Genomic DNA, 114252 nt, shown 5'->3' on the forward strand with positions numbered 1-114252 from the left:
CCCGCGCGCGGCCCGGCGGCTCCGTCGGTCGGGGGGTCGTTTGCCCCCCCCCCCCCCCCGCGGGGGGGGGGGGGGGGGGTGGGGGTGGTGGGGGGGGGGGGGGGGGGGGGGGGCCCCCCCCCCCCACCCCGGCTTCATCGGGCGTTACTTACTGGGCGGCCTTCTTGCCGTCGGTGACGGCGGCGGTCCAGGCGTCGGCAGACGACTTCGTGCCCTGCTCCACCGTGCGGAGCGCGTTCTCGACCGCGGTGCGCACCGGGGCGTTCTTCGCGCCCAGGTAGACCGGCTTGAGGTCCAGCGCGCCCTTGGCGAAGATGTCGCCGGTCGGGGCGTTGCTGAAGTACTCGTTGACGGCGGCCTTGACGGCCGCGTCACCCAGCGCCTGCGGCGACGAGGGCAGGTTGCCCTTCGACTTGAAAGCGGCGGTCTGGCCGGCCGGGTTGGTCAGGAACTTGACCAGCTCAGCAGCCTCCTTCGCGTGCTTGGACTGCTTCGGCACGGCCAGGAACGAGCCGCCCCAGTTGCCGCCGCCGCCGGGCGCGGCAGCGATGTCCCACTTGCCCTTGCCGTCGGCGCCGTTCTGCTCGGTGATGTAACCGGTCATCCACGCCGGGCAGGCGATGGTGGCGAACTGGGCCTGCTTGAAGCCGTTGTTCCACTCCTGGGTCCAGGCCTGCAGCTTGGCCGACAGGCCCGCGTCCAGGATCTTGACCGCGAGGTCGTAGGAGTCCTTGACAGCCGGGTTGGTGTCGATCGTCATCGCACCCGACTTGTCGAAGTAGGTATAGCCCGCGCCCTGACCGGCCTTCTGCATCAGGATCGTGTTGTACGTGTTGGTCACCGCGTCGATGAAGCCCGCGTCCTTGACCTTGCTCTTGAAGGTCTGACCGGTCTTGATGTAGTCGTCCCAGGTCGGCCACAGGGCCGAGACGGCCGCGCGGTCGGTCGGCAGACCGGCCTTCTTGAACAGGTCGGTGCGGTAGCACATGGCCATCGAGCCGACGTCGGTGCCGAGGCCCAGGATCTTGCCGTCGGCGGTGGTGCCCTGCTGGAACTTCCACGGGATGAAGTTGCCCGCGAGGTCCTTGGCGCCGTACTCACCCAGGTCGGTGAACAGGTTGGCCTTGTCCAGGTAGGAGATGATCACGCCCTCTTCGAGAGCGACGATGTCACCCGCGCCGGCGCCCGCGGCGAGCCGCTGGGTCAGCTGCTGGTTGTGCGCGTCCAGCTGCGAGCCGGTGCCCCGCTCAACGATCTTGATGTTGGGGTGCTCCGCCATGTACTGCTTGTAAAGCTCTTCGTAACCGAAGTTGCCGAAGACATCCACATTCAGGGTGATCTGCTCGGTGGTGCCGTTGCCCGGCTCCTCCGACGAGCAGGCCGCTGCGCCGAGCGTTACGGCGGCAGCGAGTGCGATCGCCGCGAAGGAACGGCGCCGCATGTTCGTGCTCATCCTGACCCCTCTCAGGTCGTCGATGTGCGGTGGGGGTGAAACGTAGGGATCGAACTCCCTGTGGCGTGGACCACATGGTCGGGAGCGCTCCCATGAGATTGCCGTGAGGTTACGTGGGTGTCAAGGGCGCTGATGGGAGCGTTCCCATTCTGTTACCTACGTCACTGCATGATCGAGAGAGCCTGGCCAGGTACGACGACCGGGTTGTTGGCCGTTCGACCGTTACTAATTCGTTCGTATGGTCAGGTTCGGCCGACTGATCGTCGGATACTCTCCGAGCATGGCCGGGCTGAAGACGACGAGCGCTTCCGCGATCGAGCGCGGGCAGATCAAGTTGCCCGAGCGCGAGATCGCCCCGGTCCGCCAGATCACCCGACGCGTCGTGTACGGGCTGCTCATCCTGGCCGCCGTCGTGTGCGTGGTGATGGCCGACAGCACCGGGTACAAGGACGGTGCCGACGGCCAGATGAGCTGGCTCGACGCGCTCTACTACGCGACCGTGACGCTGTCGACCACCGGCTACGGCGACATCGTGCCGGTCAGCCCGACCGCGCGACTGGTCAACGTCCTGGTCATCACGCCGCTGCGGATCGCCTTCCTGGCCATCCTGGTCGGCACCGCGTTCCAGGTGCTCACCAAGAACTACCGTGACCAAGTGCGGCGCGACCGCTGGAGGAAGACCTTGCGAGGGCACACCGTCGTCATCGGATACGGCACCAAGGGCGCCAACGCCATCCGGCAGCTGCAGGCCTCCGGGACGGCCGCGGAGCAGGTGGTGGTCGTCGACAACCGGCAGGAGTACGTCGACGAGGCCAACCGCGACGGGTACGCCGCCGTGCTCGGCGACGCCACCAGGGCGGTGGTGCTGCGCCAGGCCTCGGTGCACACCGCGGCCCGCGTCATCGTGGCCACCAACCGCGACGACACCGCCGTGCTGGCCACCCTCACCGTCCGCCAGCTCAACCCGAAGTGCCTGGTCGCCGTCGCCATCCGGGAGGCCGAGAACGAGCCGCTGCTGCTGCGCTCCGGGGCCGACGCCGTGATCACCTCGTCTGCGGCGGCCGGCCGGCTGCTCGGCGTCGCCGCGAAGTCGCCGCTGGTCAGCGAGGTCTTCTCGGACCTGCTGGTGCACGGCGACGGCCTCGAACTCGTCGAACGCCCCGTGCGGCCGGAGGAGATCGGCCGGACCACGCGCGACTGCCCCGAGCCGGTCGTCGCGGTGCTGCGCGGCGGCAAGGCGCTGGCCTGGCAGGAGGTCACCGCGCTGGAGTCCGGTGACTGCCTGGTCGTGGTCGCCTGCAAACCCCGCAACCGCCGCGGCGAGGTCACCTCGGTCATCGGCACGCCCTGACCGGAGCCCGTCCGGCCGATAAAGTGGTCACATGATCTGCCAGGCGTGCCGGGAGCGCCGGCACCGCGAGTGCCGGGGCCGCACCTGGTGCGACTGCCAGCACCGGCCGCCGCAGCCGACTCCCCCGGCCACCGGGGCGGCTGGCGAGTGATCGCCGCACACCTGGCCGCGCTCGACGACGACGAGCTGGCCCGGCTCTACCCTCGTGCCGACGCCCCCTGCCTGCGGGTCAACTTCGTGTCCAGCCTGGACGGCGCGGTCGCCGTCGACGGACTGTCCGCCGGGCTGTCCGGCGCGGACGACAAGCGGGTCTTCCGGCTGCTGCGCATGCTCTGCGACGGGCTGCTCGTCGGCGCGGGCACGCTGCGCGACGAGCGCTACCGCCCGCTCACCCTGGACCCCGCTCGCCGCGCGTGGCGCGGCGAGCACGGGCTGCCCGCGTACCCCCGGCTGGTCGTGGTCTCGGCGACCCTGCGCCTGGACCCGGCCGCCCCCGCCCTGGCCGACGCGCCCGTGCGCCCCCTGATCCTCACCGGCCCCGCCAGCGACCCCGCCGCCCGCCGGGCGCTGGCCCCGGTCGCCGACGTGGCCGACGTCCCCGACCTCGCCACCGGTCTGCGCCTGCTCCACGCCCAGGGCCTGACCCAGCTCCTCTGCGAGGGCGGCCCCCATCTCCTCGGCTCCCTCGGTGAGCAGGACCTGATCGACGAACTGTGCCTCTCCCTGTCGCCGCTGCTGGCCGGAGCGGGCTCCGGCCGCATCACCGCAGGCCCGCCCCACCCCCCGCGCTCCATGACCCCCGCCCACATCCTCACCACCGACGAAGGCTTCCTCCTCACCCGCTATGCAAGGAAGGGCACCTTCACATCGCCGGGCAAGGAGACCGCCTGACGGGCGTCATGATCGCCGTCTCGGGACGAAAAGCGAGGTCTGACCTTACTTTCCGTCCCGAACCGGCGATCATGGCCAGCCTGCGCCGCGCGCCGAGACGGCGCGGGCAGGTGTCGTGGTGGCGACACGGGGAGGGGTGCTGGTCACTGTCGGGGAGCGAGAACGGTGGCTTTGTCGTTGGTGACCGCTAGGGTTCGTCGGGTGAGCGAGGAGCAGCCGGGAACGCCGGTCGGGCGGGTGCTAGGCACCGAGGACGCGAGTCCGCTGACCTTCTGGGTCGCGGTCGCCGAGGGGTCATACCTGCAGCTGGACGACGTGGTGGTGACCCAGCGGCCGCTGCCCGACATCGGCATGGTCACCATCGCCGGGGTGGTGACCAGCGTGCGGGCCCGCCACGAGGGCGCGAGCTTCGACTCCGACGTGTTCGCCATCGCCGAGGGCATGCTGCCCGCGCAGGTCCAGGAGGCGGCCGAGGTCACGGTCACCCGGGTCGAGCCCGAGGTGTACGTGCCGCCGCTGCCCGGCGCGGTCGCCTTCCGGGCCCAGGGCGAGTCCCGCGACAGCGCGCTGTCGTTCGACCGCATGCACCGCCGCCTGCCCATCGGCACCGGCCGCGACGGAGCCCCGGTCTACCTCAACGCCGACTTCCTCGACGGCAGCCGGGGCGCACACGTCTCCATCTCGGGCATCTCGGGCGTGGCGACGAAGACCAGCTTCGCGACCTTCCTGCTCTACTCGGTGTTCCGCTCGGGCGTCTTCGGCGGCGACGCGGTCAACACCAAGGCGCTCATCTTCAACGTCAAGGGCGAGGACCTGCTGTTCCTCGACCACCAGAACACCCGACTGGACGAGCGCACCCGCGCGCAGTACCACAAGCTCGGCCTGGAGGCCGCGCCCTTCCCGCAGGTCAGCGTGTTCGCCCCGGCGCGGGCGGGGGACCCGACGGGCAGCCCCGACGTGGCCAGCCGGCTCACCGGCGTGGACCCGTTCTACTGGACGCTGGCGCAGTTCTGCGCCGACCGGCTGCTGCCGTACGTGTTCGCCGACGCCGACGACGAGCGGCAGCAGTACACGATGGTGGTGCACTCGGTCACCGCCCACCTGGCCAAGCACGCGGTGCCCAGCGACGGCGGCATCACCCTCGACGGCTTCCGGATCAACAGCTACGAGCAGTTCGTCGACCACCTGGTCGAGCAGCTCAACGACGAGGACACCCGGGGCCAGTGGGCGGGCAGCTCCATCGGCGTTGCCACGGTCAACGCGTTCGCCCGACGGCTGATCAACAGCAAGCGCGACCTGGGCCGGCTGATCCGCGGCGACCTGCCCGAGCGCCGCGCGCACAGCATCTCCACCGCGGAGAGCTCGCAGGTCACCGTCGTCGACCTGCACAACTTGCCGGACCGGGCGCAGCGTTTCGTGGTCGGCGTGACGCTGAAGACCGAGTTCGAGCGCAAGGAGAAGGCGGGCACGGCCAAGCCGCTGCTGTTCGTGGTGCTCGACGAGCTGAACAAGTACGCGCCCCGCGACGGCTCCAGCCCGATCAAGGACGTGCTGCTCGACATCGCCGAGCGCGGCCGCTCGCTGGGCGTGGTGCTGATCGGCGCGCAGCAGACCGCCTCGGAGGTGGAGCGGCGCATCGTGGCGAACTCGGCGATCCGCGTCGTCGGCCGGCTCGACCCGGCCGAGGCCGGCCGCCCGGAGTACGGCTTCCTGCCGCCCGCGCAGCGCCAGCGGGTGCTGCTGGCCAAGCCGGGCACCATGTTCGTCGGCCAGCCGGAGATCCCGGTGCCGCTGGCGGTGGAGTTCCCGTTCCCGGCCTGGGCGACCCGGCCCGGCGAGGCCGGTCCCGCGCCGCGGGCGACGCTGGCCAGCATGGTCAGCGCCACCGACCCGTTCGCGGTGGTCGGCTCGGGCGCGCGCAACGGTTTGGCCGACGACGAGATCCCCTTCTGAGGCGAGGACTGACGATGCGGATTCTGCACACCTCCGACTGGCACGTCGGCAAGGTGCTCAAGGGCCGCTCCCGCACCGGGGAGCAGATCGCGGCGCTGCACGCGGTGGTCCAGATCGCGAAGGCCGAGCAGCCCGACCTCGTCATCGTCGCGGGCGACCTGTTCGACGTGGCCGCGCCGTCGCCGGAGGCCACGAAGATCGTGACCAGGGCGCTGAGCGCGCTGCGCGCCACCGGGGCCGAGGTCGTCGCGATCGCCGGCAACCACGACAACGGCGCGGCGCTGGACGCGCTGCGCTCCTGGGCCGACGCGGCGGGCATCAGCCTGCGCGGCCGGATCAGCGAGAACCCGGCCGACCACATCGTCTCCGGCACGACCAAGGGCGGCGAGGCATGGCGCTGCGTCGCGCTGCCGTTCCTGTCCCAGCGGTACGCGGTGCGCGCGCTGGAGATGTTCGACCTGACCGAGGCGCAGGCACAGGCGACGTACGCCGATCACCTGGCGCGGCTGATGTCGCGGCTGGCCGAGCAGGCGTTCGGCGAACCGAACACCGTCAACCTGCTCACGGCGCACCTGACCGTCGTCGGCGGGACCATGGGCGGCGGCGAGCGCGACGCGCACTGCATCCTCGGCTACGCCGTCCCCTCCTCGGTGTTCCCGAGCAACGCGCACTACGTGGCGCTGGGCCACCTCCACCGGGCGCAGCTGCTGCCGGGCGCTTGCCCGGTCCGCTACAGCGGCTCCCCCATCGCGGTGGACTTCGGCGAGCAGGAGAACCGTCCCAGCGTGACCATGGTCGAGGTGACCGCGCAGACGTCGGCGCAGGCCCGCACCGTGGAGCTACCCAGTGTCACGCCGCTGCGCACCCTGCGCGGCACGCTGGAGGAGCTGGCCGCGCAGGCCGAGACGCAGGCCGAGGACGACGCCTGGCTGCGGGTCTACGTCGCCGAGCCGCCCCGGGCCGGGCTGCGCGAGCAGGTGCAGGAGCTGTACCCGCGGGCGTTGGAGATCCGGGTCGACCCGTCGATGCTGCCCGACGCGGCGACCCGCTCCGCCCGGCCGCAGCGCTCGGGACGCAGCGCCCCGGAGCTGTTCTCGGACTACCTGACCCATCGCGGCCACGAGGACACCGCGACCAAGAACCTGTTCGACCGCCTCTACACGGAGGTCGCCGGATGAGCGAGCCACGGGCCGACGCCACCGGACGCGGCAGGGCCGCCGGCGCGCCGGGTTCGCGGTGCGGTGTCATCACGAGGGAGGTCATGGCATGAGGCCGCTGCGGCTGGATCTGCGCGGATTCACCGTTTTCCGCGAGCCGACCACCGTCGACCTGACCGACTGCGACTTCTTCGCGCTGGTCGGCCCGACCGGCTCGGGAAAGTCCACGCTGCTCGACGCGATCTGCTTCGCCCTCTACGGCACCGCCCCGCGCTGGGGCGGCGGCCGCAGCGTCGCGCACGCGCTGGCGCCGTCGGCCACCGAGGCCGCGGTGCGGCTCATCTTCGAGGCCGGCGGCACGCGGTACGCGGCGACGCGGGTGGTGCGCCGCGACGGCAAGGGGAGGACCGCGACCCGGGCCGCGGGGCTGCAGGCGCTCACCCCGGGCTTCGACGCGTCCAGCCTGGACGGTGAAGACCTGCTCGACGAGCTGGGTGAGGCCCTCGCGGGCACGCCGGGCGAGCTGGACCACGCGGTCGCGGACGTGGTCGGGCTGCCGTACGACCAGTTCATCAAGTGTGTGGTGCTGCCGCAGGGCGAATTCGCCGCGTTCCTGCACGCCCGGCCCGCGGAGCGGCAGGAGATCCTGGTCCGCCTGCTCGGCCTGGACGTCTACGACAAGATCCGGGAGAAGGCCGGTGTGCTGGTCACCGAGGCCAACGGCAAGCTGGCCGCGACCGAGCCGGTGCTGAAGGAGCTGACCGCCGCCGCTTCCGACGAGGCGATCGAGGCCGCCGAGGTTCGCGTGGAGCAGGCTCGCGTGCTGGCCGCCGACGTCGACGCCGCGCTGCCGGAGCTGGTCGAGGCGCAGCGCCGGGTCGAGCAGGTCAGTGCCGAGGCGACCGCCGCCGAGCAGCGGCTGCGCCTGCTCACCGCGGTCGCCGCGCCCGCCGGGGTGACCACGCTGGCGCAGACCGCCCGTGACGCCGCGGCCGCCGCGCAGGACGCCGCGATCGCGGTCGGCGCCGCCGAGGAGTCCGAGGAGAAGGTGCGCGCCCAGCTGGAGGCCGCCGCCGATCCGACGGTGCTGCGCGGCCTGCTGGAGGCGCATGCCGAGAACTCGCGCCTGGCCACCCAGCTGTCCGAACTCGACGCCGCCGCGTCGCAGGCGCAGCAGTTGCACGATTCCGCGCTCGGCGCGCAGCAGACCGCGGTGGCCCGCCAGGCGCAGGCCGAGCGGGCGCTCGCCGAGGCGCAGCAGGCGCTGCAGGCCGCGCAGACCTCCGACCGGGCCGCCTGGCTGCGCCGGGACCTGAAGGCGGGGCACGCCTGCCCGGTCTGCACCCAGCACGTGGCGACCGTGCCCGCCATGCCCGACCAGCCCGCGATGACCGCCGCGAAGAAGGTCGTCGAGCAGGCCGAGCAGGCCGTGACCACCGCCCGTGCCGGCCGGGAGCAGCTCGATCGCAAGGTCAACGAGGCGAGCGTGCGGCACGCGAAGGCGTCCGCGCAGCGCGAGCAGCTGGCGGTGCGGGCCGCCGAGGTCGCCCGGGTGCTGCACGGAGCGGCCCCGGTGCCGAAGCTGCGCGAGCAGTTGACCGCCGCCGAGGCGCTGCGCCGCGAGCTGGCCATGGCGACCTCGGCGCTGCGGGCCGCGCGGGAGGCGCAGCGGCAGTCCGCCGGCTTCGCCCAGCAGGCCCAGGACCGGCTGTCGGCGGGCTGGCGCTCGTTCGACGCGGCTCGGGACACGGTGACCGCGCTGGTCCCGCCCGCCGCCGACCGCGACGATCTCGCCGCCGCCTGGCGCGTCCTGGACGGCTGGGCCCGGGAGCAGGCCGCCGCCGCGTTGACCGCGCGCGACGGCGAGCGGGGCCGGCTGGCCCAGGCCCGCGAGCACGCGGCCGCGCTGGTGCACCGCCTGGACGAGCTGTTCGCCGCGGCGCAGCTACCCCGGCCGGGCGCCGGGGAGCACCAGCGGGCCGCCGCGGTGACCGTGGAGCGCATGGCCGCCGCCCGGGACACGCTGCTGGAACGGCGCGCCCAGGCCGAGGCGCTACGGGCGCAGCGGGCCGTGGTCGAGACCGACCGGCAGGTGGCCACGGCGCTGGCCAACCACCTGCGGGCCAACAACTTCGAGGCCTGGCTGCTGCAGGAGGCGCTGGACGCGCTCGTGGACGGGGCGTCGGCGATCCTGCGCGAGCTGTCCGGCGGGCAGTACGACCTGATCCACGAGGACCGCGAGTTCTTCGTGGTCGACCACCACGACGCCGGGCTGCGCCGCACGGTGCGCACGCTGTCGGGCGGCGAGACGTTCCAGGCCTCGCTGGCGCTCGCGCTGGCGCTGGCGGACCAGCTCGGCGGCCTGTCGCCGACGGCCAGCCTGGAGTCCATCATGCTCGACGAGGGTTTCGGCACATTGGACGCGTCCACCCTGGACACGGTGGCCGCGACACTGGAGAACCTGGCGGCCACCGGGGATCGCATGGTCGGCGTGGTGACGCACGTGCAGGCGCTGGCCGAACGCATCCCGGTCCGGTTCGAGATCAGCAAGGACGCCCGTACGGCCCGCGTGGAGCGGGTCGGATAGACGAGAGCTGGTAGACAGATCTCATGAAGTTCCATGTGGACGCCTGGGATCCCGGCTTCGGCGCCAGTCTCGACGGCGCGGAGCGCGGGCCCGCCGAGGCCAGCAGCGCCAAGCTCGACCCCGAGATCGAGCTGCCGGCGGCGGACTGGCGACCCCTGGAGACCCCGCCGGGCGTACGCGCACCCGACGTGGTCCTGCTCGTCGACGGCGTGCGCCGCACCGACGCCCGGCTGTGGATCGAGGACCACGACGGGGTGACCCGCCCCGGCCTGGCCAGCTCTTATGCGGCAGGGGTGGTGCGCTGCGAGCGCTCGACCGGAGCCAGCGTGACCGGCGTGAAGGTGGAACGCACCCTGTTCACCGCAGCCGAGCAGCCCTCCGACGTCGACGCGGGGCAGGCAGCCCGCTACCGCGCCGAGACCGTCCTGAACGCGGACGAGAAGGACCTGTCGAACCGCCTGCAGGGGGCCCTCACCGAGCTGGAGATCGAGGTGTCCCGGCAGCTGCGCTCCGACGGCGACCTGCTGATCGTGGACGGGCCGCTGCGCAGCCGCGACGCGCTGCCGCGCACCCTGGGCTACATCAAGACCCAGCAGAAGCAGTACCTGCCCGACCGCCTGATCAGCGTGGTGGCCGCGCTCCAGCCCGCGCAGCGCACCCCGGTCTTCCGGATCACCGGCGTGTACGAGCGGCTCACCTGGTATCTGCGCCTGCCGCACGGCGGCAGCTCCCCGTGGGCGGGCATCGTGCGGGTGGAGTGTTCGGCCGAGGTGCCCGAGCACCAGGCCGTCGCGCTGGCCGAGCTGTCCACGGCGACGATCCCCCGTTTCGCCTCGCTGCCGTACAAGGACCCGCGCGCCCCGCAGAACCTGGTGCCCATCGCGGGCCTGGAGAAGAAGCTGCGCCACCTGCTCGGCGACGGCAAGCTCCTGCACCGCTCGCTCGCCCTGGCCGCCCAGCGCACCACCGCCTGAACCACGGCAACGGTACGGAAACAGCCATTGATCGCCGTGTACGTGAGGCGTAAATTCATCTCTTAGTAAAGTTTCCTTATTGGAACACTTCCACAGAGAGGTGGAACGCATGCGCGCCGCAACCCGCGCTGCCCTCGCCACGACGGTCCTGGTCCTCGTCCCGACCCTCGCCGTGGTCACCCTGATCACGCCCGCCGCCAGCCACGGGACCATGGTCACGCCCGCCAGCCGGGTCTACACGTGTTACTTGGAAGGCCCCGAGTCGCCCGACACCGACGCCTGCAAGGCCGTCGTCGCGCTCGGCGGCACCCAGCCGCTGTACGACTGGAACGAGGTGAACATCGCCAACGCCGCCGGGCAGCACCGCAGCATCATCCCCGACGGCAAGCTGTGCAGCGCCAACCGCAGTAAGTACGCCGGGCTCGACCTCGGTCGCGGCGACTGGCCGACCACCACGCTGCCCGCGTCCGGGGCGTACAACTTCCGGGTCCGCGCCACCGCCCCGCACCTGGGCACCTGGCAGCTTTACGTCACCCGGCCCGGCTACCAGCCAACCACCCCGCTGCGCTGGGGCGACCTGGAGGCCAGCCCGTTTTTGACCGTCACCAACCCGGCGGTGACCGACGGCTACTACAACCTGTCCGGCACGATCCCGGCCGGGCACCCCGGCCGCCACCTGATCTACATGATCTGGCAGCGCTCGGACAGCCCGGAGGCGTTCTACTCGTGCGCCGACGTGGTGATCGGCGGCACCGTCCCGTCGCCGTCCGCCTCGCCGAGCACGTCCCCCAGCGCCTCGCCCAGCGCGTCTCCCAGCACGTCGCCGTCGCCGAGCAGGTCGCCCAGCGCGTCCCCGTCGGCCTCGCCGAGCGCCAGCCCGACCGGTTCCTACCCGGCCTGGGCGCCCAACGTCGCCTACACCACCGGCGCCAAGGTGACCTACCAGGGTGTCGTTTACACCTGCCGGCAGGCACACACCTCGCTGACCGGCTGGGAGCCCGCCACCACCCCCGCACTGTGGCTGGCCGCCTGAGCGTGGCAGATTCGATGCCGTGACCGAGCGACACGAGCTGCCTGAGCGATACGACATCGCCGGCACGCTCGCCCAGCTCAGCCTCGGGCGGCACGATCCGTGCTCACGCTGGGTCGACGGCGTCTACTGGCTGGCTGCCCGGACCCCCGCGGGTCCGGGCAGCCTGGCGCTGCGCGCCGCCGGCCGGTTCCTGCACGTCGAGGCGTACGGCGAGGGCGCCGGCTGGCTGGCCGAGCGGGCCGACGCCATCGCCGGGCTGCGTGACGACGTCACCGGGTTCGCCGCGTTGTCGAAGGCGCACCCGCTCGTCGCCCGGCTCGCCCGCGAGCACGCCGGCCTGCGCCTGCCCGCGACGCGCCTGGCGTTCCCCCGGCTGCTGCGGGCGGTGTGCGAGCAGAAGGTCACCGGCACCGAGGCGTACCGCGCCTACTCGGCGATCGTGCGCAAGCTCGGCACGAAGGCCCCCGGCCCGGTGGAGAACCTGTGGCTGCCGCCCGACCCGGAGGTCGTCGCCGCCACGCCGTACTACGAGTTCCATCCGCTGGGCCTGGAGCAGCGCCGGGCCGACACGCTGCGGCGGGTCGCCGCCCAAGCCGGCCGGCTGGAACGCCGCCCCGACAGCGCCGCCCTCACCGCGCACCTGCTGACCATCCGGGGCATCGGCCCGTGGACGGCGGCCGAGACGGCGGCCGTCGTCTTCGGCGACCCCGACGCGGTCAGCGTCGGCGACTTCCACCTGCCGAACTTCGTCTGCTACGCGCTGGCCGGGGAGCCCCGGGGCACCGACGCCCGGATGCTGGAACTGCTCGCCCCGTTCGCGGGGCAGCGCGGCCGGGTCTGCCACCTCATCGAGGCCTCCGGCATCGGCGCGCCCAAGTACGGCCCCCGCATGCCGATCCGCAGCTTCAAGTCGTTCTGACCCGCACGGCTCCGGCACTTCAAAAGGGCGCGAGGGCCGCCGCGTCACAGGTCGAGGGCCAGTTCCGAGGTCGGCTCCGAGCAGCAGATCAGCAGGTTGCCGTCGCCGGGCTCCTCGACGGGCTCGGGCGAGTACGCCACCTGCCCCGACAGCAGTCCGCTCACGCAGGTGTGGCACACCCCCGTCCGGCACGACCAGCGCACCGGCACGTCGCAGGCCTCGGCGAATTCGAGCAGGCTGGCATAGGCGGGGCTCCACGGCACGGTCAGCCCGCTGCGCACGAAGGACACCGCCGGCCCCGTTCCCGGCGTGCCCTCCGGCGCGTGCGGCGGCTGGGCCTGCGCGGCGGCGATGCCCGGGGTCAGGCCCGCCTGCGCGCCGAACAGCTCGCTGTGCACTCGGCCCGCGTCCAGCCCCAGCGCGCCGAGTTCGGCGGTGACGTCCTGCATGAACTCCGTCGGCCCACACAGGTAGGCCGACGTGTCCGGCGGCAGGCCGAGCCCGCGCAGCACGTCTGCGGTGATCCGCCCGACGCTGGTGAAGTCGCGGTCCGGCCGGTCCTGCGCGGCGGGCCGGCTGTAGCAGATGTGCACGTGCGCGTGCGGCAGCCCGGCGAGCAGTTCCCGGCTCTCCGCGGCGAAGACGTGCTCGCTGCCGTCGCGCGCCCCGTGCACCCACCACACCGCGCGGTCCGGCTGCGACGCGACCAGGGCGTGCAGCATCGCCAGCACCGGCGTGGCCCCGATGCCCGCCGACAGCAGCAGCACCGGCCCGTCGCCGGAGTCCAGCGTGAACGTGCCGCGGGGCGCCGCGACCTCGACGACCAGCCCGGGGCGGGCGTTGGCGCGCAGGTACGTCCCCGCCGCGCCGTGCGGCTCCTGCTTCACGCTGATCCGGTACACCGCGTCGCCGGGGGTGCCCGACAACGAGTAGCTGCGCACCAGCGGCCCGCCGGGGCCGGGCAGCCGCAGCGTCAGGAACTGGCCCGGCAGCGCGGCGGGCAGCGGTGACCCGTCGGCGGCAGCCAGGTGCAGCGAGAACACGTCCCGCGTCTCCTCGTCCAGCGCGGTGACGGTCAGCGGCCGGAACCCGGCCCACGCGGGCGGCGCGGCGGCCGTCTCCAGCCCGGCGTTGCCCTCCTGCCCGTCGGCCTGGTCGAGCAGACCCCGCATGGAGGCCTGCCAGCCCGGACTGAGCGCCGGGATGCGCAGCGCCCGCGCCGCGTCGGCGCGGGAGTGGCCCGGCAGGTACAGCAGGGCGTCGAGCTCCGCCACGGTCATCGCCTCGGGCCCGGTCGACAGCTTCACGATCTCGTCGCCCGCCTGCACCAGCCCTTCGGTGATCACCCGCAGGTAGAAGCCGGGCCGGTGGTGGGCGACCATCAGCGCCGCCATCTGCGGCTCGTTCAGCCGCATCCCGACGCGGTAGCAGGTCACCCGCGGCTGGGTCACCTCCACGACGGCTCCGCCGACGCGGTAGCGGTCGCCGACGCACACCTCGTCGTCGGGCAGCCCGTCCACGGTGAAGTTCTCGCCGAACTGGCCGGGCAGGAGGTCGTCACGGCCCAGCACCTTCGCCCAGTAGCGGTAGGAGTCCCGCTGGTAGACCAGCACCGCGCGCTGCTCGCCGCCGTGCCCGCCGAGATCGCCCTGGCCGTCGCCGTCCAGGTTGAGCCGCCGCAGCATCACCGGGCCGTCCACAGGCTGTTTCCACACCCCGGTGTGCACCGTGCGCCCGCGCCAGTCGACGTCCTTGGGCAGGCCTACGCTCACCGTCAGCAGGGTGGCCACCCATCGAACCTACAAGCCGGGAGTACGCCCGGTGCCCGCTTCGCCGATCCCGGCCGGATCGCGTGTCCCCCTGGTCCGGCCTGGTCGCGCCCGAAACGGCCCCGCCGACCGTACCGGCCGGGCGTCTACGATGCCGGACATGGCACTTCTGTACCGCGCGGACATCACGCCGACCAAGCTCGAACTGATCGACTCCTGGCTGCCCACCCGTCCCTGGTACCAGGGACCGGCGCAGCCGGGCGTGCGACGGGTGGCCGCATGCCGCTTCGACGACCCCGACGGCGAGGTCGGCGTCGAGACGATCCTGGTCCAGGCCGGCGACGGCCTGGTGCTGCACGTCCCGCTCACCTACCGGGGCGCGCCGCTGCCCGGCGGCGAGCCGTGGCTCGTCGGCACCACCGAGCACTCCGTGCTCGGCAAGCGCTGGGTGTACGACGCCACCGGCGACCCGGTGTACCTCCAGGCCCTGGCCACCGCCATCCTCACCGGCGGCGGCGAGGCCGAGGAGTTCGTCGACGCCGACGGCCGGCAGGAGAAGCGCGCCCCGGCGATGACGCTGCGCGGCAGCGGCGCCCCGGGCACGGCCGTCCCGACGGTCGGCCCGATCGAGCAGAACACCGACGGCGACCCCACCCGCATCACCACCGCCACCGTCGACCTGACCGTGCACCGCGTGCTCGGCTCCGCCGCCGGCGGCGGGCTCACGCTCACCGGCTCATGGGACGGCGGCTCCCCGACGATCCTGGCCGAGGCGACACTGCGCTGATCCGGTCTCCCGCACGCGGGCGATGGCGCGCCTTGCCCGCGTGCGGTATCCACAAAGGATGTCTGCACCGGAGAACACCCGGACCCGCCGCCCCTGGGGCGCCGCCCAGTGGACCTTCCTCGGCGTCGTGCTGGCCGCCCTCATCGGCGTGACCCCCGCGCTGCTGGACCGGCTGCTGCCCGACGACTCCCCCACGGTCACCGGCTCGTCCCCGCCACCGGCCGCCTCGCCCTCGACCTCCCCGTCGCCGGTCGCCTTCCAGCTGACCAGCGCCACACAGGTGCCGCAGTGCGCGGACCTCACCGGATACGGCACCAAGCCGCCCGGCCGGGAGGTCGGGCTGTTCATCCAGGTCCCCGGCGACAGCAAGTACTACTGGGAGAAGATCATCACCTTCGACGGCGACGCGTGGCGGGCCGACCGGGTGGTGATCGGCGCGCCCGCCGACGCCGGCAAGGACTTCAACCTCGTCTTCGTGCCGATGTCCGTGCAGGCCGTCGTCGAGTTCAAGAAACACGACGGCACGCCGTACGCCGTCGACAACCCGCCCGTCACCCCCCTCACCACCCTCCGCGTCACCCGCACCACCAACCTCGGCTCCTGCTGACCCCCAACCGCGTTGATCATGAACTTACGGCAGTGTTCGACGGCGTGTCGCTGCCATAGGTTCATGATCAACGCCGGCCGGGGCGGCTACTCGCAGACGACGCCGTCGCCGTCGCCGTCGCGGTACCAGGAGTACTCCGGATCGATGCCGCGTCGGTACGGGCCGAAGCCAGCCGCTTTCGCCGCCTTGCAGGTGCTGTAGCGCGGGTCGTTGCCCGAGGCAGGCTTCGGCTGCGTCTCGGGCTGGCCACCGGTCGAGCCCTCGGTCTGCTCGCAGGCCACGCCGTCCCGGTCGCGGTCCAGCGCCGTCCGGTAGCCGGGCTGGCCTTTACGCAGCGGAGCCTTGCCTGCCTTGCGTACGGCGTCACAGTTCGCGTAGTACACCGGTTTGGGCGACGGCGCGGTCTTGCTGGGGACGGGCGTCGAAGTCAGGGCCGCTGCCGGTGTGGAAGAACCGAGCACGGCCGAAGCCACAGCCGCAGCCGGCCGCGCGTCCTGCGCAGCCGAAGGTGGATCGTCGTCCCCGCTGATCATCGAGTTGACGGCGCCGCACATCGCACAGAAGCCGAAGATCACAACACAAAGTGCGACGGCGAGTGGCGTGAGCTTGGGGGAGATCTTCATCGTGACAGTCTGAGTACATACCGTGCTCACCGATACCCGGCGACCAGGCCGACCGTAGTGGACGGTCGCCATCTCGCGGCAACCGGTAGTAATAGCCCGGCCACTGGGCGGCTTGCCTGATTCGATGCGCTCGCCGCCGGAGGGCCCAGAGCCCAACGACCCTTCGCCACCTGCGCGCCTCCGACAGGTGGGCGCGTCACGAGCGTTCAAGCATGGTCGAACGCAAAGAGGGCGAGCCGATCCGACGATCGGCGTACCCCGACCGAGAACTCGGCTGCAGCGGTCACCACCGTGCCCAGACTCGCCGTCGGCTCCCGGCTGGCAGCTCCCGCAGCAGGTACGTACGGTGCTGGGCATGAGCCGCGCAGAACCCAGACGCCTGTTCGTCCTCTGGGACGTAGACGGCACCCTTATCGACAACGGCGGGGTGAGCAAGGAGGCATACGCGCGCGGCTTCGAGATCCTGACCGGCGCGCCTCCCATACAGCCGGTCGTCACCGACGGCAGAACCGATCTCGCGATCATGCGTGCCCTGTTCGAAGGGCATGGTCTCGCCTTCGTCCCAGCGATGAGCGACCGTCTTCCCGCCGCCATGGCCGCCGCCCTCGATGCGCTCGTGCCTCGCCTGCGCGAGCGCGGGCACGCCATGCCGGGGGCGAGCGCAGCCATCACGGCGCTGGGAGAGGAACCAGACGTGCTTCAGTCGGTGCTCACCGGCAACATCGCCCGCAATGCCCAGACCAAGCTCTCCGCCTTCGCCCTGCAGGCCGGTCTGGACTTCGAGGTCGGTGGTTATGGCGAGGACAGCGAGGTCCGAACTGAGCTGGTCGCTGCGGCACGGCGCAAAGCGGCCGCGAAGTACGGCACCGTCTTCACTCGGGATAACACGGTCCTGGTCGGTGACACTCCCCGCGACGTAGAGGCCGCTCAGTTGGGTGGGGCCAGGGTCGTCGGTGTCTGCACCGGCAGGTTCGGGGAGGCCGAATTGCGTGCAGTCGGCGCGCGGACCGTCTTGCCGAACCTCAGTGATACTGCGGCGGTGGTACGAGCCGTGCTGTCTGCGGCATGACCCCGAACTGTGCGGCAGCGGCGTCATCTGGGACAGGGGTAGGCGTGCCCCCAGACCCGTTCCAACGACTCGGCGTACATGTCGAAAAGGCCACCTTCACCGGCTCTGCGCAGATGAAGAATCGGTGCCAGGTACCCGTACACGCCGTACGCGTGCAAGTTGACCAGCATCTCGTCGTCGTAGACGAACACGGAGTTGTACAGCGTCGTACGGTGCAGCCGGAAATCGAGTGAGTCGACCTCCAGCAAGGGGCGGTAGTAGGCGATTGCCATCCGGACCCGGCCCGCCAGCGCCTCGTCCAGCTGCTCTTCAGCACCCCGCCGAGCCACCTCGGGCGAGTCCGGGTCACCCAGCGCCATCCGGACACGCACGCCGGAAGCAGCCTTCTCCGCCAGCAGCCGCACCGACTCGGGGTTGTCCTCCGGCAGGAAGAGACTCGCGTACGCCATCACCACGACCTCGCGCTGTGCGCTCTTGAGCAGGTCGAACCACAGTGAGCGAGGCACGAGGTGCCGGTGGGGGTAGAAGCAGATCAGCTCGTTCTCGGCTGTCGTGGCTCCGCTGTCCAGCACGGGCCAGAGGTAGGCCGGAGGGCTGCCGAGCAGACGAGCGGCGCTGAAGGCGGTCGTCCGATGGGGAACCGTGTCGCGCGTCACCCAGCGCTCGACGGTCTTCGGATCTACGCCGATTTCCGCGGCCAGCCGCCGGGTCGTGATTCCGGCCGATCGCATGACGGTACGGAGGCGTTCGTTCGCCATGGTGGGTCACTCCCAGGGGCGTTCAGGGACATCTACATAGTCCACTAAATTCCCCGACAATGGAATGCCGACGCCGTCGCGACGCCCCTGCGCGCCGGCGTTACATCAGCTCATGGGCAAAGCGATCCCGGAGCGGGATTTCGAGCGGTACGCCGAGGCGCAGGCCGCGTACGGCGCGCACCTACTGGCCTTGCACCGGCGGGACTACACCGGCTGCTGTTGGGAATGCGGCCGCTCTCATCCGTGTGATCGGCGCGTTCACGGCGCTCAGTTGATCGCCCACTTCGCCGACTGGCCGAGCGTCGCGTCTTCGCGCGCCCCATGACGCCGCGCCCGTGGTCCGGTACGGCGGGCACGCCCTCACCATGGCTCGCACCTGGCTGGACGTGCCCGCCGTACCCCTATCGATCATGAAGTTATGGCACTGACACGCCGTCGAACACTGCCATAAGTTCATGATCGACGCGTTGGGTTGCCTCGACCAGTCAGCTGGGGCCCGCGCCGGCGATGACCGCTGCCGGGACGGTGGACGGGTTGGCGACGGTGTAGGCGTAGTAGGCGCCCGGGTCGGCCACGGTGCCGGAGACCTCGCAGGGGCCGGAGCCGGTGAAGATGTTGTTGCGCTGGACGAGGCGGCCGGGGCCGCTGTCGGCGTACCCGCTCGCGGAGAAGCACGGGAACGGCACGTCCTGGAAGTAGTTGCCCTCCAGGAGCACCCCGCCGTCCTGGGTGGACGCGACGCCGTACAGCTCGTTGCCCAGGAAGTAGTTGTTGTAGACGTGCACCGGGTCGCCCCAGCGCACCCGGGGGTGGCGCTGGCGGCTGTGGTCGAAGAAGTTGTGGTGGATGGTCACCTTGAGGTGGCCGACGTCCTCGCTCGCGCTGCCGTCGGAGTGGCCGATCAGCATCGACTTGTCGGTGTGGTCGAAGTGGTTCCAGGACACGGTGACGTACTCCGCGCCGCGCACGATGTCGATGGAGCCGTCGACCGGCGCGACGAAGCGGTTGTGGTCGATCCAGACGTGGTGCGAGTTCTGGCCCACGTTGACCGCGTCGTCCTCGGCGCTGGTGAAGGTCAGATTCCTGACGATCACGTTGTACGACCGGTAGAAGTCGAACCCGCCCCCGTTGATCGTCGCGTTGGAGCCGAGCCCGACGATCGTCTTGTTCGGACGCACTCCCCGCTTGCTGTCGATCGTGATCGTGCCCTGCACCTGGATGACCATCGGCCCGATGGTGTCGATGGCGGCCAGCAGCTCCGCGGTCGTGTCGACCACGACTGTCGGCCCGCCCACGCCGCCGTAGGTGCCGTTCTGGCCGAGCGCGTGCACGCTCGCGAAGCCGTCGGCCTGGTTCGGCGGCACCGGCCCCGGGCTGGTGCTGGGCGACGGGCTCGGCGGCCGCGACGGCGACGCGCTCGGACTCGGGCTGCTGCTCGGACTCGGCGACGCGCTCGCCGACGGCGACGCGCTCGGGCTCGCCGAGGGCGACGGCCCGGGACTGGCGCTGGCGCTGGCGCTCGGCTGCGGGCCGGTGCCGCTGTCCACGGTCACGTCGTCGAAGTACGCGCTCGCGTACGACGCCGTCAGCCCGACCCGGCCGCCCGCGAAGGTGCCGTCCGTCGCGCTGACCAGCGTCGTGCCATTGACCGCGCCCGACAGCGACGAGCCGCTGACCCGCAGTGCGAGCGTGTACCAGCTGCCCGTGGCGACCGGCACCGGCGCGCTGGCCAGCGTCGTCACGCCGCCGCCGGAGACGCGGCGCAGTTGCGCCGTGCCGCCGCCGGTCAGCACCAGGGCGTAGAAGCTGGTCATGTTCTGGGCGCGGGCGACGACCCCGGCCGCCCGGGTGCTGTTGCCGAACGCCGTCGGCTGCACCCTGGCCTGCACCGTGTAGTCGGTCCACGACGTCGAACCCGCCTGGGCCTTCGCGTCCGCGCCGGTGCTCGACTGGCGGTAGGCCTGCCCCGACACCGACCAGCTGCCGCCCGAGGTCGACCAGCCGCTCGCGTTGCCGTCGGCGAAGTCGTCGCCGAACAGGACGGCCGCGTCGGCCCGGCTGACCGCGACGGCGCTGACCGCCACTGTCGCGGCGAGCACGGCCGTGGCGACCCAGGCCCGGCGCGCCGCCCTCAGCCCCCGAGGAGCTGCGCTCTCACTCATGGCGTACCCCCTCAGATCTTTCCGACGCCCGCACCCGCCGGGACGATCGCCGGCACGGTCGCCGGATCGTCCACGGTGTACGGGTAGAAGGTCGCCGGGTCGGTGACGGTGCCGCGCACCTCGATGGGGTGGTTGCACTCGACGAGGATGTTGTTGCGCTCGACCATGCGGCCCAGCGGCCCGCTGAACTCGACCCGGCCCGGGTTGTTGACGCTGTAGAAGTAGTTGCCTTCCACGAACAGGCCGGACTCGTTGGTCGACGCGATGCCGTAGCTGTTGTCGAAGTAGTAGTTGTTGTAGACGTGCACCAGCGGCGAGAAGCGCACGCGCGGGTTGCGCTGGTCGGAGCGGTCGAAGAAGTTGTGGTGGTAGGTGACCCGCAGCCGGCCGGTGTCCTGCGCGCCGTTGGCGTCGTCGTGGCCGACCAGGGTCGTCTTGTCGTGGTCGTGGAACCTGTTCCAGGACACCGTGAGCAGGTCGGAGCCGCGCTTGATGTCGAGCGCGCCGTCGCCGCCGTCGGACAGGTCGTTGTGGTCGATCCAGATGTGGTGCGAGAACATCTGGACGTTGATCAGGTCGTCGGACGCGCCGCTGATCGACAGGTTCCGGATGATGACGTTGTGCACGGCGTTCGCGGGCGGGGAGGTCACCGCGTCGCTGATCGGCAGGCCGATGTTCAGCCCGCCGCCGACCAGGCGCGCGGTCGAGCCGAGGCCGACGATCGTCTTGTCCGAGGTCACGTTGTGCATGCCGTCGGTGGTGCCGGTCGGCAGCGTGATCGTGCCGGACACCTGGATCGTGTACGGCCCGGTGCGTGCGATGTAGTCGAGGAACTCCTCGGTCGTGTCCACGGTGACGGTCGGGCCGCCGGCCCCGCCCGTGGTGGTGGCCTGGCCGTATCCGGCGACGGTGGCGAACCCGTCCGGCTGCCCCGGCCCCGGCGGGTTCGGCGGCGGCCCGCTCGGGCTGGGACTGGCGCTCGGACTCGGGCTCGCACTGGGGCTGCTACTGGGCCGCGGGCTCGCGCTCGGGCTGCCGGAAGCGCTCGGGCTCGGCGACGGCCCGCCCGCGTCGGCGACGAGCACGTCGTCGAAGTTCGCGGCCGCGTTGTAGGTGGCCACGCCGATCTGTCCGGTGGCGAACTGCGCGTCCGTCGCGGACACCGACGCCCCGCCGTTCACGCTGCCCTGCAGGCTGGTCCCGCTGACCGTGAGGCTCAGCGTGTACCAGGACCCGGTGGTGACGGTGACCGCGGCGCTCGCCAGGGTCGTCGACGAGCCGCCGACCAGCTTCTTCAGCTCGACGGTGTGGTTGGTGCGCAGCGCCAGGTAGTAGTAGCTGGTGTTGGACTGGGCACGGGCCAGCAGCGCGGCGAACCGGTTCGCGCCGTTGACCGCGGTCAGCTTCACGCGCGCCGTGACCGTGTAGTTCGCCCAGGCCGTCGAACCGGCTCGGGCGCGGGCGTCGGAACTCGTGCCCGCCTGCCGCAGCACGGGCGTGCCGTCGGCGACGACGGACCAGGTCCCGCCGGACGTGGTCCAGCCGGCGGAGTCGCCGTCGTTGAAGTCGTCGTTGAACAGGGTGGCCGCGTTGGCGGTGCCCGCGTACAGCAACGCCGCCGCCACCGTGGCAGCCACCGCGGCGGTGGCGAGCCGGGAACGTACCTTCATGCGCCTTCCTTCCGCGAGATCGGGACGTCAAGAGATCGAAACATCGATGCAACTCGACGTTCGTCCCGCGAGCATAGGAAAGCGCTTTCCCTCCCCGCAACCCTTCTGATGTGCAGGTTTGTTGCAGCCCTCACCCACCTCCGTCGCGTTGATCATGAACTTAGGGACGTGTTCGACGGCGTGTCCCTACCCTGCCGCCGTGATCACCGACCGGGGGGTGCGCGGTTGACCTCAAGCGCGGTGGAGGTGGTGAGATTTCGGCATGATGACCTTCGAAGGGCTGCGGGTGGCGGTCACGGGCGCGGGGCGGGACACCGGGCGGCTGCTCGCCCGCGAGTTCGCGGCGCGGGGCGCACACGTGTACGTGTCCGCACGGGACGAAATCGCCGCCGAGGCGACCGTCGACCTGATCAACGGCGAGGGGCCCGGCAGCGCCGAGGCATACGGATGCGACCTCGCCGACCCCGATGCGGTACGCGGGTTCGCCGCCTCCCTCGCCGCCCGGACCGGGCACCTCGACGTGCTCGTCAACAACGCTGCGGCGTACGCGAAAGGCCCTGACCTGGAAGACGCCCCTGACGACGCCATCGAGTCGGTGATCGGCGGCGCGGCGACCGGCACCACCCTGCTCGTCAAGCACCTACTGCCGCTGCTGCGTGCCTCGTCCCGACCCGACATCGTCAACCTGGTCTCCGGCTGCGGCGAGCCCGGCCACCGCCGCTCGACCGCCCATCCCGCCTTCTACGCCGCGAAACACGCGCAGGCCGGGCTGGCCGACATTCTGTCGTACCGGCTGCGCCCCGAGGGCATCCGGGTGATCTCGCTGTATCCGCCGGACTTCGTGCAGGACGGGCCGCGCACCGCGGACGCGCTGCTCACCGCGCGCTCGGTCGCGGACTGTGTGCTGTTCGCGGTGGGCCAGCCCCGGGACTGCTTCATCCGCGAGTTCCGGTTCGAGCAGGAGCAGGCGAGCCTCAACCCGGCCACGCCGGACGGGCGGACTGACTGAACGCCCGCGCGTTGCGTGATCATGAAGTTGTGGACACGACACGCCGCCGAGCCCTGCCATAGATTCATGATCAACCAGGAGGTTCGGCGCGGGGTGGGCGGTTTGCTGGTTGACTGGGGGTATGGATTTGCCGGTTAACCCCCCTGTGGAGCCGATGCTGGCCAAGCCGGTGTCGAAGATTCCCGATGAGCCGGGTATGACGTTCGAGCCCAAATGGGACGGGTATCGCTGCATTGTCTTCCGTGACGGTGACGAGGTCGAGCTGGCCAGCCGGGGCGGTAAGACGCTGACGCGATACTTTCCCGAGGTCGTGAATCTGGCGCTGAAGCAATTCCCGGCCCGCTCGGTGATCGACTGCGAGCTGGTCTGCATCCGCCGCGACGCCGACCGCATCCCCCGCCTCGACTTCGACATGCTCAACCAGCGCATCCACCCGGCGGCCTCCCGGGTGAACAAGCTGTCCGTGGAGACCCCCGCCGACGTCATCGCGTTCGACCTGCTGGCGCTGGACGACCGGTCGCTGATGGACCAGCCGTACGCCCAGCGCCGCGCCCTGCTCGCACAGGCCCTTGCCCACGTCGAGCCGCCCGTGCACCTGACCCCGGTCACCACCGACGCGGACACCGCCCGCACGTGGTTCACCGAGTTCGAAGGCGCGGGGCTGGACGGGCTCATCGCCAAGCCCGCCGACATGCCCTACTCCCCCGGCAAGCGGCTCATGTTCAAGATCAAGCATTCGCGTACCGCGGACGTGGTGGTGGCCGGCTTCCGGTACCACACCTCCGGGCCGGTGGTCGGATCACTGCTGCTCGGCCTGTACGACGAGCACGGCGTCCTGCACCACGTCGGCGCGAGTTCGGCGTTCACCGCGGCACGCCGGGCCGAGCTGCTGGACGAACTGGCTCCCTACCGCAACCCCGGCGAGCACACGTGGGGGACGGCGACGGAGGGTCAGCGCGTGCCGGGTGCGCCCAGCCGATGGAGTGGGGGGAAGGATCTTGGCTTCGAACCGCTACGCCCCGAACTCGTGGTCGAGGTCGGCTACGACGCGATGGAGGGCGACCGCTTCCGGCACACCGCCCAGTTCAAGCGCTGGCGGCCGGACCGCGACCCCCGGTCCTGCACCTATGACCAACTCGACCGTCCTATCAGCCTCAACGTCGACGAGGTACTGCGTACCCCGTAGGCTCGGGCGGATCCGTTCCGGGGGGAGTGAACACGCTCGTGCGACTCAGGCTCAATAAGAGGGTGGCGGGCACCGCCGTCGCGCTGCTGACATCGGCACTGACGACCAGCGGCTGCATACTGCCGCTGCCCGACTTCGGCAGCCGCCCGGAGGCCGCCGCCGTCAGCCCCGAACCGGGCTGGCGGCTGTGTCCGGAGATCGCCGCGGACCTGCTGGGCAAGGCCCCGTCCGGGTACACCTTCGAATGCAAGACGGTGAAGGTGCCGCAGGACTGGAACAAGCCCGACGACGGCCAGACCTTCGACATCGAGGTCATGCGGGCGCGGGCCACCGACCAGCGCGACCGCATCGGCGCGCTGATGGTCAACCCCGGCGGCCCCGGCGCGTCCGGCGTCGACCTCGCGGCGTACCTGACCCTGGGCCTGCCCGCGGAGATCACCCGGCGCTTCGACATCGTCGGTTTCGACCCGCGCGGCGTCGGCCGGTCCACCCCGGTCGACTGCTACACCGACGCCGACCTGGACGCCACCTTCGCCAGCGAGCCCGATCCGGTGACGCAGGAGGAGTTCGACGAGGCGCTCGCGCTGACCAAGAAGATGGCCGACGGCTGCAAGGCCAAGTACGGCGACCGGCTCGGGCTGTTCGCCACCGTGCAGGCGGCCCGGGACATGGAGGCGATCCGCCTGTCGCTGGGCGAGGGCAAGATGAACTACCTCGGCTACTCCTACGGCACCCTGCTCGGCGCGGTGTACGCGCAGCTGTTCCCGAAGAACATCAGGGCCATGGTGCTCGACGGCGCGGTCGACCCGCTGCAGACGTCGATCCAGTCCTCGGAGAGCCAGGCGATGGGCTTCGAGCGCGCGTTCGACAACTTCGCCGCCTGGTGCGCGAAGAACAAGAACCAGTGCCCGATCGACGGCGACGCCCGCGCGGTCGTGGAGAAACTCATGCAGGAGGCCGACACCAACCCGGTCGGCAATCCCGACGGCCGCAAGGCCACCGCCGGCTGGATCTTCTGGGGCGTGGTGTCGTCGCTGTACACCCAGGCCCGCTGGCCCGACCTGGGCCAGGCCCTGGCCGACCTGCAGGACGGCAAATCCGAGGCGATCTTCGCGCTGGCCGACTCGTACGCCGACCGCGACGCCAACGGCGAGTACACCAACCTGTTCGACGCGAACGCCGCGGTCAACTGCGCCGACGACGCCAAACCGGCGAGCGTGGAGGAGATCCGGCGGCTGCAGTCGGAGTGGCGGCAGAAGTACCCACTGTTCGGCGCGCCGCTGGCGGTGGGCATGATGACCTGCTCGGTCTGGCCCGCCAAGCGCGAGCCGTACCCGACCGGCAAGGCCGAAGGGGCGCCGCCGATCCTGGTGGTGGGCACCAAGGGCGACCCGGCGACGCCGTACGAGCAGACCCAGAAGCTCGCCGACATGCTCGGGGTGGGCGTCGTGCTCACCTGGGACGGCGAGGGCCACACCGCCTACCCGGAGACGCGCTGCATCAACAAGCACGTCAACGACTTCCTGATCAACCTGGTGGTGCCGCCGCCGGGCACGGTGTGCCCGCCGCAGTGAATCCGTAGAGCACGACAGGGGCCCCGCCACGAGTCATCGATGGCGGGGCCTCGGCGTGTGCACGGCTGTTCTCCGCGATGACGACGAAGGGCTGTCCACGGACGCAGCCGGTCAGCCCCGCAGGTCGGCAAGGTCCTGGTCGGTGAGGTCGAGGCGGTCCGCCGCGAGGTTCTCCGCCAGGTGATCGAGGGAACCGGTGCCCGGGATCGCCAGCACCGACGGTGAGGCCGTCAGCAGCGCGGCGATCGCGACCTGTGCCGATGTCGCGCCCAGGCGGGAAGCGACGACGTCCAGCCGGTCCGCGTCGAGGGGGCGGGCGCCGCCACCGAGCGGGAAGTAGGGCACGTACGCGATACCCGCCTGCTCGCACTCTGCCAGCAGGCCGTCGTCACCGCTGTGCCGGTTCTGCACCGCCGCGACGGGCGCGATCGCCCGAGCCTCGGCGAGCTGTGCGCCGTCGACGTTGCTCACCCCCAGGTGCCGGATCAGGCCCTGCGCGCGAAGCTCGGCCAGCACCGCGAACCGCTCGGCGATCGACTCCCCGCCCGGCCCAGCCATCCCGCCGACCCGCAGGTAGACCAGGTCGAGCCGGTCCAGCCCGAGCGTACGCAGATCCGCCTCGACGAGGCCGCGCAGCTGATCGGGAGTCGCCTGCTCGCTCGGCGCGCCGGTCGGCCCCGGCAGCGGCCCGACCTTCGTCGCGATCACCAGGTCGTCCCGGTAAGGGCTCAGCGCGGTGCGGATCAGGTCGTTCGCCCGCACCTCGCCTCGGCCGTAGAACCCGGCCGTGTCGATGTGGTTCACACCCAGCTCGACGGCTCGCCGGAGCACCGCGATGCCGGTCTCGGCGGGACGTGGCGGACCGTCGAAGGTGCCCATCGCCAGGCGCATCGCACCGAAGCCGAGCCGCCTGACGGGCAGGTCACCGCCGAGGGAGAAGTTCTTGATCGTCATGACGGCCATGGTGGCCGACGCCCCGGCCCTCGGCAGGGTCCTGGCCACTTGCTGCCACACTGGCAGGATGCGCAGCGAACAGGTGGTCTCGGTCCAGGGGGACGCGGAGCTGATCGCGCGAGCCGGCCACCTGTTCGAGTCCGCCCGGACCGAGTTCGTGTGCGCGGCCCGGGACCTGCGGACCTGGTCGCAGCCGGAGGCCATGTGCGCGATCCGCGACCGCGTGCACGCCGCGGCGTCGACCGGTTTCACCTGCCGCAAGCTGCTCAGCCCGGTGGCGCTCGCCGACGAGCAGGCGCGGGCGCACCTGCGTGAGGTGCAGCGCCACGGCACCCACGTCCGGATCAGCGGCTCGCCGCTGCCGCACGAGACCATCGTCATCGACCAGCGGGTGATGATCCTGGCCGGCCGGGCGACCCCCGCGGGCCGCGAGTACACGGTGACGACCGCGCGGACCCTGGTCGACGGCGTCCACTCGCTGTTCCGGGCCGTCTGGGACAGCGCCGTCGAGCTGGACGCCTACCTGCGCGACGACATCCCGCACCTCGACGCCGACGGCCGCATGATCCTCCAGGCGCTCGCTTCGGGCGCGACCGACGAGTCGGCGGCCCGGCGGCTCGGCGTCTCGCTGCGCACGTACCGCCGCCGGGTGGCCGACCTGATGATCAAGCTGGAGGCCGACTCGCGGTTCCAGGCCGGAAAACGCGCGGCCGAACTCGGCCTGCCCGCCTGAGGCCGCACCGCGCTCATGATCGTCGGACTTGCCCGGCACCTGTGCGTATCTTGAACACGCTTTCGCCCATGTGCCTGGCAAGTCGAGCGATCATGGCCGGGCCGGGCCGGGCCGGGCCGCGGCGGCTCGCGGCCGGTCAGCCGTCGGCCTGGTCGACGGGGTCCTTGGCCCGGCTGGGCTGCACCCGCATCGGCTCGCCCGGCATCTTCGGATAATCCGGCGGGTACGGCATCTCGCCGAGCTTGCGGTCGCGCTCGTCGCGGTCCCACCACTCCAGCAGCGTGCCGAGATCGTGCCGCACGTCGTCCATGCCCGCGTAGAGGTCGCCGACCTCGGCCAGCCGGGCCGGCACGGTGCGCAGGTCGAAGTCGTTCGGCTCGACCTGGGTCAGCTCGTCCCAGGTGACCGGGGTGCTGACGGTCGCCCGGGGGTTGGCGCGCAGCGAGTACGGCGCGGCGATGGTGCGGTCGCGGGCCATCTGGTTGTAGTCGATGAAGACCTGCTCGCCACGCTCCTCCTTCCACCACGCCGTGGTGATCAGCTTCGGGTCGCGCCGCTCCAGCTCGCGGGCGAACGCGATCGCCGCCCGGCGCGCCTCGACGAACGACCAGTCCGGCTTGATCCGCACGTAGATGTGGATACCCCGCCCACCGGAGGTCTTCGGGTGGCCGACCAGGCCCGCGTCGTCGAGCACCGTACGGGCCAGCCCGGCGACCTTCACCGCGTCGGCGAAGTCGGTGCCGGGCTGCGGGTCGAGGTCGATGCGCAGCTCGTCGGGGTTCTCGGTGGCGGGCGCGCGGACCGGCCAGGGGTGGTACACGATGGTGCCCATCTGCGCGGCCCAGAGCAGGGCGGCGGGCTCCTTCGGGCACAACTCGTCGGCCTTGCGCCCACTCGGGAACTTGATCTCCGCGGTGGTGATCCAGTCCGGGACACCCCGGGTCGGCACCCGCTTCTGGAAGAACATCTCCCCGTCGAGCCCGTCCGGGAAGCGCTGCAGCATGGTGGGCCGGTCGCGCATGTACCGCAGCATGGGCTCGGACACGGCGAGGTAGTACTCGAAGACGTCCTGCTTCGTGAAGCCGCGGTCCGGGAAATAGATCTTGTCCGGGCTGCTGAGTCTTACGGAACGGTTACCGACCTCGTACTCGAGCGCTGGGGCCTTGGGCATGGCCCGACGCTACCGCGTACGGTCGAGGCATGGAGCAGAACGTGAGCCGGTTGAGCGAGGACGAGTGGCGCGTGCGCCTCAACCCCGAGGAGTTCCGGGTGCTTCGCCAGGCGGGCACCGAGGCCCCGTGGAGCGGCAAGTACGTGGAGACCAAGACCCCGGGGACCTACCGCTGCCGGGCGTGTGGCGTCGCACTGTTCGACAGTGTGACCAAGTTCGACAGCCACTGCGGATGGCCGTCGTTCGACGAGGCCATTCCGGGGACCATCCGCTACATCGAGGACCGGTCGCTGGGCATGGTGCGGGTCGAGGTGCGCTGCGCCAATTGCGACTCGCACCTGGGGCACCGGTTCGACGGTGAGGGCTTCACCGCCAAGGACGCCCGCTACTGCATCAACAGCATCTGCCTCGACCTCGAAGAGACCCCGAAGTAACACCACGCCCCACCCGTATCGGAAACGACGCCCCGGGACAGCGACCCGGGGCGTCGTCGTGCTCCCGGTTCCGGCTGATCGGCGACAGGGGCAACCGGTTCCCCGGTCCACCCGGTAGAGGTTCCTGACGACGGCGACGGGAGCGGGGATGGCCGAGACGGCGGAGTTCGACGAGTTCGTGACGGCGCGATCGCGGCACCTGCTGCGCGTCGCGCACCTGCTCACCGGAGACCACGGGCTGGCCGAGGACCTGCTGCAGACCGCGCTGGCCCGCTCGTGGTCGGCGTGGCGGAGGCTGGACGGCAACCCGGAGCCGTACGTGCGGCAGGTGCTGCTGAACACGTACAACTCCTGGTGGCGGCGGCGCTGGAACGGCGAGCGCCCCACCGACCTGCTGCCCGAGCGCGCCGTGGCCACCCCGCAGGCGGCCGTCGACGAGCGCGACCAGGTGTGGCGGGCGCTGTCGCGGCTGTCCCGCCAGCAGCGCACGGTGCTGGTGCTGCGCTACTTCGAGGATCTCAGCGAGGCCGACATCGCGCAGCTCCTGCACATCTCCCCCGGCGCGGTGAAGAGCCATGCGGCCAAGGGCCTGGCCCGGCTGCGCCTGGACCCCAGCCTGCGGGAACTGCCGCACCCCGAGGCCGAGGACGCCCCGGCCGGCAACGAGCGGCTGGCCGCCGTGCACGGCCGGATCGCGCAGCGCCGCCGCAACCGGATCGCGGTGGTCGCTGCGGCGTGTGTCGTGGTCCTGGCCGCCATCGCCGGGTACGCCGTCGCGCCGCACCTGCGCCGCCACTCCCTGCCCGACCCGGCGACCTCGCAGCAGCCCGGGCCGCGTTTCCTCGACGGCCGCCGGGTGCTCGCCGCGACGGCGGGCGGGTTGACCCGGGACGGGGGTGTGACCGTGACCTGGGCTCCGGAGTCCGGCCAGGACCTGGACATCTTCGTCGAGTGCTTCCACGACCTGCCGAGCTCCTCGGTGCAGGTCTCGGTGATCGTGAACGGCGAGCAGTACCGCACCGCCACGTGTGACGACGCCCGGCGGGTGGATCTGCGGGTGGACTGGTTCGACCTGAGGGCCGAGGCCGGCTGGGCGGCGGTCGTCGAGGCACGGGTCAGCGGCGTCTGCCTCAATCGGCAGACCAGGCGCGGACAGATGGTCGAAATGGACTGCCGGACTGCGCCGATGCCGCAGTCGGGCACGCTCGTGGTCGGCATCGGTCAGCCCGTGCCCTTCGACGGCTACCCGCTACCCGCCCCGCCGGCCGAACTGCCCGCCCTGGAGCCGCTCTACGAGCAGCGGACCAACACCGTGCTGCTGCGGCCCGGCGCCGAGAGCGTCGAGCTGGTCTGGCTCGGGCCGCTCGCGGTCGACGCGCGCGCCCAGACACCGGGACGGCTGCACATCCACGTCGACGGCAGGGTGGTGGGCACGCTGGACTTCTGGGACTACGAACAGGACGACGCGGGCCTGTACCACCCGGCATACGGTGAACCGGACCCCGGCATAGCCCGCGGCGCCAAGGTCACCATCACCGTCGTGCCGGACCGTCTGGCCGGGGACTGGTTCGCCGAGGTGCAGTCGGTCGGGCCGCCCCTGTGACCGTCGGGTGTGTCAGGAAGTTCCATCGCGTCTGGTCCCGGAACCCGTTGCGTGCCACCATCATCGGGACTTTCGGGAGGACGCGATGGCGGACGGCACGGCGCAGAGCATCTGGTGGCAGCGGCTCACCTCACCCGGTGGCGCGCAGCTGCCGATGAGCGTGCAGGAGCGGCTGCTGTGGTACGCAAAGCAGGTGACCCGCCAGCGGATCACGAACTACACCCTGGAGGGCGTGACCGTCGTGGTCGCCGCGAGCATCCCCGCCGCGGCCGCGCTCGGCGCGTCGACCGCGGTCACCGCGGTGCTCGGCGCGGCGGTCGCCGTGCTGGCGGGGCTGCGGCAGCTGATCCGGCCTGGCGAGAGCTGGGTGCGGGCCAGCGCCACGCTGGTCGCGATGCAGCGCGAGGCCGTGGTGTGGAGCGCGGGCGCGGTCCCCTACGACGGCGAGCGCGCGGACACCCTGCTCGTCGAGAACGTGGAGAGCCTGGTCGCCGCTGAGACGTCGCAGTGGGCCGAGCAGCGCACGGTGCGCCGCTCGGAGCCGGAGCAGCAGCCGGTCAGCTGACGTACCAGTCGAACAGCTCCCAGCCGGGCGGGGTGGCCATCACGAGCAGCATCAGGGCGGCCGCCACCCCGGCGACGGCGAGCAGCCGGCGGCTGAACACGTCGGCCTGGACCTGCGGTGACCGCCACGCGCGCCACGCGAACAGCAGGATGACCGCGGCGGGCACGAACCCGAACATGGTCACCAGGACCGCCGGCCAGGACCAGCCGGGCGGGGACTGCTCGGGGAAGTAGGCCGCGTCGGTGACGAGGTAGGCGACGGCCCCGTAGAGGTAGGCCAGCACCAGGGCCAGCAGTGCGGCGCTGAGCATCCCGGCGGTGCCGCGGCTGATCGACGTTGCTCTCATCGGCGCACCGTAACGCGAGCCCTGCCACCCGGCAAGGTGCCGAACCGTCACCAGGCGAGGTGTCCGAAGGCGTACGCCCGCCAGGGCCGCCACCGCTCGGCGGGCTCGCCGTGCCGCCCGTAGCCGGGCCAGGCGTCGGGGTCGCCGAGCGCGCGCATGGCGATGTGCTCCACGGTGGACTCGTCCAGTCCGGGCAGGTCCCGCAGCCGCTGCCGGGCCTGCGCCCAGTCCGCGCCGACCCCGAGGTCCAGCCTGCCCGAAGCCACCGCGCCGACGAGCGCGGCGAACGCCTGCGCGACCGGGGCCGCCACGTCGAGCACCGCCGGGTCGGCCCCGGCCAGGACGGACAGGTCGGGGAACACCCGGGTGAGCGCGCCGTCGGGGTCGGTGACCGGGTCGCCGTACGCCATCGCCAGCCGCGCGGCCGCGGCCGGGCCCAGCACCGCGCGCACCGCCAGCTCGACCCCGTCCACGGCGCGCGGCACCCGCCGCCCCGGCACGGCCGCGACCAGCGGGGCGAGCAGCGGGTCGGCGGCGAGCGCGGCGTCCACGGCGACCGGGTCGGCGTCGAGGTCGAGCAGCCACCGGCACCGATGGACGGCGCTGCCGAGGTCGCGCACATCGGCCAGGGCCAGCCGGCATTCGACGTGTCCGGCGGCCGGGCGCAGCTCGACGATGCCGATGCCGTGCGGCAGCCGCAGGGTGCGCCGCAGGGTGCGGTCGCGCCACTGCTCGACGCCGGGCAGCACGTCCGCGGCGAGCTGTGCGAACAGCTGGTCAGCGGCCAGCGGCGCCCGGTAGGGAAGGCGGACCGTGACGGTGCCCGGCACGACCTGTGCCCGCGCCCCGTTGCTGACCCGTTCCCGCAGCTCGCCGGGGGTCAGGCCGAACACCTCACGAACCGTGTCGTTGAAGGTGCGGATGCTGCCGAAACCGGCCGCGAACGCGATGTCGCCCATCGGCAGGGCGCTGGTCTCGATCAGGGTGCGGGCCGCCTGGGCGCGCTGCGCGCGGGCCACCGCGAGCGGCCCCGCGCCGAGTTCGGCCTGCACGTGCCGCTGCACCTGCCGGGTGCTGTAGCCGAGCCGGCCGGCCAGGCCGGGCACGCCCTCCCGGTCGACGACCCCGTCGGCGATGAGCCGGACGGCGCGGCCGACCAGGTCGGCGCGGGCGTTCCACTGCGGCGAGCCGGGGCTAGCGTCCGGGCGGCAGCGTTTGCAGGCCCGGAATCCGGCCTGCTGGGCGGCGGCCGCGCTGGGCAGGAAGGTCATGTGCCGCACCTGCGGCGGCGGCACCGGGCAACTCGGGCGGCAGTAGATGCGGGTACTGGTCACCGCGGTGAAGAACCAGCCGTCGAAGCGGGCGTCGCGGGAGTGCACCGCCCGGACGCAGCTCTCGAAGTCCTCGTGCATGCCCCCACCGTAACCAGGGCACGGACCAGGTGACTCGCGAGAAAACGACATCGCGATCGCGGTGCGCGCTGATGTCGTTTTCCCGCCAGCCGCCGTCGGGGGGCCGTGGTGGACTGTGCCCATGACGATCACCAAGTACGACGCCTTCCGCGCCCTGCACCAGCCCGGCGCCCCGCTCCTGCTCGCCAACGCGTGGGATGTGGCCACGGCCCGGCTCGCCGAGCAGGCGGGCTCGGCCGCGGTCGCGACGACCAGCGCCGGGGTTGCCTGGAGCCTGGGCGCGGCCGACGGCGGCGTGCTGGACCGCGACCGCGCGGTCGCGCTGGTGGCCCGGGTCGTCGGCGCGGTGTCCGTGCCGGTGACCGCCGACATCGAGGGCGGGTTCGCCGATGACGCGGCCGGGGTCGCCGAGACGATCCGGCTCGTGGTCGCGGCCGGTGCGGCCGGGGTCAACCTGGAGGACAGCGACCGGGTCGGCCCCGCCCCGCTGCTGCCGGTGGACGAGGCCGCCCGGCGGATCGCCGCCGCTCGCGACGCCGCCGGCGCGGGACTGTTCATCAACGCGCGGGTCGACACCTTCCTGCGCGGCGGCGACGTCGCGGACGCGCTCACCCGGGCGCGGGCGTACGTCGCCGCGGGCGCGGACGGCGTCTTCGTGCCCGGCACGGCCGACTCCGCCGTGATCGCCGAGCTGGTCGCCGGGGTGGACGCGCCGCTGAACATCCTGGCCGGGCCGGGCTCCCCCACCGTCGCCGAGCTGGCCGCACTCGGCGTCGCCCGGGTGAGCCTGGGCTCGTCGGTGGCCGAGGCGGCGTACGCGGTGATGTGCCGGGCGACCGAGGAGCTGCTGGCGAAGGGCACCTACGACACGCTCGCCGGGGCAGTCAGCTATGGCGAGCTGAACCGCCTGCTGGCCTGAGTCACCGGGTCAGCAGCAGGGTGGCGGTCCCGGCGGCCAGCGCCGCGGCCCCGGTGACCGCCCCCGTCAGCGCGAACCTGCCCCAGCGGATGCGCACCCCGGCGGCCTGGCAGCGCTGCGCCCACAGCAGCGTCGCCAGCGACGCCCACGCCGTGACCAGTGGCGCGACGTTCGCCCCGAGCAGCAGGCCGAGCAGCTGGTCGCGGTGCCCGGCGGCGACCACGGCCTCGCCCGCCACGTACGCGGGCAGGTTGTTGACCGCGTTGGCGAGCAGCCCGCTGGTGACCGCGGCCCGCACCACGCCCAGCGCGCCGGGATCCGCCCCGATCATGGCCGCCATCAGGTCGGCCAGGCCGAGCCGGCCGACCGCCTCGACGGTCAGGAACAGGCCGGTGACCAGCACGAGCAGCCGCCACGGCAGCAGGTTCCAGCCGAGCGCGGCCCGGTCCCAGCGGGCGTACGCGACGACCAGGCCGAGTGCGCATACCGCCGACACCAGCTCCAGCCGCTCGCCCCACAGCACGCCCGCGAGGAAGGCCGTGCAAGCGGCCGCCGCGGCCAGCAGCAGCCGCCGGTCGCGCGCCCGCACCGGCGCGGGCGGGGTGTAGCGGGCCGGGTTGCCGCGCCAGTAGAAGATCCACAGGCAGGCGCCGACCGCGCCGAGCACGGCGAGCTGCGGCAGGACCATCACCCCGGCGAACCCGCCCACCGAAAGCCCGATCCGGTCCGCGGCCAGCAGGTTCGTCAGGTTCGACACCGGCAGCAGCAGGCTCGCCCCGTTGGCCAGCCAGATCGTCGTCATCGCCGGCGGCAGCGGCGGCACCCCGGCCCGCGCCGCGGTCGCCAGCATCACCGGGGTGAGCAGCACCGCTGTCGTGTCGAGGTTGAGCAGGGCGGTGGTCGCCGCGGCGAAGGCGAAGCAGAGCGCGAACAGCGCAACGTTGCGACCGCGGGCCCAGCCGGTCAGCCGGGTGGCGATCACGTCGAACAGCTCGGCCCGTGCGGCGAGTTCCGCCAGCACGATCACGGTGCCCAGGAAGATCAGGATGGGCAGGATGCGGCCGCCGGTCGCCAGCGCGCCGGCGGGCGGCACCAGCCCGGTCGCCACCGCGAGCAGCCCCGTGCCGAGCAGCGCGAACGCGAGCAGGTCGAGACCCCTGGTCCGGGCACGCGTCGGCCCGGTCCCGGCGGCCTCCGCCGGGACGATCGCCTGTGCCATGTCAGTCGCTGATCGGCGTGGAGACCGGCTGTGCCGCAGTGTCGGCGGGTGCCGGCGCCGGGACCTCGGCGGTCGGCGTGGCCAGGGCCTGTGCCAGGGCTTCGGGGGTGCGCCCCACGATCGCGGTGCCGTCGTCGAGCAGCAGGATCGGGCGTTGGATGAGCTGCGGATACGCGACCATCGCGGCGATCCAGCGCGGCCGGTCGGCCTCGCCCCGGCTCCAGCCGGCCAGGCTCAGCTCGGCGGCGGCCGGCTCGCCCAGCCGGCAGACGTCCCACGGCTGCGCGCCCAACCGGTCGAGCACGTCGGCGAGCTCGGCGACGGTCGGCGGGGCGTCCAGGTACGGCCGCAGCGTCACCGGCACCTGGTTGAGCTCGAACGCCTCCCGGGCGGCGGCGCACTTCGAGCACGAGGGGTTGTTCCACATCTCCACGCCGCTATCCTCACCCATCCCGGGATCTGCTCGACCAGCGGTTCAACCTGACCCGCCGGTCAGACGGTACCTGTTGCTGACCGGGACGATCAGGAGGCGACGGGGATGGCCGAGACGGCGACGTTCGACGAGTTCGTGGTGACGCGGTCGCGGCACCTGCTGCGGGTGGCGTACCTGCTCACCGGCGATCACGCGCTGGCCGAGGACCTGCTGCAGACCGCGCTGGCCAAGTCCTGGGCGGCGTGGCGGCGCATCCACGGCGACCCCGAGCCGTACGTGCGGCGGGTGCTCGCCAACACGTACAACTCCTGGTGGCGACGCCGCTGGCACGGCGAGCGCCCCACCGAGACGCTGCCCGAGCACCCCACTCCCTCGCCGCACACCGCCGTCGACGACCGCGACCAGCTGCGCCGCGCCCTGGCCAGGCTCCCCCGGCAGCAGAAGGTCGTGCTGGTGCTGCGCTACTTCGAGGACCTCAGCGAGGCCGAGATCGCCCGGACCCTGGGCATATCCGCGGGCTCGGTGAAGACCCACGCGTCCAAGGGGCTGGCCAAGCTGCGGCTGGACCCGAGCCTGCGGGAGCTGCCGCAGCCCGTCGAGGACGCGCCGACCGGCAACGAGCGGCTGTCCGCGGTGCGCGCCCGCATCACGCGGGGCCGCCGCCGCGGCATCGCCGGTGTGGCGACGGCCTGCCTGATCGCGCTGGCGCTGATCGCCGCGTACGCGCTGCTGCCGCACCTGCGCACGCGGGCGCTGCCGGAACCCGCGTTCCCGATCGAGATGCCGCGGTACGCGCAGAGCCGGGCGGCGTTCAACGACGTCGACTACTACCGCCTGACCGCGTCGGCCCAGCACGACTACACGCCGCGCCTCGACCCCGCGCTCACCTGGACGCCCAGCGGCCGCCTGGAGGCGTTGTTCCTCTCCTGCCGCCACCTGGGAGAGCTCAACACACTGATCATCAGTGTCCGGGTGAACGGACGAACAGCGGGCATGGGCCTGGACCTCTGCAACGGCGAGGGGCGGATGGGCTTCGACGGCTTCTTCACCGTGCTGGACCCGGTGGCCCTGGACCTGGTCGCGGGCCGCCCGGCGACCGTGACGCTGGACCTCACCTTCGGCCAGCACGGCGACGAGCCACTGCCCGAGGGCACCGTCGCGGTGGCGGTCGGCGAGCCCGCCGCATACGCGGAGCTGCCGTGGCCCGGCGCGACCCCGTCGAGCGCGCCGCTGGACCGCACCCTGCACAGCGGTGTCGACCCGGCCACGGTCGCCATGCTGGAGTCCGGGGGCGCGCGCACCGCCACGCTCACCTGGACCGGCCCGCTCACCGTGTGGGCGAACACGCAGGCACCAGGCCGTCTGCGCATCCTCGTCGACGGCGTGCTGGTGTCCACGCTGGACTTCGGCACACCGTTCATGACACTCGTAGGCGGCACGGGCATCTCGCTCGACCCCGCGATGCGTTACGACAGCGGCTTGCGCTTCGCGCCGCGGCCCGGCTCGCAGCTCACCATCACGGTCGAACCCGAACGCCTGACCGGCGACTGGTACGTGGCGATCTACCCGCAGCAGCCGAGCTGACCCCGAACGCGGAAATCTCGCGGGCCGCGCGCAACCCCGGCGGCGGCCCAGGTCGTACAGGATCTCGACACCGCGGACAGGGAGGCATCGGGAGCATGGCCGACACGGCGACGTTCGACGAGTTCGTGACGATGCGCTCGCGCCACCTGCTGCGCATCGCCTACCTGCTCTCGGGCGATCACATCCTCGCCGAGGACCTGCTGCAGACCGCGCTGGCCAAGTCGTGGACGGCGTGGCGGCGCATCCAGGGCGACCCGGAGCCGTACGTGCGCCGCGTGCTGGTCAACACGTACAACTCGTGGTGGCGGCGGCGCTGGCACGGCGAGCGGCCCACCGAAACGCTGCCCGAGCACGCCGGGCCATCGCCGCACAGCGCCGTCGACGAGCGCGACCAGCTGTGGCGGGCGCTGGACCGGCTGCCCCGCCAGCAGCGGGTGGTGCTGGTGCTGCGCTACTTCGAGGACCTCACCGAGGCGGAGATCGCGCGGACCATGGACATCTCGCCTGGCGCGGTGAAGGCGTACGCCTCCCGAGGGCTGGCCACCCTGCGACTGGACCCGACGCTGCGCGCGCTGCCGCAGGCCGACGAGGACGCGCCCGCCGGCAACGAGCGGCTGGTCGCCGTGCACCGCCGGATCACCCAGCGCCGCCGCAGCCGGCTATCCGCGGCGGCCGCGGCCTGCCTGATCGTCGTCGCCGCGATCTCCGGGTACGCCCTCGCGCCCGGCCTGGACCGCGGCGACGTCGCGGACCTGCCCGAGCTGTACCGGGGCCACCGCATCGTGGCCCGGATGCAGGCGTCGTTCGCGCAGCGCTCGGCGGAGCTGATGTGGACGCCCGGGACCACCGACCTGACCCTGTTCGGGGACTGCGCCACCGGCACGCTGCCGGCCGAAGTGGAGCTGAGCGTCAACGACGCCTATGTCACGACGATCGCCTGCGGCACCCGCCTGGAGTTCGCCGTCGCGCGCGCCATGACCGCGAGGACCGCGGCGGCCTGGAACGTGCGCGCCGGGCAGCCCGCCCGGATCACGCTGACCGTCGTGGGTGCGGCGACCCCGTCCGACCAGCGGGCCCCCGACGACGGGGTGATGGCGGTGGCGGTCGCCGAGCGCGTGCCGTTCGAGCAGTACCCGCTGCCCCCGCGCCCGGCGAGACTCGACCCCCTGGAAGGTCCCGACACGGCGCCGGGGCGGGTCCGGCTCGACGGCCCCGAGGCCCAGGTCATCTCCGGGGTGTGGCGCGGCTCGCTGACGTTCCGGGCCCGCGCGCAGACCCCCGGCAGTCTGCTCGTGTCCGTCAACGGCATCCCGGTCGAGAACTTCGAGTGGTGGGACTACGAACAGGGCAACCGGGCGGGCCTCCTGGACGCCGACAGCGCCGACGCGCGAAGGCTCGGGCTGGTCACCGGCCAGACCGTGGTCATCACCGTGGAGCCCGAGCACATGACGGGCGACTGGTGGCTGACCGTGGCCCCGCCCGGCACGTAACCTACGGGCGAAGTTTTCTCGCGACACCACCCCACCGACGCCGCCGTCCAACCGGTACGTGTTGCTGACGGCGGCGATCAGGAGGCTTGCGGAGCATGGCCGGCACGGCGGAGTTCGACGAGTTCGTCATGGCGCGGTCGCGGCACCTGCTGCGCATCGCGTACCTGCTCACCGGCGATCACGCCCTGGCCGAGGACCTGCTGCAGACCGCGCTGGTCAAGTCGTGGGCGGCCTGGCGGCGCATCCACGGCGACCCGGAACCGTACGTGCGGCAGGTCCTGCTCAACACGTACCGCTCCTGGTGGCGCCGCCGGTGGAACGGCGAGCGGCCCGCCGAGTCGCTGCCCGAGCAGGCGATGCCCGCGCCGCAGGCGGCCGTCGACGAGCGCGACGAGGTGTGGCGGGCGCTCGGCCGACTGTCCCGGCAGCAGCGGGTCGTGCTGGTGCTGCGCTACTTCGAGGACCTCACCGAGGCCGAGATCGCCAAGGCGCTCGACATCTCCCCGGGCTCGGTGAAGAGCTACGCCGCCAAGGGCCTGGCCCGGCTGCGGCTCGACCCCGACCTGCAGGCCCTGCCCACGATCACCGAGGACGCCCCGGCCGGCAACGAGCGGCTGGCGGGCGTACGCCGTCGTATCGTGCAGCAGCGCCGCGGCCGCCTGGCCTCGGCCGCGGCGGCGCTCGCCGTGATCCTGGCCGGCCTTGCCGGGTACGTCGTCGCACCCGGCGGGGAAACGGACGGGCTGGCCGGCGTGCCCGACTTCCACCAGGGTTACCGCATCACCGAACGCGCGCAGGCCGGGTTCCCCGAGGGAACCGGCGAGCTGACCTTCACCCCGTCCACTCTCGATCTGGCTTTCTTCCCGGCGTGCACGCACTCGGGATACGAGCTGCCACTGGAGATCAAGGTATGGGTCGGCGGCCGCGAACTCGGCGCCGTGGGCTGCGAGACCGATGGGCTGTCCTTCGAGAGCCGCCTCACCCCGGCCGCCGACACCCTGCGCGCCGCGGGCGTCGAGGTGGGCAAGCCGGTCACCGTCAGGTTCGACCTGGACGTGTCGTACGTCTACCCGGGAACCTCGGGCTCGGTCCCGGAACCGGCGTCACCGGCCCCCGAGGACGGTGTGCTCGCGCTGCTCGTCGGGGAAGCCGTCGGATTCGACCAGGTCGACCTGCCCGAGCGCCCGGCGGCGATGGCCCCGCTGGAGCGGCCTGCCTACGCGACCGGCACCAGCGTGCTGCTCGCCGCCGACGGGCCGCGCACCGCCACGCTGGACTGGCGCAGCGGCGGGGTGCGCATCATGGCCCGCTCGCAGACGCCGGGCGTGCTCCGGCTGCGGATCAACGGCGTGCTCGTCGACGTGAAGACCTGGTGGGACTACGAGCAACAGACGTGGCAGTCGGAGTTCGCGCCCGCCGGGGACGACGCGAAGGTGCGCGGGCTGAGCGCCCAGTACCCGGACCAGCTGACGATCACCGTCGAGCCCGAGCACATGACCGGGGACTGGTGGCTGGCGGTGATGCCCGCAGGCTGACCTCGGGCAGAGTCACTGCGCCATCGTGTCAACCGGCGCGCCGGCCCACCCGGTACGAGTAGCCGACCGGGACGATCAGGAGGCGCACGGGGATGGCCGGCACGGCGGAGTTCGACGAGTTCGTCACCATGCGATCGCGGCACCTGCTGCGTATCGCGTACCTGCTCACCGGCGATCACGCGCTGGCCGAGGACCTGCTGCAGACCGCGCTGACCAGGTCTTGGTCGGCGTGGCGGCGCATCCACGGCGACCCGGAACCGTACGTGCGGCGGGTGCTCGCCAACACGTACAACTCCTGGTGGCGACGCCGCTGGCACGGCGAGCGCCCCACCGAGACGCTGCCAGAGCACGCCGCACCGTCACCGCAAACGGCCGTCGACGACCGCGACGAGGTCTGGCGGGCCCTGTCGAAGCTGCCCCGGCAGCAGAAGCTCGTGCTGGTGCTGCGCTACTTCGAGGACCTCAGCGAAGCCGACATCGCGCAGACCCTGGGCATCTCCCCGGGCTCGGTGAAGACGCACACCTCCCGCGCGCTGGCCAGCCTGCGCCTGGACCCGGGGCTGCGTGCCCTGCCGCTGCCGGCCGACGACGACGTGCCCGCGGGCAACGAGCGCCTGGCCGCCGTGCGCGGACGCATCACGCAGCGCCGCCGCAACCGGATCGCCGCCGCGTTCCTGGCGCTCGCCTCCGCCGCCGCCGGATACCTGGTGGCCCCGCTGATGATGCCGTACGACGTGGCCGACTTCCCGGAGTACGACCAGGGCCAGCACATCGTCCTGAGAGGCCAGTCGAGCTTCGGCAAGGCCCCGGCGACGTTCGTGTGGACCCCCACGAAACTCGACGGCGAGGTCCGGATCGCCTGCGCGCACGACGACGAAACACTGCACCTGCAGGTCTCCGTCCTGATCAACGGCGACAAGGTCTACGGGACCGGCTGCAGCACCAATGGCGTGATCACGTTCGGGTCCAGCGTCCGGCTCACCGCCGCGTCACTGGGCAGCCGCGGAGTCTCGATCGGCACACCGGCCACCATCACCTTGATCGTCGAGGAGCCGTCCACCTGGCTGGAGGACCCCCCGCCGGGCGGCGCGTACGCCGAGCCGGGTGGCACCGTCCCGGACGACGGCGTCATGGCGGTCGTGCTCGGCGAGTCCGTGCCGTTCGACGAGTACCCGCTGCCCGCCCGGCCGGACGAGCTGAAGACCCTGTCCCGCCCCGATGCGGCCCAGCTCGGACGCTCGGTGCTGGTCAATGCCGCCGGTCCGCACACCGTCACGATGCCGTGGCGCGGCGGACCGCTGGAACTGGCCGGCCGGTCGCAGACACCCGGCATCATGCGCATCAAGATCAACGGCCTCCTGATCCGCACGCAGACCTGGTGGGACTACACGTCGATGAGCCGGGGCGCCCAGCTGAGCGCGGAGGAACTGGCAGAACTGGGAGTGAACCCCCAGCTCGACGAGCCGGTCACCATCACCGTGGAGACGGAGCACATGACCGGCGACTGGTGGCTGCGCGTCTCCCCGCCGAGCTGACCGGCGGCCGGACGTGGGCGGGGTGGAGATCCGGCGCGGGCGCATGAGACGGGCGGGTTAGGGTCGGGCTGTGGCGGAGCAGTCGGACTGGCGCGCGCAGCGCGATCATGCGGTGGCGCAGCATGCGCTGGCCGAGCAGCGCCGCCGGGCGGCGGAGACCGCGCAGGCGATGGAGCTGGTGACCCGGTTCGCCCGGGAGGCGGCCGCGCGCGGGCTGCGCACCACGGCGCTGACGGCCTTCGCGTACGACGGCGGCGGCCGCTACCGCACCAGCCTGCGCGGCTGGTACGTGCACCGCAACCGCACCCTCGCGATCACCGAGGACGGCCGCTACTACGTGCTCGGCGTGCCGTCGTCGCTGCGGGCCCGCCTGCTCGGCGCGGAGGTGCCGCCCGCCGACCCGCCGCTGATCGTCGGCCGGGGCGCGCGCGACGGCGAGTCGATGCCGCTGGAGACGCTGCTGCAGCGCCGCCTGGACGCGGGCGACGACTGGCCCTAGCGGGCCGCCGCGACGGCGAACTCCAGCTGCTCGACCGCCATCCGCACGGCTTTGCGCAATGCCGTCTCAAGTCCGTACTGATCCGACCACTGGATGCCGTACGGGTGGCGGAGCAGGGTCAACCGCAGCGGCCCGACCCGGTTCTCGTAGAGGTCGAGCGATTCGTGCGCGGCCGCGAGGGCGAGCCGCTCGACCTCCGCCGGGTCCACCTGCTCGGCGTCACCGGCCACCACGAAGCCGTCGGCCACCAGCACGACTCGCTCGGCGGCCCGCTCGGCCTCGATCGTCACCACGCCGGAGCCCTCGGGCAAGACGGTGTCCGGCGGGCTGGTCAGCCGTACCACGGGGCCGGTCGGGGTGAAGGTCACCCAGTCCCGCACCATCGCGGGCCCCAGCAGGTCGATGGCCTCCCGGACGGCCCGGTGGGCGGCGGCCTTGACCGCCAGGTATCCCGAGTCCACCGGGTGGATGGCGTGCTTGACCAGCACCGCTCGCAGCGGGCCCACGCGGTAGTCGTACTCGTCCAGGGCGTTGCGCGCGCCGCGGCGCGCGCCCTCGACCAGTTCCGCTACCCATTCCCGGTCGTCGAGGTAGTCGCGCAGGTCGTCGGCGACCTGGATGAAGTCGTCGGCGATGGTGAGGCTGCGTTCGCCCGCCCGGGTCAGCTCGACGGTGACCCGTGCGCCCGCGAAGCAGCTGCCCCGCATCGCGGAGTTGCAGTGCCGCACCGAAACCGGGGCCGGTTCCCCTTCGGCGGCCGCTCGCTCACCCTCGCCGGTGACCGGCGCCCCGCCATGGCGGTCGGGAATCGTCCTGTCGGTCGCCTGTGCCATGGCCGGGAGCGTAACAACGCCGGGCCCGCGCCGACCGCTCCATTTCGGAGCGGACAGCGGACGTGGCGCGATCGTTTCCCCCGAGTGTCGCGGCGGCCGGGATGGCACTACGCTCTCGCGAATGAGTGACGCGCGCGCCCAGGGCCTCATGTTCGGCGAGATCGCCGAGGAGTTCGACCGGATCCGTCCCGGATACCCGGAAGGGCTCGTCGACGACGTGCTCGCGTACACCGGGATCGGGGTGCAGGCGCTGGAGGTCGGCGCGGGCACCGGCAAGGCGACCACCGCGTTCGCGGCGCGCGGCCTGCAGATCACCGCGATCGAGCCGGACCCGAAGATGGCCGCGCTGCTGTCCGAGCGGCTCGCCGGGCAGTCGGCGGTGCGCATCGTGGTCGCGCTGTGGGAGCAGTACGAGCCCGACCTCGCCTTCGACCTGCTGTTCTGCGCGCAGGCGTGGCAGTGGACCGACGGCTCGCAGCGCTGGCGGCGGGCCGCGGCGGCGCTCACGCCCGGCGGCACGATCGCGCTGTTCTGGAACTTCGATCGGATCGCCGACGACGACCTGCGCGCACTGGTCCGCGAGGTGCACGCGGGATACGCCCCGCACGCGATGATCGACGAGGAGCCGGCGGACGGCACCGACCTGTCGGCGTACTGGCCGGGCCCGGACCTGGCCGCGCTGCCCGAGTTCGACGACCTCACCGAGCGCCTCTACACCTGGGAGCGCACGCTGTCGGCCGACGACTACGTCTCGTACCTGTCGACCCAGCCGACGTACCGGATCCTGCCGGAGGCGACCCGCGAGGCGCTGTTCACGGCGCTGCTGCAGCGCCTGCCGGAGAAGGTGACGCTGGCCGTGGAGACCCTGCTCTACCTGGGCCGCCGCACCGCCTGACCGGTCAGGCGACCCGGCGGCGCATCGAGTAGGTGACGGCGTGCAGGCGGTACGGCTCGGTGTGCAGGAACACGGCACCCCGGTCGTACGCCTGCCAGCCCGACTCGCCGGCCCGGTTCAGGTGGCGCAGGTCGTCGAAGCGCTCGTCGGTGCCCCACCGCTCGACACCGTCGGGCCCGTGGAAGACCGCGTCCCAGTCCATGAAGCGGTCCGCGCCCAGGGTGCCTGCCGATCGGTACTCGAGCCGTGCGTACTGCCAGAGCGTCATGCGGTCATTGTGCCGCAGCCCCATGTGGCCTGTCCAAACGCGACCACGCACCGTCGCGCCCCGCCCCGCCCCGCCCCGCCCCGCCCCGCCCCGCCCCGCCCCGCAACGACGTTGGCCTATCCCATCGAATTCGAGCCACGAAAATTCGACGAGATAGGCCAACGTCTATGAAAAACGGGGTTGTCGGTGCGGGGGACGGTCAGCGGGAGCGGCGGCCGCGGCGCGACCGGCTGGAGCGGCGGGCGGCCTGGTCGGTGCCGGAGGCGGCGGCGGCCTGAGCAGGGGCCGGGGTCGGCAGCACGGCCGGGGTGCCCGACGGGGTGCGCGCTCCGGTGATCCGGGCCAGTTCCTGGTCGTGCGGGCGGACCGCGGTGGTGCGAGCGTCGACGCCCGCGGCGGCGAGCAGGCGCGCGGTCTCCCGGCGCTCCTCGGCCACCACCAGGGTGACGACCGTGCCGGTGCGCCCGGCGCGGGCGGTGCGGCCGCCGCGGTGCAGGTAGTCCTTGGCGTCGTTCGGCGGGTCGTAGTTGACGACCAGGTCGAGGTCGTCGATGTGGATGCCCCGCGCCGCCAGGTCGGTGGCGATCAGCGCGTTGACCGCGCCCGACTTGAACTGGTCGAGGATGCGGGTGCGCTGCGGCTGCGACTTGCCGCCGTGCAGCGCCGCCGCGGTGACGCCGCTGGCCAGCAGCCGCCGGGCGACCCGGTCGGCGCGGTGCTTCGTCTTCACGAACATGATCACCCGGCCGTCGCGCGCGCCGATGTGGGCCGTGGTGGCGTCCTTGTCGGCGGCGTCGATGTGCAGCAGGTGGTGCTCCATGGTGGTGACCGCCCCGGCCGGCGGGTCCACCGAGTGCCGGGCGGGGTCGTTCAGGAAGCGCCGGACCAGCCGGTCGACGTCCCCGTCCAGGGTCGCCGAGAACAGCAGGCGCTGTCCGCCCGGCACGGTCGCCGTCAGCAGCGAGGTGACCTGGGGCAGGAAGCCCATGTCGGCCATCTGGTCGGCCTCGTCGAGCACCGTGATCTCGACCTGGTCGAGCCGGCAGTCGCCGCGGTCCAGCAGGTCGTTGAGGCGGCCCGGGGTGGCGATGACGATCTCCGCGCCGTTGCGCAGCTGGTCGCCCTGGCGGCCCAGGGACAGGCCGCCGACGACGGTGACGGTGCGCAGGTTCAGTGCGGTGGCGTACGGGGCCAGCGCCGCGGCGACCTGGGCGGCGAGTTCCCGGGTGGGGACCAGCACCAGGGCCAGCGGCTGGCGGGAGCGGGCGCGCCGGCCCGCCAGGCGGGTCAGCATCGGCAGCCCGAAGGCGAGGGTCTTGCCCGAACCGGTGCGGGCCCGACCGAGCACGTCGCGCCCGGCGACGCCGTCGGCGATGGTGCGCGCCTGGATCGGCGACGGCACGGTGAGGCCCTGCGCGGCGAGCACGGCGGCCAGCGCGGGGTGCAGCGGAAGCTCGGCGAAGCTCGCCGCCAGCGGACCTGTGGCCTCCGGCGGCGCGGCCTGCGCCTTGGCGGGCGCACCGGCCGGTCGGGTCGCCCTGCCCATGCCTGACTGGGCTCCGGCCGCCCTGGCGGTGGGCACCTTGGCCGTGGGCGTCTTGGTGGTAGGCGTCTTGGTGGTAGGCGCATCGATGACGGACCTTCTGGCACCCGACGTCGTGGCCGCGCCGGTGGCGGCGTCGGACGGGCGGCCGGTCACCTTCGTGCCGCCGGACTGGGCGGCGGACGCCGGGCGGCGACGGCGGCGACGGGCGGGGTGCTGGGAGGAACCGGGAACTACGGTGGTCAAAACGGAGCCTTTCGCTGTCGGCACGCCGCGCGAAGGCTCTCGACCCGGTCACGCCAGGGAGAGTCGACAGGTAACGAACCGGCTGACGGGAGGTGCTGGACCCGGCTCAGCGGCGGGAATGCCCTGGAACCGGACGACAGAGCATCGTATGCCACGCTCGGCGGCGCGGCGGGATTCTCCGGCGGGAACGCAGGGCCCGGTGGGCCGTGCGTGATCAATTGTTCTCCACACTACACGCCGGGAGGCCGCCCGGCGGGTGTCCCGGGTGCCCGCAGGTGTGTCCTGGCTAACCCAGTTCCATCGCCACCAGGAGGAATACGGCCAGACCGGTGGTGATCCCGATCGCCATGGCCAGCGGCAGGCCCGCCCCGAAGAACGTGGCGACGAAGGTGGCGAGGGCGCCCGGGATGGCGAAGAAGGCCGCCGCCTGCGGCGGCTTGCGCCGCGCGTACGACATGGCGGCCTTCAGCACGAACTTCGCCACGATGCCGGCGAAGGCCAGGATGGCCAGCGCGGCCAGGCCGAGCAGCGCCCACAGCAGGACCTCACCGGCAGACATGCGACCGAAGGTAGCCGCTGCGCGGTAACGGGGCCAGTGACAGGTGTTGCTATTTCACGACTCGGAACCGCAGATGCGTGACGTGGGGCGACTCCTCGACCGCGAGCCGCTCGAGTTCGATGTGGTCGGTGCCGAGGTGCTCGAACAGCCGCCGCCCGCCGCCGAGCACAACCGGCGCGAGCTGCAGGTGGATCTCGTCGAGCCGGCCGGCCCGCAGCGCCTGCTGCACGACGTCCGCGCCCATGAGCGTCACCGCTTGGTCGCCGGCCGCCTTGGCCGCCTGGTCCAGCGCGTCGGCAAGCCCGGTGGTCACGAAGGTGAACGTGCCGCTGCGCTCGGTCCGGTCCGGCGTCGCTCGGTGGGTCAGCACGAAGCAGGGAACCGGGTACGGGGTGTCGCCCCAGACGCCCACCCCCACATCGAACGTACGGCGGCCCAGCAGGACGGCCCCGGTCAGCGCGAACTGCCGCCGCATCGCCGCGGCGTCCACCTCGTCCGCATCGTCGAAGATCCACCGGTGCAACCGCTCGCCGCCGCGGCCCATCGGATGCTCCTCGCCCACGTCAGGCCCGGCCATGTAGCCGTCGAGCGACATCGTCACGTGCGCGATCACCTGTGCCATCGTCATCCCCCCGTAGCGCCCTGTGAATGCGGGCTCCATGCTGCCACGGTCCACAGCGGACATCACAGCTGCATCACGAGAACGGGGACGGGCCTTGCATTGCCACAATGCATGACGCGACAGTGAACGCGTGTTCACCCTGATCTGGTCGCAGCTACGCCGCCGAGCGTGGCGCGCGGGCGCGCTGTTCGCCGCCGTCCTGCTGGCCACCACCGGCTTCACCGTGCTCACCGGCACGATCAGCACCTCGCGGCTGGAGGTCGTCAGCGAGGTGGACGCCAACTTCCGCGGGGCGTACGACATCCTGGTCCGGCCCCGCGGCGCGCGCACCGCGACCGAGGTGGAACGCGAGCTCGTCGCGCCGAACCAGCTCGCGGGCACGTACGGCGGCATCACCATGGACCAGTACCGGGCCATCCAGGAGCTCCACGACGTCGAGGTGGCCGCGCCGATCGCCACCCTGGGCACCACGATGGTCGCCGACTGGGTTCCGGTGGACATCACCGACCTGGTGGACCGCTCGAAGACCCGGCAGCTGATCCGGCTCGATCCGGTCTTCTCCGCCGACCGGGGCCTGTCCCGGTCCACCCGGGTCAGCCACTACGTGTACCTCACGCAGCGCCCGCTGATCGCCATGGAGTCCGCCGACGCCGGCGTCGTGCGCTTCCGGGACGGCACCGTGCTCAAGGACGACCAGGACTGTTACCTGTACCCGCTGGAGGTGGCCGAGGATGGCACGAAGCGCCGGCTGTGCGGCGCGGGCATGGTGCACACCGCCGGCAGTCAGATCACCGACGACAAGGCGCCCGGGTTCACCGTCTTCCGGCTGCTGCCCGACGGGCGGTTCGTCCAGGGCAGCAACACCGGCGGGGGCGGCCTGCGCATGCAGGACTTCCCCGCGCAGGAGCGGCTGCTGGTGGGCATGCCGTGGCTGACCACCGCGGGGATGGCCGCGATCGACCCGGAGCCGGAGGCGCGGCTGCTCGGCCTCGACCAGGCCGTCGTGTCGGGCCGCTACCTGCGTCCCGGCGACGCCTCGTCGGGCCGGGACGGCAGGTTGCTGCCCGCGCTGACCGCCCGGCAGCCGCAGATCGACGAGACGCTGTCGGTCACGGCCTCCGCGGTCGACGAGACCCTCGCCCGCAGCCTGCCCGGCACGACCGCCGGGGACCTGCACCACCGGCTCGGCTCGGCCCGCGTCACCGGGCTCGGCACCGTCCGGCTCGACGCCCAGCCGCTGCGGCCCGACGTCGTCAACGGCGTACCCAGCATCGCGACCGGCGTGCTGGTACACAACGCGCCACCGCGGTACGAACGCTCACCCGACGACACGCTGCGCCCCGCCGCCTGGACACCGCAGCCCGAACAGTGGACCGACAACTTCCGCTTCGGGGTGGGCGGCTGGTCCGGGTTCATCTTCGACACGGCGTTCCGCGCGGCGACTCCGGCCGGCGCCGCGGACGCGCGGCTGCTGATCGACCCGGTGGGGGTCTTCGATCCGCAGCGGCTCGCCGAGTTCTCACAGCTCAGCCGGGTTCCCCTGGAGACGTATCAGGCACCGGGGGCGGCCGGGGCCGACGCCCGCAGCCGGGAGCTGCTCGGTGACCGGCCGCTGGCCCCGTCCAGCAACCCGCAGGGCTACCTCGCGCCGAGCCCGCAGATCATCCTCACCCTGGACGCGCTGCCCAGCGTCCTCGGTCCGCAGCGGGCCCGCGACGCGATCTCGGCGGTGCGGGTACGGGTCGCGAACGTGCGCACGCTCGACGAGCTCACCCGCGAACGCATCCGGCGCATCGCCGAGGAGATCGGCCTTGCGACCGGCCTCGACGTCGACATCACCGTCGGTTCGTCGCTGCAACCGCAGGCCGTCGACCTGGCCGCGGGCACCCTCGGCCGCCCTGAGCTGCGCCTGACCGAATGGTGGAGCCGCAAGGGCGTCGCCGTGGCCGTCATGGACGCCATCGACCGCAAGAGCGTGCTGCTGTTCGGGCTGATCCTCGTCGTCTGCGTGCTGTTCCTGGCCAACGCCACCACCGCCGCCGTCCGCGACCGCAGGCGCGAACTGGCCGTACTCGCCTGCGTCGGCTGGCCCCGGCACCGCCTGGCCGCCCTCGTCACCGGCGAGGTCGCCCTCGTCGGGCTGGCCGCCGGTCTCGCCTCGGCCGCGCTCTCCCTCCCGCTCGGGTGGGCGGCAGGCGTCGCCACGACCCGCCCGCAGGCCCTGCTCGCGATCCCGGTGGCGTTGCTGCTGGCCCTGCTCGCGTCGATCGTCCCGGCGATCCAGGCGGCCCGCGCCCACCCCGGCACCGCACTCGCCCCGCTGGTCTCCCCGGTCCGCCGGGCACGGCGCTCGCTGCTCGGGCACACCGTATTCGCCGCCTCGCTGCGCAACACCCGGCGCAGGCCGGGCCGCACACTGCTGGCCGCCGCCGCGGTCGCGCTCGGCGTCGGCGCGTTCACCGCCCTGCTGACCCTCACCTGGGTGTTCCACGGATCGATCACCGGCAACCTCCTCGGGGACGCGATGTCGCTGCGGGTGCGCGCCGTCGACACGATCGCGGTGGCCTCGACACTGGTGCTGGCCGTGGTGGCGCTGGCCGACGTGTTGTACCTCAACGTGCGCGAGCGCGCCGCCGAGCTGGCCACGCTGCAGGCCGGCGGCTGGAGCGACGGCGCGCTGGCCCGCCTCGTCGCGTACGAAGGGCTGCTCGTCGGAGCCGCCGGCGCGATCACCGGCGCCGGCGCCGGGCTGCTGTTCGTCGACCGGCTTGTCGGCGGGGTGCCACCCGCCGCGCTGGCCGCGACCGTCGCGGCGGCCTTGGGCGGCACGGCGCTCGCGGGGCTGGCCGCGCTGCTGCCCGCGTCGTCGGTGCGGCGGCTGCGGCTGGCCGCACTACTCGCGCAGGAGTGAGCCACGCCGTTCGCCCGGCGCGTCAGGCGAGCAGTTCGGCCTCCGCGTCCTCCAGAAAGGTCAGGTCGGCGGTGACGTGCCGGGCGGCGGCCGACAGCAGCAGGCGCACCACGGTCTCGCGATCGGGGTCGCGGCGCAGCGTCTCCAGGTTGCGCAGCTCGCGCAGCAGGTGGGCGCGCTGCGCGGCGAGCACCTGCGCCATCGTGTCGCGGTCGCCGGTCCGGGTCGCGGCCACCACCTTCAGGAACAGGTCGTCCCGGAAACCGGCGGTACGCGGGCTGGGCGAGGTCATCCAGTCGTCGAGTTCGCGCTCACCGGCGTCGGTCATCCGGTACACCACGCGGTCGGGTTTGACCTCCTGCGCCATCCGGCTGGAGTCGACGAGGCCGTCCCGGGAGAGCCGGTCGAGCACCTGGTAGAGGTGCCCGATGTTGAGCGCGCCCCACTGCGGCCCGACGGCGGACTCGAAAGCGCTCTTCAGCTCGTAGCCGTGGCTGGGCCCCTCGCGCAGCAGGGCCAGCACCGCATGCTGGATCGGCATGGCTCACCACCCTCCCTTCTCGACATCACAGCTGTGTCACAACCGCCCGAACGGACCTTGCATTGTGACAATGTAGCACCGACAGTGATCGCCATGACCGACAGCACGACGGGGGCCGGCGCCACGGTGCGCGTGGCCGAACTGGCCAAGCACTACCAAGGCGGCGACGTGCGGATACCCGCTGTGGCCGGGGTGTCTCTGGAGTTCGCTCCGGGCACCATGACCGCGATCACCGGCCCCAGCGGGTCCGGCAAGTCCACCCTGCTGCACCCCATCGGCGCGATCGAGGCCCCCGACGCGGGCACCGTCACCGTCGACGACATGGAGATCACCTCCATGAAGCGCCGCCGGCTCACCGCGTACCGCCGCCGGGTCGGCTTCGTCTTCCAGCGCTACCACCTGCTGCCCGCGCTCACCGCGCTCGACAACGTCATCGCGCCCGTGGTGCCGTACCGGGTGAAGTTCGACAAGGCGGCCCGCGGCCGGGAACTGCTCGCCGCCGTGGGGCTGGCGGGCCGGGAGAACGCGCTGCCCTCGCAGCTGTCCGGCGGGCAGCAGCAGCGCGTCGCCATCGCCCGCGCGCTGATCGGCGCGCCCAGCCTGCTGCTGGCCGACGAGCCCACCGGCAACCTCGACTCGCGCACCGGCACCGAGATCCTCGACCTGCTCGCCGCGCTGCGCGCCGAGCACGCCATGACGGTCTTGGTGGCCACGCACGAGCAGCACGTCGCCGCCGCCTGCGACCGGCTCATCCGGCTGCGCGACGGCGAGGTCGTGCAGGACGTGTCGCTGGCCGGCGGCGAGGAGCCCGAGCAGACGCTGAGCCGGCTGGGCGGCCCGCGCCTGTGATCGCGCAGCCTAGCGGCGGCAGAACGGGTAGACGCGGCCCTCGACCGTGCGCGTCTGGCCGTCCGGCGACTGCACGAAGTAGGTGCTCCCGCGCACCCACGTGCGCTGCCCCGGGCGGACCAGCACCGTCTCGGACAGCTCCATCACGTAGTCGCCGATGGTCAGCACGCTGACCAGCAGCAGGCGATCAGCGACAGCGGGTTCAGTGACGAGCATGTGACTCTCCGGAGGGGGCGGGGAGCGCTCACGTTACCTCCGCGCCCCCACCTGGGGGAAGGGGTGTTCGTCTATACGTGCACCACGCCACACGTGCGCTCGCCGTCCGAGCAGGTCACGCCCGCTTCACACGCCGCGCGCCGGGCGGTGTCGATTCCGGCGGATGCTGTTCGTATGGACAGTGAGCGGCCGCCACGTCATCGGCCGCCGGGACGAGGAGCGCCGCCATGAAGCAGTACCTGCTCAGCATCTACCAGCCCGACGGCGGACCACCGCCGCCCGAGGTGCTGGACCCGGTCATGCGGGCGCTGGCCGCGCTGAACGCCGAACTCGACGCCGCGGGGGTGACCGTCTTCCGCAACGGCCTGCTGCCGCCGGAGACCGCCACCGTGGTCCGCGCCAAGGGCGACGACGTCCTGCTCACCGACGGCCCCTACCTGGAGGGCAAGGAGCACGTCGGCGGCTTCTGGATCATCGAGGCGCCGGACCTCGACGCGGCGCTGCACTGGGCGGCCAAGGCGGCCCGCGCGGTCACGCTGCCGATCGAGGTGCGCCCGCTGCACGCCGGTGCCTGAGCCGGTCGACGTCGCCGCGGTCTTCCGCGCCGAGTACGGCCGCGCGGTGGCGGTGCTGGTGCGCGCGTTCGGCGACATCGACCTCGCCGAGGAGTCGGTCCAGGACGCGTTCGCCGAAGCGGTGCGACGCTGGCCCGAGCGCGGCCTGCCGCCCAGCCCGGCCGGCTGGATCATCACCACCGCCCGCAACCGCGCCGTGGACCGGCTACGCCGCGAGGCGTTCAGGGACGACCGGCAGGCGCAGGCCGTGCTGCTGGCCATCCCGGACCCACCCGCCGAGGAGGGGCCCGTGCCCGACGACCGGCTCCGCCTGATCTTCACCTGCTGCCACCCGGCGCTCGCGGTCACCGCCCAGGTCGCGCTGACCCTGCGGCTGCTCGGCGGCCTGAGCACCGCCGAGATCGCGCACGCGTTCCTGGTGCCCGAGGCGACGATGGCGCAGCGGCTGGTCCGCGCCAAGAACAAGATCAAGGGCGCCGGCATCCCGTATCGCGTGCCGCGCGACGCCGACCTGCCCGCGCGCCTGCGCTCCGTGCTCGCCGTGGTCTACCTCGTCTTCAACGAGGGCTACACGGCCAGTTCCGGAGACACGCTGGTGCGCGCCGACCTGTGCCGGGAGGCGATCCGCCTGGGGCGGCTGCTCGCCGAGCTGATGCCCGACGAGCCGGAGGCGCTGGGCCTGCTGGCCCTCATGCTGCTCACCGAGTCGCGCCGCCCCGCGCGCACCACGGCGACCCGGCAGCTCGTGCCCCTGCCCGATCAGGACCGCACCCGCTGGGATCGCGAGCTCGTGGAGGAAGGGCTGGCGCTGGTCCACCGGTGCCTGCGGCGGCGGCAGCTCGGCCCGTACCAGCTCCAGGCCGCGATCAACGCGGTGCACGCCACGGCCCCCGACGCCGCGTCCACCGACTGGCCGCGCGTGCTCGCCCTGTACGACCGCCTGCTCGCGCTGACCCCCACCCCCGTGGTGGCGCTGCACCGGGCGGTCGCCGTGGCCGAAGTGGACGGTCCCGGCCCCGCCCTGGCCCTGCTGGACACGCTGGACCTGGACGGCTACCACGTGTACCACGCCGTCCGCGCGGACCTGCTGCACCGCTTGGGCCGCGACACCGAGGCCGCGCGGGCCTACCGGGCCGCGATCACCGGCACCGAGAACGAAGCCCAGCGGGCCTTCCTGCAGGGCCGCCACGACGCCCTGGGCCGCTGAGCGCCGCGATCAGCCCGCGCACACCGCGGGGACCCGCTGGTCCTTGCTCGCGCCCTTGACGATCGCGTCCACCACCGTGAACACCTTGCCGTCGTAGTCGGCACCCGCCGCTCTGAGGTCGGTGAGCCGCTTGCTGACGTAGCTCACGTCGGCGCGCATCGCCCCGGCCAGCCGCTGGTCCACCGCGCTCGCCACTCGCCGGGCCAGGTGGTCGCGGTAGTCCGCGAGCGCCTTCTGCAGGTCCGCGAGAACCTGGCGCTTTGCCGGGTCGCCCCCGGCGATCCGGCCCTCGACGAGCCCGACGTAACGCTGCGTCAACGTGACGACCTGCTGATAGGCCTCCCGGCGACCGGTGCAGATCGCCTGGTCGGCCGCGGAGAGTCCGGCGGCAGCGCCCGGAACCGGGCTTTTCGGCCCGCCCGGGGCGGCGCTCGACCCGGCAGACGCCGACGGCACGGCCGCGCCAGGGGCGGGCGAACCCGAACCCGCGACCGCACCCGGGGAGGGCATCGCTCCGGGCCTGGTCGGGTTGCCGCCGCAGGCGGTGGTGGCAAGCAGGGCCGCACCGAGCACGGCCGAGACGAGAAGACGCCGCATGTGTCGCACTCCTGATCCGTACACGAACTGCGACAGCCTGCCACCTTTCGCGACCGCGGTGGGGGCGCTCCGGCATCGCCTGGATCACATAACCGGGCGGTCACCAGCCGCGGGTGTGCCATTCCGGCAGCGAGGGGCGTTCGCGGCCGAGGGTGCTGTCCTTGCCGTGGCCGGGGTAGAACCAGGTGTCGTCCGGGAGCCGGTCGAACAGCTTCGTCTCGACGTCGTGCAGCAGCGAGGCGAACGCCTGCGGGTCTCCCCAGGTGTTGCCGACCCCGCCGGGGAACAGCGAGTCGCCGGTGAACAGGTGCGGGTGACCGTGCGGGTCGCGGTAGAGCAGTGCGATCGACCCCGGGGTGTGCCCGACGAGGTGGATGACCTCCAGCTCGGCCTGCCCGACGCGCACGGTCTGTCCCTCCGCGACGGTCTGCGCCTTGACCGGCAGCTCGTCGGCGTCGTCCGGGTGCGCGATCGGCGTCGCGCCGGTGGCCGCCACGACCTCGGCGAGCGCCTGCCAGTGGTCGCCGTGGCGGTGCGTGGTGACCACGGTGGCCAGGCCCGCGTCACCGGCCAGGGCCAGCAGGGTGTCCGCGTCGTTGGCAGCGTCGATCAGCAGCTGCTCGCCGGTGGCCCGGCAGCGCAGCAGGTAGGCGTTGTTGTCGTGCGGTCCGACGGACACCTTGCTGATGACGAGGTCGTCGAGTTCGCGTACGTCGGCGGCCGCGCCGCGGCTCACGTCTCCGGTGTAGGGCACCCTCGCAGACTATCGCCGGGCACGGTGTCGCGCCCGGCGGCCGCGGATCAGAACAGGCGGGCCAGGATCAGCGCGAGGGCTTCCTCGGCGTGGCGGCGGGACAGCTCGGCGGCCCGGTCGGCGTCGCGTTTGCGCAGCGCCTCGACCAGTTCCTGGTGCTCGGACTGGGAGGCGACGATCTCGTCGGGGCGGTAGTGCCCGGCGATCTGCTCGTTGAAGTAGTAGAGGTGGTTCTGCTCGATGACGCGGGCGAGCCGGGGGTTGTGCGCGGCCTCGACGATCAGGTGGTGGAAGCGGTCGTTGAAGAGCACGAACTCGTCGGCCGGGCCGTCGGCGGACCAGGTGTCGCAGTGTGCCGCGATGGCGGCCAGCTCCGCGTCGCCGGCGCGCTGGCAGGCGAAGCGGGCCGCGAACGACTCCAGCGCCATGCGGACCTCGTAGATGGCCACGATCTCGTCGCGGCCGTGCTGGCGCACGATCCAGCGGCGGCGGTGCGAGACGATCAGCCCGTCGGCGGCCAGGCGCTGCAGGCTCTCCCGGATGGGCGTGCGGCTGACCTGGAGCTTCTCCGCGATCACGGCTTCGACCAGCGGCTCGTTGGGGCCGATCTTGCCGAGCACGATCTGGTCGCGCAGCCACCGGTAGACGTTGTCGGACAGCGTGCGGGTGGCGTGCATGGGTTCGGCGGGCAGGTCTTGCGCTGCGGGCACCTGGCCGCCTCCCTCGTCGTGTCGCTTCCGAGCGCCCACAGTAAACGTATCGACGCGGCGGCTGCCATGAGTCCATCACCACAGCCACGCTCAGCCTGCCCGATCGGCCTGACGGTTTCCGCCTCGGTGTCCGGTTCCCGGGAACAGCGGTCTGGATCGATGCCGTCACATGGGGTAGGCTGTCGGCGTGGTTCGCATGTATTGGCGCTTTACGCTGGCTCTGGGTGGAGCCGGCGGTTCATTGCGCTGACCGCGATTCCACCCAGAGCCAGCAGGGCGAAGACGTCTCGTCTTCGCCCTTTGCCATGTCATGGACGGGCTGGCCTGGGACTTTCCGAGGTGCGGGGCCCGTCCCCCCACGGAACCGGGAGACGCTCCGATGACCCAGACCAACGACGTCCACGTCCTGTCCTTCGAGCCGCTGCAGCCACCGCGCGAACTGCTCACCCAGCTGCCGCTTGGTGATCATCGCGCGGCGCTGGTGGAACGGTCCCGCCAGGAGGTGCGGGAGGTGCTCACGGGTCGCGACGACCGGCTGCTGGTGGTGGTCGGCCCGTGTTCGGTGCACGACACCGAGGCGGCCATGGACTACGCCCGCCGGCTGGCCGATGCCGCGAAGAAGCACTCCCGCGAGCTGTGTGTGGTGATGCGGGTCTACTTCGAGAAGCCGCGCACCACGATCGGCTGGAAGGGCCTGATCAACGACCCGGGGCTGGACGGCACGTACGACGTGCACCGCGGGCTGCGCACCGCGCGGGCGCTGCTGCTCGACATCCTCGACCTGGGCATGCCGGTGGGCTGCGAGTTCCTCGACCCGACCAGCCCGCAGTACATCGCCGACGCGGTGACCTGGGGCGCGATCGGGGCCCGGACCATCGAGAGCCAGGTGCACCGCCAGCTGGCCTCCGGCCTGTCCATGCCGGTCGGTTTCAAGAACACCACCGACGGCGGCGTGCAGGGCGCGATCGACGCCTGCGAGGTCGGCCGCAACAGCCACGTCTTCTTCGGGGTGGACCACGACGGCCGGGCCGCGATCGTCACCACCACCGGCAACGAGGACTGCCACGTGATCCTGCGCGGCGGCCGCAGCGGCCCGAACTACGGCCCCGAGTCGGTGGCCGCGACGCTGGCCATGACCGAGAAGGCCGGCATGAAGCACCGCCTGGTCATCGACGCCAGCCACGGCAACAGCGGCAAGAGCCACGAGCGGCAGGCCGTCGTCTCCGACGAGATCGCGGCGCAGATCGCGGGCGGCCAGGCCGGCATCGCGGGCGTGATGCTGGAGAGCTTCATCGTCGCGGGCCGCCAGGACCTCGACTCCGGGCAGCCGCTGACCTACGGCCAGAGCGTCACCGACGCCTGCATGAGCTGGGAGACCACCGAACACGCCCTGGCCACCCTGGCCCAGGCCGTCACCGCCCGCCGCACCACCGCCTGACCCCGGTCACGCTGCCAAGATCGCCGTTTCCGGACGGAACCTCGGGCCACATCGCAGGTTCCGCCCGGAAACGGCGATCTTCGTCTGCGGGACGCCGCTCCCGGTGCCAAGGTCGCCGTTTGGCGGCCGGGACGCCGGGGCGCGACGGATGATGGGGCCGGGGAAGGCGATCGCACGGAGGCACGTGGTGGACATTCCCGAAGTCAGGCACCGGTTCGCCGACGTCGGCGGCGTACGGGTGTTCTACCGCGAGGCCGGCGACCTTGGCGCGCCGACGCTGCTGCTCCTGCACGGGTTTCCCAGCTCGTCGGCGCAGTTCCGGCGGCTGATCGACGCGCTCGGCGGGCGCTTCCACGTCGTCGCGCCGGACCTGCCGGGATTCGGGCAGACCGAGGCCCCTGCGGGCTTCACGTACACCTTCGAGCGGCTGGCCGACGTGGTCGAGGGCTTCGTGGAGCGGCTCGGCCTACGCCGGTTCACGATGTACGTCTTCGACTACGGCGGGCCGGTCGGCATGCGCCTGGCCGCCCGGCATCCGGAGTGGATCGCGGGCCTGATCGTGCAGAACGCCAACGCGTACGACGAAGGCCTGTCCGACCTGGCCCGGGGCCTGGTCGCACACCGGCCCGGCGCGCCCGGCGCACGGGAGGCGGTCGCCGAGATCCTGGTGCTCCCGGTGACCCGGGGCCAGTACGAGGGCGGCACGGGCGACGCCGAACTGATCGCCCCCGACGGCTGGACGCTCGACCAGCACTACCTGGACCTGCCCGGCCGCCGCGACGCCCAGATCGACCTGCTGCTCGACTACCACACCAACGTCGCGCTGTACCCGGACTGGCAGCGGTGGCTGCGCGAACATCGGCCGCCGGCCCTGGTTCTGTGGGGCACCGGCGACGCGTTCTTCACCGTCCCGGGCGCGGAAGCCTACCTGCGTGACCTGCCCGCGGCGGAGCTGCACCTGTTCCCGACCGGGCACTTCGCGCTGGAGGAGTGCCTGCCCGAGATGGCCCCGCTGATCGCCGCGTTCCTGGGCCGGATCGGGTGACGGCGGCTCCGTCCGCCTGAGCCCGCCGGTCGGCGTACGCCGCTAGATTGGCAGGCATGCTCGATCACCTGTCGATCCAGGTCGCCGACGTCGAGGCGGCCGCGTACTTCTACGACACCGTGCTGGAGCCGCTCGGCGGCCGGCGTCTGCTGGAGTTCGGCGACGTCATCGGCTACGGCGTCGACCGGCCGGTGTTCTGGCTCGGCCCGGTCACGACCGACGGCGCGGCGCGCGAGGCGCACATCGCCTTCGTCGCCGCCGACCGCGCGGCGGTCACCGCGTTCTTCGCGGCAGCCGTGGGGACCGGGGCCGAGGTGCTGCACGAGCCGCGGGTGTGGCCCGAGTACCACGAGAACTACTTCGGCGCGTTCGTGCGCGACCGCGACGGCAACAACGTCGAGGCGGTCTGCCACCTGCCGGGATGATCAGCGCTCGCGGCGGGCCGCCAGCACTGCCTTGATCCCGAGCACGCCGACGGTGGTGCCGATGGCCAGTGACGCCCCGATCAGCAGCGCGTGCACCCAGAGGAAGCTGGTCGGCGAGCCGTCGCCGGACACGCCGGTCGACCAGGCCCGCGGGTCGTCCCAGATGGCGAGGGCGAACCGCGGCCAGATCAGCCAGGTCCACACGCCGACCCCGATCAGGAACAGCGACCAGCCGCGCGACAACCTCATAACCGGCGAGTATGCCAGTCAGCGGTCGTACGGCCGCACCGAGACCGGGCGCTCGAAGAACGTCTCCAGCGCCACGATGGTCTGTGTGCCGGTCACCCCCGGCACCGCGAAGATCTGCTTGAGCACCGCCTGGAGCTCCTCGGTCGTCGAGGTCCGGATCTTCGTGAGCACCGACGCGGCGCCCGCGGTGATGTGCGCCTCCTGGATCTGCGGGATCGCGCGCAGGGCCTCGGCGGTGTCCGCGTCGCCCATCCAGGCGTTCGCGTCGATCAGCACGAACGCCAGCACGCCGCGCCCGGCCGCGTGCGGGTCGACCTCGACCGTGCTGCGCCGGATCACGCCCCGTTCCCGCAGCTTGCGGACCCGGTCGTGGGCTGCCGCGCCGGACAGGCCCACCGCCTGACCCAGGGCCGCGTACGGCTGCGTCGCGTCAGCCTGCAGCAGCGTGATCAGCGCCCGGTCGATCTCGTCCACGTCAACTCCCGACGGCCTTTGACAGAACCTTGTCAGGCGATGTTAGCTGTTCGCCGAATCATGTTAAGCATGGGAGGCACATCGTGAGTGCTCTGTTCGCCACCGACACCATCCCCGCCCAGCTCGTGACCCTCGACCCGCGCTTCGAGTGCAACGGTGACGAGCGGGTGCAGCGGCTGTTCACCGGCGCGCGCTGGCTGGAAGGCCCGGTCTACCACCCGGCCGGGCGCTACCTGCTGTGCAGCGACATCCCCAACGACCGCATCCTGCGCTGGGACGAGACCACCGGCACGGTCGGCGTCTTCCGGCAGCCCGCCGGCCACACCAACGGCCACACCCTCGACGGGCAGGGCCGGCTGGTCAGCTGCGAGCAGGGCAACCGGCGGGTCACCCGCACCGAGCACGACGGCACCGTCACCGTGCTCGCCGACAACTGGCAGGGCAAGCGGCTCAACAGCCCCAACGACGTGGTGGTCCACTCGGACGGCTCGGTCTGGTTCACCGACCCGCCCTACGGCATCACCAGCGACTACGAGGGCAACCGGGGCGACAGCGAGATCGGCGCGTGCCACGTGTACCGCGTCGTGCCGGGTGGGCAGGCGCAGGCGGTGGTGCTGGACGCCGAGCGGCCCAACGGGCTCGCCTTCTCCCCCGACGAGCAGCGGCTCTACCTGGCCGACACCCGCCGCAAGCACATCCGGGTCTTCGACGTCACCGCCGAGGGCGGCCTGACCGGCGGCAAGGTGCTGGCCGACTGCGACGCGGGCTCGTTCGACGGGCTGCGGGTGGACGACCGGGGCATGATCTGGGCCGCGGCCCACGACGGGGTGCACTGCTACCACCCCGACGGCACCCGGCTCGGCCGCATCCTGCTCCCCGAGATCGTGTCCAACCTGGTCTTCGGCGGCCCGAAACGCAACCTGCTCTTCATGACCGCGACGACCTCGGTGTACGTGATCAGGCTGACCGTGAACGGCGCCCGCCCGCCGTGGGCTACCCGCTGAATCCAGGCTGGGCGTTGACCGCCGCGCGGCTGCGCACGATGGCCAGCACCGCCGATTCGACCTGCTCGATCGGCTGCTCCGGGTTGAACACCAGCCAGTCCAGCGCCACCACCAGGCACACGCCGAACAGCGCCGAGGCGGACAGGCGCACATCGAGGTCCGCGGCGAAGTCGCCGCTGTCCACGCCCGCCTGCACGGTCTCGGCGATGACCGTGATCGCCTCCTCGCGCAGCAGGCGCAGCGTCTGCTGCCAGTCCCGCTGGGTGCGCCACATCTCCGACAGCAGCAGCTGCGCGAACGACCGGTAGCGCTGGATGAAGGCCAGCTCGGCGCGGACCAGGGCGGCCATCGCGTCGACTGGCGGCAGCCCCGCGACGGCCGCGGTGAAGTCGGCCGTCAGCAGGCCCACCCCGTACCGCAGCAGCTCCTCGAAGAGCACACTCTTGGAGGCGAAGTTGTAGTAGACGGTGCCCTTGGCCACCCCGGCCCGCTCCGCGATCTGGTCCACCGTCGTATCGGAGAACCCCTGCTCCGCGATCAGCGCCATCGTCGCCTCGAACAGCTTCTGCCGAGTCGCGTCCCGCCGCGCACTCCGCCCGTCCACGCCGTGCCTCCTCGTCATCTCGGCCCGCAGTCCCATCATGGTCGTCCCAGGGAGGTCACATGGTGAGGGCGGGGTGGAGTTTGTCGGGGGTGAGGCGGCGGGCGCGGGCGGCGGTCAGGGTGGTGAGGGTCAGGGCGAGCGCGGCGACGCCGAGCAGGACGGCGACGCCGGTGACGACGGTGGCGGTGGAGCCGCCGAGGATGAGGCGGCGCAGGCCGTCGACGACGTAGGTCATCGGCAGGTACGGGTGGATCGCCTGGAAGAAGCCGGGGCTGGTGGCCACGGGATAGGTGCCGCCGGAGCCGGTGAGCTGGAGCATCAGCAGGATCAGTGCGACCAGGCGGCCGGCCGAGCCCAGGGCCGCGCCGAGCAGCTGCAGCACGGCGGTGAAGGCGAGCATGGTGGCCAGCAGGTAGCCGTACATGCCCCAGGGGTGCGCGGGGTCCAGGCCCAGCGCGAGGAGCAGCACGGCGTACAGCACGGTGGTCTGGGCAAAACCGATCGCGACCGCGGGCCGCCAGCCTGCCAGCGCGACCCGCCAGGCCGGCGCGCCGGTCATCAGGTGCCGCCGGGTGACCGGCCGCAGCAGCATGTACGTCAGCATCGCGCCCACCCACAGCGCCAGCGCCACGAAGTACGGCGCGAACCCGGCCCCGTAGGCGGCCGCCGCGTGCCACACGTCGCGTTCCAGGGTCACCGGCGCGGCCAGCACCCCGGCCCGCTGCGCCCGGGTGTCCGCGTCGTAGCCGGGCACCTGCGCCGCGCCGTCGGCCAGCCCGTCGGCGAGCTTGCGGGCCCCGTCGTCGAGCCGGGCGAGGCCGTCGGCCAGCTCGCCCGCGCCGCCGGAGAGCCGGACCAGTCCCCCGTCGAGCTGCCGCGCCCCGGTGGACAGCCGGTACAGGCCGCCGTGCAGCGACTTCGCGCCGCCGGCCGCGTCGGCGATGCCGCCGTGCAGTCGGTCCGCGCCGGTGGACAGCGTGGCCAGGCCCGTGGCCAGCTCGTCGACGCTGCGCCGGGCCGCGGCGACGTCGTCGGCCAGGTGCGGGGCGGCCTGCGCCACAGCACGGGCGGCCTTCGCGACCTCGGTCAGTTGTGCCTTGACCTGCGGCAGTCCGGCGCTGTCGAGCCGGTGCGCCAGGTCCCGCGCGGTGTCGGCCGCGGCCGTCGCGGCCCGCCGGGCGGCGGTGAACGCCGGGTCGTCGGCGAGTTCCGGGTGCGCCTGGGCGAGCGCGTCCAGCGCCGTGACGACCTCCGCGGTACGCCGTGCCGCCTGGTCGGCGAGTTCCGGCAGCGCGTCCAGGTGTGCCGCGAGCGCGTCGGCCGCCGCCGCGACGGCGTTCGCGCCCCGCTCGATGGTGTCCGCGTGCTCGCGCAGCACCGGTTCGACCCGATCGGCGACCCCGTCCACGGTGGAGGCGAGTTTCGCCCCGCCCGCGGCGGCCCGTGCCGCCCCGTCGGCGAGCTGCGCCGAGCCCGCCTCCAGGGTGGCCAGTCCCCCGGCCAGCTCGCGCGAGCCGGACTCGGCCTGTGCCAGCCCGGCGGCGAGCGTGCCCGCCCCGGTCTGTGCACTGTGCGCGCCGTCGGCCAGCGCGTCCGCGCCGTCTCGCGCGTCGCCCGCACCGCCGGCCAGGTCACCCGCGCCGTCGACGGCGTCGCCGAGCGCCGACTTCACGTCGCTGAAGCCGATCAGCATGCCGTCGAAGTACTTCGCCGCCGCCGACTCGGCCGCGGCGGCCCGGATCTCGGTGAACGCGCTGCGGGCCAGCATCCCGGAGATGTAGTTGACCCCGTCGTCGCTGACCACGGTGAGCTGCCCGGCCCGCGCCGTCGCCGCCGGATCGGGCCCGGTGACCAGCGCCGCCGAGAAGTCCGCCGGGATGCGCAGCATCAGCTGGTAGGTCCCGTCGCGCAGCCCGTCCGCCGCCCGCGCCGCGTCCACCCGCTGCCACCCGAAGACCTGCCGCTGCTCCAGCTCCTCGGCCAGATCCCGCCCGGCGTGCACCGGCCCGCCGTCCGGATCACTGGCGATCCGGTCCTCCACCACCAGCGCCACCGGGATCCGGTGCATGTTGCCGTACGGATCCCAGAACGCCCATAGGTACAGCGCCCCGTACAGCAGCGGCACCAGCGTCAGCACCACCAGCGCGGCCCGCGTCATCCGGTGCCGCCGGAACCGCCGCAACTCCAGCCTGCCCAGACTCACCGCCCCACCCCCACCTGCGAAAGGAAGGGCACCTTCACATCGCTCCGCGATGTAGAAGGTGCCCTTCCCCACATCTGCGGAGCAGCAGTGCTGGTGAGGGTGCCTCGCGGAGCGACCGTGACGGTCAAGGCCTCAGCCGAGGCGGGAGCGCCGGTCACGGCCGCGGTGTCGCGGCAGACGGCGACGGCGGCGCGGCCGGTCGCGTCCAGTTCGCTGAGCAGCGTCTGCGTCTCGGACGGGGTCAGACCCACGTCGATGTCGTCGATGAGCAGCACGTCGGGGTCCTCCAGCAGAGCGAGCTTGATCATCAGGCGGTGCCGGTCGAGCGGGGACAGATCGCGGACCAGGTCGCCGGGCTCGGCGGCGAGCAGCGCGTGCCGGCTGCGGCGATGCCAGGGCCGGACCTTGCCGAGCAGGCGCAGCCGCTCCCCGACGTGCTCGGCGACGGTGAGCGCGGGTTCGGGCTCGTTGACGCCGGGGACCAGGCCGAACGCCGTACGCCCAGGGGTCAGCACCCCGTGCGTGGTGCGGAACCGGCCGCCGAGCGCGAGCAGCGCGCTGGTCCGCCCGCCGCCCGCGGGGCCGGTCAGCGTGACCAGCTCACCGGCGTGGACCTCCAGGTCGAGATCGCGGAAGACCCACCCCCGGCGGGTACGCATTCCGAGCCCCTCGGCCCGCAGCAGTGCCGGCTCCACGCCGCCCCCAAAGTATTTGAACTGACCAGTCGGTCTAAATACTCGCTCACGATGCGACGAGAGCGGAAGTGAGCGTGAGCCGTCTCACCGACTACGATCCAGAGGTGATCTCGGCAGAGCCAATGATCTTCCGTACCGCGAGCTTCCAGGACCTGGACGCCGCGACCCTCTACGCCCTGCTGAAGCTGCGGGTCGACGTGTTCGTCGTGGAGCAGTCCTGCCCCTACCCGGAGCTGGACGGCCGCGACGGCGAGCCCGGCACTCGGCACCTCTGGTACGAGGTGGACCGCAAGCCGGTGGCCTACCTGCGCATGCTCGAAGACGCCGAGCCGGGCGGCCCGGTGTGCCGCATCGGCCGCGTGGTGACCGCCCCTGAGGCACGCGGCGACGGCCTGGCCGGGCAGCTGCTCACGGCCGCGCTGGCGGCGGTCGGCGACCGCCCCGCGGTGCTGGACGCGCAGTCGCACCTGGCGAAGTTCTACGCCAAGTACGGCTTCGCCGCCAGCGGCCCCGAGTTCCTGGAGGACGGCATCCCGCACGTGCCCATGCGCCGCGGCTGAGTCCGGTCAGGCGGAGGCGGCGACCACCGCGGTCGAACCGCGCACGACCAGCTCGGGGTCGAACAGGTACTCGTCCGGGGCGACCTCGCCGCCGTCCACCTGCGACACCAGCATGGCCACCGCGGCCGTGCCCATCGCACCGATGGGCTGGCGCACCGTGGTCAGCGGCGGGTCTGTGCACGCCATGAAGAGCGAGTCGTCGTATCCGACCACGCTGATGTCCTCCGGCACGCGCAGCCCCATCCGGCGCACCGCGCGCACCGCGCCCAGCGCGAACACGTCGGAGGCGCAGACCAGCCCGGTCACGCCCTCCTTGATCAGGCGTACCGCCGCGGCCTGCGCCGCCTCCATGGAGTAGATGGTGCGCGCGACCGGCGGGTTCTTCTGCCCGGTGCGCTTGCGGAACGCGGCGAGCTTGCGCGCCGACGGCACGTGGTCGACCGGCCCGAGCAGCAGCCCGATCTTCGTGTGACCGAGCGAGGACAGGTGGCCGTACGCCTGGTCCACCGCGACGGCGTCGTCGGCGGCCACGACCGGGAAGCCGAGCCCGTCTATCGCGGCGTTGACCAGCACCACGGGCAGGCCGCGCTGGCGCAGCCGGTGGTAGTGCTCGTGCTCGGCGTCGGCCTGGGCGTACAGGCCGCCCGCGAAGATCACGCCGGAGACCTGCTGCTCCATCATGATGTCGACGTACGCCGACTCGGCCACGCCCTCCTCGGTGCGGGTGCACAGCACCGGGGTGAAGCCCCGCTGCGCCAGCGCCCCGGCCACGATCTCGGCGAACGCCGGGAAGATCGGGTTCTGGAGTTCGGGCAGCACCAGACCGACCAGGCGGGCGCGTTCCCCGCGCAGCTTGGTGGGTCGCTCGTAGCCGAGCACGTCCAGGGCGGTCAGCACCGCGGTGCGGGTCGCTTCGGAGATGCCGGGCTTGCCGTTGAGCACGCGGCTCACCGTCGCCTCGCTCACCCCCACGTACTTCGCCACTTCGGCGAGTCTGCGCGTCACGCCGGTCACTGTAACCGGTCGGCCGCGTGCCGGTTGCCGGGCGAACCGGTAAACCGGATCACGCAACGGCCTGGGGCGACTGTCCTGGCGGCGTTAAGAAGGGCACCTTCTACATCGCGGAGCGATGTGAAGGTGCCCTTCCTTTCATCAAACCGGTGGAGAGGGCCGCTCACCCTCTCCACCGGGGTTCAGGGTGGTTACGAGGCGTAGACCTCGTATTCCGAGAGCTGGCCGGCCGGCCAGCCCGTGTTGCCGGTGAAGCTCAGGCGCAGGTAGCGCTGGCTGGTCGCCGGGAAGGTGATGGTGACGGTGTTGGCCGAGGACGGGTTGAAGACGTAGCCGGCCGAGCCCACCACGGTGCTGTAGGAGGAGCCGTTGGTGCTGCCGAGGACCGACAGGGTCTGGGTGCGGGTGGCCCAGGCCGCCGCGGGCGGGAGCTTGAGCACCACGCGGGAGACCGAGGTCGTCGCGCCGAGGTCCACCGTGATGGTCTGCGGCCAGGCGTTGTTCAGCGACTCCCAGTACGAGTTGGCGTTGCCGTCGACCGCGTTGCCCGCGCCGTACACGTCGGCGTGGCCGCTCTCGGTCACCGGGCGGTTCAGCGCCAGGTTGGTGTTGGCGACGACGCCGTTGCCGGACAGGTTGACCGTGTGCGGGCTGCCGGTGGCGTTGCTGGTGAAGCTGACCGTGCCGGAGCGGGCCCCGGACGCGGTCGGCGTGAACGTCACCGAGATCGTGCAGGACGCGCCCGCCGCCAGCGAGGAACCGCAGGTGGTGGTACGGGCGTAGTCGCCGGTCACGGTCACCGAGCCTAGCGTCGCCGAGGCCGTGCCGGTGTTGGTCACCGTCACCGACTGCGCGCCGCTGGTGGTGCCGACGGTCTGGTTCGCGAACGACAGGCTGGAGGCGGACAGGCCGATGGCCGGGGTCTGCGGGGGCGGGGTGCCGTTGCCGTACACCTCGAACTCGCTGAACTGCGCCGCGGGCCAGCCGGTGTTGCCGGTGACCGTCACCCGGACGTACCGGCGCGATGCGGCGGTGAAGTTGATCGCCGCGCTGTTGCCGGTGGCCGGGTTGAACGTGTAGCCGGCCGAAGCCGCCAGGCTGCTGAAGGTCGAGCCGTCCGTCGAGCCCAGCACCTGCAGGGTCTCCGTGCGGGTGCCCCACGACGGCGGCAGCTTCAGCACCACCTGGTTGACGGTCGCGCTCGTGCCCAGGTCAACGGTGATCGACTGCGGGAAGGCGTTGTTGGCGCTCTCCCAGTACGTGTTCACGTCGCCGTCGACCGCGTTGCCCGACCCGTACGACTGGGTCTGGCTGGTCTGCGTCGTCGGGCGGCCCGCGGCGAGGTTGCCGTTGGGGTTGAAGCCCGAGCCGGTCAGGTTCACCACGTGCGGGTTGCCCTGGGCGTTGCTGCCCACGGACAGCTGACCGTTGCGGGCGCCGGTCGCGGTCGGCGTGAACGTCACCGAGGCGGTGCAGCTCGCGCCGGGGGCCAGCGACGAGCCGCAGTTCGTGGTCCGGGCGAAGTCACCGCTGACGGCGACGCCGCTCAGGCTGACCGCGACCGAACCCGGGTTGCTCACCGTGACCGTCTGCGCGGCGCTGGTGGTGCCCACGTTCTGCGTGCCGAAGACCAGGTTCGACGTGCTCAGGCTCAGCTGCGCCGAGGGCGGCGGAGGCGAGCTGGGCGGCGGCGGGCTGTTGCTCGGCGGGGTGGTGCCGCCGGTCCAGACCGGGGTCGGCCAGATGCCGGTGCAGGCGGGCGGGTTGGCGTACCAGCCGGAGTTGGTGCCCACCTGGGTGATCTGGAACGACGGGCCCACGCAGTTGTGGATGGGGTTGCTCTGCGCGATGCCGGACGCGGTCACGTTCTCGAACGTGGCCTGGCCCTGCGACTGCACCTGCAGCGCGTACGTGCCCGCGCCGATGATGCGTACGTTCTTGAAGTGGATGCCGGTCGCGCCGCCCTCGATCCAGTGCAGCGCCGCATAGGAGCTGTCCAGGATGTCGGTGTCGGTGATGTTGATGGTCGCGCCGCTGATCGGCTCGTTGAGGCCGGAGAACCAGATCGCGCCGACGCCGAAGTTCCAGTTGTAGTCGGAGTTTCCGGTGCGGATCAGGGTGTTGCGGGCGATGGTGAAGGTGCCCGCCACGGCGGTGCCGGACCCGGAGTTGACGCCCGGGTAGCGGTTGCCGATGTGGATGCCGCCGCCGTTGGTGATGCTGTCCGCCACCACGTTGTCGGTGATCTTGATGTCCCGGCCGCCGTACGACACCAGGTGGTTGGCCAGGATCGTCACGCCGATCGTGTTGAACGAGAACGTGTTGTTGACGTTCGGGATGCGGTCGGGCCACATGGCCAGGGCGTCGTCACCGGTGTTGCGCACGAACGTGTTGGTGACGGTGGAGTTGGTGACGCCGGTGTGGAAGTTCACGCCGTCGGCGGTCTGGTCCAGGATCACGCTGTTGCGAATGGTGAAGTTGTCCATCGGGCCGTCCATCCAGGCCCCGACCTTCGTGTGCTGCATCCACACGCTGTCGACCACCGAGTTGGTCATGGCCCCGCCCATGGCGTTGACCTGGTCGTCGTCGACCCGCTCGCGGATGTCGCCGATGATGGCGAAGTCCTTGAGGGTGACGTTGCGGCTCGGGCCGCCGGCCTCGTGCGAGCGCACCGCGCCGGTGTAGCCGCCGCCGGCGACGTACTTGCCGTAGACGCCGACCGCGCGGTTGCGCTGGGTCGGGTGGCGGCCGGTGAGCACCGAGTGCCACATGCCCGCGCCCTGCAGGGTCACCCCGTCGACCACGATGTGGTCCCAGACGGTGTACGTGCCCGCGGGGATCCAGACGACCCGGCCCTGCGCCTTGCCCGCGTCCACCGCGGCCTGGAACTTGGCCGTGTTGTCGGCCGTGCCGCCGGTCGGGTCCGCGCCGAAGTCGGCCACCACGTCGATCGCGTTGGCGGGCTTGGACTTCGGGCCGCCGACCAGCTCGAAGTCGGCCAGGTCGATGGTGAAGCTCGGCGACTGCGCGGTCGAGTTCACCTGCAGCCGGATCTTCGTGCCGATCGGGTACGTGCTGCCGAGCAGGCTGCGCTGCTCGTCGTAGAAGTGGTGCGGGTTGGTGTCGCCCGGGTTGTTGTTGAACGGGTAGCCGCCGTAGTACCAGCCGTACTTGGAGGTCACCGGGACGCTCTTCAGGAAGTTCCCGTTGACCCGCAGGTCGATGGTGGCGTCGCGGCCGGTGCCCGCGGCGTTGTCCGGCAGGCTGTACCGGAAGTTGATCGAGTCGGCGGGGGCGGTGAGGGTGAACTCGACGTACTCGCCGACGGCGTCGAGGGTGACGGCCTGCCGGCCGGACGCCTCCGAGGCGAGCTGGCCGTAGTAGCGGGTGTGCGCCAGGACCGTGCCGTTGGTCGGCTGGTCCTCGGCCTCGAACTCCTTGAACGCGACGGTCGCGCCGCGCCCGGCGATCGAGAACGGGGAGATCGAGGCGACCGGGGCCAGGTCGGGGCCGGCGGTGCCGAACGAGGTGACCGCGACCAGCGCCACGCCGGCCAGCAGCGAGCTGGCGGCCGCGGCGGCCAGCCCGGTGCGGCGGCGGGGCGCCGGTACGCGGCCCGTCGGTGCGGGAGGGGTGCTGTGCTCGTTCATTGCCTGTTGCTGCCTTCCGGTGGGGACGGGGTGACCGGAGCGGAGTGCGGCGGCGCGATTCGGGACAGACGCGCCGCCACGGCCGTGGGCGATGCTGAGCTGCGGGCTCCTTCCACCCGCATCCGAGGGGGTCAGGCGGGGCGGATCCAGACCGCGGTGTCCGCGGGCAGGCGGTTGCCGTCGAGCGGTCCACTGGCGACGAGGACCTGCGAGTACGCGGGCACGTCGACAGCCGCGTCGGAGAGGTTGACCACGCAGACCAGGTCGAGGCCGTCCGCGGCGGGTCGGCGGAACGACAGCACCCGGGAGTCGCCGTCCAGCCAGGACATCGGGCCGTCGCCGAGCGCGGGCTCGCTGTGGCGCAGGCTCAGGCAGCGGCGGTACAACTCCAGCATCGAGCCCGGGTCACCGGTCTGCGCCTCGGCGGTGTACGCCTTCCATGCCGCCGGCTGGGGCAGCCACGGCTTGTTCGCCGCGCCGTCGGGGCTGAACCCGAACGGGGCCTCGGCACCCGACCAGGGCAGCGGCACCCGGCAGCCGTCGCGGCCCGGGTCGGCGCCCGCGGTGCGGTGCCACATCGGGTCCTGCTTCAGCTCGGCCGGGATGTCCTCGACCTCCCACAGGCCCAGCTCCTCGCCCTGGTACAGGTACGCCGAGCCGGGCAGGGCCAGCGCCAGCATGACCGCCGCACGGGCGCGGCGGGTGCCCAGCTCCAGGTCGACCGGGGTGTCGTGGGTGCGCCCCTTGAAGCTGAACGAGGTGTCGGCGCGGCCGTACCGGCTGACGTGGCGGGTCACGTCGTGGTTGGACAGCACCCAGGTCGCCGGGGCGTCGACCGGGGCGTGCGAGCGCAGCGTGTCGTCGATGACGTCGCGCAGCAGCGTCGCGTCCCAGGCCGAGCACAGGAAGTTCATGTTGAACGCGGTGTGCATCTCGTCCGGGCGCAGGTAGTTGGTGAACCGCTGCACGTCGGGCATCCACACCTCGCCGATCAGCGCGCGGCCGCCGTACTCGTCGGCGATGCGCCGCCAGGCGCGGTACACGTCGTGCACCTCGTCGAGGTCCTCGAACGGGTGGCGCTCGGTGGTGCCGACCTCGGGCAGGTTCGGGTCCTTGATCAGCAGACCGGCGGAGTCGATGCGGATGCCGTCGGCGCCGAGGTCGAACCAGAAGCGCAGCACGTTCTCGTGCTCCTCGCGCACCGCCGGGTGGTCCCAGTTCCAGTCGGGCTGCGCGCCGTCGAACAGGTGCAGGTACCACTCGCCGTCGGCGACCCGGGTCCAGGTGCCGCCGCCGAAGTTCGAGGTCCAGTCGGTCGGCGGCAGCTCGCCGTGCTCGCCCTTGCCGGGGCGGAACCAGAACAGCTCGCGCTCCGGTGAGCCGGGACCCGCCGCCAGTGCCGCCTGGAACCAGGGGTGCTGGTCCGAGCAGTGGTTGGGGACCACGTCGACGATGACGCGGATGCCCAGCGCGTGGGCCTCGCGGATCATCTCCTCGCACTCGGCCAGGTCGCCGAAGATCGGGTCGATGTTGCGGTAGTCGCTGACGTCGTATCCGCCGTCGGCCTGGGGCGAGACGTAGAAGGGGTTGAACCAGATGGCGTCGATGCCCAGGTCCCTCAGGTACTGCAGATGCGCCCGGACGCCGGCCAGGTCGCCGACGCCGTCGCCGTTGCCGTCGGCGAAGCTGCGGACGTACACCTGGTAGATGGCGGCATCGCGCCACCAGGCGTCGGTCGCCGAGCGCACCCCCTGCGGCGCGGGGGCTCCGATGTCAACCACGAGATACCTGCTTCCTGTTACGGAACACGAACTGGACTGGGCGTGCGGGCACGGCGGGCGGGCCCGCAGAGGCGGACCCGCGGCCGGCTACTCCTTGAGACCGCCGGCGGTCAGGCCGGACATGATGCTGCGCTGGAAGATCAGGAAGAACACGATGGTCGGGATCGCGGCGATGACGGCCGCGGCGACGACCACGTTCTGCGGCGTGCCGCCGGAGAAGGCGTAGATGCCGACGCTGATGGTGCGGGTCTCCGGCGAGGGCATGACCAGCTTCGGCCAGAGGAAGTCCTTCCACACCGCGGTCACCGCGAAGATCGAGACCACGCCGAGGATCGGCCGGGAGATCGGCAGCACGATCGACCAGAGGGTACGCATCGAGCCCGCGCCGTCCATCCGCGCCGCCGACATCAGGTCCTCGGGGATGGAGTCGAAGAACCGCTTCAGCAGGAAGATGTTGAACGCGTTCGCCACCGCGGGCAGCCAGATCGCGAACGGCGAGTCGATCAGGCTGAGCTCCGTGAACGGGATCGGCATGTCGATCACCGTCACGTACTGCGGGATGATCAGCACCATCGCCGGGATCATGAGCGTCGCCAGCATCAGGCCGAGGATCAGGTTGCCCAGCTTCGGCCGCAGCTTCGACAGCGCGTACGCCGCCGCCGTGTCCAGCACGAGCTGGAACACCAGCGCGCCGATCGCGTAGTAGAAGGTGTTGAACAGCAGCTTGGCCAGGTCCAGCCGGTTCCACGCCTCGGCGTAGTTGCCCGGCTGCGGATCCGACGGCCACAGCGTCGGCGGCGTCTGCGCCAGCTCGGGGCTGGACTTCAGCGCGCCGGTGACCATCCAGTACAGCGGCCCGATGAAGCAGAGCGTGAACAGAATGACCACGGTGATGAGCAGGGTCCAGTAGATCGTCTTGCCGCGGCCCCGCTGGAGCTGCGCGAAGGAGATCAGTGACCGGGTCTCGGATTGCTGCGCCATGACTCGTTCCCCTAGTCCTGTTTCGCGTTCAGCCGGGCGTACACGGCGGAGAAGCCGATCAGCGCCACGAGCATGATCACGCCGAGCGCCGCCGCGCCGTTGAGGTCGTTCTGGAAGAAGCCGTGCTGGTAGATGAGGTACACGACCGACGTGGCCGAGTCCTCCGAGCCCGCGCCGTTGGCCAGGATCAGCGGCTCGATGAACAGCTGCATGGTCGCCACGACCTGGAGCATCGCCATCAGCGACAGGATCAGCCTGGTCTGCGGGATGGTCACGTTGGTGATGCGCCGCCACAGGCCGGCGCCGTCGAGCTCGGCGGCCTCGTACAGCTCGCCCGGGATGTTCTGCAGCGCCGCCAGGTAGATCAGCACCGCGCCGCCCATGTTCATCCAGGTCGAGGCGAGCACCATGGCGGGCATCGTCATGTCCGTCGACTGCATCCACTGCGAGGTCGGCAGCCCGACCGCCTTCAGGATCGAGTTGAACAGGCCCGCGTCGCTGGGGTCGTAGGCGAGGTACTTGAACAGGAACAGCGCCGAGGCCGGGGGCAGCATCACCGGCAGGTAGATCAGGATGCGCAGGTAGCCCTTGGCGTGCCGGAACTCGTTGAGCAGCACCGCCAGGAAGAAGGGGACCGCGTAGCCGGCGATCAGGGCGAGCACCGTGAAGTACAGGGTGTTCTGCCAGGCCGTCCAGAAGCTCGGGTCGTTGATGATCCGCTCGTAGTTGTCCCAGCCGACCCAGGTGGTCTCGCCGGCGCGGGTGCGCTGGAAGCTCATCACCACGCCGCGGATCATCGGGTACCAGGAGAAGAACGCGAAGCAGATGACCGCGCCGATCAGGAACGCGTAGCCGGTGAGGTTGTCCTTGATGCGGCGGTTGCGCCGGGCGCGTCGCGGATCGACGGGTGCTGGCGCTTGGCTGCCGACGTCGATGCCGGCGCCCGGAACGGTGGCGATCGCCATGTCATCACTCCTGAGGGAAGGTGCGGGGTCAGGTCCGCGCGAGGACGGGGAGCCGGCGATGGTGCCCGGCTCCCCGTCCCTGCATCACTTGGCGGCCTGAGCGAGGAGCTGGTTGACCTTGTCCTCGGCCTTCTTGAGCTCGGCGTCGACGCTCGCGTTCGGGTTCGTCAGGATCGCCGACATGGCACCGTCGAGGATCGCGTAGATGCCCTGCGCGTTGGCCGGCTCGAACTTGATCGTCACCGGGTTGTTCTCGAAGGCGGCGAAGTCGTCCGGCGCGATGTTGCCGTTCGCCTTGCGCAGGTCGAACTCGGACTTCTGCGACGCGCTGGCCGGGGTGAACAGCTGCGGCTGCGGCAGACCGACCTGCTCGCCCTGAGCCTTGGCGCGGGCGTAGTCGAACTGGCCCTTGCCCGGGGTGAGCTTCTCGAAGGCGAGCCACTTCAGACCGGCCTTGACCTGGTCGTCGGTCAGGCCCTTCTTGAAGAAGTAGCCCTCACCGCCACCGAGGGTGCCCTTGGCGGGGCCGTCCTGGCCCGGCATCGGGCCCATCGCCCAGTCCTCGTACTTGCCCTGGAACTGGGTGACGATCGCGGTGGTCGCGTCCGGCGCGCCGACGAACATGCCGACCTTGCCGGCGCCCGCGATGGTCAGCAGGTCGCCCCAGCCGAGCAGCTGGCGGGCGCCCATGCTGTTGTCGCCGTAGCGCATGTCCTTGAGGTTCTGCAGAACCTTCTTGCCCATGTCGTTGTTGAAGTCGGCCTTCTTGCCGTCGGCCGTCACCAGGGCGCCGCCCTGCGAGTACAGCTCGGCGGTGAAGTGCCAGCCACCGGTGTTGCCGGAGCTGTACTCGCCGAAGCCGGCGATGCCGTCACCGAGCGCCGAGATCTTCTTGGCGGCCTCGCGCACCTCGGCCCAGGTCTTCGGCGGGCTCTTCGGGTCCAGACCGGCCTTGGCGAACAGGGTCTTGTTGTAGACCAGGCCCATCGAGTAGTTCTTGGTCGGGATGCCCCAGACCTTGCCGTCCTTGGTGAACGTGGTCTTGGCGTCGCCGAGCACGTCGTCCCAGGTCGGGAGGTTCTCCTTGGTGGCGAAGGCGGTGATGTCCATCGCCTGGCCGGAGTCGATGACCTGCTGCACGTCGGTCATGTAGCCGTAGAACACGTCGGTCATCGAGCCGCCCTGCAGGCGGGCGGTGAAGTCCGGCGGGTTGGCGCACTGGGTGCCGACCGAAACACTCTTGATCTTGATGCTGGGGTTGGCCGCCTCGAACGCCTTGACGTCGTCGTTCCACGCCTGCAGCAGGTTCTTCTGCGCGCCGACCGGCTGGCAGTCGACCGTGATGATGGTCTTGCCGGCAGCATCCGTGGAGTCGTCGCTCTTGGTGGAGCAGGCCGCGAGGCCCAGTCCCAGGCCGGTCGCGAGTGCGATCGCCGCGACCTTCCGGAAGTGCGGTACGGACATCTGTCCATCCCTTCGGGAAACAGTTCTTGATCTACGGAGCCGCGAGGACGGATCGCCGCGGCGGCGTCTTGTTGTTGCGCTGACTTCCGTGTGACCTGCCTCGCATTTTCCAAGGTCAGGCTTAGGTGAAGTCACTGTAGCGTTGGCGACTCATGTCCGCAAGGTGTCGAGATAGTTACGCAATTTTTTGACGTAACGCTGTCGCGCGCGAGCCAACGTCTGCGCTGCAAGGGATGCCTGTGGCGTGGTTCACAGGACATGTGTCGATACCGTTTCGCAATCCGGTTTACACATGGTCATGTCTTTGCGGTGCGTTGTGCGTGATGATCGCCAGTAGATCGGAAACGTGCAGCTCAAGACTGCAAAACTCGCAGCGGCTCGGCCGATCGGCGCAGCGGGACGTCCCGCGTCAGCCGCGGGCGGGTGCGGGACATCGACCACGGCCGACCGCGGTCACGTTTATGCAACGTTTCGCCGCCCAGGACCGGACCGCCACCCGGCACCCTCCGCCCCGGCCAGGCCCGTCAAGATCGCCCGACTTGCCTGGCACCTGTGCGTATCTTGACCGCACATTCGCCCACCTGCCTGGCAAGTCGGGCGATCTTGAGCAGGCGGCGGTGCCGGTCGCGGGCGGGCGCCGCCGCGGGACGGAAATGCGAACGGCTCCATGCACGCCGTTTGCACGGGTGCGTGGAGCCGTTCGGGGAAAGAGAGGTCAGTCGGTGGAGCGGGACTGGGCGGGGACCAGGCGGGCGCTGGCGGGGACGGCGGCGGTGGAGCCGCGTACCACGAGCTCGGTCTCGAAGAGCAGTTCGTCGGCGGGGACGACGTTGCCGGCGATCTCGCTGACCAGCAGCGCCACCGCGGCCTGGCCCATCGCCTCGATCGGCTGGCGCACCGTGGTCAGCGGCGGGTCGGTGCAGGTCATCACCGCCGAGTCGTCGTATCCGACCAGCGACACGTCACCGGGCACGGACAGGCCCAAGCGGCGCGCGCCGCGCACCGCGCCGAGCGCCAGCACGTCGGAGGCGCAGATCAGGCCGGTGACGCCGCGCGAGATCAGCCGCGCCGCGGCGGCGTGGCCGCCCTCCATCGAGAAGATGGTGCGCTCGACCATGTCGTCGGCCCCGGGGAACGCCTGGCGCTTGCGGGAGGAAGGCATGTGGTCGGGCGGGCCCAGGATGAGGCCGATCCGGTCGTGACCCAGCGACACCAGGTGGTTGTACGCCTGCTCGGTGGCCACCGCGTCGTCGGCCGACACCCGGGGGAAGCCCAGGTCGTCGATGCCCGCGTTGACCAGTATCGCGGGCAGCCCGCGGTCGAGCAGCCGGCGGTAGTGCTCGTGGTCGGCGTCGGCCTGGGCGTAGTTGCCGCCCGCGAAGATCACGCCGGACACCTGCTGCTCCAGCAGCATGTCCACGTAGTCGGACTCGGCGACGCCGTCGGCGGTGCGGGTGCACAGCACGGGGGTGAACCCGCGCTTGGCCAGCGCGCCGGCCACGACCTCGGCGAACGCCGGGAAGATCGGGTTCTGCAGTTCGGGCAGGACCAGGCCGACGAGCCTGGCCCGTTCGCCGCGCAGCTTGGTGGGGCGCTCGTAGCCGAGCACGTCCAGCGCGGTGAGCACGGCCGTACGGGTGGCCTCGGAGATGCCGGGGCGACCGTTGAGCACCCTGCTCACGGTGGCCGTGCTCACTCCCACGTACTTCGCCACTTCGGCGAGTCTGCGCGTCATGGTACGCAAGTGTAGGGCACGATCGTGCAAATCAGTTGCACGGGTTGCCCTACAGTTTGCAAAACTTCTCGCGGCCCTGTTCGTAGGACGTCAGCACCGCGTGACCGCCGGGAGCGCTCCCCTACGGCAGGGCGGCGACGAGCTCCTCCATGGAGCGGCGGCGGCCCGTGTAGAACGGGACCTCCTCGCGCACGTGCCGGCGGGCCGTGGAGGCGCGCAGGTCGCGCATCAGGTCCACGATCCGGTGCAGCTCGTCGGCCTCGAACGCCAGCATCCACTCGTAGTCGCCCAGCGCGAACGAGGCGACCGTGTTGGCCCGCACGTCCGGGTAGCCGCGCGCCATCTTGCCGTGCTCGGCCAGCATCTCGCGACGCTCCTCGTCCGGCAGCAGGTACCACTCGTACGAGCGCACGAACGGGTAGACGCAGACGTACCGCCGCGCCTCCTCACCGGCCAGGAACGCCGGGATGTGGCTCTTGTTGAACTCGGCCGGGCGGTGCAGCGCCGCCTGCGACCAGACCGGGGTCAGGCACTTGCCCAGCGCCGTACGCCGGAACAGGCCGTACGCGTCCTGCAGCGCGTCGGAGGAGCCGGAGTGCCACCAGATCATCACGTCCGCGTCGGCGCGCAGGCCCGCCACGTCGTAGACGCCGCGCACCGTGACGTCCTTGTCGGCGAGCTGCGCGAACAGCGCGTCGACCTCACCGGACACCTCCGACCGGATCGAGGGCAGCGGCCCCTTGACCCGGAACACCGACCACATGGTGTACCGGATGGTGTCGTTGAGCTCCCGCAGCCGGGCCGCGTTGGTCTGTTCGGTCATGCCAGTCATCCTTCCAGAATCCGGTCGGCGGCCTGCTCCGCGGAGGTGACGCAGGCGGGGATGCCGACCCCGTCGAAGGCCGCGCCGGCCAGGGCCAGCGGCAGGTCGGCCAGCAGCGTCCGGGCCTGCCCGACCCGGTCGACATGCCCCGGGGCGTACTGCGGCAGCCCGCCGCCCCAGCGGGTCACCTCCGCCGCGACGGGCGCCGGCAGCGTCGTGCCGAGCACCGTGCCCAGATCGGCGAGCACCGCCCGCACCAGCTCCGCGTCCGGGCGCTGCAGCACCGCCTGCTCGCCGTACCGGCCGACGCTGGCGCGCAGCAGGACCCGGCCGTCCGGGCGGGCGTGGTGCGCCCACTTGGTGCTGAAGAAGGTGGCCGCCTTGATGGTCAAACCCTGGTCGGCGGGGACCAGGAAGCCGGTCAGCGCGGGCAGCTCGACGCCCGCCAGCTCCAGCGTCACCAGCCCGACGCTGGCGTAGTCGAGCACGCCGACCAGCGCCGCCGCGTCCGGCGACACGTCGCGCAGCAGCCGCGACGCGGGACGCGCCGGAACGGCCAGCACGACCGCGTCGCAGTCGAGCTGCCGCGCGCGCACGCTGTCCGGGGCGTCGGGGGCGGCCGCACCGACCGACAGCGTCCAGCCGTCGCCGCGCCGGACCAGCATCCGTACCGGCACGCCGGTCAGCACCTCGACGCCACGGCGGGCCAGTTCCGCGGCGGCGGCGTCGACGAGGCCGCCCAGGCCGCCGCGCAGGGTGCCGAAGACAGGGCTGCCCGGCTGGTGCGCCCGGCTCGCGGCCGCGGTCAGCCCTACCGCGCCGCGCAGCGTGTGCTCCGTGCCGAGCAGCCGGTGCAGCGCGGGCACCGTGGCCGCCAGCGACAGGCCGTCGGCGCTGCCCGCGTACACGCCGCCGAGCAGCGGGTCGACCAGGTGCGTGACCACCTCGCCGCCGAGCCGCTCGCGCACCAGCGCGCCGACCGACCGGTCCACGCCGGCGGCTAGCACGGGGACACCGCGGTCCGTGTCGTGGTCGTCGAGGGCGGCGATGCCGTCGAGCGCGGCCTGCGGGCCCGGCACACCCATCACCGTGCCACCGGGCAGTGGCCGCAGCCGCCCGTCCAGCCACAGCCCCGCCCCCGCGATCGCCGGGTGGACCAGCCGGTCCCCCAGCCCCAGTTCGTCGACGAGCCGCTTCGCGCCACTCGGCCCACCGGCCGGGTCGCGCATCAGGAACTGCTCCGCACCGGTGTCGACGCCGTCCGGCCGGGTGCTGATCCGCCCGCCCAGCCGAGCCGACTGCTCCACCACGGTCACCCGGTGGCCCGCCCCGGACAGCCGCAGCGCGGCCGCCAGCCCGGCGACGCCTCCCCCGACGACGACGGTGTGCCTGGTCATGCTCGCTCCTCGCTCCGCTCGTCACGAGCATGGAACGGCGTCATGATTCGCTCGCCACGCTCACTCATGCCCGCTCCTCGCTCCGCTCGCCACGAGCATGCAACGGCGTCATGATTCGCTCGCCACGCTCACTCATGCCCGCTCCTCGCTCCGCTCGCCACGAGCATGCAACGGCGTCATGATTCGCTCGGTGGGCTCACTCATGCCCGCTCCTCGCTCCGCTCGCCACGAGCATGCAACGGCGTCATGATTCGCTCGGTGGGCTCGCTCATCGGGCGCTGAGCGTGTGCACCAGCTCCACGACGCGGGTGAGCACGGTGGGGTCGGTCTCGGGGAGCACGCCGTGGCCGAGGTTGAAGACGTGCCCGGGGGCCGCGCGGCCCTCGGCGAGCACCCGGCGCACCTCGCGCTCGACGACCTCCCACGGCGCGAACAGCACCGCCGGGTCGAGATTGCCCTGCACCGGATGCCCCGGCACCTGCTTGGCGGCCTGGTCGAGCGGGGTGCGCCAGTCGACGCCGACCACGTCCGCGCCCGCCTGCGCCATCGCGGGCAGCAGCAGGCCGGTGCCGACGCCGAAGTGGATGCGGGGCAGCCCGGCGTCGGCCAGGCCCTCCAGCACCTTGCGCGAGTGCGGCTGCACATACTGGCGGTAGTCCGCTTCGGACAGCGCACCGACCCAGGAGTCGAACAGCTGCACGGCGCTGACGCCCGCGCCGATCTGCACCTTGAGGAAGGTCAGCGTGATGTCGGCGAGCCGGTCCAGCAGCGCGTGCCAGAGCTGCGGGTCGCCGTACATCAGGGCCTTGGTCTGGGTGTGGTTGCGCGACGGGCCGCCCTCGACCAGGTAGCTGGCGAGCGTGAACGGCGCCCCGGCGAAGCCGATCAGCGGCTTGTCGAGCAGCTCCGCGGTGAGCATCCGGACCGCGGCGTCCACGTAGGACACGGCGGCCGGGTCCAGCGGGCGCACCCGGTCCAGGTCGGCGAGCGTGCGGACCGGCTCGGCGACGACCGGGCCGGTGCCGGCCACGATGTCCAGCTCGACCCCGGCCGCGTCCAGCGGCACCATGATGTCGCTGAAGAAGATGGCGGCGTCCACGCCGTGGCGGCGTACCGGCTGCAGGGTGATCTCGGTGACCAGGTCGGGCTGCCGACAGGACTCCAGCATGCGGACCCCGGCCCGCAGCGCGCGGTACTCCGGCAGCGAGCGCCCCGCCTGCCGCATGAACCACACCGGCGTATGCGGCACGGACTGCCCGCGACACGCCCGGACGAATGCGGAGCCGGCCGTGCGGCCCGCGGGACTGGTGTCAGTAACGCTGCTCATCACGGCCATCGTGCCACCGGTCAGATAACGATCTCCGAACGGGTGGCGCGGATGTGAGCCGTATCGGCGCGCCGAACCACCACAACGGTCCCGCGGCCCCCTAGGGTACGGCTATGGCGCTCACGACGGCACTCCCCGAGACGTTCACGCGCGCCGTCACCGCGCTGCGTGCCGCCCACCCCCGGAGCGAGATAGCGCTGGAGGAGGTGCCGGCCCCGAGCCGGCTCGCCCCGCACGCCTTCGCCCTCGGCGCGACCGTGCTGCGCCGTGGCGAGGAGGTCACCACCGGGCGGCTCATCCTGCTGCACGACCCGGCGGGGCACGAGGCGTGGGAGGGCGACACCCGGCTCGTCACGTACGTCACCGCGGAACTGGAGCCGGAGCTGGCCACCGACCCGCTGCTGCCCCAGGTGGGCTGGAGCTGGCTGGTGGACGCGCTCGACGCGCACAGCTCCGGATACGCCGCGATCGGCGGCACGGTGACCCAGACCATCTCCAGCCGCTTCGGCGCGCTGGCCGCCGACGGCCCGCCCACCACGGACCTGGAGCTGCGCGCCTCCTGGACCCCGCTGGACCTGAACCTGGAGGGCCACGTGGCGGCCTGGTGCGCGCTGCTCGCCTCGACCGCGGGCCTGCCGCCGGTCGGCGTGTCCGCGCTGCCGCTGCGCCGCACCGAACAGCGCTGACGAACAAGGGCGGCCGGATCACCGGCCGCCCTTGTCAGCGGTTCACCAGGTCACGCGCCGGGCGCGGACCGGCCCACCCGCGCCTGCGCGTCAGAGGTAGGCCTTGCAGGCCTTGTCCAGGGCCTTCGCCCGCGCCTCGGACGGCGCGCTGAAGAACGCGTCGAGCTTGTCGAGGCAGACAACCATCGCCTTGTTCTCGTTCTGCACGCCCTGGAGATCCTGCTTGGACTTCTCCAGCTCGTCCTTGGTGGTCTCCAACTGGGACTTGCCCGAGGAGATCTCGCTGTCCTTGGACTTGATGGTCTTGTCACGCTCCGCGACCTGCTGGCTCAGCGTGGTCTTGGTGTCGGCGAGCTCGCCCGACTTGAGCACGAACAGCGTGGTCATCACGCCGGTGGCCAGCACGAGCAGGCCGGTGGCGATGCCCAGCACCAGGGGCGCCTTGGACTTCTTGACCGGAGCCGGGGCGGCGGCCGGGTAGCCGTAGCCCGAGGTCGGGTACGCCGACACCGGCACGGCCGACACCGGGTAGCCCTCGGGCTGCGCCGGGATCGGGGCGTAACCGGCCGGGTAGCCGGCGGGCTGCGCGGCGGCCGGGTAACCGGCGGCGACCGGCTGCGGCGCGGTGGCCGGGTAACCCGCGGCGACCGGCTGCGGTGCGGTGGCCGGGTAACCCGCGGCGACCGGCTGCGGCGCGGTGGCCGGGTACGCGGCGGCCGGCTGCGGGGTCGCGGCCGGGTAGCCGGCGACCGGCTGCGGCGCGGTCGCCGGGTAAGCGGCCGGCTGCGCGACGGTGGCGTCGGCCACCGGAGCGGCGGGGTAGGCCGGGGCGGGCGCGGCCGCCACGGGCTGCGTGGCAGGCGCGGTCTCCGGGAGAACGGGCGCCTGCGCCGGCACCGCCGTCGTGGGAGCCTCGTCGGCCGGGGACGCGGGGTGGGTCATATCTGTTTCCTCCGTGAATGGTGGTGCGCGCTGAACCGAAGGGGTTCCGGTCAGCAGACGGTGAAGAGCTTGCAGGCGTCGGCGATCGGGATCGCGAGCCCGAGGCCTTCGGCGTTGAGGTATCCGGCGACGGTGATGCCGACCACTTCCTGCTGGCCGTTGATCACCGGGCCGCCGGAGTTGCCGGGGTTGATGGCGGCGTCGAACTGCACCATCGGGCCCTCCTCGTATCCGGACTCCCGGATCGCGCTGATGACGCCGCTGGTGACCGTGTCGGTGAGGCCCAGGGGGGCGCCCACCGCGATGACCTGCTGACCGGGCTTGGCGGGCGTCTTGGCGACCGTGAGTCCGGTGAACTTCGCCGTGGTGTGCAGCTGGGCCACATCACGGAGCTTGTTGACGCGCACGATCTTCGCATCGAACCGCTGTCCGTCACGCGTGATTTTCACGGTGCGGCCGCCGTCCTTGTAGACCGACTCGACCACGTGGAAGTTCGTGAACAGGTTGGTGCCGCCGTCGGTGGCCTTGGGCCCGACCGCGAACGCGGTGCCCGTGAAGGGGCCCGCCTCCACGCGGAAGACGCTGGGCAGCACGGCCGCGGCGAGCTTCTCCACGTTGAAGGCTCCGCCGACCTCCTTCTCCAGCGCGCCGAGCCGCGACTCCGCGTCGGTCAGGCGGCCGCCGTCCTTCTGCTGGAGTTCGGTGAGGCGCCGGTCGGCGCTGTCCAGCGCGGTGCTCAGCTCCCCGATCCGCACGTTCTGCCAGGCCACCATGCCGATCAGCACGGCCAGCAGCACGGCGAGAACCGTGTTGAAACGCAGCACGCGACGCCAGCCGCCACCCGACGGGCGTGCCGCGGGCGGAGTCGGCACCGCGGACGCGGGGTGCGGGACCAGCGGGTGCGCCATCGGGACGGGCTGCGGCGGGACCTGCGGCGGCCACGGCTGGTGCGGCGGTGCGGCGGGCGCGGGCGGGAACGGGCCCGGCAGGTGACCGGCCGGCACGGGCGGGTACGGACCCGCCGGAACCGGCGGGTAAGGGCCCGGGACCCCGGCGGGACCGGGCTGCGCCGGAATCAGGTGGGCCGGCACGGGTTGCGGCGGCACCGGGTGCTGCGGCACGCCCGGCTGCGGTGGCAGGTGCTGGGCCGGGATCGGGGCACCGGCATGCGGTGCGGGCACGCCCTGCGGGACAGCGCCCGGCGACGTGTCGGGCTGCGGGCCCGTGCTCATGTGTTCCTCCCCGTGCACCGATCAGGTGTGATCGGGCTGGCACACCATACTGGGTGCTGTCGAATCGCATCACCCCCGTTCGGAGCCCTTTTGCTCCGACGTTCACAGGTCCGTCACATCCGCCCCACCGGTCACCGACGCGCCATACCCGGGGTGCTGCCGTCATCGCCGACCGGCTGGCCGTACGGTGTGACCATGACCGACGAGGACGCACCACTGCGCCGTCGGACCCGCCATCGCACCCCTTCGGGCGACGGCGCGCCGGACGGAACACCGAACGGCGGTGGGCCGACGCTGCTGACCGAACCAGCCGACGGCACCCCCGATCCGGTGGTCACCCCGGCGGAATTCGCCGAGGTCGTGGCCAGGTTCGCCGCGGGCACCGGCCCGGTCGCCGTGGACGCCGAACGGGCCTCCGGCTTCCGTTACAGCCAGCGGGCATACCTGGTGCAGCTGCGCCGCCGCGGGGCCGGCACAGCGCTCATCGACCCGGTGCCGCTGGGTGATCTGTCCGCCTTGGACGAGGCGCTGGCCGACACCGAGTGGGTGCTGCACGCGGCGAGCCAGGACCTGCCCTGTCTCGCGGAGGTGGGCCTGCGGCCGCGCCGGTTGTTCGACACGGAATTGGCCGCCCGCCTGGCCGACTTCGAGCGGGTCGGCCTGGCCGCGCTGACCGAACAGCTACTGGGACGCACCCTGGAGAAGCATCACTCCGCGGCAGACTGGTCCACCCGTCCACTGCCCCACGACTGGCTGGTCTACGCCGCGCTGGATGTGGAACTGCTCGTGGAGTTGCGCGACGCGCTCGCCGCCGAGCTGGACCGCCAGGGCAAGACCGGCTGGGCGGCGCAGGAGTTCGCCGCGCTGGTCGCCGGCGGCGCGCGGCCGCCCAAGCAGCGCACCGATCCGTGGCGGCGCACCTCCGGCATGCACCGGGTGCGCGGCGCGCGCGCCCAGTCGCGGGTGCGCGCCCTGTGGTACGCCCGGGACACCATCGCGGTGCGCCGCGACACCGCGCCCGGCCGGGTGCTGCCCGACGCCGCCATCGTCGCGGCGGCGGAGATGAACCCCAAGACCGAGCGCGAGCTGCTGCTGCTGCCGGGCTTCGGCGGCCGCTCGGTACGCCGCCTGGCGAACACCTGGCTGGAGGCGCTCGACGAGGCCCGCGCCCTGCCCGACGACGCGCTGCCGACCACTCCGGTGTTCGAGGGGCCGCCCCCGCCGCACCGCTGGGCCGACAAGGACCCCGAGGCCGCCGCGCGGCTGGCCCGCTGCCGCGAGGTGGTCACCAAGACCGCCGAGCAGCACCACCTGCCGCCGGAGAACCTGATCACCCCGGAGTTCGTCCGCCGGCTGGCCTGGGAGCCGCCGAGCGATCCCGACGCGGCCGCGGTCACCAAGGTGCTCAGCGACCTGGGCGCCCGGGCCTGGCAGTGCGGCCTGCTGGCCGAGGAGCTGGCTCAGGCGCTGGTCGCCGTCCCCGCCGAACCCGAGCCGGACGGTTCCACCGGGGAACCGTCCGGGCCGGACGCGACGCCGGACGGCGCGACCGCCTGAGCCGGGCGCGCCGCCATGATCGCTCGACTTGCCAGGCAGGTGTGCGTATGCGCGCTCAAGATACGCACGGGTGCCGGGCAAGTCCGACGATCTTGGCCGCGCGGTCGTCGCCGTTCGCCGAGCATGTGAGTCAAGCCACAGCAGGTCTCTTCACCGAACTAGTTACTCGCGAGTAGCATCCGGGGCAGCTCCCTAACTGCAAGGAGGCAGACCGTGCCCCGTGAAGTCCGCGACGTCGTCTTCGTCGACGGCGTGCGCACCCCGTTCGGCAAGGCGAACGGGGGCATCTACGCGAACACCCGCGCCGACGATCTCGTCGTGCGCTGCATCCGCGAGCTGCTGCGCCGCAACCCGCAGCTGCCGCCGGAGCGCGTCGACGAGGTGGCCATCGCCGCCACCACCCAGATCGGCGACCAGGGCCTGACCATCGGCCGCACCGCCGCCCTGCTGGCAGGCCTGCCCAAGACGGTCCCCGGGTACGCGATCGACCGCATGTGCGCGGGCGCGATGACCGCCGTCACGACCGTCGCCTCGGGCATCGCGGTCGGCGCGTACGACGTCGCGATCGCGGGCGGGGTCGAGCACATGGGCCGCCACCCGATGGGCGAGGGCGTCGACCCGAACCCGCGCTTCCTGGCCGAGAAGATCGTGGACCCGTCCGCGCTGGTCATGGGCGCGACCGCGGAGAACCTGCACGACCGGCTCCCCCACCTGACCAAGCAGCGGGCCGACGCGTTCGGCCTGGCCAGCCAGCAGAAGACCGCTGCCGCGTACGCCGCGGGCAAGCTGCAGGGCGACCTGGTCACCGTGGCCACCCGCGACCCGGCGACCGGCTGGGGCCTGGCCACCGCCGACGAGGCGCCGCGCGAGACCACGCTGGAGAAGCTGGCCGGGCTGAAGACCCCGTTCCGCCCGCACGGCAAGGTCACCGCGGGCAACGCGGCCGGCCTCAACGACGGCGCGACGAGCTGCCTGCTGGCCGCCGAGGACACCGCCCGCGAGCTGGGCCTGCCCATCGCGATGCGGCTGGTCTCGTACGGCTTCGTCGGCGTCGAGCCAGAGGTGATGGGCGTCGGCCCGATCCCGTCCACCGAGCGCGCGCTGCGCCTGGCCGGGCTGAGCATCGACGACATCGGCCTGTTCGAGCTGAACGAGGCGTTCGCGGTGCAGGTGCTGGCGTTCCTCGACCACTTCGGCATCGCCGACGACGACCCGCGGGTCAACCCGTGGGGCGGCGCGATCGCCGTGGGCCACCCGCTGGCCTCCTCCGGCGTACGGCTGATGACCCAGCTGGCGCGCCAGTTCGCCGAGCACCCCGAGGTGCGCTACGGCCTGACCGCCATGTGCATCGGCATCGGCATGGGCGGCACCGTGATCTGGGAGAACCCGAACTGGGAGGGCGCGAAGTGAGCGAGATCGTCACCAACGCGAAGCTGCGGCTGATCGCCGTCCCCGGGCTCGACCGCCCGGCCGCGCTGATCACGCTGGACAACGGCCTGGACCACACCAAGCCCAACACCTTCGGCCCCGGCGGCCTGACCTCGCTGTCGCAGGCGATCGACGAGGCGCACGCCGCGCAGCCGTCGTTCATCGCGGTCACCGGCAAGCCGTACATCTTCTGCGTCGGCGCGGACCTCACCGGTTTCTCCGCGATGACCTCGCGCGAGCAGGTCGAGCAGATCGGCCGGCTGGGCCACGCCACCTTCGCCAAGCTGCGCGAGAGCAGCGTGCCCACGTTCGCGTTCGTCAACGGCGCGGCCATGGGCGGCGGCCTGGAGGTGGCGCTGCACTGCCACTACCGGACCCTTTCGTCCGGCGCGGCCGCGCTGGCGCTGCCCGAGGTCTCGCTGGGCCTCATCCCCGGCTGGGGCGGCTCACAGGTGCTGCCGAACCTCATCGGCATCGTGCCCGCGGCCCAGGTCGTCGTGCAGAACCCGCTGATGATGAACAAGATGCTCAAGCCGAAGCAGGCCTTCGAGATGGGCATCGCCGACGCCCTGCTGGAGCCGGCCGACTTCCTGGAGCGCTCGCTGGAGTGGGCCGCCGGGGTCGTCAACGGCACCGTCACGGTGAACCGGGCCGAGGTGGACCGCTCGGAGATGTGGGACGCGGTCGTCGGCTTCGCCCGCGGCGAGCTGGACAAGCGCCTGCACGGCGCGGTCCCGGCCGCCTCGAAGGCGCTCGACCTGCTGATGCTGGCCAAGAACGGCGTGACCGCCGAGGGCATCGAGGCCGAGATCCAGGCCCTCGCCGACCTCGCCGTCACCCCGGAGCTGCGCAGTGGCCTGTACGCCTTCGACCTGGTGCAGCGCCGGGCCAAGCGCCCCGCGGGTGCCCCGGACAAGTCCCTGGCCCGCAAGGTCACCAAGGTCGGCGTGGTCGGCGCGGGCCTGATGGCCTCGCAGCTGGCGCTGCTGTTCGCCAAGCGCCTGGAGGTCCCGGTCGTTTTGACCGACCTGGACCAGGCCCGGGTCGACAAGGGCGTGGGCTACGTGCACGCCGAGATCGACAAGGCCGTGAGCAAGGGCCGCATGTCCGTGGGTACGGCAGCCAAGCTGCGCGGCCTGGTCAGCGGCTCGGTCGACAAGTCCGTGTTCGCCGACGCCGACCTCGTCATCGAGGCCGTGTTCGAGGAGCTGTCGGTCAAGAAGGCGGTCTGGGCCGAGCTGGAGCAGATCGTCAAGCCGGAGACGGTGCTGGCCACCAACACCTCGTCGCTGTCGGTCACCGCGATGGCCGCCGACCTGGCGCACCCCGAGCGGGTGGTGGGCTTCCACTTCTTCAACCCGGTCGCGATGATGCCGTTGCTGGAGATCGTGCGCGGCGACGCCACCGACGACGCCACGCTGGCCACCGCGTTCGCCGTCGGCAAGCAGCTGAAGAAGAGCTGCGTGCTGGTCAAGGACGCCCCGGCGTTCGTGGTGAACCGGATCCTGACCCGCTTCCTGGGCGAGATCTGGAACGCCGTCGACGCGGGCACCCCGCTCAAGACCGCCGACCGCGCGCTGGACCCGCTGGGCCTGCCGATGCGGCCGATGGCGCTGCTGGCACTGGTCGGCCCGGCGGTGGCCGCGCACGTCGGCGGCACCCTGCACGGCGCGTTCCCGGACCGCTTCTCGGCCAGCCCCAACCTGGCCGCGATCGCCAAGTCGGGCCTGCCGCTGCTGGTCGACGAGCGGCTCAACCCGGAGGTGGAGGCGCTGCTCGTGCAGGGCGACGCCCCGCTCACCGGCGAGCAGGTGCGGGAGAAGGCGCTGGCCGCGCTCGCGCAGGAGATCCGGCTGATGCTGGACGAGGGTGTGGTGGCCGAGGCCGCCGACATCGACCTGTGCATGATCCTGGGCGCGGGCTGGCCGTTCCACCTGGGCGGCATCACGCCGTACCTGGACCGCTCCGGCGTCTCCGCCGCCGTGACCGGCCGCACCTTCGCCTGACGCGACACGATGATCGCCGTTTCCGGTCAAGAACTCGGGTCGTACCCCACTTCCTGACCCGAAACGGCGATCATCGCCGTTTCAAGCGCTCATACCGCCGCGGTGGCGCGTTCGGCGGCGGAGCGTTCGACGCAGAACTCGTTGCCCTCGGGGTCGGCCATGACCGCCCAGCCGGTGCCGTCGGGGTTGCGCAGGTCGGAGACCAGCGTCGCGCCGACCGCGAGCAGCCGCTCGATCTCCTCGTCGCGGCTGCGGTCGGTCGGCTGCAGGTCGAAGTGCAGGCGGTTCTTGACGGCCTTGCCCTCGGGCACGGCGATGAACAGCAGGCCCGGGCCGTCGTCTGGTGACATCAGCAGCGCGGCCGGGTCCTCGGGCTTGTCGTCGGGGTCGCGGGGGTAGCCGGTGACCTCGCTCCAGAAGCCCGCCAGCGCGTACGGATCGATGCAGTCCACGGTGATGTGCCGGATCAGAGAGGTCATCTCTGCGATGCTAGGGGCAGCGCGATGGTGACCTCCATACCTCCACCGGGCAGCGCCACCGCGCCGACCGTGCCGCCGTGCGCGACACACACGGCCCGCACGATGGACAGGCCCAGGCCGGAACCCCGCGCGCCGGTGCGCTCGCGGCCGCCGCGCCGGAACGGCTCGAACAGCCCGGGCACGTCGGCCTGGTCCACCTTGAACCCGGTGTTGCCGACCATGAGCCGGGCATACTCGCCGTCGTGCCGGCTCTCCACCCAGATCTGCCCGCCCAGGTGGTTGTAGCGGACCGCGTTCTCGATGAGGTTGCCGGCCAGCCGGTCCAGCAGGCTCGGATCGCCGATGACCGGAGCCGGGTCGAGCCGGGTGTCGACGGCGAGCTTGATCCGGCGCACCTCGTGGTCCATGGCGGACAGCGCGCCCAGCACGCCTGTGCCGAGGTCCACCGGCTCGTTGCGCAGGCCGGTGCGGCCCTCGCTGCGGGCCAGCATGAGCAGCGCGTCCACCAGGGCGTTGGCCCGCTCGGACGCGTCGCGTACGACAGTCGCCATGCGCTTGAGCTCGGCGGTGTCCACCGCCGGGTCGGACAGCGTCACGTCGATCTCGGTGCGCATCACCGCCAGCGGGGTGCGCAGCTCGTGCGAGGCGTTGGCGACGAAGCGCTGCTGCGCGGTGAACGCCGCGCCGAGCCGGTCCAGCATCGCGTCGAAGGTGTCGGCGAGCTCGGCCACCTCGTCGTCCGCGCCGGTGTAGCGGATGCGCTGGTCGAGGGTCTCCCCGCCGAGCTTGCGGGCGGTGGCGGTGACGTGGTGCAGCGGGCGCAGGGCGCGGCCGACGACGGCGTACGCCCCGAGGACGCCGACCACGCTGATCGCGAGCACGGCGACCAGGCCTTTGACGGTCAGCTCGGTCTGCGCGGCGGACAGCACCGACTCCTGCCACTGCCGGGCGTCCAGCTGCTGCCCGTCGGCGAGCCGGACCATGGTGCCCGGGGCCAGTTCGTCGGCGGGGTGCAGCACGGCGTTCACGACCAGCCAGGCGACCAGCATCAGCAGGACGCCCGCGCCCACCAGCAGCACCCCGTTGAGCAGGGTGAGCCGCAGGCGCAGGGTCGGCCGGAACCCGCGGCGGGCGGGCACGCGTTTCGGCCGGGCCGTCACGCGACGCCGTCCTGGGCCGCCGACGGGATGCGGTAGCCGGCGCCGACCAGCGTCTCGATGAGCGCGGGCTGCCCGATCTTCATCCGCAGCGTGCGCATGGTGACCCGCACTATGGTCGTGAACGGGTCGGTGTTGGCGTCCCAGACCCGTTCCAGCAGCTCCTCCGTGGAGACCACGCCGCCGCGGGCCCGCAGCAGCTCCTCCAGCACGCCGAACTCCTTGTTGGTCAGGTCGACCAGCACGCCGCCCCGGGTCACCGAGCGCTTGGCGGGATCGAGTTCGAGGTCCCCGGCGCGCAGCACCGGCGGGGTGACCGGGGTGGCCCGGCGGCCCAGCGCCTGCACCCGGGCCACCAGCTCGTCGAAGGCGAACGGCTTGGGCAGGTAGTCGTCGGCGCCCAGGCGCAGGCCCTCGACCCGCTCGGCGACGCTGCCGCTGGCGGTCAGCATCAGCACCCGGGTCAGCGCGCCGGAGCCGACGAGCGCGGCGCACAGCTGGTCGCCGTGCATGCCGGGCAGGTCCCGGTCGAGCACCACCACGTCATACCGGGTGACGAAGGCCATCTCGTGACCGACGCTGCCGTCGTAGGCGACGTCCACGGCCAGCCCGTGCCGGCGCAGCCCTCGGGCGATCGCATCGGCCAAGTGCCGCTCGTCCTCCACCACCAGCACCCGCACGTCTCCGCCTTCCTTCGGCCCGGTTCCGTCCACGAAGATAGAACCCCGGGGCCATTGCAAAAAATCTTCGTCTATAGAACTCTCATTGCAGAGAATCGCCAGCGCTCGGCACGCCCCGGGAGGCACCGATGAACCGACGCAACGTCCTGCGTACCGCCGCGGGCGCGGTCGTCGCGGCCGCCGCCGTGCCGGCTGAGGCAGCGGCCGCGGCAGGCAAGAAGCCGCCCGCCGGACGGGACGTCGCCTTCCGCCGCTGGGACTCCCCGCAGCGCTGGGCCGAGGGTACGGGCAGCGGCGTCTTCGCCGGCACCGGAGGTCTCACCTTCGCCGCCCCGACCGGGACCTTCTCGCACACCGACCCCGTCACCGGGCTGACCACCGACTACGAGACCGCCGCCTGGACCGGGCCGGAGACCGCGGTCGGCTTCGCCGCCACCGAGGTGATCCCGTCCTGGACCGCGGACACCCCCGGCGCCTGCTTCGTCCGGATCGAGCTGAGCGGCACCACCGTCGCGGGCACCACCACGAAGTGGTTCGACCTCGGCCGCTGGGCCGCCGACGACGTGTCCTTCCGGCGCACCTCCGTGCGCGGCCAGGGCGACGCGGACGGCACCGTGTACGCCGACACCTACGTCGCGGCCGACGGGCGCGCCCTGGCCTCCTGGCGGCTGCGGGCGACCCTGCTGCGCCCGGTCGGCAGCACGGACGTGCCGGTGCTGCGCACCCTCGGCGCGGTCGCCTCGGCGCTGCCCGCCCCCGGCAAGCTCACCCCGAGCGTGCCGCTCGCGGCGCAGGGCGTCGTGCTCGACGTGCCGCAGTACTCCCAGCAGATCCACCAGGGCGAGTACCCGCAGTGGAACGGCGGCGGCGAGGCGTGGTGCAGCCCCACCTCCACGTCGATGGTGCTGGCCTACTGGGGCGTCGGCCCCACCCCCGCGGACTACGCCTGGGTGGACCCCTCCTACGCCGACCCGTGGGTCGACTTCGCCGCCCGGCACACCTTCGACCACGACTTCGACGGGTGCGGCAACTGGCCGTTCAACATCGCGTACGCGGGCCGGTTCGGGCTGCGCGGCTTCGTGACCCGGCTGCGCTCGCTCAACGAGGCCGAGCGGTTCATCGCCGCGGGCATCCCGCTGATCGCCTCGGCGTCGTACAAGAAGGGCGAGGTCCCCGGGTTGGACTACGGCACCAACGGTCACCTGATGGCGCTGGTCGGCTTCACCGCCGACGGCGACCCGGTGCTCAACGACCCGAACTCGGCCAGCAACGCGCAGGTGCGCAAGCCCGTCGGCCGGGCCGAGTGGGAGTCCGCCTGGCTCAACAGCAGCCGCGGCGTGGTGTACGTCATCCATCCCGCGTCCGTGCCACTGCCGACCCCGCCGGGCCAGGCCAACTGGTGACGGCGCGCGGCCCGCGTCAGTCCGTGAGGCGGTAGACGTCCAGGCCGATCAGGGACTGGCAGACCAGCGTCGCGCCGCCCAGCCAGCACCGGTCCAGGGTGATCCCGCCGGTGCCGACCAGCCGGACCCGGTCCGGCCGGGCCATGTCGACCACCCCGAACCAGGTCCGGTCGCCGTCGGTCCGGGTCAGCACCAGCCTGCTGCCGTCGGTCCCGGCCGGTGTCCAGCCGTCCAGCCGCAGCAGCTCCGCCCCGGTGGTGACGTCGCGCAGCACACCGGACAGCGGGCGCTCGTCGGTGCCGGTGAGCACCCGGCCCGGCCCGAGCGGGGTGAACCCGCCGACCTGCCCCTGCCAGCGCACCGCGCCGTCGGCGGGGTCGAGCAGCCACACCTCGTCCGCCGCGCTGGCGCAGACCAGGGGCGAGCAGGCGGTCAGGTAGACGTGGCGGCTGTCGAACGTCGGCGCGACGTCCCACGCCGTCTCCAGCGTGGGCAGCCGCAGCGCGGCGACCCGCCGCCGCCCGTCGCGCTCGTACGCCACCACCGCCAGGCCGCCGACCACCTGCAAACCGCTCGCCCGCGGTGGCAGCGGGTGAGCGGCACTCAGCCCTCCGTCGAGGCCGACCATGCGCACCCGGTCGCCGTCACGGGTGTCGACCAGCACCGCCCCGGCGAGCTGCCCGTCGACCAGGTGCGGGGCGAGCCAGAATGATGTGTCGAGGGTGCGCCGCCACAGCCGCCGCCCGGTCGCCACGTCCCAGCCGCCGTACCAGTCGAGCGCGGCGGTCATGCCGACCAGCACCGCGGTCGCGCCGCCGGGTCCCACGCCCAGCAGGTACGCCCGCTCCTGCCACAGCCGCGCCCCGGTCGCCGGGTCCAGCCCGTACGTGGTCCACGGCTCGGCCGCCGCGGCGCTGTCGAGCACTGTCACCAGCAGGGTTGTGCCGACCTGCCGGGCTTCGTGCACCTCGGTGGAGTCGCCGTCCAGCGGCAGCCGCCAGCGCTGCGTGCCGTCGCCGCCGACGGCGACCAGGCTCCGGGCGGCCTCCCCGCGGTGCATCGCCAGCACCAGGTCGCCCGCGAACACCACCGGCGCGGCGAGCGGAGGCTCGAGCTGGGTGACCCAGCGCAGCGGCACGGCGGGCGGCGGCGCGGACCCACCGCAGGCCAGCAGCCCGGCGAGCGCCACGGTCAGCAGCGCCAGGGCCCGCCGACCCGACCGGGACAGCCGCGGCCCGTCGTCCGGCTCATCGGCGAGCCCGCGCGGATCGCCGAGGTCGATGAGCACGGTCACCCTGCCTCCCCCAGGCCCGATCAGTCGCGCAGCCGCCAGAGGATCGCCTGGCCGCCATAGCGTGTGCAGAGCAGGGTCCGCTGCTCGAACGCACACCGTTGCACATCACCGGGCAGCTGCGCCAGGATCTCGGGCCCGTCCGGGCCGAGCCGGGCCACCTGCAGCACCTTGCCCTTCTCCACCAGCCGCACCAGCACCGTGACCGGCACCTGCTGCCACAGCACCTCCCAGCCGGCGACGTCGGTCGTCAGGCCGGTGCCGAGGTCGATCAGCGTGCGCGGGCGCAGGCCCAGCCCGCCGTCCATGTCGCCCTCGCGGTCGAAGATGAACAGGTGGGAGCCTCTGGACAGATACGACTCGGTGGTCAACCGGCGCACCACCGTGCCGGTCGCCCGGTCGATCACCTCCAGGCCCCGGTCCGAGTCGGACGTCCGTACGCATCGCAGCAGCGCACCGCAGTCGACACCCCACCCGTCCGGCGCGGGGCGGGGCAGCTCCGCCAGCGTCGTCCCGTCGAACCAGGCCACCCGATGGCCGGCGTCGGTGGTGTAGCCGACGGCGAGCTCACCACCGCCGGCGAACGCGGAATCGACCGTCGCGGGCAACCGCACCCTGCCGCTGCGCAGCACCCGGCCGTCGCGCCCGGCGTACGCCGTCACCAGCCCGTCCGGGCTCACCGTCCAGGCTGTTCCGCCCTTGTCGTCGAACGCGGCGTTCACCGCGTCCGGCATGGTCCAGAGCCGGGCTCCGGTCCGCAGGTCGTGGACCTGGATCGCGGGCGCGCCGTTCGTCGCGTACACCGATCCCATGGTGTACACGGTGTCGCCCGCCGGCACCATCAGCTGCTGGATCCGCCACAGTTCGGTCCCGGTGGCGAGGTCGAGCGCGACGCTGAACTCCGCTCCGCTCCCGTCCGACTGCGCGATAACGGCGACGTCGGGCACCGCGGGCGAGACCACGATGTTGCTCATCTCGGGCCGGTCCGGCAGCTCCACGCTCCAGCGAGGCGCACCGTCGGCCAGCTCGTACGCGGTGAGTCGGCCCTGCCCGCGCAGCAGCACCGCTCCCCCGGCGAACACCAGGTCGGTGGCCCGCGCGTCGGCCACCGACACCCGAGCCACCTCGACCAGGCCCACCGTTGGCGGGGCCGCGCCGCCGAGCGCGAGCGGCAGCACCGCGGCCAGCGCCAGCGCGGCGGCCCGCAGGCGGCGGCCCGTCGCACCGGGTTCGGGCAGTGGTTCGCGCCAGCCGCCGCCCAGGTCGATGACCGCTTCCGGTCCCTGCGACACGGTGTTCATGGCAGCTCCTCCCCGATACGCCAGATGACGACCTCGCCGGACGTCGTGGTGCAGACCGCCGCCCGTGGCACGGTGGCGCACTGCACCAGCCCGTGCGGCTCCCGGCCGAGCGGGCGCAGTCCGTCGGCGGTCAGCTCGGCGACGTGGGTGCCGAACGGATCATGATCCCTGTGTCCGAAGAGCCGGGCCACCTGGCCCGTCGCGGACAGGACGCGCCAGCCCGCCACGTCGGTGCGCAGCCGGCCGCTCACCGGTTCCAGCCGGCCGCTGACGTCGCTCCCGACGCTGCTGTCCGCGAACACCAGCAGGCCCGCATCACTTCCGAGGTGCGCCGTGCCCGGCAGGGACCGGATCGGCGTGCCGGTGGCGCTGTCGATCAGGAAGGGCGTCGCCTGGCCGGCCGGATAGGCGCACGAGGTTCCGGCTCCGCAGTCGTACTCGCCGATCCACCGGTGCTCCGCGCCGACGGCGGCCAGCCCGTCCCGGGCGTACCACCGCACCCCGGCGACCTGTTCGAACCCGTCGGCGTCGACCCGGTACCCGAAAACACCGACCGCGTCGCGGCTGGTCAGGACGGCCCGCCGCGTGCCGTCGGGCAGCCCGACCCTCGCCCTGCGGCGCACCTCGCCCGTAGCGAGATCGTGCTCCACCAGCTGCCCGTCCCCGGCCAGCTCCCACAGCCCCGAACCCCAGGCGTCCACGGCGAACGACCGGGCCGGCACGCGCCAGCGCAACGCGTACGTCGCCGGATCGCGCACCTCGACCGCCGGGCGTTGCGGGTCGCCGGAGTACGCGAGCAGCAGGCCGCCGACCGGCTGCAGGTAGGCCTGCGCGCGCCAGCGCACCTGTCCGGTGATCCGGTCCACGGCCACCGCCTCGTTCGAGGCGTACTGCGGCTCCGTCGACGACTCGCCCTCCGGTGTGGACATTCCCAGCACGAGCAGGCCACCGGCGTCGTGGATGGAGTCCACCACGCGCGGCAGGCTCCAGCGCGGCCGGCCGTCGGCCGCGTCGTACGCCGTGATCGCGTCGTGGGTCTGCACCAGCAGCGTGTCGGTGCCGGCCGGGGCGAGCAGGAACGCCTGCGGCTCGGCCCACCGGGCCAGCTCGGTCAGCCGGGCCGGCGGCCGTGGCCGGTCCGCAGTCACGGTGAGGGCGAGCAGCGCGAGGCAGAGCGCAGCGGCGGGCACGGTCCAACGGCGACGCGGCGACGGTCGCTCGGCCGGATCGGCGGCCCAGCCCTCACCGAGATCGATCACGGCGGTGCCGGTCGGCCCGAACCCGGTCGTGGTCACCGCTGATCCTCGTCGACCCGCAGCACCACGATCTCCCCCGCCATCGTGGCGCAGACCAGCGTCCGCCCGGTCAGCGTGCACTCCCGCAGCAGGTACGGCACCGCCCCGAGGCGCACCGCCTCCCGCTCGGTCAGCTCCGCCAGGTACGTGCGCCGGTTCGGCAGATCGTAGTAGCCGAGCATGCGTACGAGATCGTCGTCGACCCCGAGCACCCGCCAGCCCTTCAGCCCGGTTCGCAGCTGCCCGGTCTGCGGATCGAGCACCCCGCTGACCGTCGGCACGCTGAACTCGGTCTGGCCGTCCTGGCCGTCCTGGCCGAGCACCAGCGGGCCCAGCGGGCTGCCGGCCGTCTGCCCGGCGGGCAGGGTCCGCAGGACACCGCCGGTGGCCGGATCGACCAGGAACACCTGCTCGCCGTCGAAGGTGTGCGCGCAGCGCAGGCCGCGCCCGCAGTCCTGCTCCCAGGCCCACTGGCCGGCCGCGCTCACCGCGGTGAGGTCGGTCGCGGAGTACCAGAGCGTCGTGCCGCGTACCCAGCCGCCGTCGCCGATCCCGGTGAGGCCCACCGCGTCGCGGCCGAGCATCAGGTTCAGGTACCGGCTCGGCTCGGGAAGCCGCACCCGGGCCGCCCGGCGCACCGCTCCCGTGCGCAGGTCGTGCTCCACCAGTTCCCGGTCCGGGGCGATCCGCCACAGCGCCGACCGGCGTGAGTCGACCGTCCAGCTCAGCGCGGCAGGCACGCGCCAGCGCACCCCGCCGGTGCGCGTGTCGCGCACCTCGATGTCCGGCACCACGGCGGCGGGCTCATAGGCGACCATGACGTCGCCGCGCACCTCGACCTGCCGCTCGCTGCTCCAGCGCCGCTGCCCGGTCGCCCGGTCCACGGCCAGCGCCCATTCGGGCTTCTCCTCGGCCGGCTCGTTCATCGCGTCGCCGCGGAACAGCACCACCAGGTCCTCGTACGCGACCGCGTGGACGAGCGCGGACTCCTGGACCGACCACAGCTCGTGCCAGTCGCGCGGGTCGTAGGCCACCGCGCGCTGGTTCTCGAACACCATGACGAGCGCGTCGTCGACCACCCACGTGCTACCCGTCGACGAGGGAAGGAAAGCCAGCGTGGACACCCGTTGCCGGGGGAACGGATCAGCCGCGGTCACCCCGGTCAGCACCGCCGCCACCGCCAGCACCGCCGCCAGCAGGCGCACCCGCCCGGTCGCGACCACCGGCCCGGCGGGCTCGTCGGACTCGTCGGCCGGCAGCACCCCGAGGTCGATGACCGTGCCGCCGTCCGGCTCACGCACCACGCCCGCACCGCCTCACGTGTCCGTCCACCGGCTCCGCGTGCTCAGACGCGCCGAAGCCGCCGACGGGTTGTCGTCGGCGGCTTCGGTCACGCGGTAAGGACCACGCGGTACGGGTCAGCCGCGCACCGAGGTCGCGAGCGGGGCCGGGGCGGCGGGCGTCACCGCGGCGGCCCACTTGGTCACCTTCTCGGTGATCTCCGGGACGGTGAGCCCGATCTCGGCGAGGATCTCGGCGCGGGTGCCGTGCTCGATCCACGTCGACGGCACGCCCAGGTCGCGCAGCGGCACGTCCACCTCGTTGTCGCGCAGCAGCTTGGAGACCGCGTCGCCGACACCGCCGGCCCGCACGCCGTCCTCCAGCGTCACCACCAGCTTGTGCTCGCGGGCCAGCGGCACCAGGTCCACCGGGGCCGGGCGCACCCAGCGCGGGTCGACCACGGTCACGCCGTAGCCGCGCTCCGCGAGCTTCGCGGCGACCTGCACCGACAGGTGCGCGAACGCGCCGACCGACACCAGCAGCACGTCCTTGCGCTCGGCCTCGGCCAGCACGTCGAGGCCGCCCAGGCCGTCGGAGCCGCCGACGCGGCGCAACGCGGGCAGCGCCGCGGGCACCGAACCGGTCGGGAAGCGCACGATGGTCGGGCCGTCGGAGATGCCGATCGCCTCACGCAGCTCCTCGCGCAGCGTCTCGGCGTCGCGCGGCGCGGCGATGCGCAGGCCCGGCACGACGCCGAACACCGACATGTCCCAGATGCCGTAGTGGCTCGGGCCGTCGGGGCCGGTGATGCCCGCCCGGTCCAGCACGAACGTGACCGGCAGCTTGTGCAGCGCCACGTCGAGCAGGACCTGGTCGAAGGCCCGGTTGAGGAAGGTCGCGTAGATGGCGACCACGGGGTGCAGGCCGGCCAGCGCCAGGCCCGCGGCCGAGGTGGTCGCGTGCTGCTCGGCGATGCCCACGTCGTACGCCCGGTCCGGGTACGCCGCGGCGAGCCGGTCGATGCCGGTTGACTCGGGCATCGCGGCGGTGATGCCGACGACGTCGGGCCGCTCGCCCGCGATCTCGACCAGCTCCTCCGCGAACACCTTGGTCCACTTGAGGCTGGGCGCGGCCAGCAGCTTGCCGGTCTCCGGGTCGAACGCGCTCGGCGCGTGGAAGCGGTCGGCCTCGTCGTTGAGGGCCGGCTGGTAGCCGTAGCCCTTCGCGGTGACCGCGTGCACGATCACCGGACCGCCGAAACGGCGGGCGCGGCCCAGCGCCGACTCCAGCGCGGCCTGGTCGTGCCCGTCCACCGGCCCGATGTACTTCAGGCCCAGGTCCTCGAACATCGCCTGCGGGGCGACCGCGTCCTTGATGCCCTTCTTGACCGCGTGCAGGGCGTCGAACAGCGGCTTGCCGACCAGCGGGGTCTTCTCCAGCGCGTCCTTGACCAGGTCCAGGACCTTCTCGTAGCCCGGGTTCAGGCGCAGCGTGGCGAGGTGGTCGGCCAGGCCGCCGATGGTCGGGGCGTACGAGCGGCCGTTGTCGTTGACGATGATCACCAGCGGGTTGTCCGTGGCGGCGATGTTGTTCAGCGCCTCCCAGCACATGCCGCCGGTCAGCGCGCCGTCGCCGACGACCGCGACCACGTGGCGCTTCTCGCCGCGCAGGGCGTAGCCCTTGGCCATGCCGTCGGCGTAGGAGAGCGCGGTCGAGGCGTGGCAGTTCTCGACCAGGTCGTGCTCGCTCTCGGCCTGGTTCGGGTAGCCGGTGAGGCCGCCGCGCTGGCGCAGCTGGTCGAAGCCGTCCATCCGGCCGGTGACCATCTTGTGCACGTACGCCTGGTGGCCGGTGTCGAAGATGAAGCGGTCGGCCGGGGAGTCGAAGACCCGGTGCATGGCCAGGGTGAGTTCCACCACACCGAGGTTCGGCCCGATGTGCCCGCCGGTCCGCGCGACCTTGGCGATCAGGAAGTCGCGGATCTCGGCCGCCAGGCCGGTCAGCTGCTCCGGGGACAGCGTCTTGAGGTCCTGCGGCCCTTTGACCGAGCTCAGCAGGGTCACACCCTCGTTCATGACTTCTCCTCGCTGCCGTACCGCACAGCACTCCGGTGGGGGTGCCTCACGTTCCGCTTACCCATGCCGGGGAAGTCTATCGGCCGCACGCACGGCCGCTCACCCGCTCGCCACCCCTTCACGAGACCTTCACTCACTCCTGGCCGCCGCCTGGGCGACACCATGTCACTCCCCCGGGTTCAGCAGCGCGACACATTCCACGTGGTGCGTCTGCGGGAAGCAGTCGTAGGCCCGCAGGGCCGTCAGCTTCCAGCCTTGCTCGCGGAACGTGCGCACGTCACGGCCCAGGGCCGCCGGGTCGCAGGCGACGTACGCCACCGCTCGGGGCCGGGCTGCGGTGATCGCCTTGACGACGGCCGCGCCGGCTCCGGTGCGCGGCGGGTCCAGCACCACCACGTCGGGGTGCGGCAGCCGCTCCTTGGGCCGCCGGTCGCGGTGCAGGGCCCGCTCCACGGTCGCCTCGACGACCCGCACCGGCAGGGCGGCCAGGTTGCCCCGGGACGCCGCGACGCCGTCGCGTGCCGACTCGACCAGGGTCACCGCGCCGGTCACCCCGACCCGGTCGGCCAGGGCGGCGGCGAACAGGCCGGCGCCGCCGTACAGGTCCCAGGCGTGCTCGCCGGGGCGCGGGTCCAGCAGCTCCAGCACCGCGTCGACCAGCGTGTCCGCGGCAGCCGGGTGCACCTGCCAGAAGCCGCCCGCGGAGATCGTGAAGTCGTGCCCGGCGGCCCGCTCGACGATCCGCTGCGGCGGGTCCTGGACCAGCTGCGCCGGGGCGCTCGACGGCTTGACCACGTCGATCAGGTCGGTGTCCGGCCAGCGCCGCTCCAGCACGTCGAGCGCCTGGATCTCCGGGTGCGCGATCCGGCAGCGGCCGATCGCCACCACCTCGTTGGAGCGGTGCTTGAGCAGGCCCGGCCGACCCAGCGCGTCCGCCCGGTAGCGGACCCTGGTGCGCCAGCCCTCGTCCCCGCCGGGCAGCTCCGCGACCGTCACACCCAGCGCGTCCACCGCGGCCTCGGCCAGCTTGCCCAGGCGGACGAGCTGCTCGCGCACCACGGCCGCCTTCCACTCCCGCTGCGCCGGGGACGCGACATGCTGCAGGTCGCAGCCTCCGCAGCCGTTCGCGTGGGCGTACGGGCAGCGCGGGGTGATCCGGTCCGGGGACGCCTGCAGCACCTCGACGCAGTCGCCGCGCAGGTAGGCCTTGTGCAGCTCGGTGATCTCCACGACCACCCGCTCACCGGGCAGCGCGTGCCGCACGAAGATCACCTGACCCTCGTGCCGGGCCACGCAGTGGCCGCCGTGCGCGATCGGCCCGACGGTCACCTCGACCTTGTCGCCCTCGTAGAGCTCGGTCACGGCGGCCATCAGACGTCCTCACCGGCGCGCGGGCCGCGAGCCGGGGTGCGCACCAGGTCGCGGTCCAGTCGGTCCAGGTCGGTGCTGTTGGTGGAGGCCAGCTGCCAGGGCACGCTGGTGACCATCACGCCCGGCTCGTACAACAGCCGGCCCTTGATGCGCAGCGCGGACTGGTTGTGCAGGAGGTGCTCCCACCACCGGCCCACCACGTACTCGGGGATGTAGACGGTCACCACGTCGCGCGGCGAGGCCCGGCGCAGCGACTTCACGTAGTCGATGATGGGCCGGCTGATCTCCCGGTAGGGCGAGTCGACCACGGTCAGCGGGGTGTTGATGCCCCGGCGCTCCCACTCGGCCTGGATGGCCCGGGTGTCCGCGACGTCCACGTTGACGGTCAGCGCGGTCAGCGTGTCCGGCCGGGTCGCCTTCGCGTACGCCAGCGCCCGCATGGTCGGCAGGTGCAGCTTGCTGACCAGCACGATGGCGTGGTTGCGGGCCGGCAGCACCGGCCGCTCCTCCGACGGCACCAGCTCGCGGGCCACCGTGTCGTAGTGCTTGCGGATACCCACCATGATCGCGTAGATCACCGCCATCGCCGCGATCGAGATCCACGCCCCGTGGGTGAACTTCGTCGCCAGCACCAGGATCAGCACGAAGCCGGTCAGCACCGCTCCGAAGCCGTTGATCGCCCGCGCCCGCTGCATCCGGCGGCGGGCCGACACGTCGCGCTCGGTGCGCAGCAGCCGGTTCCAGTGCCGCAGCATGCCGATCTGCGACAGCGTGAACGACACGAACACCCCGACGATGTACAGCTGGATCAGCCGGGTGGTCTCCGCCTGGAACGCGATGACCAGCACCGCCGCGAAGAAGGCCAGCAGCAGGATGCCGTTGGAGAAGGCCAGCCGGTCGCCGCGGGTGTGCAGCTGGCGCGGCAGGTAGCGGTCCTGCGCCAGGATCGAGCCCAGCACCGGGAAACCGTTGAACGCGGTATTGGCGGCCAGCACCAGGATGAGCGCGGTCATCGCGATCACCAGGTAGAAGCCCGGCGGGAAGTGGTCGAAGATGGTCTCGGCGAGCTGCGCGGTGACGGTCGGCTGCTCGTAGCTCGGGCCGGCCCCCACGATCTGCTCGGCCGGGCTCTCCACGTACTGCAGGCCGGTCTTGAGGCTCAGCGCCACGATCGAGACCAGCATGATGATCGACAGCAGGCCCAGCATCAGCAGCGTGGTGGCGGCGTTCTTGCTCTTGGGCGGCTTGAACGCGGGCACACCGTTGGAGATGGCCTCGACACCGGTCAGCGCCGCACAGCCCGAGGAGAACGCCCGCACCAGCAGGAAGGCGAAGGCGAAGCTCGTACCGACCTGCAGGCCGTGCTCGGGCAGGATGGTCAGGTCCGCGCTCGGGGCCTTCAGGTCCTCGCCCAGCACGAAGATCCGGACGACGCCCCAGCCGATCAGGCCGAGCATGGCGAGCATGAACAGGTAGGTCGGGATCGCGAACATGAAGCCCGACTCGCGCAGGCCGCGCAGGTTCAGCGCGGCCAGCAGCGCGATCAGCAGCACCGCGGTGATCACCTCGTGCTGGCGGATCAGCGGGATCGCGGACCCCAGGTTCTCCACGCCCGACGAGATCGACACCGCCACCGTGAGCACGTAGTCCACCAGCAGCGCGCTGGCCACCGCCAGGCCCGACTTGGACCCCAGGTTGACCGTGGCGACCTCGTAGTCCCCACCGCCGGACGGGTAGGCGTGCACGTTCTGCCGGTAGCTCGCGACGACGGTCAGCATCACCACCACGACCGCCAGCGCCACCCACGGGGAGTACGCGTAGGCGGCCGCGCCCGCGATCGACAGGGTCAGCAGGATCTCACCCGGCGCGTAGGCCACGCTGGACAGCGCGTCCGAAGCGAAGATCGGCAGAGCGAGGCGCTTGGGCAGCAGGGTGTGCTGCAGTCGGTCGGAACGGAACGGCCTGCCGAGCAGTAGACGCTTCAGCAGGGAGGTAGGGCTCGCCACATGTGGGAGCCTACGACGCCCGGGCGCGAAGGCACGTGGCACTCTGATGTCGCGCGCCGTACGCGCGCATGGCAGGCTGGGCGAAGGTGGCAGTCCTGGGCGCACCGCACCGCTTTCTGTCACGGGCCAGGACACCGGTCGGGAGGGCGTGACGTGCACGTTGTGATCATGGGGTGCGGCCGGGTCGGCTCGACGCTGGCGCACAGCCTGGAGGCGCGCGGGCACTCCGTCTCGATCATCGATCAGGACGCCGACGCGTTCCGCCGGCTATCCCCCGATTTCGCGGGCACCACGGTCACCGGCGTCGGCTTCGACCGCGAGGTCCTCGTCCAGGCCGGCATCGAACGGGCCGACGCCTTCGCGGCGGTGTCCAGCGGCGACAACTCCAACATCATCTCCGCGCGGCTGGCGCGCGAGACGTTCGGCGTGCAGCGCGTCGTGGCCCGCATCTACGACCAGCGCCGCGCCGAGGTGTACGAGCGGCTGGGCATCCCCACCGTGGCGACCGTGCGCTGGACCGCCGACCGCATCGTGCGGCACTTGGTGCCCGAGGGCGCCACCGAGCTGTACCGCGACCCCACCAGCACCGTCGCCATCATCGAGACCCCGGTGAACCCGGCCTGGATCGGCCACCCGCTGCACGCGCTGGAGGAGGCGACCGGCACCCGCACCGCCTTCCTGATGCGTTTCGGGCTCGGCACGCTGACCACCGCGTCGACCGTGCTGCAGGACGGCGACCAGGTGTTCATGCTGGTCACGGACGACATCGCGGAAACCGTCACCAAGATCGCCGCCGCGCCGCCGGCCGCGGCCTAGGAGGAGTCACCATGCGGGTCGCCATCGCCGGGGCGGGCAACGTCGGGCGCTCCATCGCCCAGGAGCTCATCGAGAACGGCCACCAGGTCATGCTGCTGGAGCGCCAGCCGCGCATGCTGCGCCCCGAGCGGGTGCCCGCCGCGGACTGGGTGCTCGCCGACGCCTGCGAGCTGTCCAGCCTCCAGGAGATCAACCTCGCCGCCTGCGACGTGGTCGTCGCCGCCACCGGCGACGACAAGGTCAACCTGGTGGTGTCGCTGCTGGCCAAGACCGAGTTCGCGGTGCCGCGCGTGGTCGCCCGGGTCAACCGGGCCGAGAACGAGTGGCTGTTCACCGAGCAGTGGGGCGTGGACGTCTCCGTCTCCAAACCACGCGTCATGGCGGCCCTGGTCGAGGAGGCGGTGACGGTCGGCGACCTGGTCCGGCTGATGACCTTCCGGCACGGCGAGGCCAACCTCGTGGAGATCACCCTGCCCGAGGACGCCCCGCACGTGGGCCTGCCGATCCGCTCCATCCCGCTGCCGCCGGACAGCGCCCTGGTCGCCATCGTGCGCGGCCGCCGCGTACTCACCCCGACCCCCGACGACCCGGTCGAGGCCGGCGACGAGCTGGTCTTCGTCTGCACGGTCGAGGTCGAAGAGCAGGTCCGCTCGGTCATGCTCGGCGCCGACAGCGTCGAGAAGACCCGCTCCCGCCGCCGCTGACCCACTATCGGCCGGCACGGCCCGCCCCGCTTTTCACAGACGTTGGCCTATCTCATCGAAAAACTCGCGATCGGAGTCGATGAGATAGGCCAACGTCTATAACGATCGGGCGGCACTGGGCGCCGGTGGGTGCCGTTCGGGAAGTGCGGAGGATGATCAGGCTGGCTGGGGCGCGTCCCGGCGGACGCGGCGGACGACGCCGAAGCTGATCACCACGAGCAGGGCGAACAGCGGCGTGCCCATCACGATGCGGGCGATGCCGAGGGCGGTGCCCTGCTCGGTCATCCACAGCCCGCCCTGGACGGCGACCTTGATCGCGAACACCACCGCCCACAGCGCGGTCAGCTGGGAGAAGACGCGTACCAGCCGGTTGTCCTCGCGCCAGTCGTTGCGCCCGCCGTTGGCGATCACCGACCAGAACCAGCCCACCATCGGGTGGCGCAGCGCGATCGAGCCCAGCAGGATCACGATCTGGCCCATGGTGATCCAGATGCCCGGCAGGTAGAAGTCGACCTCCTTGCCGGAGTCCCAAGCCATCCAGGCCCCCAGCCCGATGCCGAACAGTCCGTTCAGCGCGAAGCGCACGGGCCGCTTCTGGATCAGCCGCACCACCGCCACGCCGATCGCCACCGCCGCCGACGCGCCGATGGCGAACTGCAGCGCGGTGCGCGAGTCCTCGGCCGGGAACCAGAAGCCCAGCACGATGTTGGTCAGCACGAACACGATGACCGGGATGGCCGCCTCGGTCATCCCGCGCCAGCCGCCCAGCTGCTGCGCCACCTGCTCGGCGAACGGCGGGAGCTGCTCGGGATCCTCCTCGGCCACGGCACGATTACGGTCGGTGACAGGATCGCTCATGACTGCTCCTCGCTGCGTGCGGATCGCTCGCTCACGCGGCCGCTTCCAGCTCGTAGTAAGGGTTGTAGATGACCTTGCGACCGTCGCGTACGGCGACGCGACCGCGCACGTGCAGCCCGCGCCCCGGCTCGATGCCGTTGATGTGCCGGCGGCCCAGGAACACCAGGGTGATCAGGTCCGTGCCGTCATAGAGGTCGGCTTCCAGGGTGGGCAGGTTGGTGCGCGGCGTGTAGACGACCGTGCGCAGCCGGCCGCTGACGTTGACGAGATCGCCGCGGTGCACGGTGTCCGCGCAGACGCAGCCCGCGAGTTCGGTGTCCCGGCGCAGCTCCTCCGACTCGAGTTCGGAGTCGGTGGCGGTGAGCCGGTGGAGCATGCCACGCAGCCCCTTGTGCCGTGATCGGGCGTCGTCGGTCGACATGACCTGCTTCATCCTTCCCCGCCGGGGCGAGGTCCCCGAGCGGCGCGTAACAGCCAGCCTACTGCGGGGCGACCCGGCTGGGGACACCCCGGCCCGAACATGGGACAGCCCCGGGCGCGCCGCCGTCGCAGCGGTGCGGCCGGGGCCGGCCTGGGTCAGTCGCGGCGCGGGCGCGGGGAGGGCTTGCGCCGCGGCGCGTCGCCCGGAGCGGGGGCCGCGCCGCCGCTGCCGCCCGCCGGTGCGATCGAGCCGAACGGCGTCGGCGCGGGCGTCGGCGGCACCCGGCCCGGCACCAGCCGGCTGCCGGAGCCGTCGTACGGGTCGCCGCCGTAGGCTCCGTCGCCGTACTGCGTCTGGCGGGGCTGCTCGACGGGCGGTTCGGGCTGGTTCTGCGCGGCCTGCCGGGCGGCGGCCTCCTCGGCCATGTTCGGCGGCAGGCGCAGCGGCAGCGCCTCCCGGACCGGGCGGGCGGTGTCGTCGCGGCGGACCGCCAGGCCGGTCAGCACCAGCGTGAGCGGACCGGCCTCGGTGACGTCGACCGCCGCCGGGCCCTGGAACACGGCGCGGACCATCCAGCGCGGGCCGTCGACCCCGATGAAGCGCAGGTCGTTGAACCCCTCGGGGGTGCGGATGCGGGCGCGCAGCTCGATGCCCCAGCGCCCGTTCACCTCCTCGGCGCCGACTCCGTCGGCGAACAGGGACTTGCGGATCTCCTCGCGCACCTCGTCCCAGATGCCCTCGGTGCGCGGCGCCGCGAAGACGCCGAGCTGGAGCGCGTTGGGGCCGTGCACGAGCGCGATCTGCTGGATCAGGCCCTGCTCGCCGGCCTGCACCCGGATCTCGACCCCGTCGACCGCGGGCAGCAGCAGGCTGCCCAGGTCCAGGCGGGGCGCGTCGGGCGCGTCCGAGAAGTCGTACGGGCCGTCGTCGCCGAAGATCGACGCCTCGGCGGGGAACTGGGAGCCGTTCGTGCCGTTGGCGGACTTCGCGGCGGGGGTGTCAGCCTCGTCGGGCTGCCAGTCCTCGCCGAGCAGCGCGGCGCGCCGGGCGGCGCGGGCGTCCACGAACTTCGGCTCCTCGGCCTTGGCGTGCCGGCCACCGCTGGCCGCACGTCGTCGCGAGAAGATCACTGTTCCTCCTCATTTCCCCGTCGAGCCGTGCCCACCGGTGCCCCGTACGGAGTCCGGCAGTTCGGCGACGTCGTGGAAGTGTGCCCGCTCCACCCGCTGCACGACAAGTTGCGCGATGCGGTCGCCGCGAGAGATCTTGGCGGTGTTCGTCCGGTCGTGGTTGATCAGCTGAACCAGGATCTCGCCCCGGTAGCCCGCGTCGACGGTGCCGGGAGCGTTGAGCACGGTCACCCCCATTTTCGCCGCCAGACCGGACCGGGGGTGGACCAATCCGACGAACCCGTCCGGCAGGGCGATGGCCACGCCCGTGGGCACCAGCCGGTGCTCGCCTGGGGCGAGCACGACGTCCTCGGCCGCGTGCAGGTCCGCGCCCGCGTCACCCGGGTGGGCGTACGACGGCGGCGGCAGGTCCGGGTCGAGCCGGCGGATCGGCACCACGACGGGTGGGGTCGCAGGGGGATACAACGGTCAAACCTCCGGGGGAAAGTGACTGACGCGCGCCCGTGACGGGGAGCTGCGTCTCCTTGCCTCTATCCTGCCGCGCCCGGTGGACCCGGCGGGCCCTACCCTCGATGCTGTGACACATCCAGGCAGCGGCACGGCATCCTCAGGCACAACGGCGACAGGGGGTGGCGCGGCACGGCTTGTGCTCAGTCACACCGAGCGCCTGTCCGTGCCGTGGTGGCTGTGGCTGCCGTCTTTGCTGGTCGGAGCGGTGTTGGCCGCTCAGGTCGGATTGGGTGCCGCCGGACCGCGCGGCTGGGTGGCGTACCCGGTGGTGCTGACCCTGGTCGCCGTCGGCCTGTGGCGGCTGGGCCGGATCCGGATCAGCGTGACGGAGGACGAGTTCCTGGTGGACGACGCCCGGCTGCCGCTGCGCCACGTGGCGCAGGCGATCCCGCTGGACGCCGCCACCAAGCGCGAGCTGCTCGGGCCGAGCGCCGACCCGATGGCGTTCGTGATCCAGCGGCCGTGGGTCCCCGGCGCCGTGCAGGTGGTGCTCGACGACCCCGACGACGTCACGCCGTACTGGGTGATCAGCAGCCGCCGGCCCGAGGACCTGGCCCGCGCGCTACGCCGCGTCGGCTGACCCGGGCGGCAGCGCCGGACCGCGCCGCTGCCGGCGCAGATCGTTGCGGATGTCGTCGCCGAGCCGGCGGGTGGCCTTGCGGTTGAGGTAGCTGGCGATGGCCGCGCCGGTGAGCAGCGGCCCGAGCGTGGTCAGGTTGCGCCCGAACCGCTTGAGGATCATGTCGCGCAGCTGCTTGCGGGTGGCCGTGCCGAGCACCGTGGCCGCGGCCGCGCCGGGCAGCATCGGGCTGATGCCCCGGTGGCTGGCCCAGCCCTGCATCAGGCTGACCGCCCGCTGGGTCGGCGTGCCCACCACCGGCTGGCCGTACACCTCGTGCAGCTCCCCGATGAGCTTGAGCTCGATGCCGACCACACCGACCGTCTCGGTCGCCAGCAGGACCGGCGTGGACAGCAGGGTGGGCGGCACCGCCCACTCGATGGAGGCCATGCCGCCGCCGACCGCGCCGACGCCCGCCGCCGCGCGGGCCGCGTTGCGGATCAGGCGCTCGGCCAGCGCCTCGTCGTCCAGCCCCGGGTAGTGCCGCCGCAGCGTCTCCAGGCTGCGCACCGGCACGTGCGGGGCCAGGTCGGAGACCGCCTCGGTGATCCAGTTGATCGCCTTGCGCGGCATGAACACTTCTTTGACGCCACGCTCGCGCAGGCCCACCAGCATCCGCCCGAGCAGCTTGCGCCGCCCCGCCTTGTCCAGGTCCTCGTCGGCGAGTCCCGCCACGGCCAGGGCCAGCTCGTCGGGTTTACCCGCGGCGGCGCCGGGTGCGGCAGGGCCCGACACGCCGGTCGATGACTCAGCGTCGCCGGGCACCTGGTCGGGGCTCGTGGTCATGGCTGGCTCCTGTCGGCTGAGACGGCATCCGGTCCACGACGGTCGTCGGGCCCGCTGCGGACCCGGACCGCGTGCGGCACGCCGCATCCGTTGCGGCGTGCCTCGATCCGTGTACCCAGATGTTCTGCGCCATCTCACCCCATCGCGTCAAGCCCCGGAAGTGCCCGGACGGCTCACGCGCTCAGGCGCACTCGCGGCAGATCGGCTCGCCGTTGCGCTCGCCTGCCAGCTGGCTGCGGTGATGCACCAGGAAGCACCGCGAGCAGCGGAACTCGTCGGCCTGCATCGGCACGACCTTCACCGTGAGCTCCTCGTCGGCCAGGTCGCCGCCGGGCAGTTCGAAGTTCTCGGCGAGGTCGGTCTCATCCACGTCCACGCTGCCCGACTGTGTGTCGACACGCCGGGCCTTCAGCTCCTCGAGGCTGTCCTCACCGAGGTCGGCCTCGTCACGGCGCGGGGCGTCGTAGTCGGTGGCCATCGATTGTCACACTCCCAATTTGTGTACTCGTCCGTCATGCGCGCGCTCGTTGTCACTCTCAACGAGCGCGGTACTTTAGCGCGCCCGTGTGGGAGTTGTACGCTCCCGCACACGAAGTTGTTCCCGATGTGACTGAGCAGACAGCGTCATGGGGCCGTCGGGTCAGGCGAGACCAAGGTAGGGGCAGCCGCCCGCCGATCACGGTCGGCGCGCCGGGAACGTACGGCCAATTCCGGCCGTCTGTCGGGTCGCGGCCCCCGGCGGGCCGGTCAACCGATAACCTCTGGCCCATGCCGTCAAAGTGGCGGCAGCGGACCTCTGGCTCACGGGGAGCGGCACCGAGATGCAACTAGCACGAATTCGGGCGATCGCCATCATCAGCACCCTGGCGATCATCGGTATCACCCTCGCCGTGATCACGCTCAATCGTGACACGCAGAGCGAGGCTCCGGTGGCCAAGAGCTGCCCCGCGGGCTGGGTGCCCGTCGACGACACGCTGCCCGACTCCGAGAGTCAGGTCAAGATCAACGTCTACAACGCCACGAGCACCCCGGATCTCGCCCGCAACGTCGCCGCGGACTTCACCAACCGCAAGTTCAAGGTGGAGAAGACGGGCAACGAGAAGAAGGCCCAGCCGGACATCGTCGCCGAGCTGCGCTACGGCCCGAAGACGGTCGGCGCGGCCCAGCTGCTGAAGGCCTACTTCCTCAACGACGTCGAGCCGGTGTTCGACATCAAGCGCGAGAACGACACCATCGACGTGATCATCGGCGGGCAGTTCAAGCAGCTCGCCACGCCCACCGAGATGCGCCAGGCGGTCGCCGCGCTGGGTCGGCCCGAGCTGCCCGAAGGCACCTGCGCCGAGAAGCCCTGACCTGCCGCCCTCCTCGTGAGCCGAGGCCCGGCCCCACCATGTGGTGCCGGGCCTCGCCCGTCCCGGATGGCGTTGAGGGCTACGGCCCGCCGTCCGCGTCGAGTTCGGTGAGCAGGGCCTCCAACGGGGCGTGCAGGGCCGGTGGGGCCGCCAGGACCATCCGGCCCCCGGCGGGGCGGCCGGACAGGCCGGTGACCAGCAGGCCCGCCTCGCGGGCGATCAGGCCGCCGGCGGCCAGGTCCCACTCGGCCAGGCCCTTCTCGTAGTAGGCGTCCAGCATGCCCTCGGCGGCCGCGCACAGGTCCAGCGCCGCCGCGCCCATCCGCCGGATGTCGCGCACCTGCGGCAGCACGTGCGCCACCACCGCCGCCTGGTGGGCCCGCCGCTCCCGGGCGTACGCGAAGCCCGTGCCGACCAGCGACAAGGCCAGCTCGGTGGCCGACGAGCCGGTCAGCCGCCGCCCGTCCCGCCACGCCCCATGGCCCCGTGCGGCCGTCCAGGCCTCCCCTGTCGCGGCGTTGCGCACCACCCCCGCCACGACCTCCCCGTCCACCTCCGCGGCGATCGACACGGCGTACTGGGCCAGCCCGTAGAGGTAGTTCACGGTGCCGTCGATCGGGTCGACGATCCAGCGGACCCGGCTCTCCCCGGCAATTCCCGCGCCGCCGTACTCCTCGCCGAGTACCGTGTCACCCGGGCGCCGCGCCGCCAGCGCGGCGATCACCTGTTGCTCGACCGCGCGGTCCGCGGCCGTCACGACGTCCGTGGCCGTGGATTTCGTGCCGACATCGGTGATCGCCTCGTTACGCATACGGCGGGCGGTGTCGGCCGCGTCAGCGGCCACCTGTACCGCGATATCCAGCAGTTCCAGCTCGTTCACGACCGTCCTCCTCGTCACCTGGTGCCATCCTGCCAAGGCTCCGGAGCCCGCTCGCGGACCTCCTGCGGCGTGCGCGCCGAGATGATCGCCGAGTACGGCGCTACAATTCACGCCTGCGTCGTGCCGAAGGTGCGAGGCGCATCCACACATCACACTGGCTGACCCACCGCGACGCGCCCTGCGACGCGGCCGAAGCCGCAGATTCTTGTTTGATACTCGCCTCCGGAAGGTCGTCCGTGACTGAAGCCCGCCAGATCAGCGCCGACGTTCGCTCGCTCACCGACATGCTGCTCGCCCAAGCCGCAGGCGCCGGCGGCCGGCTCACGCCTGCGGATGTCGCGCGCACCGTGGAGGCTGCCGACGTCACACCCGCCCAGGCCAAGAAGATGCTTCGCGCTCTGCTCGAGGCGGGCGTGACGGTCGAGGTCGACGACTCCGCCAACGGCCGCCGCAAGGTGGCCGCCGCGCGGGCCGCGACCCCGGCGTCGAAGGCCACCACCGCGAAGGCGGCTCCGCCCGCCGCGTCGAAGGCCGCCAAGCCGGCCGCGCCCAAGCAGGCCACGCCCACCGAGAGCGGCGCCGACGCGCCCGCTCCGGTCAAGCTGGCCCCGAAGGCCGCTCCGGCCAAGGCCGCCCCGGCGGCCAAGCCGGTGAAGGCAGCCGCCAAGGCCGCCCCCGCGAAGGCGGAGGACGGCGCGGAGGCCAAGGCCGCGCCCGCCAAGAAGGCCGCTGCCAAGAAGGCTGTCGAGAAGAAGACACCCGAGAAGGCCGCGCCCGCCAAGGCCGCCAAGAAGGGCGAGCCGGGCGAGGGCGACGAGCCGGACGGCGCCGACCTCTCGATCGAGGAGCTGGCCGCCGACCTCGAGGACGTCGTGGTCGACGAGCCGGTCGAGGTGGCCCAGGCCGCCGAGGCCGACGCCGCCGCCTCCGACGACTTCGAGTGGGACGCCGAGGAGTCCGAGGCGCTCAAGCAGGCCCGCAAGGACGCCGAGCTGACCGCGTCGGCCGACTCCGTCCGCGCGTACCTCAAGCAGATCGGCAAGGTGCCGCTGCTCAACGCGGAGCAGGAGGTCGAGCTCGCCAAGCGCATCGAGGCCGGGCTGTACGCCGCCGAGCGGCTGCGCCAGGCCGAGGAGGAGGGCCTGCAGCTCACCCGCGACATGCAGCGGGACCTGCTGTGGGTCTCCCGGGACGGCGAGCGCGCCAAGAACCACCTGCTGGAGGCCAACCTCCGCCTGGTGGTGTCGCTGGCCAAGCGCTACACCGGCCGCGGCATGGCGTTCCTGGACCTGATCCAGGAGGGCAACCTCGGCCTCATCCGCGCCGTCGAGAAGTTCGACTACACCAAGGGCTACAAGTTCTCCACGTACGCCACCTGGTGGATCCGCCAGGCCATCACCCGCGCCATGGCCGACCAGGCCCGCACCATCCGTATCCCGGTGCACATGGTCGAAGTGATCAACAAGCTCGGCCGCATCCAGCGCGAGCTGCTCCAGGACCTGGGCCGCGAGCCCACCCCGGAGGAGCTGGCCAAGGAGATGGACATCACCCCGGAGAAGGTGCTGGAGATCCAGCAGTACGCCCGGGAGCCCATCTCGCTGGACCAGACCATCGGCGACGAGGGCGACAGCCAGCTCGGCGACTTCATCGAGGACTCCGAGGCGGTCGTGGCCGTCGACGCGGTCTCCTTCTCGCTGCTGCAGGACCAGCTCCAGCAGGTGCTGCAGACGCTGTCGGAGCGCGAGGCGGGCGTGGTGCGGCTGCGATTCGGCCTCACCGACGGCCAGCCGCGGACTTTAGACGAGATCGGCCAGGTGTACGGGGTCACGCGCGAGCGGATCCGGCAGATCGAGTCCAAGACCATGTCGAAGCTCCGGCACCCGTCGCGCTCGCAGGTCCTGCGCGACTACCTCGACTAAAGCCAGTAAGTCAAGTCGACACTCCGCGCATATCGGGCGTTTGGTATCCACCGAACGTACAGAGATACTCACCGTGCGTACATAGACGGGTAGGCGCTCTGTTTCTGTTCGACGCGCGATCGTTGACGTGGCACTCTGGTGGGACGGCACACTGTGCAGGACGGGTCATCACCCCGATAACCCGTCTGACCAGGTAGGCTCGACCGCTCGACGGCTGTGACCCCGGTCCCCCCGAGGCCCCATCCGGGAAGCCCTTCGGCACGGCCGGTGTTGGAGGCTTACATGGGCAACGAGCTGAATGACAATGGCGGGTTCGGCGCTGCTGGACTCGGCGGATCGACGATGGATATCAGCATCGGTGACGACCAGAGGAGGAAGGCGATGACCCAGACCCTCACGCCGCCGCCGGAAACGGTGGCTGCCCCAGCCGCCGATGAACGGTGCGACCGCTGTAACGCGGCGGGCAAATTGCGTGTGAAGCTGGCCGGTGGGGGCGAGCTGGTGTTCTGCGGACACCACGCCAACAAGTACGCCGACGACCTTGTCAAGATTGCCGTGGAAGTGGCGGCCGACCCCGAGTTCACCTGGCGGGGCGCCGACATGATGGCCAAGTAACACCACAGGCTTGACCCGAAGGGGGCACCGCAACCAGCGGTGCCCCCTTCGGCGTGTCCGGCCCCGCCCTCCCCCGCGCAACTTTTAAAGACTTGGGCCCTCCCGCGTGTGCGGTGGGCCCAAGTCTTTAAGAGTTGCTGCAGGTGGTGGGTGGGTCAGAAGGACTGGATCGTGGCGATGCGTTCTTCGAGTTGTTCGATGGTGGCCTGGGCGCTCGGGGGGCCGCCGCACTTGGAGCGCAGTTCGGCGTGGATCTTGCCGTGGGGCAGGTTGGTGCGGTGGTGGTGGGCGGCGACCAGGGCGTTGAGCTGGCGGCGCAGGTGGATGCGGCGCTCGGTGGCGGACATGTCGCGCGCCACCGGCTCGCGCTGGGCAGGGGCCTGCTCGGCCCGGTTGCGGCGTACGGCCGCCGCCTGCTCCGCCTGGCGCTTGCTCAGCAGGGCGGCCACCTGGTCGGCGCTGAGCAGGCCGGGCAGCCCCAGGAAGTCCTCCTCCTCGGGCGTGCCGGCCTGGGCGGGCAGCCCGAAGGTGGCCCCGTCGAAGATCACCTGATCGAGCTCGGCGGTGGCGGACAGCGCCTCGAACGACTTGGTCAGCTCTCCGCTGGCGTCCTCCGCCTTCTGTGCGCGCTCCAGCAGCTCGTCGTCCAGGCCGTCCTTGGCCTTGGGACCGCCGAGCACGTGGTCGCGCTCCAGCTCCATCTCGCTGGCCAGCCCGAGCAGCGTCGGCACGCTGGGCACGAAGACGCTGGCCGTCTCCCCGGGGCGGCGGGCCCGCACGAAACGCCCGATGGCCTGGGCGAAGTACAGCGGCGTCGAGGCGCTGGTGGCGTACACGCCGACGGCCAGGCGCGGGATGTCGACGCCTTCGGACACCATGCGCACCGCGACCATCCAGCGCTGCTGGGAGGCACTGAATTCAGCGATCTTGGCGGACGCCCCGGTGTCGTCGGAGAGCACCACCACGGCCTTCTCGCCGGAGATCGTCTCGATGAGCTTGGCGTACGCCCGGGCGGTCTGCTGGTCCGAGGCGATGATCAGGCCCCCGGCGTCCGGGATGCCCCCGGAGCGCAGCACCTGCAGGCGCGCGTCGGCGGCCCGCAGCACCTGCGGCATCCAGTCGCCCTTGGGGTCCAGCGCGGTGCGCCAGGCGTGCGCGATCAGGTCCTGGGTGAGCGGCTCGCCGAGGCGCACCGCGAGTTCGTCGCCGGCGCTGGTGCGCCAGCGGGTCTCGCCCGAGTAGGCGAGGAAGATCACAGGCCGGACGACGCCGTCGGCGAGCGCGTCGGCGTAGCCGTACACCGAGTCGGCCCGCGAGCGCTGCACCTCACCGACCCGTTCGTACGTGACGAACGGAATCGGGTTCTCGTCGGACCGGAACGGCGTCCCGGTCAGCATCAGCCGCCGCACGGCGGGCTCGAACGCCGCCTTCACGCCGTCACCCCAGCTGCGCGAGTCGCCCGCGTGGTGGATCTCGTCCAGGATGACCAGCGTCTTGCGGGTCAGGGTGCGCCGCAGGTGCACCTGCGGCGCCATGCCGACCTGCGCGTACGTCACGACCGCGCCGTGGAAGTCCGAGCTGGTGTGCACGTCGGCGTTGCGGAACATGGCGTCGAGCTGGATGCCCACCCGGGCCGCCGCCTGCGCCCACTGCAGTTTCAGGTGCTCGGTCGGGGCGACCACGGTGACCGCGTCCACGCTGCCGTCGGCCAGCAGCTCGGCCGCGATGCGCAGGGCGAAGGTCGTCTTGCCCGCGCCGGGCGTGGCGACCGCGAGAAAGTCGGGTGAGCGCCGGCGGATGTATTCGACCAGTGCCTTGCGCTGCCAGGCGCGCAGCGCCGGGAACGACTCGGGGACGGGGCGGGCCAGCGCCACGCGGCAGCCTCCTGCTCAGAAGGGGGATCGCACGAAAGAGCCCCCGGGTCGGCCACTACCGAAGGGAGGCCGGCCGGACCTCGAAGGCGGGCCCTGAGTCTATCGGCTCGTCAGGACAGGTCCGCGCGACTGTCGGCCCGAATGTGGTGAGTCGCTTTGCACACCACCCGATCCGGCGGCCGCGGTCAGCCGGAATCCGTGGTCGCACCGCCGCCCAGGCGCGGCCGCGGCGCCGACCAGTGGCGGTAGAGGGCCGTGATACGCACCACGAAGACGAGCAGCGCCGCGCCGGTGAAGGTGAGCACGCTTCCCCAGCCGAACCGGACCAGGGACGCCACCGCGATCGCGCCGAGCAGCGAGGCGACCGCGTAGATCTCCCGGCGCAGCACCACCGGGATCTCGTTGAGCAGCAGGTCGCGGACCAGTCCCCCGCCGATGCCGGTCAGCATGCCCAGCA

Annotated in this window: 102 protein-coding genes and 1 pseudogene (1 of these 103 only partly in view); 45 read left to right on the forward strand and 58 right to left on the reverse strand. The window is 72.3% G+C overall.

The genetic code is table 11. The features are described from left to right. Window positions 1–148: 148 nt before the first annotated feature. Window positions 149–1453 (reverse strand): extracellular solute-binding protein, encoded by a 1305-nt coding sequence (locus AB0B66_RS16585; RefSeq protein WP_360529650.1) that lies wholly within the window; start codon window positions 1451–1453, stop codon window positions 149–151. Window positions 1454–1733: 280 nt separating this feature from the next. Between AB0B66_RS16585 and AB0B66_RS16590 the strand changes: the two genes are divergently transcribed. The 8 genes from AB0B66_RS16590 to AB0B66_RS16625 all read left to right on the forward strand — a co-directional run bounded on the left by AB0B66_RS16590 (window position 1734) and on the right by AB0B66_RS16625 (window position 12318). Continuing rightward, window positions 1734–2804, forward strand: a complete 1071-nt coding sequence (locus AB0B66_RS16590; protein WP_360529653.1) for an NAD-binding protein — start codon at window positions 1734–1736, stop codon at window positions 2802–2804. A gap of 162 nt (window positions 2805–2966) precedes the next feature. Further along, window positions 2967–3695 (forward strand): pyrimidine reductase family protein, encoded by a 729-nt coding sequence (locus AB0B66_RS16595; RefSeq protein ID WP_360530191.1) that lies wholly within the window; start codon window positions 2967–2969, stop codon window positions 3693–3695. Window positions 3696–3875: 180 nt separating this feature from the next. Then, entirely contained in the window at window positions 3876–5648 is a 1773-nt protein-coding gene (locus AB0B66_RS16600; RefSeq protein WP_360529656.1) for an ATP-binding protein, read from the forward strand. Window positions 5649–5662: 14 nt separating this feature from the next. Next, window positions 5663–6826, forward strand: a complete 1164-nt coding sequence (locus AB0B66_RS16605) for an exonuclease SbcCD subunit D (RefSeq protein WP_360529659.1) — start codon at window positions 5663–5665, stop codon at window positions 6824–6826. An 88-nt stretch (window positions 6827–6914) separates the two neighbouring features. Beyond that, entirely contained in the window at window positions 6915–9392 is a 2478-nt protein-coding gene (locus tag AB0B66_RS16610) for an SMC family ATPase (RefSeq protein WP_360529662.1), read from the forward strand. 23 nt (window positions 9393–9415) lie between these two features. Continuing rightward, window positions 9416–10366 (forward strand): hypothetical protein, encoded by a 951-nt coding sequence (locus tag AB0B66_RS16615; RefSeq protein ID WP_360529665.1) that lies wholly within the window; start codon window positions 9416–9418, stop codon window positions 10364–10366. A 109-nt stretch (window positions 10367–10475) separates the two neighbouring features. Beyond that, window positions 10476–11399, forward strand: a complete 924-nt coding sequence (locus tag AB0B66_RS16620) for a lytic polysaccharide monooxygenase (protein WP_360529668.1) — start codon at window positions 10476–10478, stop codon at window positions 11397–11399. A gap of 19 nt (window positions 11400–11418) precedes the next feature. Continuing rightward, the gene (locus AB0B66_RS16625) at window positions 11419–12318 is read left to right on the forward strand and encodes a DNA-3-methyladenine glycosylase 2 family protein (RefSeq protein ID WP_360529671.1); all 900 of its coding nucleotides are present in this window, start codon (window positions 11419–11421) and stop codon (window positions 12316–12318) included. 44 nt (window positions 12319–12362) lie between these two features. Here AB0B66_RS16625 and AB0B66_RS16630 read toward each other — a convergent pair whose 3' ends face one another. Then, window positions 12363–14108: an MOSC and FAD-binding oxidoreductase domain-containing protein gene (locus AB0B66_RS16630; protein ID WP_360529674.1), complete on the reverse strand. Its 1746-nt coding sequence runs from the start codon at window positions 14106–14108 to the stop codon at window positions 12363–12365. 139 nt (window positions 14109–14247) lie between these two features. Here AB0B66_RS16630 and AB0B66_RS16635 point away from each other — a divergent pair, with 139 nt between their 5' ends. Both AB0B66_RS16635 and AB0B66_RS16640 read left to right on the forward strand, forming a co-directional pair. After that, on the forward strand, window positions 14248–14874 hold the full coding sequence (locus AB0B66_RS16635) for a hypothetical protein (protein ID WP_360529677.1): 627 nt from the start codon (window positions 14248–14250) through the stop codon (window positions 14872–14874). Window positions 14875–14932: 58 nt separating this feature from the next. Further along, window positions 14933–15481, forward strand: a complete 549-nt coding sequence (locus AB0B66_RS16640; protein ID WP_360529680.1) for a hypothetical protein — start codon at window positions 14933–14935, stop codon at window positions 15479–15481. Between the two features lie 86 nt (window positions 15482–15567). Here AB0B66_RS16640 and AB0B66_RS16645 read toward each other — a convergent pair whose 3' ends face one another. Continuing rightward, complete coding sequence (locus tag AB0B66_RS16645) at window positions 15568–16104, reverse strand: excalibur calcium-binding domain-containing protein (protein WP_360529683.1); 537 nt, start codon at window positions 16102–16104, stop codon at window positions 15568–15570. A 355-nt stretch (window positions 16105–16459) separates the two neighbouring features. On the opposite strand from AB0B66_RS16645, the gene AB0B66_RS16650 reads away from it, so the two are divergent. Further along, window positions 16460–17173 (forward strand): haloacid dehalogenase-like hydrolase, encoded by a 714-nt coding sequence (locus AB0B66_RS16650; RefSeq protein WP_360529686.1) that lies wholly within the window; start codon window positions 16460–16462, stop codon window positions 17171–17173. A 23-nt stretch (window positions 17174–17196) separates the two neighbouring features. Here the strand turns inward: AB0B66_RS16650 and AB0B66_RS16655 are convergent, their stop codons facing one another. From AB0B66_RS16655 to AB0B66_RS16665, 3 genes are all read right to left on the reverse strand, one after another. Beyond that, window positions 17197–17904 (reverse strand): XRE family transcriptional regulator, encoded by a 708-nt coding sequence (locus AB0B66_RS16655; RefSeq protein WP_360529689.1) that lies wholly within the window; start codon window positions 17902–17904, stop codon window positions 17197–17199. 512 nt (window positions 17905–18416) lie between these two features. Further along, complete coding sequence (locus AB0B66_RS16660) at window positions 18417–20093, reverse strand: pectate lyase (RefSeq protein WP_360529692.1); 1677 nt, start codon at window positions 20091–20093, stop codon at window positions 18417–18419. An 11-nt stretch (window positions 20094–20104) separates the two neighbouring features. Further along, the gene (locus AB0B66_RS16665; protein WP_360529695.1) at window positions 20105–21763 is read right to left on the reverse strand and encodes a family 16 glycoside hydrolase; all 1659 of its coding nucleotides are present in this window, start codon (window positions 21761–21763) and stop codon (window positions 20105–20107) included. Between the two features lie 265 nt (window positions 21764–22028). Between AB0B66_RS16665 and AB0B66_RS16670 the strand changes: the two genes are divergently transcribed. From AB0B66_RS16670 to AB0B66_RS16680, 3 genes are all read left to right on the forward strand, one after another. Beyond that, on the forward strand, window positions 22029–22772 hold the full coding sequence (locus AB0B66_RS16670) for an SDR family oxidoreductase (protein ID WP_360530194.1): 744 nt from the start codon (window positions 22029–22031) through the stop codon (window positions 22770–22772). Between the two features lie 121 nt (window positions 22773–22893). Next, complete coding sequence (locus tag AB0B66_RS16675; RefSeq protein ID WP_360529698.1) at window positions 22894–23958, forward strand: ATP-dependent DNA ligase; 1065 nt, start codon at window positions 22894–22896, stop codon at window positions 23956–23958. A gap of 62 nt (window positions 23959–24020) precedes the next feature. Continuing rightward, window positions 24021–25532, forward strand: coding sequence for an alpha/beta hydrolase (locus AB0B66_RS16680; RefSeq protein WP_360529701.1), 1512 nt, complete (start codon window positions 24021–24023; stop codon window positions 25530–25532). A gap of 111 nt (window positions 25533–25643) precedes the next feature. Here the strand turns inward: AB0B66_RS16680 and AB0B66_RS16685 are convergent, their stop codons facing one another. Next, the gene (locus AB0B66_RS16685; protein ID WP_360529704.1) at window positions 25644–26486 is read right to left on the reverse strand and encodes an oxidoreductase; all 843 of its coding nucleotides are present in this window, start codon (window positions 26484–26486) and stop codon (window positions 25644–25646) included. 67 nt (window positions 26487–26553) lie between these two features. Between AB0B66_RS16685 and AB0B66_RS16690 the strand changes: the two genes are divergently transcribed. After that, window positions 26554–27219 (forward strand): hypothetical protein, encoded by a 666-nt coding sequence (locus AB0B66_RS16690; protein WP_360529707.1) that lies wholly within the window; start codon window positions 26554–26556, stop codon window positions 27217–27219. 136 nt (window positions 27220–27355) lie between these two features. Here AB0B66_RS16690 and ligD read toward each other — a convergent pair whose 3' ends face one another. After that, the gene (gene ligD, locus AB0B66_RS16695; RefSeq protein WP_360529710.1) at window positions 27356–28390 is read right to left on the reverse strand and encodes a non-homologous end-joining DNA ligase; all 1035 of its coding nucleotides are present in this window, start codon (window positions 28388–28390) and stop codon (window positions 27356–27358) included. Between the two features lie 29 nt (window positions 28391–28419). Between ligD and msrB the strand changes: the two genes are divergently transcribed. From msrB to AB0B66_RS16710, 3 genes are all read left to right on the forward strand, one after another. After that, the gene (msrB, locus tag AB0B66_RS16700; RefSeq protein WP_360529713.1) at window positions 28420–28824 is read left to right on the forward strand and encodes a peptide-methionine (R)-S-oxide reductase MsrB; all 405 of its coding nucleotides are present in this window, start codon (window positions 28420–28422) and stop codon (window positions 28822–28824) included. Window positions 28825–28972: 148 nt separating this feature from the next. Next, window positions 28973–30427 carry a SigE family RNA polymerase sigma factor gene (locus AB0B66_RS16705; protein ID WP_360529716.1) on the forward strand — a complete coding sequence of 485 codons (1455 nt, stop codon included), beginning with the start codon at window positions 28973–28975 and terminating at the stop codon, window positions 30425–30427. An 85-nt stretch (window positions 30428–30512) separates the two neighbouring features. Next, window positions 30513–30992: a DUF4231 domain-containing protein gene (locus AB0B66_RS16710; RefSeq protein WP_360529719.1), complete on the forward strand. Its 480-nt coding sequence runs from the start codon at window positions 30513–30515 to the stop codon at window positions 30990–30992. On the opposite strand, the gene AB0B66_RS16715 is transcribed toward AB0B66_RS16710, so the two are convergent. Further along, window positions 30985–31338 carry a hypothetical protein gene (locus AB0B66_RS16715; protein WP_360529722.1) on the reverse strand — a complete coding sequence of 118 codons (354 nt, stop codon included), beginning with the start codon at window positions 31336–31338 and terminating at the stop codon, window positions 30985–30987. The genes AB0B66_RS16710 and AB0B66_RS16715 overlap by 8 nt on opposite strands. 47 nt (window positions 31339–31385) lie before the next feature. Further along, window positions 31386–32750, reverse strand: a complete 1365-nt coding sequence (locus tag AB0B66_RS16720; RefSeq protein ID WP_360529725.1) for an AlkA N-terminal domain-containing protein — start codon at window positions 32748–32750, stop codon at window positions 31386–31388. A 121-nt stretch (window positions 32751–32871) separates the two neighbouring features. Here AB0B66_RS16720 and AB0B66_RS16725 point away from each other — a divergent pair, with 121 nt between their 5' ends. Further along, window positions 32872–33669: an isocitrate lyase/phosphoenolpyruvate mutase family protein gene (locus AB0B66_RS16725; protein WP_360529728.1), complete on the forward strand. Its 798-nt coding sequence runs from the start codon at window positions 32872–32874 to the stop codon at window positions 33667–33669. A gap of 1 nt (window position 33670) precedes the next feature. Here the strand turns inward: AB0B66_RS16725 and AB0B66_RS16730 are convergent, their stop codons facing one another. Next, window positions 33671–34888, reverse strand: a complete 1218-nt coding sequence (locus tag AB0B66_RS16730; protein ID WP_360529731.1) for an SLC13 family permease — start codon at window positions 34886–34888, stop codon at window positions 33671–33673. Between the two features lies 1 nt (window position 34889). Next, on the reverse strand, window positions 34890–35339 hold the full coding sequence (locus tag AB0B66_RS16735) for an ArsC/Spx/MgsR family protein (protein ID WP_360529734.1): 450 nt from the start codon (window positions 35337–35339) through the stop codon (window positions 34890–34892). Between the two features lie 87 nt (window positions 35340–35426). Here AB0B66_RS16735 and AB0B66_RS16740 point away from each other — a divergent pair, with 87 nt between their 5' ends. From AB0B66_RS16740 to AB0B66_RS16760, 5 genes are all read left to right on the forward strand, one after another. Beyond that, the gene (locus AB0B66_RS16740; RefSeq protein WP_360529737.1) at window positions 35427–36905 is read left to right on the forward strand and encodes a SigE family RNA polymerase sigma factor; all 1479 of its coding nucleotides are present in this window, start codon (window positions 35427–35429) and stop codon (window positions 36903–36905) included. A 95-nt stretch (window positions 36906–37000) separates the two neighbouring features. After that, window positions 37001–38395 (forward strand): SigE family RNA polymerase sigma factor, encoded by a 1395-nt coding sequence (locus tag AB0B66_RS16745; RefSeq protein ID WP_360529740.1) that lies wholly within the window; start codon window positions 37001–37003, stop codon window positions 38393–38395. Window positions 38396–38490: 95 nt separating this feature from the next. Then, on the forward strand, window positions 38491–39930 hold the full coding sequence (locus AB0B66_RS16750) for a SigE family RNA polymerase sigma factor (RefSeq protein ID WP_360529743.1): 1440 nt from the start codon (window positions 38491–38493) through the stop codon (window positions 39928–39930). A 92-nt stretch (window positions 39931–40022) separates the two neighbouring features. Continuing rightward, on the forward strand, window positions 40023–41465 hold the full coding sequence (locus tag AB0B66_RS16755) for a SigE family RNA polymerase sigma factor (RefSeq protein ID WP_360529746.1): 1443 nt from the start codon (window positions 40023–40025) through the stop codon (window positions 41463–41465). Window positions 41466–41535: 70 nt separating this feature from the next. Beyond that, a complete protein-coding gene (locus tag AB0B66_RS16760; protein WP_360529749.1) occupies window positions 41536–41964 on the forward strand; it encodes a hypothetical protein in 429 nt (142 codons plus the stop codon). Here the strand turns inward: AB0B66_RS16760 and AB0B66_RS16765 are convergent. Beyond that, window positions 41961–42797: a hypothetical protein gene (locus AB0B66_RS16765; protein WP_360529752.1), complete on the reverse strand. Its 837-nt coding sequence runs from the start codon at window positions 42795–42797 to the stop codon at window positions 41961–41963. The genes AB0B66_RS16760 and AB0B66_RS16765 overlap by 4 nt on opposite strands. A gap of 121 nt (window positions 42798–42918) precedes the next feature. On the opposite strand from AB0B66_RS16765, the gene AB0B66_RS16770 reads away from it, so the two are divergent. Then, complete coding sequence (locus AB0B66_RS16770; RefSeq protein ID WP_360529755.1) at window positions 42919–43692, forward strand: methyltransferase domain-containing protein; 774 nt, start codon at window positions 42919–42921, stop codon at window positions 43690–43692. A gap of 4 nt (window positions 43693–43696) precedes the next feature. On the opposite strand, the gene AB0B66_RS16775 is transcribed toward AB0B66_RS16770, so the two are convergent. The 4 genes from AB0B66_RS16775 to AB0B66_RS16790 all read right to left on the reverse strand — a co-directional run bounded on the left by AB0B66_RS16775 (window position 43697) and on the right by AB0B66_RS16790 (window position 46930). Then, complete coding sequence (locus tag AB0B66_RS16775; protein ID WP_360529758.1) at window positions 43697–43960, reverse strand: hypothetical protein; 264 nt, start codon at window positions 43958–43960, stop codon at window positions 43697–43699. A gap of 199 nt (window positions 43961–44159) precedes the next feature. Beyond that, window positions 44160–45749: a DEAD/DEAH box helicase gene (locus tag AB0B66_RS16780; protein ID WP_360529761.1), complete on the reverse strand. Its 1590-nt coding sequence runs from the start codon at window positions 45747–45749 to the stop codon at window positions 44160–44162. Between the two features lie 286 nt (window positions 45750–46035). After that, the gene (locus tag AB0B66_RS16785; protein ID WP_360529764.1) at window positions 46036–46308 is read right to left on the reverse strand and encodes a hypothetical protein; all 273 of its coding nucleotides are present in this window, start codon (window positions 46306–46308) and stop codon (window positions 46036–46038) included. 49 nt (window positions 46309–46357) lie between these two features. Beyond that, a complete protein-coding gene (locus AB0B66_RS16790) occupies window positions 46358–46930 on the reverse strand; it encodes a dihydrofolate reductase family protein (RefSeq protein WP_360529767.1) in 573 nt (190 codons plus the stop codon). Between the two features lie 130 nt (window positions 46931–47060). On the opposite strand from AB0B66_RS16790, the gene AB0B66_RS16795 reads away from it, so the two are divergent. Next, complete coding sequence (locus tag AB0B66_RS16795) at window positions 47061–49841, forward strand: FtsX-like permease family protein (protein ID WP_360529770.1); 2781 nt, start codon at window positions 47061–47063, stop codon at window positions 49839–49841. 22 nt (window positions 49842–49863) lie between these two features. Here the strand turns inward: AB0B66_RS16795 and AB0B66_RS16800 are convergent, their stop codons facing one another. Beyond that, entirely contained in the window at window positions 49864–50382 is a 519-nt protein-coding gene (locus AB0B66_RS16800) for a PadR family transcriptional regulator (RefSeq protein ID WP_360529773.1), read from the reverse strand. A 183-nt stretch (window positions 50383–50565) separates the two neighbouring features. Between AB0B66_RS16800 and AB0B66_RS16805 the strand changes: the two genes are divergently transcribed. After that, window positions 50566–51231, forward strand: a complete 666-nt coding sequence (locus AB0B66_RS16805; RefSeq protein WP_360530197.1) for an ABC transporter ATP-binding protein — start codon at window positions 50566–50568, stop codon at window positions 51229–51231. A 9-nt stretch (window positions 51232–51240) separates the two neighbouring features. On the opposite strand, the gene AB0B66_RS16810 is transcribed toward AB0B66_RS16805, so the two are convergent. After that, window positions 51241–51447, reverse strand: coding sequence for a hypothetical protein (locus AB0B66_RS16810; protein WP_203692689.1), 207 nt, complete (start codon window positions 51445–51447; stop codon window positions 51241–51243). A 227-nt stretch (window positions 51448–51674) separates the two neighbouring features. Here AB0B66_RS16810 and AB0B66_RS16815 point away from each other — a divergent pair, with 227 nt between their 5' ends. Together AB0B66_RS16815 and AB0B66_RS16820 are read left to right on the forward strand one after the other, a co-directional pair. After that, window positions 51675–52022 (forward strand): YciI family protein, encoded by a 348-nt coding sequence (locus tag AB0B66_RS16815; protein ID WP_360529777.1) that lies wholly within the window; start codon window positions 51675–51677, stop codon window positions 52020–52022. Continuing rightward, window positions 52015–53229: an RNA polymerase sigma factor gene (locus AB0B66_RS16820; protein WP_360529780.1), complete on the forward strand. Its 1215-nt coding sequence runs from the start codon at window positions 52015–52017 to the stop codon at window positions 53227–53229. The genes AB0B66_RS16815 and AB0B66_RS16820 overlap by 8 nt, the downstream gene beginning before the upstream one ends. 9 nt (window positions 53230–53238) lie before the next feature. On the opposite strand, the gene AB0B66_RS16825 is transcribed toward AB0B66_RS16820, so the two are convergent. The 3 genes from AB0B66_RS16825 to AB0B66_RS16835 all read right to left on the reverse strand — a co-directional run bounded on the left by AB0B66_RS16825 (window position 53239) and on the right by AB0B66_RS16835 (window position 55290). Beyond that, entirely contained in the window at window positions 53239–53826 is a 588-nt protein-coding gene (locus AB0B66_RS16825) for a hypothetical protein (protein WP_360529783.1), read from the reverse strand. A 100-nt stretch (window positions 53827–53926) separates the two neighbouring features. Next, window positions 53927–54580: an MBL fold metallo-hydrolase gene (locus AB0B66_RS16830; RefSeq protein ID WP_360529786.1), complete on the reverse strand. Its 654-nt coding sequence runs from the start codon at window positions 54578–54580 to the stop codon at window positions 53927–53929. Between the two features lie 47 nt (window positions 54581–54627). Continuing rightward, a complete protein-coding gene (locus AB0B66_RS16835) occupies window positions 54628–55290 on the reverse strand; it encodes a GntR family transcriptional regulator (protein WP_360529789.1) in 663 nt (220 codons plus the stop codon). Window positions 55291–55669: 379 nt separating this feature from the next. Between AB0B66_RS16835 and AB0B66_RS16840 the strand changes: the two genes are divergently transcribed. From AB0B66_RS16840 to AB0B66_RS16850, 3 genes are all read left to right on the forward strand, one after another. After that, window positions 55670–56728 (forward strand): 3-deoxy-7-phosphoheptulonate synthase, encoded by a 1059-nt coding sequence (locus AB0B66_RS16840; RefSeq protein WP_360529792.1) that lies wholly within the window; start codon window positions 55670–55672, stop codon window positions 56726–56728. 187 nt (window positions 56729–56915) lie between these two features. Beyond that, window positions 56916–57773, forward strand: coding sequence for an alpha/beta hydrolase (locus tag AB0B66_RS16845; protein ID WP_360529795.1), 858 nt, complete (start codon window positions 56916–56918; stop codon window positions 57771–57773). A 56-nt stretch (window positions 57774–57829) separates the two neighbouring features. Beyond that, on the forward strand, window positions 57830–58198 hold the full coding sequence (locus AB0B66_RS16850; protein ID WP_360529798.1) for a VOC family protein: 369 nt from the start codon (window positions 57830–57832) through the stop codon (window positions 58196–58198). Here AB0B66_RS16850 and AB0B66_RS16855 read toward each other — a convergent pair whose 3' ends face one another. Both AB0B66_RS16855 and AB0B66_RS16860 read right to left on the reverse strand, forming a co-directional pair. Further along, window positions 58199–58447, reverse strand: a complete 249-nt coding sequence (locus tag AB0B66_RS16855; protein ID WP_360529801.1) for a hypothetical protein — start codon at window positions 58445–58447, stop codon at window positions 58199–58201. Between the two features lie 18 nt (window positions 58448–58465). Continuing rightward, a complete protein-coding gene (locus AB0B66_RS16860; protein ID WP_360529804.1) occupies window positions 58466–58921 on the reverse strand; it encodes an Lrp/AsnC family transcriptional regulator in 456 nt (151 codons plus the stop codon). Between the two features lie 92 nt (window positions 58922–59013). On the opposite strand from AB0B66_RS16860, the gene AB0B66_RS16865 reads away from it, so the two are divergent. Next, complete coding sequence (locus AB0B66_RS16865) at window positions 59014–59925, forward strand: SMP-30/gluconolactonase/LRE family protein (protein WP_360530200.1); 912 nt, start codon at window positions 59014–59016, stop codon at window positions 59923–59925. On the opposite strand, the gene AB0B66_RS16870 is transcribed toward AB0B66_RS16865, so the two are convergent. Genes AB0B66_RS16870 through AB0B66_RS16880 form a run of 3 tightly spaced genes read right to left on the reverse strand, consistent with a single transcriptional unit; the run spans window position 59915 to window position 63427 of the window. Then, the gene (locus tag AB0B66_RS16870; RefSeq protein WP_360529808.1) at window positions 59915–60529 is read right to left on the reverse strand and encodes a TetR/AcrR family transcriptional regulator; all 615 of its coding nucleotides are present in this window, start codon (window positions 60527–60529) and stop codon (window positions 59915–59917) included. The genes AB0B66_RS16865 and AB0B66_RS16870 overlap by 11 nt on opposite strands. 55 nt (window positions 60530–60584) lie before the next feature. After that, window positions 60585–62732: a YhgE/Pip domain-containing protein gene (locus AB0B66_RS16875; RefSeq protein ID WP_360529811.1), complete on the reverse strand. Its 2148-nt coding sequence runs from the start codon at window positions 62730–62732 to the stop codon at window positions 60585–60587. Continuing rightward, entirely contained in the window at window positions 62729–63427 is a 699-nt protein-coding gene (locus AB0B66_RS16880; RefSeq protein ID WP_360529814.1) for an ATP-binding cassette domain-containing protein, read from the reverse strand. Before AB0B66_RS16880 ends, AB0B66_RS16875 begins: the two co-directional genes overlap by 4 nt. A 122-nt stretch (window positions 63428–63549) precedes the next feature. Here AB0B66_RS16880 and AB0B66_RS16885 point away from each other — a divergent pair, with 122 nt between their 5' ends. After that, window positions 63550–63987 carry a GNAT family N-acetyltransferase gene (locus AB0B66_RS16885; protein ID WP_360530203.1) on the forward strand — a complete coding sequence of 146 codons (438 nt, stop codon included), beginning with the start codon at window positions 63550–63552 and terminating at the stop codon, window positions 63985–63987. A gap of 6 nt (window positions 63988–63993) precedes the next feature. Here AB0B66_RS16885 and AB0B66_RS16890 read toward each other — a convergent pair whose 3' ends face one another. From AB0B66_RS16890 to hemE, 10 genes are all read right to left on the reverse strand, one after another. Further along, complete coding sequence (locus tag AB0B66_RS16890) at window positions 63994–64992, reverse strand: LacI family DNA-binding transcriptional regulator (protein WP_191837633.1); 999 nt, start codon at window positions 64990–64992, stop codon at window positions 63994–63996. A 197-nt stretch (window positions 64993–65189) separates the two neighbouring features. Then, window positions 65190–68648 (reverse strand): discoidin domain-containing protein, encoded by a 3459-nt coding sequence (locus tag AB0B66_RS16895; protein WP_360529818.1) that lies wholly within the window; start codon window positions 68646–68648, stop codon window positions 65190–65192. A 131-nt stretch (window positions 68649–68779) separates the two neighbouring features. Next, complete coding sequence (locus tag AB0B66_RS16900; protein WP_360529821.1) at window positions 68780–70429, reverse strand: glycoside hydrolase family 13 protein; 1650 nt, start codon at window positions 70427–70429, stop codon at window positions 68780–68782. An 87-nt stretch (window positions 70430–70516) separates the two neighbouring features. Then, the gene (locus AB0B66_RS16905) at window positions 70517–71410 is read right to left on the reverse strand and encodes a carbohydrate ABC transporter permease (protein WP_360529824.1); all 894 of its coding nucleotides are present in this window, start codon (window positions 71408–71410) and stop codon (window positions 70517–70519) included. 11 nt (window positions 71411–71421) lie between these two features. Further along, window positions 71422–72375: a sugar ABC transporter permease gene (locus AB0B66_RS16910; RefSeq protein ID WP_360529827.1), complete on the reverse strand. Its 954-nt coding sequence runs from the start codon at window positions 72373–72375 to the stop codon at window positions 71422–71424. Between the two features lie 84 nt (window positions 72376–72459). Beyond that, window positions 72460–73839, reverse strand: coding sequence for an extracellular solute-binding protein (locus AB0B66_RS16915; RefSeq protein ID WP_360529830.1), 1380 nt, complete (start codon window positions 73837–73839; stop codon window positions 72460–72462). Between the two features lie 715 nt (window positions 73840–74554). Beyond that, window positions 74555–75574 (reverse strand): LacI family DNA-binding transcriptional regulator, encoded by a 1020-nt coding sequence (locus AB0B66_RS16920; RefSeq protein WP_360529833.1) that lies wholly within the window; start codon window positions 75572–75574, stop codon window positions 74555–74557. A gap of 121 nt (window positions 75575–75695) precedes the next feature. After that, complete coding sequence (gene hemQ / locus AB0B66_RS16925; protein ID WP_360529836.1) at window positions 75696–76397, reverse strand: hydrogen peroxide-dependent heme synthase; 702 nt, start codon at window positions 76395–76397, stop codon at window positions 75696–75698. 5 nt (window positions 76398–76402) lie between these two features. Then, window positions 76403–77794, reverse strand: a complete 1392-nt coding sequence (gene hemG / locus AB0B66_RS16930) for a protoporphyrinogen oxidase (RefSeq protein WP_360529839.1) — start codon at window positions 77792–77794, stop codon at window positions 76403–76405. Between the two features lie 268 nt (window positions 77795–78062). Beyond that, entirely contained in the window at window positions 78063–79121 is a 1059-nt protein-coding gene (hemE, locus tag AB0B66_RS16935; protein WP_360529842.1) for a uroporphyrinogen decarboxylase, read from the reverse strand. Window positions 79122–79234: 113 nt separating this feature from the next. Here hemE and AB0B66_RS16940 point away from each other — a divergent pair, with 113 nt between their 5' ends. Beyond that, the gene (locus tag AB0B66_RS16940) at window positions 79235–79807 is read left to right on the forward strand and encodes a DUF3000 domain-containing protein (protein WP_360529845.1); all 573 of its coding nucleotides are present in this window, start codon (window positions 79235–79237) and stop codon (window positions 79805–79807) included. Window positions 79808–79897: 90 nt separating this feature from the next. On the opposite strand, the gene AB0B66_RS16945 is transcribed toward AB0B66_RS16940, so the two are convergent. Both AB0B66_RS16945 and AB0B66_RS16950 read right to left on the reverse strand, forming a co-directional pair. Beyond that, window positions 79898–80749 carry a hypothetical protein gene (locus AB0B66_RS16945; protein ID WP_360529848.1) on the reverse strand — a complete coding sequence of 284 codons (852 nt, stop codon included), beginning with the start codon at window positions 80747–80749 and terminating at the stop codon, window positions 79898–79900. Window positions 80750–80799: 50 nt separating this feature from the next. Further along, window positions 80800–81981 carry a trypsin-like peptidase domain-containing protein gene (locus AB0B66_RS16950; protein ID WP_360529851.1) on the reverse strand — a complete coding sequence of 394 codons (1182 nt, stop codon included), beginning with the start codon at window positions 81979–81981 and terminating at the stop codon, window positions 80800–80802. Window positions 81982–82176: 195 nt separating this feature from the next. Here AB0B66_RS16950 and AB0B66_RS16955 point away from each other — a divergent pair, with 195 nt between their 5' ends. The 3 genes from AB0B66_RS16955 (at window position 82177) to AB0B66_RS16965 (ending at window position 86972) form a co-directional block, all read left to right on the forward strand. Next, window positions 82177–83538 (forward strand): ribonuclease D, encoded by a 1362-nt coding sequence (locus tag AB0B66_RS16955; protein WP_360529854.1) that lies wholly within the window; start codon window positions 82177–82179, stop codon window positions 83536–83538. A gap of 213 nt (window positions 83539–83751) precedes the next feature. After that, entirely contained in the window at window positions 83752–84948 is a 1197-nt protein-coding gene (locus AB0B66_RS16960; protein WP_360529857.1) for a thiolase family protein, read from the forward strand. Continuing rightward, the gene (locus AB0B66_RS16965; protein ID WP_360529860.1) at window positions 84945–86972 is read left to right on the forward strand and encodes a 3-hydroxyacyl-CoA dehydrogenase NAD-binding domain-containing protein; all 2028 of its coding nucleotides are present in this window, start codon (window positions 84945–84947) and stop codon (window positions 86970–86972) included. The genes AB0B66_RS16960 and AB0B66_RS16965 overlap by 4 nt, the downstream gene beginning before the upstream one ends. An 89-nt stretch (window positions 86973–87061) precedes the next feature. Here AB0B66_RS16965 and AB0B66_RS16970 read toward each other — a convergent pair whose 3' ends face one another. The 3 genes from AB0B66_RS16970 to AB0B66_RS16980 are packed head-to-tail and all read right to left on the reverse strand — an operon-like array spanning window position 87062 to window position 89288. Further along, window positions 87062–87451 (reverse strand): VOC family protein, encoded by a 390-nt coding sequence (locus AB0B66_RS16970; protein ID WP_360529863.1) that lies wholly within the window; start codon window positions 87449–87451, stop codon window positions 87062–87064. Then, window positions 87448–88590, reverse strand: coding sequence for a HAMP domain-containing sensor histidine kinase (locus tag AB0B66_RS16975; RefSeq protein WP_360530206.1), 1143 nt, complete (start codon window positions 88588–88590; stop codon window positions 87448–87450). The genes AB0B66_RS16970 and AB0B66_RS16975 overlap by 4 nt, the downstream gene beginning before the upstream one ends. A 17-nt stretch (window positions 88591–88607) precedes the next feature. Then, entirely contained in the window at window positions 88608–89288 is a 681-nt protein-coding gene (locus AB0B66_RS16980) for a response regulator transcription factor (RefSeq protein WP_360529866.1), read from the reverse strand. Between the two features lie 128 nt (window positions 89289–89416). Here AB0B66_RS16980 and AB0B66_RS16985 point away from each other — a divergent pair, with 128 nt between their 5' ends. Further along, window positions 89417–90691, forward strand: coding sequence for a C39 family peptidase (locus AB0B66_RS16985; protein WP_360529869.1), 1275 nt, complete (start codon window positions 89417–89419; stop codon window positions 90689–90691). A gap of 16 nt (window positions 90692–90707) precedes the next feature. Here AB0B66_RS16985 and AB0B66_RS16990 read toward each other — a convergent pair whose 3' ends face one another. The 7 genes from AB0B66_RS16990 to AB0B66_RS17020 all read right to left on the reverse strand — a co-directional run bounded on the left by AB0B66_RS16990 (window position 90708) and on the right by AB0B66_RS17020 (window position 101311). Next, window positions 90708–91985, reverse strand: coding sequence for a hypothetical protein (locus tag AB0B66_RS16990; protein ID WP_360529872.1), 1278 nt, complete (start codon window positions 91983–91985; stop codon window positions 90708–90710). A 20-nt stretch (window positions 91986–92005) separates the two neighbouring features. Then, a complete protein-coding gene (locus AB0B66_RS16995; protein WP_360529875.1) occupies window positions 92006–93283 on the reverse strand; it encodes a PQQ-binding-like beta-propeller repeat protein in 1278 nt (425 codons plus the stop codon). Further along, window positions 93280–94578 carry a hypothetical protein gene (locus tag AB0B66_RS17000; protein ID WP_360529878.1) on the reverse strand — a complete coding sequence of 433 codons (1299 nt, stop codon included), beginning with the start codon at window positions 94576–94578 and terminating at the stop codon, window positions 93280–93282. The genes AB0B66_RS16995 and AB0B66_RS17000 overlap by 4 nt, the downstream gene beginning before the upstream one ends. After that, window positions 94575–95882 carry a hypothetical protein gene (locus AB0B66_RS17005; protein ID WP_360529881.1) on the reverse strand — a complete coding sequence of 436 codons (1308 nt, stop codon included), beginning with the start codon at window positions 95880–95882 and terminating at the stop codon, window positions 94575–94577. The genes AB0B66_RS17000 and AB0B66_RS17005 overlap by 4 nt, the downstream gene beginning before the upstream one ends. Window positions 95883–95996: 114 nt before the next feature. Then, window positions 95997–97934, reverse strand: a complete 1938-nt coding sequence (gene dxs / locus AB0B66_RS17010) for a 1-deoxy-D-xylulose-5-phosphate synthase (protein WP_360529884.1) — start codon at window positions 97932–97934, stop codon at window positions 95997–95999. 165 nt (window positions 97935–98099) lie between these two features. Continuing rightward, window positions 98100–99305: a TRAM domain-containing protein gene (locus AB0B66_RS17015; RefSeq protein WP_360529887.1), complete on the reverse strand. Its 1206-nt coding sequence runs from the start codon at window positions 99303–99305 to the stop codon at window positions 98100–98102. Then, complete coding sequence (locus AB0B66_RS17020) at window positions 99305–101311, reverse strand: APC family permease (protein ID WP_360529890.1); 2007 nt, start codon at window positions 101309–101311, stop codon at window positions 99305–99307. Before AB0B66_RS17020 ends, AB0B66_RS17015 begins: the two co-directional genes overlap by 1 nt. A 153-nt stretch (window positions 101312–101464) precedes the next feature. Here AB0B66_RS17020 and AB0B66_RS17025 point away from each other — a divergent pair, with 153 nt between their 5' ends. Together AB0B66_RS17025 and AB0B66_RS17030 are read left to right on the forward strand one after the other, a co-directional pair. Next, entirely contained in the window at window positions 101465–102127 is a 663-nt protein-coding gene (locus AB0B66_RS17025) for a TrkA family potassium uptake protein (protein ID WP_360529893.1), read from the forward strand. A gap of 11 nt (window positions 102128–102138) precedes the next feature. Then, on the forward strand, window positions 102139–102831 hold the full coding sequence (locus tag AB0B66_RS17030; RefSeq protein WP_120318650.1) for a TrkA family potassium uptake protein: 693 nt from the start codon (window positions 102139–102141) through the stop codon (window positions 102829–102831). A gap of 156 nt (window positions 102832–102987) precedes the next feature. Here AB0B66_RS17030 and AB0B66_RS17035 read toward each other — a convergent pair whose 3' ends face one another. From AB0B66_RS17035 to dut, 4 genes and pseudogenes are all read right to left on the reverse strand, one after another. Beyond that, window positions 102988–103689: a DUF3159 domain-containing protein gene (locus AB0B66_RS17035; protein WP_360529896.1), complete on the reverse strand. Its 702-nt coding sequence runs from the start codon at window positions 103687–103689 to the stop codon at window positions 102988–102990. Window positions 103690–103720: 31 nt separating this feature from the next. Further along, window positions 103721–104110 carry an OB-fold nucleic acid binding domain-containing protein gene (locus tag AB0B66_RS17040; protein ID WP_360529899.1) on the reverse strand — a complete coding sequence of 130 codons (390 nt, stop codon included), beginning with the start codon at window positions 104108–104110 and terminating at the stop codon, window positions 103721–103723. Between the two features lie 413 nt (window positions 104111–104523). Beyond that, a pseudogene (locus AB0B66_RS17045) lies at window positions 104524–105240 on the reverse strand (DUF3710 domain-containing protein); the annotation flags it as partial. Between the two features lie 9 nt (window positions 105241–105249). After that, window positions 105250–105705: a dUTP diphosphatase gene (gene dut / locus AB0B66_RS17050; protein WP_360529902.1), complete on the reverse strand. Its 456-nt coding sequence runs from the start codon at window positions 105703–105705 to the stop codon at window positions 105250–105252. Window positions 105706–105886: 181 nt separating this feature from the next. On the opposite strand from dut, the gene AB0B66_RS17055 reads away from it, so the two are divergent. Next, complete coding sequence (locus tag AB0B66_RS17055) at window positions 105887–106330, forward strand: DUF3093 domain-containing protein (protein ID WP_360529905.1); 444 nt, start codon at window positions 105887–105889, stop codon at window positions 106328–106330. Here AB0B66_RS17055 and AB0B66_RS17060 read toward each other — a convergent pair. Beyond that, on the reverse strand, window positions 106313–107155 hold the full coding sequence (locus AB0B66_RS17060; protein ID WP_360529907.1) for a hypothetical protein: 843 nt from the start codon (window positions 107153–107155) through the stop codon (window positions 106313–106315). The genes AB0B66_RS17055 and AB0B66_RS17060 overlap by 18 nt on opposite strands. Before the next feature lie 181 nt (window positions 107156–107336). Then, the gene (locus tag AB0B66_RS17065; protein ID WP_155372233.1) at window positions 107337–107633 is read right to left on the reverse strand and encodes a DUF4193 domain-containing protein; all 297 of its coding nucleotides are present in this window, start codon (window positions 107631–107633) and stop codon (window positions 107337–107339) included. A 343-nt stretch (window positions 107634–107976) separates the two neighbouring features. Here AB0B66_RS17065 and AB0B66_RS17070 point away from each other — a divergent pair, with 343 nt between their 5' ends. Continuing rightward, a complete protein-coding gene (locus tag AB0B66_RS17070; protein ID WP_360529910.1) occupies window positions 107977–108507 on the forward strand; it encodes a LytR C-terminal domain-containing protein in 531 nt (176 codons plus the stop codon). Window positions 108508–108586: 79 nt separating this feature from the next. Here AB0B66_RS17070 and AB0B66_RS17075 read toward each other — a convergent pair whose 3' ends face one another. Then, entirely contained in the window at window positions 108587–109387 is an 801-nt protein-coding gene (locus tag AB0B66_RS17075; RefSeq protein WP_360529913.1) for an inositol monophosphatase family protein, read from the reverse strand. A gap of 236 nt (window positions 109388–109623) precedes the next feature. Here AB0B66_RS17075 and AB0B66_RS17080 point away from each other — a divergent pair, with 236 nt between their 5' ends. Beyond that, window positions 109624–111306 carry an RNA polymerase sigma factor gene (locus AB0B66_RS17080; RefSeq protein WP_360529916.1) on the forward strand — a complete coding sequence of 561 codons (1683 nt, stop codon included), beginning with the start codon at window positions 109624–109626 and terminating at the stop codon, window positions 111304–111306. A 381-nt stretch (window positions 111307–111687) separates the two neighbouring features. Then, the gene (locus tag AB0B66_RS17085; RefSeq protein WP_120321755.1) at window positions 111688–111921 is read left to right on the forward strand and encodes a hypothetical protein; all 234 of its coding nucleotides are present in this window, start codon (window positions 111688–111690) and stop codon (window positions 111919–111921) included. Window positions 111922–112076: 155 nt separating this feature from the next. On the opposite strand, the gene AB0B66_RS17090 is transcribed toward AB0B66_RS17085, so the two are convergent. Beyond that, on the reverse strand, window positions 112077–113795 hold the full coding sequence (locus AB0B66_RS17090; protein WP_360529919.1) for a DEAD/DEAH box helicase: 1719 nt from the start codon (window positions 113793–113795) through the stop codon (window positions 112077–112079). A 185-nt stretch (window positions 113796–113980) separates the two neighbouring features. After that, window positions 113981–114252: the final stretch of a trimeric intracellular cation channel family protein gene (locus AB0B66_RS17095; protein WP_360529922.1), read on the reverse strand. It continues 370 nt past the right edge of the window; only the last 272 of its 642 coding nucleotides appear in the window; the start codon falls outside the window, past its right edge; the stop codon is at window positions 113981–113983.

It is taken from the genome of Catellatospora sp. NPDC049111, assembly GCF_040648615.1.
GTDB classification, from domain to species: Bacteria; Actinomycetota; Actinomycetes; order Mycobacteriales; family Micromonosporaceae; genus Catellatospora; species Catellatospora aurea.

Coding starts and splice junctions, on each gene's coding strand:
- AB0B66_RS16905 (WP_360529824.1), bottom strand. CDS start 71,410: ATGGCGCAGCAATCCGAGACCCGGTCACTGATCTCCTTCGCGCAGCTC.
- AB0B66_RS16885 (WP_360530203.1), top strand. CDS start 63,550: ATGATCTTCCGTACCGCGAGCTTCCAGGACCTGGACGCCGCGACCCTC.
- AB0B66_RS16840 (WP_360529792.1), top strand. CDS start 55,670: ATGACCCAGACCAACGACGTCCACGTCCTGTCCTTCGAGCCGCTGCAG.
- AB0B66_RS16745 (WP_360529740.1), top strand. CDS start 37,001: ATGGCCGACACGGCGACGTTCGACGAGTTCGTGACGATGCGCTCGCGC.
- dxs (WP_360529884.1), bottom strand. CDS start 97,934: ATGAACGAGGGTGTGACCCTGCTGAGCTCGGTCAAAGGGCCGCAGGAC.
- AB0B66_RS16650 (WP_360529686.1), top strand. CDS start 16,460: ATGAGCCGCGCAGAACCCAGACGCCTGTTCGTCCTCTGGGACGTAGAC.
- AB0B66_RS17030 (WP_120318650.1), top strand. CDS start 102,139: ATGCGGGTCGCCATCGCCGGGGCGGGCAACGTCGGGCGCTCCATCGCC.
- msrB (WP_360529713.1), top strand. CDS start 28,420: ATGGAGCAGAACGTGAGCCGGTTGAGCGAGGACGAGTGGCGCGTGCGC.
- AB0B66_RS16675 (WP_360529698.1), top strand. CDS start 22,894: ATGGATTTGCCGGTTAACCCCCCTGTGGAGCCGATGCTGGCCAAGCCG.
- AB0B66_RS16660 (WP_360529692.1), bottom strand. CDS start 20,093: ATGAGTGAGAGCGCAGCTCCTCGGGGGCTGAGGGCGGCGCGCCGGGCC.
- hemQ (WP_360529836.1), bottom strand. CDS start 76,397: ATGACCGAACAGACCAACGCGGCCCGGCTGCGGGAGCTCAACGACACC.
- AB0B66_RS16585 (WP_360529650.1), bottom strand. CDS start 1,453: ATGAGCACGAACATGCGGCGCCGTTCCTTCGCGGCGATCGCACTCGCT.
- AB0B66_RS17015 (WP_360529887.1), bottom strand. CDS start 99,305: ATGGCCGCCGTGACCGAGCTCTACGAGGGCGACAAGGTCGAGGTGACC.
- AB0B66_RS16605 (WP_360529659.1), top strand. CDS start 5,663: ATGCGGATTCTGCACACCTCCGACTGGCACGTCGGCAAGGTGCTCAAG.
- AB0B66_RS16640 (WP_360529680.1), top strand. CDS start 14,933: ATGTCTGCACCGGAGAACACCCGGACCCGCCGCCCCTGGGGCGCCGCC.
- hemG (WP_360529839.1), bottom strand. CDS start 77,794: ATGACCAGGCACACCGTCGTCGTCGGGGGAGGCGTCGCCGGGCTGGCG.
- AB0B66_RS16910 (WP_360529827.1), bottom strand. CDS start 72,375: ATGGCGATCGCCACCGTTCCGGGCGCCGGCATCGACGTCGGCAGCCAA.
- AB0B66_RS16895 (WP_360529818.1), bottom strand. CDS start 68,648: ATGAACGAGCACAGCACCCCTCCCGCACCGACGGGCCGCGTACCGGCG.
- AB0B66_RS16740 (WP_360529737.1), top strand. CDS start 35,427: ATGGCCGAGACGGCGACGTTCGACGAGTTCGTGGTGACGCGGTCGCGG.
- AB0B66_RS16850 (WP_360529798.1), top strand. CDS start 57,830: ATGCTCGATCACCTGTCGATCCAGGTCGCCGACGTCGAGGCGGCCGCG.
- AB0B66_RS17065 (WP_155372233.1), bottom strand. CDS start 107,633: ATGGCCACCGACTACGACGCCCCGCGCCGTGACGAGGCCGACCTCGGT.
- AB0B66_RS16770 (WP_360529755.1), top strand. CDS start 42,919: ATGAGTGACGCGCGCGCCCAGGGCCTCATGTTCGGCGAGATCGCCGAG.
- AB0B66_RS16670 (WP_360530194.1), top strand. CDS start 22,029: ATGACCTTCGAAGGGCTGCGGGTGGCGGTCACGGGCGCGGGGCGGGAC.
- AB0B66_RS16720 (WP_360529725.1), bottom strand. CDS start 32,750: ATGCACGAGGACTTCGAGAGCTGCGTCCGGGCGGTGCACTCCCGCGAC.
- ligD (WP_360529710.1), bottom strand. CDS start 28,390: ATGCCCAAGGCCCCAGCGCTCGAGTACGAGGTCGGTAACCGTTCCGTA.
- AB0B66_RS16610 (WP_360529662.1), top strand. CDS start 6,915: ATGAGGCCGCTGCGGCTGGATCTGCGCGGATTCACCGTTTTCCGCGAG.
- AB0B66_RS16995 (WP_360529875.1), bottom strand. CDS start 93,283: ATGAACACCGTGTCGCAGGGACCGGAAGCGGTCATCGACCTGGGCGGC.
- AB0B66_RS17040 (WP_360529899.1), bottom strand. CDS start 104,110: ATGTCGACCGACGACGCCCGATCACGGCACAAGGGGCTGCGTGGCATG.
- AB0B66_RS16750 (WP_360529743.1), top strand. CDS start 38,491: ATGGCCGGCACGGCGGAGTTCGACGAGTTCGTCATGGCGCGGTCGCGG.
- AB0B66_RS16635 (WP_360529677.1), top strand. CDS start 14,248: ATGGCACTTCTGTACCGCGCGGACATCACGCCGACCAAGCTCGAACTG.
- AB0B66_RS16665 (WP_360529695.1), bottom strand. CDS start 21,763: ATGAAGGTACGTTCCCGGCTCGCCACCGCCGCGGTGGCTGCCACGGTG.
- AB0B66_RS16915 (WP_360529830.1), bottom strand. CDS start 73,839: ATGTCCGTACCGCACTTCCGGAAGGTCGCGGCGATCGCACTCGCGACC.
- AB0B66_RS16810 (WP_203692689.1), bottom strand. CDS start 51,447: ATGCTCGTCACTGAACCCGCTGTCGCTGATCGCCTGCTGCTGGTCAGC.
- AB0B66_RS16785 (WP_360529764.1), bottom strand. CDS start 46,308: ATGTCTGCCGGTGAGGTCCTGCTGTGGGCGCTGCTCGGCCTGGCCGCG.
- AB0B66_RS16825 (WP_360529783.1), bottom strand. CDS start 53,826: ATGCGGCGTCTTCTCGTCTCGGCCGTGCTCGGTGCGGCCCTGCTTGCC.
- AB0B66_RS16940 (WP_360529845.1), top strand. CDS start 79,235: ATGGCGCTCACGACGGCACTCCCCGAGACGTTCACGCGCGCCGTCACC.
- AB0B66_RS16755 (WP_360529746.1), top strand. CDS start 40,023: ATGGCCGGCACGGCGGAGTTCGACGAGTTCGTCACCATGCGATCGCGG.
- AB0B66_RS16725 (WP_360529728.1), top strand. CDS start 32,872: ATGACGATCACCAAGTACGACGCCTTCCGCGCCCTGCACCAGCCCGGC.
- AB0B66_RS16715 (WP_360529722.1), bottom strand. CDS start 31,338: ATGAGAGCAACGTCGATCAGCCGCGGCACCGCCGGGATGCTCAGCGCC.
- AB0B66_RS16765 (WP_360529752.1), bottom strand. CDS start 42,797: ATGGCACAGGCGACCGACAGGACGATTCCCGACCGCCATGGCGGGGCG.
- AB0B66_RS16800 (WP_360529773.1), bottom strand. CDS start 50,382: ATGCCGATCCAGCATGCGGTGCTGGCCCTGCTGCGCGAGGGGCCCAGC.
- AB0B66_RS17085 (WP_120321755.1), top strand. CDS start 111,688: ATGACCCAGACCCTCACGCCGCCGCCGGAAACGGTGGCTGCCCCAGCC.
- AB0B66_RS16710 (WP_360529719.1), top strand. CDS start 30,513: ATGGCGGACGGCACGGCGCAGAGCATCTGGTGGCAGCGGCTCACCTCA.
- AB0B66_RS17035 (WP_360529896.1), bottom strand. CDS start 103,689: ATGAGCGATCCTGTCACCGACCGTAATCGTGCCGTGGCCGAGGAGGAT.
- AB0B66_RS16855 (WP_360529801.1), bottom strand. CDS start 58,447: ATGAGGTTGTCGCGCGGCTGGTCGCTGTTCCTGATCGGGGTCGGCGTG.
- AB0B66_RS16685 (WP_360529704.1), bottom strand. CDS start 26,486: ATGACGATCAAGAACTTCTCCCTCGGCGGTGACCTGCCCGTCAGGCGG.
- AB0B66_RS16815 (WP_360529777.1), top strand. CDS start 51,675: ATGAAGCAGTACCTGCTCAGCATCTACCAGCCCGACGGCGGACCACCG.
- AB0B66_RS16950 (WP_360529851.1), bottom strand. CDS start 81,981: ATGAGCACGGGCCCGCAGCCCGACACGTCGCCGGGCGCTGTCCCGCAG.
- AB0B66_RS16985 (WP_360529869.1), top strand. CDS start 89,417: ATGAACCGACGCAACGTCCTGCGTACCGCCGCGGGCGCGGTCGTCGCG.
- AB0B66_RS16590 (WP_360529653.1), top strand. CDS start 1,734: ATGGCCGGGCTGAAGACGACGAGCGCTTCCGCGATCGAGCGCGGGCAG.
- AB0B66_RS17070 (WP_360529910.1), top strand. CDS start 107,977: ATGCAACTAGCACGAATTCGGGCGATCGCCATCATCAGCACCCTGGCG.
- AB0B66_RS17060 (WP_360529907.1), bottom strand. CDS start 107,155: ATGACCACGAGCCCCGACCAGGTGCCCGGCGACGCTGAGTCATCGACC.
- AB0B66_RS16955 (WP_360529854.1), top strand. CDS start 82,177: ATGACCGACGAGGACGCACCACTGCGCCGTCGGACCCGCCATCGCACC.
- AB0B66_RS16705 (WP_360529716.1), top strand. CDS start 28,973: ATGGCCGAGACGGCGGAGTTCGACGAGTTCGTGACGGCGCGATCGCGG.
- AB0B66_RS16690 (WP_360529707.1), top strand. CDS start 26,554: ATGCGCAGCGAACAGGTGGTCTCGGTCCAGGGGGACGCGGAGCTGATC.
- AB0B66_RS16620 (WP_360529668.1), top strand. CDS start 10,476: ATGCGCGCCGCAACCCGCGCTGCCCTCGCCACGACGGTCCTGGTCCTC.
- AB0B66_RS16645 (WP_360529683.1), bottom strand. CDS start 16,104: ATGAAGATCTCCCCCAAGCTCACGCCACTCGCCGTCGCACTTTGTGTT.
- AB0B66_RS16730 (WP_360529731.1), bottom strand. CDS start 34,888: ATGGCACAGGCGATCGTCCCGGCGGAGGCCGCCGGGACCGGGCCGACG.
- AB0B66_RS16970 (WP_360529863.1), bottom strand. CDS start 87,451: ATGACCTCTCTGATCCGGCACATCACCGTGGACTGCATCGATCCGTAC.
- AB0B66_RS16920 (WP_360529833.1), bottom strand. CDS start 75,574: ATGACGCGCAGACTCGCCGAAGTGGCGAAGTACGTGGGAGTGAGCACG.
- AB0B66_RS16735 (WP_360529734.1), bottom strand. CDS start 35,339: ATGGGTGAGGATAGCGGCGTGGAGATGTGGAACAACCCCTCGTGCTCG.
- AB0B66_RS16655 (WP_360529689.1), bottom strand. CDS start 17,904: ATGCGATCGGCCGGAATCACGACCCGGCGGCTGGCCGCGGAAATCGGC.
- hemE (WP_360529842.1), bottom strand. CDS start 79,121: ATGAGCAGCGTTACTGACACCAGTCCCGCGGGCCGCACGGCCGGCTCC.
- AB0B66_RS16775 (WP_360529758.1), bottom strand. CDS start 43,960: ATGACGCTCTGGCAGTACGCACGGCTCGAGTACCGATCGGCAGGCACC.
- AB0B66_RS16790 (WP_360529767.1), bottom strand. CDS start 46,930: ATGGCACAGGTGATCGCGCACGTGACGATGTCGCTCGACGGCTACATG.
- AB0B66_RS16945 (WP_360529848.1), bottom strand. CDS start 80,749: ATGACCCACCCCGCGTCCCCGGCCGACGAGGCTCCCACGACGGCGGTG.
- AB0B66_RS16615 (WP_360529665.1), top strand. CDS start 9,416: ATGAAGTTCCATGTGGACGCCTGGGATCCCGGCTTCGGCGCCAGTCTC.